Genomic DNA, 113,479 nt, shown 5'->3' on the forward strand with positions numbered 1-113,479 from the left:
GCGGTTCGCGCCGATCGCGTGCGCCAGCACCGTGGCCGGTCCGGCCGACGGCGCGCGGACGCCGGTGCCGTCGAGCAGCGGCCGGGCCCGGTCGTCGCCGCCGACGAACAGCCGCGCCGCGGTCGCGATGTAGGTCGCGCCGACCTGCTGCTCCTGCTGCGGGGTGAGCCGCTGCGGTGAGACTCCCGGCGTACACAAGGGGTCGGGGTTTTCCGGGTCGTCGAAGAAGTCGTCGGCGGCCGGTCCGGCCGACTGCCCGGGCGTCCACTCGGTGTTGAAGTAGTTGTGGTTGGCGCCGATCACGTACAGCGCGCTGTGCAGCGCGGTGCCGGCGCCGAGGCCGCGGGACTCGTCGACGTACATCTGGCCCTGCAGGTCGGAGACGTCACCGTCGCAGCCGGGCAGGATCGTCGCCGACGGCACGTTCGGCTGCGGGTTCTGCCCGAACGCGGTCGGCCCGATCAGCAGCAGCCCGCGGATCGTCCAGCGCACCTTGCCGTGGTAGTCGTCGGTGCCGGCCGGCGGCGGGTTCAGGCTGTCCAGCGCGGCCCGGCTGACGCCCTCGCCGCCGCGCGAGTGCCCCATCAAGAAAACTTTCGACAGGTCGGCCGGCGGTGCGGCCCGGACGATCGCCGGCGCGCTCTTGCGTTTGGCGCCGGCCCAGTCGGCCCAGTGCGCGAGATGCGTGCGGACCAGCGCGGACCGGGCCTGCCCGCCGAGGTCGGCGACGTCGTTGTCCTGCGCGCTGATGGCGTTCGCGGAGATCGACACGGTGACGTAGCCCTGCGAGGCGAGCAACTGCTGCGCCTGCAGGTAGCCGCGGTAGCTGGCGACCGGCTGGGCGCCGGGCGCGCACGGCCAGTCCAGGCTGATCGTGCTCAGCTCGGTGCCGCTGTAACAGGTCCAGTGCCGCCCGTGCAGGAACAGCGCGAGCGGCCGTTTGCCCGGGGCCTTGGTCGGGACGACCACGACGGCCCGCATCTCGATCGGGGTGGGATAGCCGGTCAGTTTCAGGCCGGGCAGCGTGTACTCGCCGGTCGTCGTCGCATACGGGCCGCTTACGCCGGGGTCGACCGGGTTCGCCGGCGCGGTGGCCGGTGGGCTCGTCACCCGGCGCTGCAGCGATGTCGGCGCGGTCGCGTCGACCCGCTTGCCGCCGATCCGGACCTGCAGATCGGTCAGTTTGCCGGTGGAAACTTCCGGCAGGACGAACGTCTGTAGGTCGGTGGTGCTTTTCGCCCTGCCCAGCAGGGTGTCGCCGGACCAGAACTCGACCGCCGCGTCGCCCGGCGGGATCACCCGGTCGCTGCGCCAGGTCAGCGACCGGTCGCCGACGGTCCAGCCGGGTTGCGGCGCGCCCGCCGCCGGGGCCGGTGGATCGGCCCAGGCCGGCACCGGTGCACCCAGCAGCAGTACGCTCGTCGCGATTGCGGAGACCATGATTCTTCGCATGCGCCCGTGTCTAGTCGACGCATGCAAATACACCGATGCTGCGGCCTGCTTCAGGCGCGCGCCGGCTCCGGGCCCGCTTCGGCAAGATCAATTGCTTGCGGTACGGCCGTAGCCGCGCGCCCGCCGTCGCTTGCCTCGTGCTTCTCGGGTGCCGCAACAGCCGCGCGGTTGCCGTCGATGAACAGCAGCACCAGGGCGCCGCCGACCGCGAACACGATCGCGCCCAGCGCGTAGCTGATCCGGTAGGCGTTCTCGGTCGGCAGCGCGACCTTGCCGACCAGGTGCGTCTGTCCGGCCAGGATCGTGATCACCAGCGCGCTGCCGATCGTCCCGCCGATGGTCCGCATGATCGAGTTCACCGAGTTGGCGATCCCGGTGTCGTGCGGGTCGACGTGCGCGACCAGCAGGGCCGGCATCGAGGCGTACGCCATCGCGATCGCGCAGCTGGCCACCACGAACCCGGCGATCACCGCGCCCTTGCTGTCGTGCAGGAACGCCAGCGACGCGGTGGACAGCGCGGCGATGCCGCAGGCCAGGGCGAGCACCAGGCGCGGGCCGATCCGCCCGACCAGGCGACCGGCGAGCGGGCCGACGACGATGCTGGCCGCGGCGCCCGGCAGCAGGAAGACCACGCTGGTCTGCAGCACCGTGGCGGTGAAGCCGAACCCGGTGTACGCCCGCGGGCTCTGCACGAAGTAGCTGGTCGCCAGCTGCAGCGCGAACATCGCGAAGCCGACCGACATGGCCGCCAGGTTGGTGATCAGAATCGGCCGGTGGCGCAGCAGCTGCACCGAGACCAGCGGCGCGGCCAGGCGCCGCTCCAGCAGCAGGAAGCCGGCCAGGATGACGATCGCCGCGGCGAACAGCACCAGCACCCGCGGCGAGCTCCAGCCCCAGGTGTGCCCCTGCGAGATCGGCAGCAGCAGACTGACCAGCCCGGCCGAGAGCACGACCGCGCCGAGCACGTCGACGCGCCCACCGCCGCCGGCCCGCTTCGGCAGGGTCAGCGACAGGGCCAGGGCCAGCGCGCTGACCAGCACACACAGCCAGAAGACCCGGCGGTAGTCGGCGCCGTTCTGGGTCAGCAGACCGGCCGCGACCAGGGCGACACCGCCGCCGACCCCGAGCGTGGAGGCGACCACCGCCATCGCGTTGGTGAGCTTGTGCGCGGGCAGCTCGTGGCGCAGCAGGCTGATGCCCAGCGGGAACAGGCCGAAGCTGGTGCCCTGCAGGATCCGGGCGGCGATCAGCCAGCCGATGTCGTGCACGGTCGCGGCCAGCACGCTGCCGATCAGGGTCAGGATCAGGGTGCCGACGAAGACCGGCTTGATGCCGAGCACGTGCCCGAGCCGGCCGAGCAGGGGCGTGCAGGCGGACGCGGCGAGCAGGGTCGCGGTGGTCACCCACCCGACGGTGGTGGCGTCGACGCCGAGCTGCGACGCGATCTGCGGCAGCACCGGAACCGGCACGGACTGAATCATGGAGAGCAGGAAACTGCCGGCCGCGGCCGCGATGAGCAGCAGCGCCGGGCGTACGGGGCGAGTCACGGCGCTATGCTAGATCCACAAGTTGACAGACTGTCGAATTTTTCCGTCAAGCGTCGAGTATCACACCGGTAGGGTTGCGGATCATGGGTCAGAACAGGCGCACCGGGCCGTCCAAGGGCGATCTGCGGGAGGCCGCGATCCTCGAGGCGGCGCGCGAGCTGTTCGCCGAGCAGCCGTACGACGCGGTCACCATCGACGACCTGGCCCGGGCGGCCGGCCTGTCGCGGACCGGCTTCTACTTCTACTTCCGTACCAAGGACGCGGTGCTGACCGCGCTGATGGCCCGCTTCTGGGACCAGCTGGGCGACTCGCACGTCTGGTTCGACAGCACCGGCCCGTCGCCGGCGCTGCTGCGCGAGCAGTTGCGCGCGTCGGCCCGGCTCTGGCGCGAGCACGCCGGCATCCTGTCCTGCGCGCCCACCTCGGGCGAGCTGCGCGAGTTCACCGCCAAGGTGAAGGCCCGCTACGACGAACGAGCCGCCGACAAGATCCGCCGAGACCAGGACTCGGGCACGGCGACCAAGGCCCTGACCGCCCCACGCCTGGCCGAAATGATCTCCGCGATCCGGGACGCCCGCTACGACCAGCTGGCCCGCGCGACCGACGACGAGCTGGAGCAGGCGGTCACCGACCTGGCCGAAGCCATCCAGCGCCTGGTCTACGCCTGACCGGCCTTCGCAGCGATCCAGCACTCGATGTCGCTCGCCCGCCAGAGGCGGCCCATCATCAGGACCTGGTAAGGCTCGGGAAAGTCGTCCCGCTCGGCCAGCTGCTGCACGCGCTGACGGGAGACCCCGAGGCGTTCCCGGATCTCACCCTGGCCGACCAATCGCGGTTCGCCATTGCTGCGTACGCCCATGACCGCCCGCTCAATCGCCGGCGGACGGAAGGATCGGCTCGTAGTGCCCGCGCGCGTTGCGCCGCACCGCGTAGCCCTGCTGATGCCCGGCCGCAATCAATCCCTCACTGGTGATCACGTTTTCCCCGTTCCGTCACAGGTCGAGCAATCGCGAGTGCGGCCGCATCCCGGGCACCAGCGGGCCGAGGCATTGGCGAGCTTCATGCCGGACACGTATCCGATGATCAATGCCACGACGACCGCCAGGATTCCGGCCGCGATCATGATTCGTCACCTCCGCCGTCGTTCATCCGTCGCGCCGGGCGGTGCCCTGATCCACACGAATTCAGGCTGACAAGGGCACCGCCGTCAATCCCAGCGGGCGACCCGCCGGGACGAATGTTGCCCGCGAGGACTGGTCGCCACAACGGTTTGGCGGCAGACTCTCGCAAGTAGAGACCTTCGGCCGACACCGGTTACACAACGGCGGAATACGGAGTTACGCGAAGGTCCTGGAGAGGGTTACGCCGTGACGACTTCGGAGATTGGATCGACGGTTCCGCGAAGGCAACTGGGCCGGAAATTGAAGAATCTTCGTGAAGACGCTGGGTTGACCATGGTGGAGGCGTTCACCGCGCTGGAGTGGTCGAAGCCCCGGCTCTGGCGCTACGAGACTGGTCAGGTGCCTATCCACCCGAACCTCGTCGAGATCATGTGCCGGCTGTACGGCGCCGACGACGAGACCATCGAAGGCTTGAAGGCGCTGGCCCGCGAGACCAAGACCAAGGGCTGGTGGCACGCCTACTCCGACATCCCCGAGTGGATCGGGTTGTTCCTGGGCATGGAAGCTGCCGCCTCTCGGGTGCGCAGCTATCAAGCGGAACTGATTCCCGGACTGCTTCAGTCTCCGCGCTACGCGGAGGCGATTGTCAGTCTTGGCCCGAAGGCTCTCTCGCCGGAGGCCGTGGGCCGAATTGTGGAATCGAGAATCCGGCGCCAGCGGATCCTGACCCGTCGTGCCCCGAAGGCGGCCGACCAGGAGTTCATCCTGAACGAGGCGGCCCTGGTTCGCGGGTTCAGTCCGGAGATAATTTCAGACCAGCTGCAGCGGCTGAACTCGTTGTCCGATCTGCCGAACGTTTCGGTCCGGGTGATTCCGTTCAAAGCTGGAATGCACCTGGCCAATCAAGGACCTTTCGTCATGATGGACTTTCCTCGGGAGTCGCGGATACGTGATCCGGAGCCGACGACGGTCTATGACGACAGGCCTACCGGCGCGCTGTACCTTGATCGCCCGAATGAGGTGAAGACCTATTCGGTCATCTGGGATTTTCTGGATAAAAAGGCGCTCGATCAGTCGGCTTCCAGGGCTCTGATCAGCCAAAAGGCGGAGGAGTGGGCAAGGTGATTCCTGAACTCGGCGGCGCGATCTTCCGAAAGTCGACTCGGAGCAATCAGGGCGAATGTGTCGAGGTGGCGACCAACTTGCCGGGCGTCGTGGTGGTTCGCGACTCTAAGGACCGTGACGGGGGAAGGCTGACCATTGACCCCGCGACCTGGGCCGCGTTCATCGAGGACATCAAGGGCGGCGGGTTTCTGGCCTGACCGGGTTGTCCTCAGGTCGCCGACCAGTTGATCATGGGATGATGGGGATCGATCTGGAGCTGGCTGACTCGGCGGCCGCGGTGTATCGGCTGCGGGCTTGCGCTGACGCGGGGCCGGCGTGCGTTCATGACCCGGACTGCGGGGAGAACGTGCAGCGGATCCGGGCCGCGGCCGCCGCGGATCGGCCGGACGAGGTGTATCCGTGGGAGTTCCGTTATCGCCGGTTCGCTGACATCAACGTGGCCATGCGGCTGGCCGGGATGGGCTACGCCGGTGAATCCGAGCCGGGACGGCCCGGCATCCCGGCCCGCAACCTGGAGTCCAACGATCGCACGCTGGTGACCGCGCGGGAGATCGACGAGGCACTGGCCGCCTACGCGGTCGCGCCGGTGGAGTTCCGCACGGCGCTGGAAGCCGACCGGAAATGGGTGGCCTGGCTGGCGTGGCTGGCCGTGGCCCGCAAGCACGGCGGCTTCGAGGCGGAGTAGCCGGTCAGGTCCACATCAGCGGATTGCCGGTCTCGATCGAGGCGGCGCACAGGCGGCGCAGGGCGCCGAGCAGGTGATCCCATTCGGACGCCGACTGCGGGCGGGTCTGGACCACCAGGTGCTCGGCGGGCGACCCGAGCGGCATGATCGGGAGCACCGTCGAGCGGCCGGCGCCGGTCAGCTCCACGCGCTTGTCGTCCAGGATGCGCTGAGTGAAGCGGGTCGCCCGGAACAGCGTCACCGGTGGATCGGACGGGGCATTGACGAAGAAGCCGCCCGGGTCGACACCGGCCCGGAAGTCCGGACCCAGCATCATCACGCCGTCGTAGGCGGCGATGTAGCGCATCAGGAGCTCGCCGGTCGCTTCGTCGAGCAGCACCACCTCGTCCGGCAGCCGGGCCTCGTGTTCGAAGTAGTCCAGCTCGGCAAGGATCAGCGCGGCCGCCGCCGGGCCGGTCGAGCCGCCGTTGGCGTTGGGCAGCTCGGCGCGCAGGGTGGGGAAATGCTCCCCGCCGGCCGCGGCCATCGTCTGCTGGAAGAGCCGCACCCCAGCCCAGTTGGCGACCCGCTCGGTGGCGACCTCCATCTGCGGGTGCGGGCAGGCCCGCGTCTGCCACGACCAGAATTCGTGGTGGGCGTCCTCGTTCCCTTCATACGGCAGCAGCAGGCCGAAGAAGCCGTCCTCGTCGAGACCAGCCGGCCCGGGCGGCGGCGCGGTGATCAGACCGTCCTGCCAGCAGCGGCAGTTCACATACGCGTCGAGTCCCACGCGGGCCAGGTTATCGGTCGCCCGGCGGCCCGGCGCGGCATTAAAGTGCGCGAATGTCTTCGCAACCGGTGCTGCTGCCGCGCTCGACTCCGGCGGCTGCGGGTGTCTCGTCCCTGGCGATCGGGGCTCTGCTGGATCGGCTGGAGGGGGTGGCTGTTGAGCTGCACTCGATCATGGTGGTTCGGCGGGGACATGTTGTCGCCGAGGGGTGGTGGGCGCCGTATTCGGCTGGGCGGCCGCATCTGCTCTACTCGCTGACCAAGTCGTTCACCTCGGTGGCCGTGGGGCTGGCGATCGGGGACGGGCTGCTCTCGCTGGACGACCGGGTCGTCGACGTGCTGCCGGATCGGGTGCCGGCGGGTGTGACGGAGCAAGCGCGCCGGCTGACCGTGCACCATCTGCTGTCGATGACGGCCGGGCATTCCACCGACAGCCTCGGCGAGGCCTGGGAGCTGGAGCCGGACGACCTGGTCAAGGGGTTCCTGCGGGTGCCGTTCGCCGAGGTCGAGGGGGTCTGGCACACCTATGACAACTCGACGACCTATGTGCTGGCTCGGATGGTGGAGCGGGTCACCGGGCGGGATCTGCCGGGGCTGCTCGACGACCGGCTGTTCAAGCCGATGGGTATTGACCACGCCGAGTGGGATCGGGTCGCGAGCGGGGCTGCCTTCGGGTTTCACGGGCTGCATCTGACGACCGAGGCCGTCGCCGCGTTCGGGGAGTTGCTGCGGTGCGGTGGGGCGTGGAGTGACCGGCAGCTCGTGCCGCGTGAGTGGGTGGAGCTCGCGACGCGCAAGCATGTGGCGACCAGTCAGGTCGAGGGCTGGACGGAGAATCCGGACGCGCTGGTCGGGTACGGCTACCAGTTCTGGATGTCGCGGCACGGCTACCGCGGCGACGGCGCTTTCGGTCAGCAGTGCATCGTCGTGCCGTCGCACGAGCTCGTGGTCGCGGTGACCGCGGCGATCTGTCCCGAGGAGGACATGCCCGGTGCGGTGTGGGATTGCCTGCTGCCCGGCATCGGGGCGCCGGCCGGCGAGCGGGACGACCAGCGGCTTGCCGAGCGGCTGCGCGGGCTGGCGCTGCCGGTCGTGACCGGGTCGGCGGATCCGGGGCGGTCCGCGGTGGCGCGGGTCGACGCCGGGGTCGAGGGGTCGGCGCTGCCCGGCGGCGGCGTGGTCGTCGTCGAGCCGTCCGACGGTGGGTGGAGCGCCCGGCTGGGGGAGTCGGTCACGATCGAGATCGGTCACGGGGACTGGCGGGAGAGTGCGCCGCTTGGGCGTCCGGTCGTCGCGGCCGGGGCGTGGCAGGGGGACACGTTCGTCGCCGAGCTCTACGTGATCACCACGCCGCACCGGGTCCGGCTGGTGGTCGACGCGGTCGCGGGGACCGCCGTGGCGACCTGGAACCTGGTGCCGCTGACCGGCCCGATCCTCGAGCGGCACCTGCGGTCGCCGTTGATGACCCGCCCGGACGTGGCCTGACGCGGCGGCCAGGCCGGGGGACGGTGCTCACGCCGTACCAAATAATTGTCTTGAATCTTTTCAAAATAGTGCGTGGGCAGTTGACCGTGTTGTTGACAACACGCGCGGCAATTCTGCTGCGGAAATCGGGTTTGTCATTTTCTGGGCTGTGCTGTCAAGTATCCGACCAGGTGGAGGGCGGTCCGGGCGGCCATTTCGGGGCTCAAGGGTGTCGATTTTCGAGAGACATTCGCATCACCTCACGTGAATTTCACTCTCTATTTGGGAGTGTCCGTCGCGCATCGACGAACGACGGAGGGGAATGCCGACAGTGGATCGATACCGAAAATGGGGCTGGGGCCTGGGCATCGCGACGGTGACCGCGGTGACCGCCTACAGCCTCGCGTCCTGGCAGGCGAACGCCGCGCCCAGCGCGCCGCCGGCCAGCCCGGCCGCCGCCGAGCAGGCGCGGGTCTCCGACCCCAGCCCGGTGCCGGAGGCCGCGACCGGCACCGGAAGTGACCCGCTGACCAGCACCGAGGTCGACAAGGCCCGGGCCATCGCGCTCACCCCGCAGCTCGCCGCGAACGCCCGGGACGTGACCGGCAAGGCCGGTCCGGAATACCTGGCCGCCGAGCTGGACGAGGAGACCGGCCGGCAGGCCGAGGTGTACTACTACGACTACCAGGCGGGCAAGCTGTACAAGCAGGTCGTCGACCTGAAGACCGGCAAGCTGGCCAAGTCCTACTCCGCGGCCGGCATGCAACCGCCGGCGTCCCCGCAGGAGGCGAAGACCGCCCTGGAGCTGTTCGTCGCGAACCCGCTCAGCGCGGACTTCAAGGCGGCGTTCCGCAAGGCGACGGGCAAAACCTTTGCGGGTACGGACGGCATCGAGCCGATCGCGCACATCTACACCTCCAAGCCCGCCGACCGGGGCGCGACCCAGTGCGGCAAGAGCCGGTGCGTGCAGCTGATCGTCAAGACCGCCGACGGTCACTTCATCAACGTCACCGAGATCGTCATCGACCTGTCCGGGCGCACGGTCGCCCGCCTCAAGTGAACGGGGTTCGCCGCAGCATGACGTACCGAACGCTCGCCGGAGCCGCCGCGCTCCTGACCGCGACCGTGCTGGCGGTGACCGCGCCCGTCGCCGCCCAGGCGGCCCCGGCGGCCGCGGCGACACCCTGCGGCGCCTCGGCGATGGTCAAGGAGACGCTGCCGAACGGGACGACCTGGCAGATGTGCTGGCGCATCAACGACAAGGCCGGGCTGGTCCTGGACCACGTCTTCGTCGCCACCAAGCGCTACCCGCAGCCGGTGCAGGTGCTCGACTCGATCCGGCTCGCGCAGCTCAACGTGCCCTACGACACCGGTGACACCGAGTACAACGACCTCACCGCGATCGGCATGGGCGGCTACGGCCTGGAGACGCTGACCGGCGACGACTGCAAGGGCGGCTCGATCCGGCTCGGCTCCGACGGCGGCGGCGACCCGACCCAGCGCAAGGTGCTGTGCGTCAGCGCCGAGCCGCGCGGGCTGGCGTACCGGCTGCACAGCTACGAGTGGGACGAGGGCACCGAGGAGTCGAAGGAGACCGTCTACTCCCAGCAGGGCCACGACCTGGTGCTGCGGACGATCAGCAAGCTCGGCTGGTACGAGTACGTCACCGAGTACCGCCTGCACGACGACGGCCAGATCACGGCCCGCCTCGGCGCGACCGGCGACCTGGCCCCGAGCGAGTACTCGACCAGCAGCAACGGCTGGCCGATCGGCAAGGCCGCCCGCGACTACGCGACCATGCACTACCACAACGCGTTCTGGCGGGTCGACTTCAACATCGCCGGCAAGGGCGGCGAGAAGGTCGAGCAGTACGACACCACGCTCAACGGCCGCGGCAGCATGACCGCCAAGCTGAACACCAAGAAGACCGCGATCGCCAAGGAGGGCACCTTCTCCAAGGTGAACCAGCGGTGGTGGCGGATGGTCAGCCCGACCAGCAAGAACGCCGACGGGCACAACCGCTCCTACGAGATCGTCACCACCGGCGGCGACAAGTACGAGGGGCACCCGGAGACCAAGCCGGACATCACGTTCTCGCAGAAGAACGGATGCGAGAAGTGGGCCAGCGACAACGCCTCCGACCCGGAGTGCCCGCTGAACATCCAGACGGTCGTCGACTTCGTCAAGAACAAGGAGACGCTGACCGATCCGGTGGCCTGGGTCCGGGTGGGCTTCCACCACGTGCCGCGGGACGAGGACCAGAGCCCGATGCCGATGCACTGGCAGGGCTTCGAGCTGGTGCCGCGCGACTTCACCGAGATGAACCCGCTGACCCCGGCCGCGCTGGCCGGCGCGAACGGCAACACCAGCGGTAACACGAGCGGCAACTGATCGATGGGGCCGGCCCGGTGCCTGTGGCGCTGGGCCGGCCTCGCGCCACCCAACGGAGGGACCTGTTTTGATCATCCGTCGTGTCGCTGCGGCGCTCGTTCTCGTGCTCGCCGGGGCCGCCGTGCTGCTGCTGCGCTTCTCCGCGGGCGCGGCCGACGAGAAGCAGCCGGTCGCCGCCGTGCAGGCCGGGCCGTCCGGCGTCGACGTGCACTTCGCGCAGATGATGGTGCTGCACCACGAGCAGGCCGTCGCGATGAGCCGCACCCTGCTCGCCAAGGGCGCGGTCCCCGAGCGGATCCGCCTGATCGCCGACTTCATCGTCCACGACCAGCAGCGTGAGATCGACGCGACGAACGAGTGGCTGACCGCGTGGGATCAGCCGACCGCGGATCCCGCCGACAGCGGCGCCGAGCACGGCATGCTGAGCGCGGCCCAGGTCGGCGAACTCGACCGGGCCGGCGCCAAGGCCGCGCCCAAGGTCTTCCTGCGGTTGATGATCGAGCACCACAACGGGGCGATCACCATGTCCCGGTCGCTGCTCGACGGGCCGGACGGCAATCCGTACCTTCGCAGCCTGGCCAAACACGTCATCAACGAACAGACCGCGGAGAACGACGCGATGACCGCGCTGCTCTGACCCCCGACTTCGCGAATCCGGCGTGCCTGCAACGGAGCGTCCGTAACGTCCCGGCCGAGCCATCGTCCGTCTCGACGCGAACCGGAGCCCCGCCATGACCCGCATCGGCATCATCCTCGGCAGCACCCGTCCCAACCGCAACGGCGAGGCGGTCGCCGGCTGGGTGCTCGACCACGCCAAGCAGCGCAGCGACGCCCAGTTCGAGCTCGTCGACCTGCGCGACTACCCGCTGCCGCACCTCGACGAGCCGGTCCCGCCGTCGATGGGCCAGTACCAGAACGACCACACCAAGCAGTGGGCCGCGAAGATCGGCTCGTTCGACGGGTTCGTCATCGTCACCCCGGAGTACAACCACAGCACCTCCGGCGTGCTCAAGAACGCCATCGACTACCTGTTCGCCGAATGGAACAACAAGGCGGTCGGCTTCGTCTCCTACGGCTCGGTGGGCGGGGCGCGGGCCGTCGAACACCTGCGGCTGGTCGCCGGGGAGCTCAAGATGGCTGACGTGCGGCAGCAGGTGACGCTGGCGCTCAGCACCGAGTTCGAGAACTACAGCGTGTTCAAGCCGGGCGACTACCAGATTCCGCAGCTGACGACGCTGCTCGACGAGGTGGTCGCCTGGAGCGTGGCCCTGTCCAGCCTGCGAAAGGGATAGCCCGCGAAACGGGTGGGGTGGCGTGACTGATTCCCTCGTCGCGCCTCGGGGCTCGGACTCGAGGCGCTTCACCCGCGCGTGGATCGCGGGCCTTGCGGCAGTTGCGCTTTCCGGGCTCGCATTTCTGGTGATCGGTGGGCGCATCCCGGGGATTCCCTGCCTGCCGGGGCCGCTCGAAGGGGCGAGCGGAGTTTCGGTCACGGTTCCGCTGAGGCCATCGGATACCGGTGCTCTGTGGGGTGCGCTGATACTCCACAACGCGGCGGTCGACGGACTCGTTCTGGAATCCGTCTCCCTCGCTGACAATCCCGATGGTCTGGCGCCGTCGCGTTCGCCCTACATCTGGGACGACAGCCGGGTGGCCATGTTGGGTTTTGCCTCGGTGGCCGCGTACAACCTTCCGCTCCCGGCTTCCTGGAGGATTCCCGTGGAGCAGAGCTTGGCGGGATACCGGATGCGTAAGAGCGAGGACGCGACGGTCGAGGTGTTGGTGGAGTTCGCGCCACCAGAAAAGGCGTCCACGGTGTCGGGGATTGCCGTGCGGTATCGCGTCGGATGGCGCACGTACCGCAAAGTATTCGACCTCGCGGTGACCCTGTGCCCGCCCGCAGACACCAAACCCTGCTCCTGACGGCCGCTCGGACATCGCTATTCCAGCTGCATGGCGACGGCGCGGACCGGGGCGCCGTCGGCGTTCTCCAGGGCGATCGGCAAGCACGAGATAAGCGGATCGGGAAAGTCGACCAGCTCCAGGTTGCGGAAGTTCTCCCCGATCACCCCGCCCGCCCCGGCGATCAGATGATGCACCGGATAGCCCACCCCGGGATGCGTTTCATCCGGCGTCTCGTCAATGTTGATCGCGTCGACGCAGAACGTCCGCACCCCGAGATCGAGCATCCGCCGGCACGCATCCGCGCCGAGATAGGGATGGTCGAAATAGGCCTCGGTGCCGTAATGCGCCGACCACCCGGTGCAGATCAAAACCACAATTCCAGGACCAAGACGATTTGCGTACGGCGCCACGCGCTCCCACCCGATCGGCTCCCGGGCGCCCGTGCCACGCACGTCGACCAGCACGCCCGGCCCGGTGAACAACCCCAGGTCCAGCTCGTGCAGCCGGGGCGCGTCATCCTGGAAATGGTAGGGCGCGTCGACATGCGTCCCGGTCTGCGAGCCCATGTCCAGCCGCAGCAGGTTGAAGCCGTCGCGCCGGACGGTCGCGTGCACGGATGCCCGGGGGACCGGATCACCCGGATAGACCTGCGTGCCCGGGCCGACGGGAACGGACAGGTCGACGATCCGGCGTACGCGCATGACTCTGAAATCTACGCGGGAGTACGGTCGTTTCGGAGATCATCCGAGCAGGGAGGCAACATGAGCGCAGGGACCGTACGACTTCTGCACGGCGCCGAGCTGCCGCGGATCGGCGCCGGCACCTGGCCGCTGAAGGACGCCGACGCCGAGCGGGTCGTCGCCGACGCGCTGCAGGCCGGCTACCGCCTGATCGACACCGCGCAGGCCTACGGCAATGAGCTCGGCGTCGGCCGCGGGCTGAAGGCCTCCGGCGTCGACCGCGCCGACGTCTTCGTCACCTCGAAGTTCAACAAGCAGTGGCACGGCCGGGACCTGGTCGCCCAGGCCGCGCAGCACAGCCTGGACACGCTCGGCCTGGACTACCTGGACCTGTTCCTGATCCACTGGCCGAACCCGGCGTACGACCGCTACGTCGAGGCCTGGGAGGGCCTGGCCCGGCTGCTGGAGTCCGGCCGGGTCCGGGCGATCGGCACCAGCAACTTCAAGCCGGCCCACCTGGAGCGGATCATCAAGGCGACCGGTGTGGTCCCGGACGTCAACCAGATCCAGCTCAGCCCCGCCTCGACCCGCAACGAGGCCCGCGCCTTCCACGCCGGGCACGGCATCGTCACCGAGAGCTGGTCACCGATCGGCGGCCAGGGCGTCGCGGTCCTGGACCTGCCGGCGGTCGGCCAGGTCGCCGAGGAGACCGGGCGGACTCCGGCGCAGGTGGTGTTGCGCTGGCACGTACAGCTGGGTCTGGTTCCGATTCCGAAATCGGCCGACCCGAAGCGCCTTCGCGAGAACCTGGACGTCTTCTCCTTCGACCTCACCGACGATCAGATGACCACGCTGTCGGCCCTCGACCGCGGCGAGTCCGCGGTCGAGGACTCGGACGTCTTCGGGCACTGAGTGAGCGACCAGGGCAACGATGAGCTCGATGGCGCGCGTGTGCTGGCGTCGCTCCTCGAGGCTCTCGCACGGTGGCCGGACATCGGGAGCCAGCCCCGCCTCAGCATCGAGCGATGGAACAGCCTCACCGCCGACGAAGTGAAGACCCATCAAGACAAAAGCATTTCCGCCGTACGGGTTGTCGCCGACTGCCAGTCGGTGGCCGAACAGATCCGGGTGCTCGGCCGGCTGCGGTATGAGCCGGCCGTTCCCACCCTGATCGGGCTGTGGGAGCAGTGCCCCGTCAAGCCGGTCGAGGTGGCCGCCGCCCACGCGCTCTTCGCGATCGGGACCGCCGAGGCCCGCGACGTACTGCGGCAGGCGATCCATGACCACGAGCACCTCGGTCGTTTCATGGCCGTGCGGGTCATGTTCACCGACGACGGCACGGCCTGGGACAACGCCGGCCACCTGTTCTCCGACGAAGGCCTGGCCACCCCGGCCGGGTTGACGGCCGCGGCGCAGGCTCTCGGCCTGCTGGGCCCGCGATCGTTCTCCCCGGAGGGCCCCGAGTGGTACCCGGCGGAACTGCGCGATCTGGTGTCGCGGGACCACCGCTGGCTGGACCTGTGCGTCGGCCTTCGCGACCACGAAGCCCTGGGCCGGGCGGCGCGCCACGTGCTCGCGTACGCCGATTCCGCCGTCACCGGCCCGGCACTGGACGCTGCCGCAGCCGTGCGGACGGGAACACCTGCCGGTCGGCACTTGCGACCGGGGGATCTCGTGGCCCGCTATCAGGACGGGGACCACCGCGGGGTGTGGCGCGATCTCGGGGCGGTCGCCCACCTCGACGCCCTGTGGCGGGCGGAGGCCGAGCAGGTGGCCGCACTGACCATGGATCGGGTCCGGCGAAACGCCGCCGGCCTGACCGCTGCTCTTGTCGCCCGCGGCTGGCCGGTCACCGCCGAGCAGGCGCTACCCGGCCCCGCCGCGGATGTCGAGGACCGGCTGCGAGAACTGGAGCAGCTCACCGGATCGGCGGTGCCGCCCGCGCTGGCCGCCTTCTGGCGCATCGTCGGAACGATCGACCTCGTTCCGCGTGGCACCTGGAACGGCGCGTTCCCGCCCGGCGTACCCGAGCAGCTGACCGTCGCCGACCCGCTGGAGATCATCGACCTCAGCACCGGATGGTTCTCGGTCGAGGAATGGCAGGAGGAATCGGAGGAACTGCATCCCGAGCTCGCCGGGCCGGTGGAGATCACCATCGCCGCCGACTACCTGCACAAGGCCAACATCAGCGGCGGCGCGCCGTACTCCGTGTGGCTGCCCCACGCCGGCGCGGATCCGCTGGTCCGCGACGAGGTGCACGGCCTGGCCTTCACCGACTATCTGCGGCGTGCCTTCGCGGGCAAGGGCTTCCTGCGGCTCGATCACCAGGACGAATGGGTCGCCCGCGGCCTCACCCGCGACCAACTCGCCGACCTGACCGCCTGGCTGGAAACCATCGAATACGACCACCTGGACTTCTGACTCGAACAGGCTCCAACGCCTGGTTCCCGAACCGGGGCTCGGGACGTACTCGATGAGCGGAGTGCCACTCAGCATGGAAGACCGGATGACGACCGTGTCACGACTTTGGGGGGAACACCTCAAGCAGCCTTTCCCGAGTCGGCTGAGGTCGGTCGAGGTAGCAGGCGTCGAGATGGTGATGCTTGATGCGAACGTCGCGGGGTGTGTCAGCACCTGGCTGAACAATGGCGGCGACCTTGATGGATGGCGGCGGGATGCGCTTGCGACCTGCGAGCGTCAGCTCGAGCGGGTGGTCCCAGAGCTCGCTGATCGTGAAGCCGCCTACTACCAGAGGTTGCTGGACATGACAGTGCTGGTTCTGGGCTAGTGCTCCGGCCGGGCGGGTTCACCAGGTCGTTGGCACGTTGAAAGGCCGGGCCTGGCGGTGGAAACTAGTTGCGGGGCCGGGGTGTGCCTGAGACCGTGCGGGTTCCCGTAGCACCCGTGAGGTTTCCGTGACGATTTTCTTCTATGGCGCCGACGAAGTTCCCTATGGATGCTTCTCGAACTTCTCCGAGCACGGCTTCGACCTCGACGGGGTCTGGTGGCCGACCTCGGAGCACTACTTCCAGGCGCAGAAATTCAAGGGCACTCGTCACGCGGATCTCGTCCGGCGTGCCCGCACCCCGCTGCGGGCCGCGGAGCTGGGCCGTGACTCGGCAAAGCCGCTGCGGAGGGACTGGGAACGGGTCAAGGACGACGTCATGCGCCGTGCGGTGGCGACCAAGTTCCGCGCGCATGCCGATATCCGCGACATTCTGTTGTCCACCGGCGATGAAGAGATCGTCGAGGACACCACCACCGATCACTACTGGGGTCGGGGCCGGACCGGGAACGGCAAGAACATGCTCGGGCGGATCCTGGTGCGCACCCGCAACCAGTTGCTCGCCGAAGCTCCCGACAGCGATGGCCGCCGCCCGGCGCGATGATCCCGACAGATAGGTCGAGTGGACGGGGAACCGCAGCCCGGGCTTCGTAGTCTCACCGGTATGCGGATCTGGTTGCTCGGCGCAGCAGTGCTCGTGACGTTCACGGCGGGCTGTGCCCGCGAGGCGCCGGCGGCGCCGGCGCCGTCCCCCAGCAGCGCCTCCACCGGCGCGGCCGCCACGGTGCGGACCGACCCGGTCGCGCTGATCGGGCTCTGGAAACTCTCCGGCGCCGAGGTGCCCAAGGACGCGGTGCTGCGGATCGGGACGGACGACGACATCACGCTGTTCCGGCCCTGCGCGGCGCTGATGGGCAACTGGCGGGCCGACACCGCAGGCCTGTTCCTGAGCAGCTTCGACAGCTACTCGCCGGGGCCCGGCAAGCCGAGCTGCGAGCCGTCCGGCCCGCGGGTCCAGCCGGCCTGGATGACCCGGATCGCCGGCTACCGGGTCGACGGCACCGCGCCGCTGCTGCTCGACGCGGCCGGCGCGACCGTCGTCCGGCTGCTGCCCGGCGCCGCCCCGGTGGTCCGCGACGACATGGTGCCCGAGTTGTCCGGCAAGCCGGTCGTCACCGACGAGACCCGGCAGCGGCTGGGCGCGGTCGCCGCCGCGCTGCCGGCCGGTCTGGTCCCGGCGACCCGGGCGCAGCTGCTCGGCCGGTGGCTGCCCGCGGACCGCACGGCCGGCGCCTTCGCCGAGCTGCGGGCCGACGGGCAGTGGCAGGGCAGCGACGGCTGCAACGGCCTGTCCGGCGGGTGGACCTCGGGTCCGGACGGATCCCTGCTGGCGGTCTCCGGCCCGACCACCCTGATCGGCTGCGCCAGCGCCCCGATCGGCTCCTGGCTGACCGCGGCCCGCCGCGCCGGCCTGGCCGGCGACGCCCTGGTCCTGCTGGACGCCACCGGCAAGGAACTCGGCCGCCTGATCCGCTGACCAGCGGACCAGGCGCCCGGCTTACAGGTTGTTGATCCGGGCCAGCAGCTCTGCCTCGGTCAGGTTCTCCAGGACCGCGTCCTGCTTGCGGCCCAGGACGGCGACCAGCTTCTCCTTCTCCAGCTTCTTGGCCGCCGCCGCCTTCGCCGCCTGGTCCTCCGCGATGCGGACGGCGATGACGTGCTTGACGACCTCCAGCTTGGTCTCCAGGGTCGCCTTGGCCGGATTGGTCTCGGTGGCCACGAACGACTCGGTGGTGACCGCCTTCAGTTCGGCGTTGACGGCCTTGGCCACGTCATCGAGGCTGAAGCCGGACTTGGCGGTGAGCGGAAGCTCCCACAGCTGTTCGGTGGTCAGCAGGCCCTTGGTCGACGGGTAGCGGAACTTCTCCCGCGTGGCCGTTTCGAAAATGGTCACGGTGGCCTCTCTCGGATGTCCGGGTAGGAAGTCAGAACTGGATGCTGATGAGGTGGCGCCGCCCGCCGGTCATGGTCACCTTGGCGACCACCGAGTTGCGGACCGTGGAGCTGAAGCCGAGGCCGGACAGCTGGTCCGGGGACGGCTCGCACTTGGTGCGGTCGCCGAGCACCTCGAACACCTTGCGGTGCGGCTGCAGGTCGCGGCGGAGGAACTCGTTGTAGATCCCCCGGGTCGGCTGGTCGTTCACGCACCCCTTCAGCATGAAGAAGTAGTGGCGGTTGCCGACCTCGCTGTCGTCGAAGTAGTTCGGCGAGTACATGACGGTGGACACCGGCACGAACTGTTCGGTGGTGATGCCCCACAGGTCCTTGCCGGCGCTGCCCGAGCGCATGTCCTTACCCGGCCGGAACGCGGTGATCACCTCGCCGGCGACCGTCATCCGGCCCACCTCGACGGTGTCCTTGTGGCCGACCGCCTGCTCGTGGCTGTAGTGCTCGATCTTCCCGTCGTTCTCGGTCTCGATCACGAAGCCGACCCCGGCGCTCTCCCGCTTGTTGAACTGGTTCACCTCGATCCGGTACTCCCCGTCGGGGACGTGGCCGGTCCAGGTGACGTTCTCCACCGGCTCGCGGGAGAACGACCCGCCCGCGTTCATGTCGACGTCCAGCTTGTTGCGCTTGTCCTTGTACCAGATGTGGTCGCCGTTGGGTTCGAACACGTGCAGGTCGAGGTCGTCGTGGTTGAACCAGGACAGGCTCACCCGCAGCTTGCCGGTGACGTTGCCGCCGGCCCGCTTGACCTTCTCCTTGATCGAGTCGGTGACGTTGCCGCCGTAGGACCAGGCGAAATCGTTGTCCCAGGTGAACAGCCGCGGGGCGTCCGGGTGCCGGCCGGTGGTGAGGCTGACGAAGTGCGGTTCGTGGCTGTTGGCGACCCACAGGTCGATGCTCGCGGCGCCGGGCAGGATGTCCTTCATGAAGGCGACCACCGGGATCTCCTCCGGCTTCGCCTCACGACGGCGCGCATCCGCCGACCCGGTGGTGGCCGCCCGCATGAGCAGCCCTTCGATGCCGTCCTTCATCCGCGACTGGGTGTCGTTGTCGACCCACAGCACGTTGGTGACCGACACGTCGGAGAGCCGGGCGAAGCGTCGCTGCAACGACTCCTCGATGCCCAGCTCGTCGATGGTCTTCATGGCGGCCTTGACCATGGCCGGGGTGATCAACGCGGTGGGGCGCTGGTAGTTCTGCGGCGCCACCTTCGTCTCGAACGACCGGACCGCCCGCTCCAGGTCGACGCCGTCGGAGAGATCCTGGACGAGGGTGCCGATCACCGTGTTGCGGAACCGGGCCGCCGGGTTCATCGCGTTGGCGAAGATGAAGGTCCGTCCGTCGGTCGCCTGCGTCCACTGGTTGCGCAGCGACCGGAACTCGGTCACCGCCTGACGATGCTCGGTGCCTCGGTAGAGGGCGTTGTCGTCGATCAGGTCGGCGACGGTGTCCAGCGCGTCCTGGGTCAGCTCGGCCAGGCCACGCTGGAACACCTGCACCGCGGCGTCGAAGGTGCCCCGTGCCGCGCCGACGTCCGTGAGCCGATGCCGCTTCTCCACCCGGCCGTGCAGGTGGTGCCACACCTCGACCTGGCCGTCGCGCAGCGTCCGGGTCGTCTTCGCCCCGTACTGCGCCTCGGTGGACCGGAAAATGGTGGACAGTGGCAGCGTGCCGACGAATTCGTCCATCGCGGCGGCGACGACCGAGAAGACCGGGTCGGATGCCGACACCCCGGACCAGAGGGTGCGGATCTGCCCGTTGTGGATCTCGACGACGTTGCCGAAGTTCTTGACGAACCCGCGGCAGGTCGAGCAGTCGAACTCGGTCCGCTCACGGAACCGGGGATTGGTGCCGGCGGGGAAGGAATCGAGAAAGGTGAGCCAGAGCGAATCCCGGTCGAGACCGTCGCCGACGACGAACAACTCGCCCTTGGACATCGCGGACAGCCGGGTGGTCACATCCGCCACGAACTGCTGGAAATCGCTCACTGTGTCATCCCCCTTGATCACCGAAGATCCTAGGGAGCGCACGCCATCGGTGAAACGTATTTCCGGCGACCAGGCGACCGGATCCGGGTACGGCGGCAGGTGCCGAGCCGGCGGACAGCAGGGGAGCCTGACGATGGTCAGGTGACCAGTTCGCAGGTGCCGAACGACAGGCAGCCGCAGCCTGCGCAGGCCGTGAACCGCTCACGGTCGCGTTCCAGGCGGGCGATGCGTTCATCGACGGCCTTGCCCCAGCACTGGGAAGCGCGTTGCCAGAACGCGCGGGTCGGGGCAATGCCCTCGGGCAGGAACGCCAGGACCTCTCTGATCTGAGCGAGGCTCATGCCGACGCGCTGCGAGGCCCGCACGAACGCCACCCGGCGCAGCGCGTTGTCGTCGTAGCGGCGCTGGTTGCCCGCAGTGCGATGGCTGCTGATCAGGCCCTGCCGCTCGTAGAAGCGCAGCGTCGAGGCGGCTACCACGCTTCGGCGCGACAATTCGCCGATCGTGAGCATCGGCATGGTGTCGGCCGTCACCGGGCCAGCGTAGACATTTTTCAGCGTCAGCGTCAGCGTCAGCGTCAGGGCCTGGGTCTGGCCGGTGTTGGTGGATATAGATTTGTTTCGATGAAGTAGCCGTGGATCAGGCCGCTGCGGTATTGCCTGCGTTTGGGGGCGGTTCTTCACCGCAGTGGTGAGCTCGCTGGCGGCCCGGACGGCGAGGTCGGCCAGGCGACGGGGATGTTCGGCCGTGACGCCGAGCTGCTGGCAGGTCGGTCAGGCTCAGGGGTTCCAGTAGACGAGGACCTGGGCGCGGTCGAACCGGAGCGCGATCAGGTCGTCGCGCTGGATCGTCCAGTAAATGGTCGCGCCGGCCCCGGGCCGGTCGACACTCGCCTCGGCCAGCAGCACCCAGTTGTCGGCGCGGGGTGCGGTCGGGCCAGCCTTCACCTGCTCGACCGCCAACTTCGCGGCGATGTCGAGTGGATCGGAGCCGTTGTAGTCGGTGCCGTAGCCGCCGAACAGCAGCAGGGCACCACCCCATTGGTCCTCCCACACCTCGGCCAGCGCTTCGGAGTGCGGGTGTCCCGGCAGCGATTCGGCCCACGGCGGCCCGGGCAGATCCACCGTGCCGACGAAGGGCAGCGAAATGTCGGCCGTGAGGTGCATCTCGCCGTCGGGCAGTTCCTTGTAGATCGCGGCGTTCTCCGGCTTGTCGGGCGGGAGCCACTGCGGGAACCGGCTTCGTTCGGTGACGGCCGCGCCCGCCGGGATGTACACCACGTTGCCCATGCCGTTCTCCTCGGGATATCCGAAGAACAGCAGCCGGCCGTCGGCCGGCAGCGGCAGGTCGGTCACGTCCGGGGGCAGGGCCGCACAGTCGATGGTCGCGATCAGTGGGTACGCCGGATCCTCGACGTCGGGCGGCAGCAGCACGGGACCGCCGAACCGGCCGACGACCGGCCCGTCACCGCCGTCATCCAACAGCGCGCACGGGCGGACAAGGCCCATCCACCGATCCACGTCGTCAGCCGGGATTCCCCGGTCGAGCGCCTCGGCGCGGATCTGATCCAGGATGGTCTGGTTCCGGGAAGTCACCGGCAAACCCTAGGACATGGGTGCTACCTCAGGAATAGCCGACCGACGCGGTGTGACACCGCCGAGTTCGTGATCGGCGGCGCCGGGAAACCGGATCAGTTCCGCTCCCGGAATCCTTTCGGCCCGCCATTACGCGCCTGGTCAACGCCGCCGCCGTCGCCGTATCGCCTACCGGTCAGCAGACCGGACGGCCAGCCACCCGGACCATCGCCCACAAGCATCACAGTGGATCGGACCGGACCTCCAACTCGAAAGGTATCCAGCGCTTGACTTGAACCTTGGTTCACCACGAAGCATGGCCGTCATGACAGACATCAAGCAGACCCTGGTGATCGGGGCGACCGGCAACATCGGCCGGCACGTGGTGCGGACGTTGCGCGACCGAGGTCTGGCGGTGCGCGGGCTGGCCCGGGACGTGAGCGAGCTGCCCGAGGGCGTCGACCGGGTGAGCGCGGACGTGCGGGACCTCGACGCGCTTCGCACGGCGGTCCGCGACATCGACGCCGTACTGCTGGTGTGGCCCTTCATGACGGCCGACGGCATCGACGAGGTCGCGGCCGTGCTCGGCGGGTCGGGCCGGCGGGTCGTCTACGTGTCGGCGATGAGCGTGCGCGACGACGCCGCGCCCGAGGCCAACGGCGTGTGGGGCCAGGTCGAGGACGCGATCCGGCGCAGCGGCGCCGACTGGACGTTCCTGCGGGCGAGCGGCTTCGCGACCAACACCCTGCAGTGGGCGCCGGCGATCCGGGCCGGGCGTCCGGTCCGGATCCCGTACCTGGGTGCGGCCCGCTCGCTCATCGACGAGCGGGACATCGCCGACGTCGCGGTCCTGGCGATGACATCGCCCGGCCACGCCGGGCGGGCCTACACCCTCACCGGGCCGGCCGCGGTCACGCAGGTCGAGCAGGTACGGCTGCTCGGGGCGGCGGCCGGTCTGCCGGTGTCGGCGGAAGAGGCTGGGCACGACGAGGCCAGGGCGCAGATGCTGAGCTGGGCGGAGCCCGGCTTCGCCGATGCTGCCCTGGCCTACTGGGCCTCGCTGGTCACCACGCCGGAGCCGGTGACCGACACGGTACGACAGTTGACCGGCTCGCCGGCCCGGCCGTTCGCGTCGTGGGCCCGCGACCACGCCGCCGACTTCCGTCCGCTGCCGGTCGAGGAGATCGCCCGGCGCTACGTCCAGGCGTACCGCGTCGGGCGGATGGACCGCGCGCTGACGCTGATCGACCCGGGCCTGGTCCGCGTCGCGCCCGCCGAGACCGGCGGCGAGCGCACGGAGGTGCGCGGCCTGCCCGACATCATGGCCAACGCCGAGCGGCTGACCGCTGACCTGGAGATCCACGCCGTGACCGCGGAGGGTCCGTTCGTCGGCGGCGATCGCTTCGCCGTCCGGTTCACCTTCGACCAGACCCACCGCCCGACCGGGCGGCGCACGGAGGCGACGAAGCTGTCGCTGTACACCGTTGCCGGCGGCGCGATCGTCCGCGAGGAGGTCAGCTACTTCGATCCGCCGGCCGAGCCGAGCTGACCGGCACGGCTCCGGCTTTGTGCGCTTCGCGATGACGGGGAAGCCGTCCACGGCCCGCACGATCCCACTGAGGTCGGGCCGCCTGACCCGGTGACCGGCGTGCGTCCCCGGGGGCCGGCGCGGCCCGACGACGGTGGCGTCCGGCGCGGACGCCGATCAGCCGAGCATGGCCGGGTCGATCACCTGGATGGGGTTGGTGCCGTCCCAGTGTCGCGCGGCCATTCGTACGTACTCGAAGAGTTTGGCCTTGCTGCCACCCAGGTCGGAGATCTCGACGACGGTGCCGGGGTGATGTTCGGTGCGAAGGTAGGCGAACCTGCCGGTGGGCCCGCCGAGCTGCCCCTGCTGCCCGACGGTGAAGCCGGCGGCCAGGGCCCGGTCGTAGAGGTCCTGGTAGTTCTCCGACCAGTAGGCGATGTGCTGCAGGCCTTCGTGCCCGGCGGCGAGGAAGTCGCGGTACATGGAGGGTTCGTCATCGGCCGGGGAGATGATCTCGATCTGCAGGTCGCCGCTGTTGGCCACGGCGACGTGCATGCGCATGCCGGACGGCTCGCCGTCGTAGGTGAAGTTCTCCGGGGCGACGTCGCGCAGGTAGAACCAGGGTCCGATGCCGCAGGCGAGGAAGCCGCGCATGGACGCCTCGACATCGTGGACGACGTAGCCGAGCTGCGCAATGCCGCCGAAGAAGTTCGCGACGGGCTCCCGGGCGGGTTCCGGGGCGGTGCCGGCGAAGGACAGCACGATCTTCCCGGCGGCCGTGTTGGCGCGCAGCCGCTCGGCGGCGGACGCGGCCTGTTCCGGGGAGAAGATCTGGTCGACGCGGGCGGTGATCTTCCCGGCGGCGACCGCCGGGATCACCTCGGCAAGCAGTGCGGCGCAGACGGCGCCGAGTTCCTCCGGCGTACGTACGCTGAAGGTGGTCCCGATCAACCGCTGCCTCCGGTAGGACACCTCGTCCAGGTTCAGTTCGGTGGCCGGTCCGGCCAGGCGGCCGATGTTGACGATGGTGCCGCCGACGCGGGTGGCGCCGGGCAGTGACGCGAACAGCGTGCCACCGACGTGGTCGAGGGTGATGTCGGCGCCCCGGCCGCCGGTCGCCTCCAGCACGGACTTGGTCAGATCCTCGGTGCGGGTGTCGACGATGTGGTCGGCGCCGGCTTCGGCGAGCAGGTGCCGCCGGTTCGCGCTGGTGGTCGTGGCGATCACGGTGGCGGCGCCGAGGGCCTTGGCGAGTTGGATGGCGAGCAGGCCGATGCCGGTGGTGCCGCCGATGACGAGCACGGTGTCACCGGGGGTGAATCCGGCCAGGGTGACCAGGGCGTCGTGCTCGGTGGCCAGGCCGACGGGCAGGGCTGCGGCGTCGGTCAGGGACAACCCTTCGGGTACGGGCAGCAGCGTCCGTGGATCGCAGAGGGCGTAGTCGGCGAAAGCCCCCATGGTCACGCCCATCACCCGGGTGCCGACGGGAAGATGCGGGGCGAGCGGGCTGGAGGTCTCGACGACGCCGGCGAACTCCATGCCGGCCGGATAGACGTCGCCGGTCTTCATGTTCGGGTGGTAGGTGCCCTCGAGCATGTACAGGTCGGCGCGGTTGAGGGCGGCAGCCACCACCCGGACCCGGACGGCGCCCAGGCGCATGGCCGGCAGATCGGCGTCGGCACGCAGGACCCAGTCGGGTCCGAGGCCGCCGATGAGCGTACGCATGGTCATTTGTTGTCCTTCGTGGCCGTGAGCAGCCGGGGGTCGGGTTCGGCGCCGGCCGCGGTGAGCAGGCCACGCACGGCCCGCAGCAGCGTGATCAGGTCGCGCGGGTTGCGCTTGTTCAAACCGGCGAGCAATTGCCGTACGACGGTGAGCTGGTCGAAGTAGATGCGTTCGGTGACCAGGTTCTCGTTCTCGTCGAAGATGAAGTACGCGGTCATCCGGGTGCGGTGCCGGCTGCCGGTGGCCGGGATCCCGCCGAGCCGGCCGAGGTGCGTGCCGAGCAGCCAGAACTCGACGATCACGGCGTCGTGGCTGTGCCGCAGCGCGATGATCTCGTGGTTCTGGTCGGGGAACGCGACGCGGGTGTCGTGGTAGTAGCCGCGCACCTCACCGTCGCCGTCGTGCACGGTCATCGAGGCGATCAGCTCGTAGTGCGGGTGCGGGAAGGTCGACAGCACGTCGTCCCACTCCTGGCTGACCTCGTCGTGGAAGTGGTCGAGGACGAGCTTTTCGCGCGCCTGCAGGACGTGCTCGGGTGGCATGGCGTACGGCATGGTGGGGGTCTCCTCAGATCCGGCCGTGCGTGAAGGTGGGGCGGGTGCCCGGATTCGTCCATTGCGCGGTGAGCTCGCTGGACGGCAGGAACTGCAGGAATCGCGGATCCCGCTGGGAGACGTCCACCAGCGACTTCTCGAGGATCAGCGAGTTGTACTGCTCGGCGGCGGTCTCCAGGGTGTTGGCGTTGAGGATCAATTCCTGTCCCCAGGTACGCGACCAGGCGGCGAGACCCGGCAGCCGGGAGTGCTCGGGGGTGAGGCATTCGGCGGCGATCACGTTCTCGCTGCTGGCCCAGATGCCGGTCGCGGTGTTGAGCAGCAGGCTCTGGTTGCCGAGCACGTGCCCGGGGGTCGACACGGCGGCCACGCCCGGGCCGAGCAGCACGGAGCCCTCGATCGGCAGCAACTTCTCCGGGTCGAGGTCGGTGAACGCCTCCGGTTGGTACCAGGGCCGCTGCAGCGGATGCAGGTCGGCCATGGCGGTCAGTTCGTCGCGCTGCACGATCACCCGGGCGTTGGGAAACAGCGCGGGTGGGTCGCCGGCGCGGGTGGTGCCGATCCAGCGGCGCAGGTCCTGGGTGTGCAGGTGGTCGAACATCAGGTAGTCGACCTGCTCCGGTGCGATCCCGAGCCGTCGCAGGTGACCGGGGACGTCGCCGTGCTCGCGAACGGCGATCGACCGCAGTGCGGCGGGAAACTTGGCGGCCAGGGCGGCGAAGTACGGGGTGTTGCGGCCCGATTCGACGTCGCTGGGCTCGAACAGCAGGATCTTTCCCGCCCAGCGGATCACCAGCATCCGGTTGGTGATGGCCAGGAACGGGGCGAGCGCGCGGCTGGCCCGGAACAGGCCCATCCGCGTCGGGTAGGGCAGCGTGACCAGGTCGCAGGTGGTGATGCTGTCCGGGACGCCGGTGGAGGCGAACTCGGGCCGGAAGGCCGCCGCGCGCTGCCGGGCCCAGGTGAGCTTGGGGCCGAAGCCGCCGGTGACGGCGGCGAGCCCGTCGAGGGTGTCGATGCGGGTGCCGATGGTCGGCATGTCGTGGACGGCCATGAGCGGACCTCCATAAACCTACTCCGTAGGAATCTGTTTCCGAACGGTAAAACTGCGGTGTAGGTTTTGTCCATGCCTTCACCATCGCCATCTCGCCGCGGCCGGCCGCCGGTCGGCACCGAGACCCTCAACCGGCCGCGCATCGTCGCCGAGGCGATGGCGATGGCCGAGGAGAGCGGGCTCGACGCGGTCACCTGGCGCGGCCTGGCCCGGCGGCTCGGCGCCGACCCGATGAGCCTCTACCGGCACGTCGACGGCCGTGAGGCGCTGCTCGACGCGATCACCGAGTTCGTCCTGGCCGAGATGGAGCTGCCGGCGGCCACCGGCCGTTTCCGGGCTGATGTCCATGCGCTGGCCGGGTCGTTCCGGGCCGCGGCCATCCGTTATCCGCGCTGCGCTCCGCTCGTGCTGACCCGGCAGCTCGGCTCGTTCGCCGCGCTTGCCCCGGTCGAGCGGGTGCTCGCCGTCCTGCACGCCGCCGGGCTGCCGCCGGAGCGGGCGGTGCCCACGCTGCGGGCGGTGCTGGCCTACCTGATCGGCACCCTGCTGCGCGAACTCGACGCCGCGCCCACCGCCGGCGGCACGGCGGAACGCCTCGGCGAGCTGACCGCCGCGGGGCTGCCCCACGTGGCCGAGGCCGCGCCGTACCTGTCGGTCATCGACCACCGGGCCGAGTTCGACTACGGCCTCGACCTGCTCATCGACGCCATCATGGCGCGGCACGACCTGGCGGCGCGGGCATGAAGGTCCATCACCTCAACTGCGGCAGCATGCGTCCGCCGGCCACCCCGGAGGGGCTGGTCTGCCACGTCCTGCTGATCGAGACCGGCGGTGGTCTCACCCTGGTCGACTCCGGGTTCGGCCTGCACGACGTGGCCCGGCCCGGTCGCCGGATCGGCCCAGCCCGCTTCTTCATCCGGCCCGCCCTCGACCCCGGGCAGACGGCGATCCGTCAGGTGCAGCGGCTCGGGTATGCCGCGACCGACGTCCGCGACATCGTGCTGACCCACTTCGACGCCGACCACACCGGCGGGCTCGCCGACTTTCCCGGGGCTCGGGTACACCTGACCGCGGCGGAGTCCTCCGCGGCCCGGCACCCCGGCACGTTCAACGAGCGCAGCCGATATCTGCCGGCGCAGCGCGAGCACGGCCCGAACCTGGTCGAGCACCGCCCTTCGGCGGGTGAGCGCTGGCGTGGCTTCCCGGCCGCCGTCGAGGTGCTGCCCGGTGTGGTGCTGGTCGCTCTACCCGGTCACACCAGGGGACACGCCGCCGTCGCGGTCGACGCCGGTGACCGCTGGATCCTGCACGCCGGTGACGCGTTCTACCACCGCGGCCAGGTCGACGGCAGCGGCCGGGCGCCACGCACGATGACCACGATGGAGCGGCTGCTGGCCCATGACCGGCCGATGGTTCGCGCCAACCACGAACGCCTGGCCGAGCTGTGGTCCGCGGCCGATCCGGCCCTGGCCCTGGTCAACGCCCACGACCCGGAACTGCTGCGCCGGGCGCAGGCAAGCTGCTGGTGACCGCCGCGCGGCGCGGCTGGCCGCAACCGGCCGGCCGCTCGCCGTGTCGAGCCCGGCCCCGCCAATTCACGCCGGTCGCGCGACCTGGGCACGGTGCTCCGGACGCCGACCCACATGGCCGGCGCTCGCCGGCGAAATGGGCCCCCGATGATTCGGCTCCGTGCGCGTGGCAGGTCATGCCTCCGGCGTGACATTCGCTCGCGTGTGTCCATCGTGGCCGATGCCGTCATCGTTTTGTCCTCGGTGCTCCTCGTAGACTGGCCGGGAGGTTGATCCGGGTGGGGGAGCGGCATGGAGTTCGGGATCCTCGGGCCGCTCGAAGTCCGCGACCACGACAGCCGGACAGCGCTCGGCGGGACGAAGCAGCGGCGTATCGTCGCCACTCTGGTGCTCAACGCCGGCCGGGTGGTCTCGCTGAATGAGCTGGTCGATGCGGTGTGGGACGGCGAGCCACCGGCCACGGCCCGCAAGCAGATCCAGAACGCGGTCTCCGCGCTGCGGCGTACGCCGGTGGGTCAAGCGCTGTCGGCGGCCGGCCCCGGGTACGTGTTGCGAGTCCCGGCCGAGCAGGTGGACGCCGGGCGATTCGAGCACTGCCTGACTCAGGCGCATGCGGCCCGGACCCGCCACGATCTGATGCACGCCGCCGAGACGTTGCGGGCCGGGCTGGCGATCTGGCGCGGGCCCGCTCTTGCCGGCGTCGGGGGTCGAACCGTCTCGGCAGCCGCGGGCAAGCTCGAGGCCAGACGGCTGTCGGCAGTGATCGCGTGGGCCGAGATCTCTCTCGAGCTGGGTTCGCACGCCGCCGTCGCCGAACAGCTGAGCGCCGAACCCGATCGGTATCCGCTGTGCGAGCCACTGGCCGGCCTGCTGATGCTGGCGCTGTACCGCACCGGCCGGGTGGCCGAGTCGCTGGTGTGCTACCAGCGGATTCGCCACACGATAGCCGAGGACCTGGGGGTGGATCCCGGCCCCGAGCTGCAGGACCGGTACCGGCGGATCCTGGCCGCCGACCCGGCGCTGAACTACCAGGCCGTGCCGCCGCGCAACTATCTGCCCCGGGACGTCGGGCACTTCACCGGCCGCCGGGCCGAACTGGACCGGCTGATGTCCCTCGCGGACGGTGGCGGCGTGACCGTGATCCAGGCCATCGACGGCATGTCCGGGGTCGGCAAGACCGCCATGGCGGTGCATGCGGCACACCGGCTCGCCGGGCGCTTCGGTGACGGCCGGCTGTTCGTGGACCTGCACGGGCACACCGCCGGCCGCGATCCGTTGACCGCCGGCGAGGCCCTCGACGTACTGTTGCGCGCCGTCGGGGTTTCCGACGCCCGCATCCCGCAGAGCCTGGACGAGAAGGCCGCGATGTGGCGGGCCGAGCTCGCCGACCGGCGGGTCCTGGTGGTCCTCGACAACGCGCTGAATTCCGCCCAGGTCATGCCGCTGCTGCCGGGTTCGGCCAGCTGCGCCGTCATGATCACCAGCCGGCGCCGGTTGGCCGGACTGACCAGCGCGGAGGTGCTGTCGGTGGACACGCTGCCTCCGGACGACGCCGTCGCCCTGTTCCGTGCGGTCGCCGGGCCGGACCGGTGCGCGGCCGAACCACTGGCGGTCGTCAAGGCGGTCCAGCTCTGCGGCCATTTGCCACTCGCGATCAGCATCGCTGCCGCCCGGCTACGCGTACGTCCGCAATGGAAGGTTTTTGATCTGGTCGAGCGGCTGACCGATGACCGTGGCCGGGCGAAGCTGCTGCAGGCGGAGGACTGGGGCGTCACCGCCGCCTTCGCGCTGTCATATCAGCATCTTGTCGAGGCTGAGCAGCGCATGTTCCGTCTGCTCGGCCTGCATCCGGGCGCCGACATCGACGTCTTCGCCGCGGCGGCGCTGGCCGGCCTGCCCGCGGACGAGGCCGAGCACCTGCTCGACGCCCTGTGCGACATACACCTGCTGATTGCGCATCTGCCCGGCCGGTACCGGCTGCACGACCTGGTGCGCGACTTCGCCCGGGCCAGTGTCGAAGCCGATGAGCCGGTTTCGCGTCGGTCGGCCGCATACGACCGCCTGCTGGACTACTACCTGCACGTCACCTACCTGGCCATCGAGCTGGACAACCCCAGCCGGCCGCGCCTCGGCGCGAGCCCGCGGTACCTGCCCGGCGCCGTCCCGCGGTTGTCCAGGACGTCCGAGGTCCGGTCGTGGGTCGACGCCGAACACGCCAACCTCCCGGCGCTCGCCCGGCTCGCCGCGCAGCACCGGGCCGGCGGCGAGGGCTGGCAGCTCGCCCGCAACGTGGGCTCGCTGCTGTACGAGAACGGTCAGCTCGCGGCGAGCCTGGAGGTCTTCACGATCGCGCTGGCCGCGTGCGGGCCCGGCACCCCGTCCGCGGTGCGGTCCGCCTGCCTGCTGGACGTCGGCCTGATGCACAAGGTGCTGGGCCGGTACCGGATCGCACTCGACTTCCTCGATCAGGGCACCGCCCAGGCCGCGCTCTCCGGCGATCACGACAGCGTCAACCGCTCGCTGATCCACAAGGCCGATCTGAGCAACCACATCGGGCCGTTCACCGATGCCGTCACGTACGCCACCCGCAGCATGGAGCTCAACCGTGAGCGGGGCGAGGTGTGGCGGGAAGCGGTGGCCCTGACCGTGCTCATGGACGCGCTGAGCCGGCTCGGCCGCGACCGGGAGGCGATCGAGGCCGCGGATCGGGCCGCGCTGCCTCTCGACGGGTTCGCGAACCTGCGACAGGCGAGCGCGGTGCTCAGCCGCCGCGGCACCGCCCACAGCCAGCTGGGCGACCACGACAGCGCGATCGGGCTGCTTCGCCAGAGCCTGGAGCTGGCCCGCCAGGGTGAGGACCGGCGCTTCGAGGCCGACTATCTGCACCGGCTCGCCGAGGCGGTCCGGCGGTCCGGCGATCCGCGCGCGGCACTGAAACCCGCGCACGCGGCGCTGGCCATTCTCGACGACATTCCCGACCCGGTGGATCTGGCCGAGACCCACAATGTGCTGGGCGCGATCCACAGCGATCTGCATGAATTCGAGGTCGCGCGCACGCATTTCCGGCAGACCTTGGAACTCACGACGAATGTCGACTACCGGGTGGCCCGGGCGCACGCTCACCACGGGATCAGCCGGTGCCTGAGCGCGCTCGGTCACCCCGGCGAGGCGGAAATTCAACGGCAACAAGCGATTGCGACGTACGTCGAACTGGGCGTCCCGGACGCCGAATCCGCACTCTCCCGCGCCATGCCGACGGTTGCGCTCGACGATCAGCCGGCATCCTCGGGGTACCAGCGCAGCTCGACGGTGTTGCCGTCGGGATCCTGAACGTAGATCGAGATGGCGTCGCCGCGGGCGCCGTACCGCCCGACCGGCCCCTCCAGCACGGTGAACACCCCGGAGGCGATCACCTGCGCCCAGTCCAGCGGCGCGACGACCAGGCAGATGTGGTCGACGTTGGAGCCGGCCCGCTCGCGCCGGACCAGGTCGATGACGGTGTCCGGGGTGACCCGCACGGACGGGAAGCCGGCCTTGCCGTCCCGCCACTGCTCGACCCGGACCGGGGCCAGGCCCAGCACCCCGCAGTAGAACGACAGGGAACGCTCGATGTCCTCGACGTTGAGGACGAGATGGTCGAACTCGGTGATCCGCACGATGCTCATGCCGTTGACGATTCCCGGATCGGCCGCGCCGACCAAGACACCATCGGCATACGATCGTTGACCGTGAGTCAACGAAGGGGGGCGGCGTGCTGGAGCGGCACGAGGTCGAGACGTTCCTGACGCTCGCCACCGAGCTGCACTTCGGGCGTACCGCCGAGCGGCTGCGGGTGACCACCGGCCGGATCAGCCACGTCATCAAGAAGCTGGAGCGGCGCATCGGCGCCCCGCTGTTCGAGCGCACCAGCCGGCAGGTCCGGATCACCGCGATCGGCCGGCAGCTGGCCGACGAGTTGGCGCCGCTGGTCGAGCAGATGGACGCGGCCGTGCTGCGCGCGGTCAGCGCCGGGCGCGGGGTGACCGGCCGGCTGCGGGTGGCGTTCCTCGGCGAGTACGTCGCGCCGGTGCTGTCGAAAGCGGTCGCCCTGTTCACCACGCGCTACCCGGACTGCGACGTCGAGGTGCACGAGGTGCAGCTCTACAACTCGCGGGCCAGCCTGCTCGACGGCTCGATCGACGTGCTGATCGCCGCGTACCCGTTCGACGGCATGTCCTGCGGCCCGGCGCTGATGGTGGAGCGGCGCATGCTGGCGGTGGCCGCCACCGACGCCCTGGCGGGCCGCGAGTCGGTGTCGCTGGAGGTGCTCGCCGAGCGGCCGGTGATCCAATACCCGGAGATGACCTCGGCCGAGTTCAAGCGCGACCGCACGCCCGACCGCACCCCGTCCGGGCGGCCCGTGCCGCGCGGGCCGGCCGGGCGCACGTTCACCGAGATGCTGTCGCTGGTCGCGCTGGGCCGGGGCGTGCTGCCGGTCGGCGAGCTGACCCGGGCCTACCATCCGCGGCCGGACATCGCCTACCTGCCGATCCGCGACGCGCCGCCGATCGAGCGCGGCCCGGTGTGGCTGCCGGCCAACACGACCGCGCGGGTGCTGGAATTCGTCCGGGCCGCGGCGGACGCCAACAGTATTTCCGCAGGCGGGTCCGGGGCGGCTTCGGCGTAGGTCAGCTGCTCACAGACAGTGGATGGCGACCACGACGCGGTAGGTGGCTCCGGACAACTCGGCGGAGATCACGTCGATCTCGGCGGGGCGCCGATCGGTGCGGACCAGCGAACCCTTCTTCGGCGCCAGACAGCTCGGCCAGTGACCGACCGTACGGACCTGCTTCGCGTCCACCCATTCGGTGATCGCCGTCTGATACTCCCCGCTGTCCGCGCTCTTGCCGGCCTCGAAGACGAGCCGCTGAGCGTCCTCGTTCGACCAGGTCACCGTGCCCTTGATCCGCCGAGGCGCGGCCGTGTGATCCCGCCAGGCCCACGCCGCCCCGAACCCCACACCGACCGCCACGACCAGCCCGGCCACGATCGGCGCTCGCAGTCCCGTCACAAGATCACGCTACTGCCGCCACCCGGGCCTCGGAGGGCGATCATCCGAGCGCGGAAGAACTCATCGGCCACGCCGGCCCCGGCGGTCCTTAGTGCTTGAGTTCGTAAGTCCTTCGGGGGTTATGCGGCCAGGGCCAGTGCGGCAGGCTGGTGATCGCAGCCGGCGGGTTGCTGGAGGTTCTGCTCTTTCTGTTTGTGTCGCTCGATCCGGGCCATCAGGCTCTCGAGGTCGACCGGGGTGAACTTCCATCTGAAGGGCCGGGCAGTCGCGTTGTAGCGCTGCTCGAAGGCGGTGAGCCGGTTTTCGACCTGTTCAAGGCTGGTGAAGTCGTTGGGGGTCAGGACTTTGCGCTGGATGATCGAGAAGTAGATCTCGACCTGATTCAGCCATGACGCGTGGATCGGGGTATGAATCATGACCGCGTTCGGGAACCGTTTCGTGAGGCGGTCGGACGCGGCCTGACCACGATGCGATGAGCCGTTGTCGACGACCCAGAACACCCGTTTCGCCGAGGCGTAAGGCTCGCGGGTCATGACCTGCTCGGCCAAGGTCATGAACGGCAGGATGCCGGTTTTCGCGTTGCGGTGGGAGAACACCTGGGCCTGGTGGACGTCGTAGGCGGCCAGGTAAGCCAGCGCGCCTTTGCGCTGGTACTCGTGGTTGACCCGCATGATGCGGGCGACGCCGGGTGCCAGGGTGGGGTGGCAACGGCAGCGGGCTTGGATGCTGGTCTTCTCGTCGCTGGAGATCACGTACTCGTCGGAACCGAGCGCGACGCCGTCGTATTCGCGGGCGTAGAGGCCGAGCACCCGGTTCGCTTTGACGGCGAACTGCGGGTCGCGGATGAAAATCCAGGACTGATGCTGCCAGGGTTTGATCGTGTCCCGGGCGAGGATCCGCCGGATGGTCGACGCGGAGATCGCTGTGACGATGTTGCGGTCGACGGCTTCGCCGGCCAGTTCCGGGCAGCTCCATTTTGACAGGGGTATGCCGGTTTCGGCCGGAAGCTGGCAGGCCAGGGCCGTGACCTCGGCGACCTGGACCGGAGTGAGCCGCGGCGGCCGTCCCGGGCGGGACCGGTCCGCGAGGCCGGCGAAGCCTTCGTCGGCGAACCGGCCGCGCCAGCGCCGTACCGTGTCGACCGAGAGATCGTGCCGGCGAGCGATCGCGTCATTGGAGTGTCCGCGGGCCGCATCGCGAACGATCCGGGCTCGGATGACCTGCTGATATGCGGCGGTGTGCGAGTAGGCCAGAGCGGTGAGCGTGCGTCGTTCCGCGGCAGTCAGGGTGATCGGGCGTGCGTGAGGGACGGGCACCGGCCAGCTTCCATCGAAGATGATCTCGCTTGAGGGCCGGTCGAGAATGCCGGACGGGCGTGCCGCGGCCCGGCAGGACACGCCGCAGAGGCAGGATGTGACCCTATGCCGGTCATTCCTGCCTCCACCAAGACGTCCCTGCCCCAGCGGCTGCGGGCACAGGCCAAGCAGAGATGGCCACAGCTGGCCGCAGTGCACGTGCGCTACCACGGCCATTTCGCCTACGTCAGCGTCGAGTTGACCGGCGGGCAGCAGCTACCGGTGATGAGACTGCGTTACAGCGGCTCCGCCCACCGCTGGAGCCTGGCCACCTACCGGGCCAGCAACAACACCTACGAAGCCCAGTACTGGTTCAGCGGCACCACCGAAGACGCCCTCGACTTCGTCTGCGAGGTCCTCATCAATCCGATCACCGACTGGCCGCATCCCAGCACCGAACCGTCAACCCCCGAAGGACTTACGAACTGAAGCACTTAGCTTCGCTGGGCGAGTGCTCGCTCCGCCGCGCTACTCGGCCGTAGATCCGGATAACAGCTGGCGGTCCGGTGGCCTGGCGCGTCAGGGTGAACCGTGATCAGTATTCAACGGGTGCGCGTGCGCTGGAGTGCGGCAGCACGCGGAGCGCCGGCGGCGAACGCCCGGCGGGGTCTGTGCCGCGCCGCGGTGCTTCCGCCGTCGATGCCGGCCGGTGATGTGGTCATTCACGACGTGCTCGCGGATGAGGCGACCCGGTACGCACGTCGTGACGGCGTGGTCGGTGGTGGCCTGGATCGAGCCAAGGACCTCGACCTGTGGTTGTCGGTGGAGAGCGGGAGGTTGGTCGTCGACCGGTTGCCGGGCTGGGCCGCCTATCCGCGGCAGAGTGGCCCGGCCCGTCTCTTCGCGCTCGAGCCCGGGGAACTCGGCCGGTATCGGGCGAACTTTCGTTTCACCGCCACCACCTGCGCCTGCGATCCCAGCTGGTACTACGAGGACTGGCTGATACTGATCGCGAACGGCGAGATGAAGACCGACGGGTTCGTCGCACGTCGGCCGGACCACGATGTCGACCGCCGAGTCCACCTCTACGGCGGATCGAGACGGCCACGCCGGTGACAAGGCAAGTGCTTGCGGAGGCGGCCGACGCGCACGATCGGTCTGGCGCTTCGCAGGTGCACTGTGATCTCTTTGTGCTGCGTCCCCGATCGGGGGCCGGATCGGGGGAGAACATGACGGCAATTCCGGCGAAGGTGCAGACCGGCGCGGAGGGCGCGGAACTCGGCGTGCTGATCGTCCGGATGCGTCACCCCAACGCCAAGGGCTACGCGTTCGCCTACGGACTATGGCTGGCGCTGCTGGGCAGCTACTTGATCGGCCTGACCGTGATACTCGTCGCCGGCAACTCGAAGCCGGTGTGGGCGGTCACCGTACCGCTGTTCGCGGCGCTGATCGCGCTGCTCGTCTGGCTCGCGGCGGGCATGATCGGCAGCCTGACCCGGCGCGCCTTCTATCTCTACGAGAAGGGTTACGTCGTCACGACGTCGCTGGGCCGTGCGGCCCGCGTGGCACGCTGGACGGACGTGACCGAGATCCAGGGAGCCACCGGACCATACGTCACCGCCGGTTTCGGGCGGCGGCGCGTGCTGTGCCGGATCGTCAACCGTTACGGCCGAGCCGTAAGGTTCGCCGAACCACTCGGCCACCAGGAACTGGCGCCGCTGGCCGAGCGGCTGCGCAGGCATGCCACCGGCGCGGCGGTCTGAGCGAGCCTTCGACCTGGCCAGGAGCGGGCGCGCGGCGACCCCTGGGCTGAGCGCGAGCCAACACCTTCACCAGCTGATCCCGGTAGCACCCGCGCCCAGTAGCCAACCGCCACCGTCGGGCACCACCCGGACTACGACTTGTGCGCTGGAGGATCATGGCTAGGTGAACGCCTTCGCTGCCTCGTCCTTCAGCCCGTCGGGCGGAACGACTTCGAGTCCCCTGGACGTACCGCCGCTGTTCGCCGCTCTAGAGGGAACTCGCAGCGTGCTCTTAGCCGGCGCCGGCGGAGGATTCGACGTATACGGCGCCTTACCGTTGGCCATCACGCTGTGGAACCGCGGCATTGCGGTACACCTGGCGAATCTGTCGTTCACCCCGCTGGAGATGTTGGACCTGGACGCATGGCTGGCACCCGATGTGGCCGTCGTCGCGCCGGACACCAACGGACCAGATGACTATTTCCCGGAAAGGACCCTTGCCCGCTGGCTGGCCGCCCACGATCTCCCGTCGACGGTGTATGCCTTCGCCAAGACCGGCGTACAACCGTTGCGGGCCGCCTATCGGCACTTGGCCGCCGAACTCGGCATCGACGCGATCGTGCTGATCGACGGCGGCCCGGACATTTTGTTGCGTGGCGACGAGACCGGCCTGGGTACGCCCGTGGAGGACATCACCAGCCTGGCCGCGGTCGCCGGCGTGGACGTACCGATAAAGCTGGTGAGCTGCCTCGGCTTCGGCATCGACGCCTACCACGGGGTCGTCCACAGCCAGGTCCTGGAGAACCTCGCCGCTCTTGACCGTGACGGCGGCTATCTGGGCGCACTATCCATCCCCGGCGCCAGCCGGGAGGCGGTGCTGTACCGCGACGCCGTCGCTGACGCTCAGCGGGCGACTCCGATACGGCCCAGTATCGTGCAGGGCCAGATCGCCGCGGCAACCCAAGGAGCTTTCGGCGACGTGCAGTTCACCCGCCGGACCGCCGGCAGCACGCTGTTCGTCAACGCATTGATGGCCGCTTACTTCACGGTCGATCTGGGCAAGCTGGCCGACCGATGCCTCTACCTCGATCGCATCGAACAAACCGTCGACATGTGTCAAGTGGCGACACGGATCGAGACGTTCCGCGATGCGATCACCGTTCGCACGCCTCAGATCTTTCCGCACTGACAGCAGCCCATCAGGAAGCCGTCAACGCACGGAGCCGGCGCCCGGTCGGCGGCAGTTGAGGGCACCGCGCTGACCGGGTCGGCTCGCACGACGAGCTGGGCCCGGACCTGCCGCCGCGAGCTCCTCGACCAAACCTTGATCTCAACCAGCGGCATCTGCTGCGCGTGCTACGCAACACCGCCCACATCAGGGCCTCGGCAACGCCCGGCCACTGGTCCCGCTACCCGAGCCGATCACCGAAGCCTCCGAGATTCGGATCGACTCCTGTCATCGGCGGCATCTATAGTCCCCGACATCGATCTTGGGGGGCCGAACGATGAAGAATCGGCCATGGGGTTTGTGCACGGCCGCGCTGACGGCCGGCCTGCTGTTGGCCGCCTGCCAGGCGCCGGATCCCGCCGAGCCCTCGTCCCCGCCGGCGTCCGTGGCGCCGGTGTCGGTGGCGCCGTCCAGCAACGGCGTCGACATCGCCGCTCCTGACCAGACGCTGAAGCGGGCCCAAACCCTGCTGCGAGAAGCGACCTCGTTCCGTTTCGACGGCTGCCGCGGCCATCGCATCGACGGACCGTGGGACTGCGCCGAATACCGCACCGCCGGTGCCGACTTCGTCGGCACACTGAAACCGCACAAAGGCAGCCCGGCGAAGGGCCGGGCCGAGATCCTGTCGGTCGGCGGCCGGTACTACATCCGACCGGACGCGGCCTGGTGGGACGAGGCCTTCGGCAAGACCGTGGACAAGGCCGGGGCCGCCGCGATCGTCGAGCACGTGGGCGACCGATGGGTCGACACGGCCAAGGTTCCCTCCTACGGTGCCGTGTTCCGCCCGGCAGCGGTCATCGCTGACCTGGACGGCATCGACACGGTCGTCAAGGGCGGACCGACAGAGTTCGCCGGCCAGCCCGCCTTCACCTTCGGCATCAGAGGGAGTTTCGACTCCATCATCGTCGCCGCGACCGGCGAGCCCTACCCGGTCCGGCTCAACATGGTCACCACCGAGGCCGATCTCAGCGACTTCGGCGCCGCACCTCCGAGGATCGAAGCACCCCGCGCCGACTCGGTCGTGGACCTGATGAACGTCCTGCTCTGGGCCACCCGCCCCCGGAGGATCCCGGCCTGACGCTGAGCGGACCGCGGTCGCCGCCATCGGCGCACGTCACCGGACCGCGGGTGAACAGACCTGACGCTGCCAGGGTCGGGTATTTGCCGTCCCTGTCGCGGATCAGGTACTTCACCGGGGTCACCTCATGTCTGGGTCTGGGCGCAACCGTTCGGCCGTTCGGTAGGTGCATCGCCTGGTCCCCTGATCGAGGTTGGCTCGATCCTCGGAGGCATTGGGCCACTATGGCGCTGGCCGACCCGATTCACGACTGCTACGTCGACGGGAGCCGGACAGGCATCGGTGGTGAGGTCTCCTACAGCGCAGATGCCCGGCGTGACATCTCGTCGGCAGTGGTGGCGCTGGTGACCGCGGCAGCCATCGCCGAGCTCACCGACGCCGATCTGCTCGACTCAGGCAGGATCACCGGGCGGGACAGCTGGAGACCGGCCGAGCTGCTGGCCCCGATCGAGACGTTGCCGCCGGTGGCGGGCGAAGCGCTGCCGGACACGGCACGGCACGTCGCATTGCCGCAGCCGTGGGCGCCGGGCTCGGGGAACTGTAGGGCAACGTCGCCCCGACACGATGAGCATGAGAACACGCAACCCTGCGCACACCTGGGTCGGCTGGCTGACTCGTTCAGCTCGGCTGTGGCCGCGATGGGGCAGGCTGTGGGCATGACCGACTACGCGTACTCGACGGCGGCGGACCTGGCCGCGGCGATGGAGAAGGGTGAGGTTTCGGCGGTCGAGCTCACCACCGCCGTGATCGCCCGGATCGAACGGCTCGACGGCGACATCAACGCGATCTGCGTGCCCGACTTCGACCGGGCACTAGCGGCCGCGGGCGAGGCCGACGCGACGCGCGCCCGGGGCGAGGCCGGGCCGGTGCTCGGCGTCCCGATCACCATCAAGGACTCGATCGACATCGCCGGGCTGCCCACGACCTGGGGTTTCCCGCCGTTCAAGGACAATGTGGCGGCCGCCGACGCGGTCGTGGTCGCCCGGCTCAGAGCGGCCGGTGCCGTCGTCCTCGGCAAGACGAACGTGCCGCTCGCGCTCGGCGACTACCAGTCCTACAACGCGATCTACGGCACCACGAACAACCCGTGGGACCTCGGACGCACGCCGGGTGGCTCGTCCGGCGGTTCGTCCGCCGCCCTCGCCGCCGGTTTCGGCGCCCTGTCGATGGGTTCGGACATCGGCGGCTCGCTGCGGGTGCCGGCGCACTTCTGCGGGGTGTACGCGCACAAACCCTCGATCGGCCTGCTCCCGTTGCGCGGGCACACGTTCCCGGGCACCCCGCCGCTGCCCGAGCTCGGCGGCGACCTGGGCGTGGTCGGGCCGATGGCGCGCAGCGCGGCCGACCTCGCGATGATGGTTCGCTTGCTCGCCGATGCGGACGAGGCCGGCCTCGGTCTGGCCTACCGGACCGCGCTGCGTCCGGCCCGGCACGACGACCTGGGCGCGTTCCGGGTCCTGGTTCTGGACGCGCATCCGCTGGTCCCGGTCTCGTCCGAGGTGAGCGCCGCGATCGACGAGCTGGCCACGCGGCTGGCGGCGGCCGGGGTGACGGTGCGGCGGCAGAGCCGGCACCTGCCCGATCTGGCCGAGGGCGCCCGCTCCTACATGCGCCTGCTCCAGGCGAGCCTCGCGGCCGGCTTCCCGCCCGAGGTCTACGCGGCGGCCGTGACGGCGGCGGCCGGCCTCGACCCGTCGGACACGTCGCTGTCCGCCGAGCGGGCCCGGGGTGTGGTCCTGAGCCATCGTGACTGGGTCGCGGCCGACACCGTCCGCGCGGTGCAGCGGGCCCAGTGGGCCGGGCTGTTCACCGACGTCGACGTCGTGATCGCGCCGGTGTCCTCGACCCCGGCCTTCCCGCACGACCACAGAGAGCCGATGCGGATGCGCACGCTCCCGATCGACGGCGCGCAACACGACTACCTCGACCAGTTGGCGTGGGGCGGCATCGCGACGGCGCCCGGCCTGCCGTCGACTGCCGTGCCGGTCGCCCGTTCGGCGCGGGGGCTGCCCATCGGCGTCCAGCTGATCGGCCCGCTGTTCGAGGACCACACCCCGATCCGCTTCGCCGAGCTGCTCGAACGCGAGTTCGGCGGCTTCACCGCACCGCCGCTCGGGGCGCCCGCGTAGCGCCGCCGCAGCCGGCGGGCGCTCCGATGGCGGGCCCGAACTACGCTGTCGATCATGGAACCGGTCCGGACCAGGCGTGCCTTCACGGCGCTTGCCGTCTGGTACGCGGTGGTCTGGTGCCTGCCGGGCGCCCTTGCCGCGGTGGTCAACGCGTCGACGGCCGGCAGCATGCCGGGTTACACCGAGGTCAACGGCCGCCTGGAGAAGTGCGGCGGCATGTTCTGCCCGACGGCGCCGGCCGACGTGCCGTCGGTGCTCGTGACCACGGCTCTGGTGCTGGCGCCGAGCCTGCTGGTGGCGGTGCCGCTCTGCGCGTACCTGACCCGCCGGTGGGAGATGCCGCGCCTGGCCGGATTCGTCTCCGCCCTGCTCGGCTGGGTCGCCCTCTGCGCCGGCTACGGGATCTGGTTGAGCCTCCGGACGTCCTGACGCCGTGGGACGCCGCACCGGCCGCTCGCCTCGGCGGCAGGGCCGGGGTCAGCGGTTGCCGCCCCGGAAGATCCGGAGGAAGAACAGGAAGACGTTGAGGATGTCGAGGAAGATGGAGGCCGCCAGCAGCGGTGCCGATGCGACGTCGGACGAGCGCCGCAGCCGCTGGAAGTCGAACATGATGAAACCCGCGAAGATCACCAGCCCGAGTACGGAGTAGATCAGCGCACCGTTCGGGATGTTCACGAAGATCAGCAGGATGCCGAAGCCGATCAGGGCCACCAGCGCCCAGAAGCAGATCCGGGCGAGCGCGGTGAGGTCACGGCGGGTGGCGAATCCGGCCGCGCCGAACCCGGCGACGAACAGTGCGGTGGCGGCGCCGGCCTGCCAGAGTGCCTGCGGGTCGGCGCTGGCGTAGTAGACCAGCGTCGGCGCGACCGCGACGCCCATCAGCAGCCCGAACGCGCCGAGCAGGGCGACCGTTGCCGGCTGGGACCGGCGGACGGTGAACTGCATGGCGATCAGGACGGCGAACGACGCGAGGTAGGCGAGGAAGGCCGCGCCGCCGGGCAGGTCGCGGCCGAGGTAGGCACCGAGGGCGAACAGGCCGGTGGTGGCCGAGACGTAGCCCATCGTGCGGGCGAACAGGGTGTGGCCCTGGGCGGCGAGGCGTGCCGCCTGGTACGGGTAGGTGTCGTCCATCGATAGTCCCTGCGATCGAGGTGTATTCGCTGCCACTCTGGACCCGTACGGCGATCGGGGCACCGCCCGCCAGGGGTGAGATACGCGCCCCGCGAGCCGGGTCAGTCGCCGACGTCGAGGCGCAGGATCTGGGCGATGCCGGGCTGATCAGGGTCGTCGGTGATGTCGCGGCCGTCGAGCCAGCAGCCGATGATGTGGGCGAGCTCGCCGGGATGGCTGAAATTCATCGCGTGGGCCGCGCCCTCGATGACCGCGATCGTGACCCGTGGCGGCGCGAGCCGGCCCACCTCCCGCACCCGCCACAGCGGCGGCATCAGCGGATCGCGGGAGCCGAGCACGGCCAGGGTGGGCACCGGGGTGCGCAGAATGCGTTCCAGCGACGGGAACCGCATCAGCTCGCTGAACAGTTGCAGCGCGTTGAGCGGCCCGAAGCGCAGATAGTCCGGCAGCACGACGCGGACCATCCGGGGGCTCTCGCGCCAGGCGTCGCGCACCAACTGGCCGAGGGCCCGGGCCAGCGGCTGGTTGTGCACGCCGCCGGCCGGCGAGGCCAGCACGATGCCGGCCACCCGCTCGGGGGCGCTGTGCGCGACTTCCAGGCAGACCGGCGCGCCCATCGAGTTGCCGACCAGGGTCGCCCGGGCGAGGCCGAGCGCGTCGAGCGTCTCGAGCAGCGCCCAGGCCAGCGACGAGATGCCCAGCACGTGTCCCCAGCCTCGGCTGCGGCCGTAGCCGGGCAGGTCCGGGACCAGACTGGTGGCCCGGTGCGCGAGCGCTTCGGCGGTCGGCATCAGATAGGTCCCGGAAACCGCGAAGCCATGCACGTGTACGAGGGGGATCGTGCCCGGCACCTCGGGCCCGAGGCGCACGAAGACGCGACGTCCCTGCACCGTGACGTACCGCTCCCGCCAGCCCGGCGCCGTCGTCACGGCCGTGGCGGGGTGATCGTGGCCGGGCGCGGGTCAGCCCAGCTCATCGGCGGCGGGTGAGCGGTCGAGGAGGCGGTCGAGGGTGATCGCGGCGTCGATCAGGGACAGGTGGGTGAAGGCTTGCGGGAAGTTGCCGATCTGCTCGCCGGTCAGCGCGATCTCCTCCGAGTAGAGACCGACGTGATTGGCGTACGTCAGCATCTTCTCGAATGTCACCCGGGCCTTGTCGAGCTGGCCGGCCCGGGCCAGCGAGGTGACGTAGGCGAACGTGCACAGCGAGAAGGTGCCCTCGCTGCCGCGCAGACCGTCCGGTGACGCCGACGGGTCGTAGCGGTACATCAGGCTGTCGGTGACCAGTTCGGCGTCCATCGCCTGCAGCGTGGACAGCCACATCGGATCGGTCGGGGCGATGAACCCGGTCGTGGACATCCGCAGCAGCGACGAGTCGAGCACGTCGGTGTCGTAGTGCTGCCGGAACGCCCGCCGGGTCGGACTCCAGCCGCGGTCCATGATCTGGTGGTAGATCGCGTCGCGGGCCTGCTGCCAGCGCTCCAGCGCGGCCGGGCGCCCGTGCCTGGTCGCCAGGCGGATGCCGCGGTCCAGGGCGACCCAGCACATCAGCCGGCCGTAGGTGAAGTTCTGCCGCCCGCCGCGGGTCTCCCAGATGCCCTCCTCGGGCTGGTCCCAGTTCTCGGTCACCCAGTCGAGCAGTTCACCAACGCGCATCCAGCCGTGGTGGCCGACCGCGACCCCGTTCCGGTCGGCGGCGTAGACGCTGTCCAGCGCCTCGCCGTAGATGTCGAGTTGCAGCTGGTCGGAGGCGGCGTTGCCGATGCGGACCGGGGAGGATCCGCGGTAGCCCTCCCAATGGTCGAGCACCTCCTCGGTCAGATCGCTGGAGCCGTCGACGCGGTACATGATCTGGAGTGGACCGCTGCCGTTCTTGGCATCGCGGTCCTCGTCGACCCGGTCGCGCAGCCAGCCGCCCAGAGCCGCCGCCTCCTCGGTGAAACCCAGGCCGAGCAGCGAATACACCGAGAAGGACGCGTCCCGGACCCAGGTGTAGCGGTAGTCCCAGTTGCGTTCGCCGCCGATCTGTTCGGGCAGCCCGGCGGTCGGTGCCGCGATCAGGGCGCCGCTGGGTGCGTACGTCATGAGTTTGAGGGTGATCGCCGAGCGGTTGACCATCTCGCGCCAGCGGCCGGAGTAGGTGGACTTGCCCAGCCAGGCCCGCCAGAAGGCGACCGTGTCGTCGAACAGCCGCTGGGCCTCGGCCACCCGGACCGGGCGCAGCGGCCCGGCGACGCCGGTCTGCAGCACCATGCCGCGCATCTGCCCGGACTCCAGGGACAGCTCGGCGTGCAGGTCGCCGTCGGTGTCCAGCAGCGTGCGGGCCCGGCGGTCGTCCTCGGGTTCGCGGACCAGGTTGACCGTCATCGAGGTGCGGCTGCCCTGGAAGACGACGCCGTCCTCGGCCACGTGGGTCTCGTGTGGTTCCCGTCCGTAGTCGAACCGGGGAGCGATCTCGATCGCGAACGTCATCCGGCCCCGGACGCACCGCATGATGCGGACCAGCCGGTGGGTGCCCGAGGCGACCTCGCCGCCGGCGCCCGGCATGAAGTCGATGACCTCGCCGACGCCGTCCTCGGTCATGAAGCGGGTGACCAGGATCGCGGTGTCCGGGAAGTAGAGCTGCTTGGTGTTGAACACGTTCACGGTGGGGCGCACCCGGCAGTGCCCGCCCCGCTCGTGATCGAGCAGGGCGCCGAAGACGCTCGGTGAGTCGAACCGGGGAGCGCAGAACCAGTCGATCGTCCCGTCCGTGGCGACCAGCGCCGCGGTCTGGAGATCTCCGATGAGGCCGTGGTCGGCGATGAGCGGGTAGCCGGGCATGCGGCCAAGCGTCGGCCTCCGTCGATCGGCGCGCATCATGCCCGGCGGATGAGATCGGCCCTTCTGCCGAGCCGACCTCACCCGGGTCACCTGTCAGTGCGGGAGCTGCCGCAGGTCGTAGGACCAGATGCCGCGCCCGTGGGTGGCCGCGTACAGGCGCCGCCCGTCCGGATCGGTGCGGATCTGCAGGGTGGTCGTGGTGGGCAGGTTGCGGCCGAGCACGGACCAGCCGCGCGCGTGCGGGGGCCGGTAGAAGACCGCGTTGTCGGTGGCCGCCACCAGGCCGCCGCCGCGCACCAGCTTGAGCGAGTCGGCCGGGATGTCGGGCAGGTTCGCGGAGATGTCGCTCCAGTGCTCGCCGGCGTCGGTGGACTCGAAGACGTGGCCGATCCCGGCGCCGGGCCCCTCGGTCCAGCGGCGCGAGAAGCCGTTGATGGCGACGACCACGTGCCGCGGGTTCGCCGGGTCGACGTCGAAGCCGGAGATGAAGCGGTTCGGGATGGTGCCGTCGACCGGCAGGGTGAGCTGGTGCCATCCGGTGCCGTCGGTGCGCCCGACCGCGATGCCGCGGGTGAAGCCCTGGTTGTTGCAGGGCCCGCACCAGCCGGCGTAGACCAGGCCGCCGGTGGTGACCACGGCGGTGGCGGTGTGCCCCGCGCCCAGGTCGAACAGGTTGATCCAGTCCCCGGAGGAGCGGATCGCGTACCCCTTGGTGTTGAGCCAGACGTGCCGGCCGCCGGCGACCCAGGTCGCCGCGGTGCGCGGGTCGGCGTTGAGCGGGGCGATGAACCGGGCCTCGCCGGTCTCGTTGTCCGGCGGCGGGACGTGGTAGCTGGTCGCCAGGGCCGGGTCGGTGGTCCACCGGCCGTCGTTGACCGCGCAGTTGTTGGTCACCCAGACGTCGAGGTAGACGTACTCCTCGGCGATGTTGCAGCCGTTGCCCGGGTCGACGATGGTGTCGCCGCCGTCCCCGCCGAAGTTGGAGCCCATCACCCGGTCGCCGGGGCGCAGGATGGACTGGCCGTTGTCCTGCAGGCCGCCGGAGACCGCGACGCCGCCGCGATCCCGGCCGACGCCGACCGAGTAGTACTGCAACACGTCGATGGTGCCGTCGTTGAGCGGCGTCCAGTCGGTGGCGTGCCCGGCGGCGTCCGCGGACCCGCGCAGCGGCCGGCGGTAGGCGCCGCCGTCGTCGCCGATCACCACGTACGGCTTGCCGTGCCGCGAGCCGATCGCCACCGAGTGCTGATCCGGGTGGGTGGTCTGGTGGCAGTCGCCGGTCTGCTTGCCGGGGTCGATGCTCCAGCAGTCGAACCCGAAGTTCCAGTACGGACCCGGCGTCGTCCAGGTCGTCCCGGCGTCGGTGGTCTCGAAGACCTCCTCGAGCCCCAGGTACACGTGATCCGGATCGGTCGGGTCGACCTGCAGGAACTGGTTGTACCAGGCCTGCACGCCGGGCATGTATCCCGGATCGGTCAGCGCCGAGCCGGACGCGGCCAGCTTGTGATAGTCGGCCGCCAGCGTCCACGGGCCGAACGGCGAGCCGGAGCGCGAAACGTAGACGCCCTGCAGGTTGCTGTCCGGGTTGGTGGCGAGCTGGGTCGGCGACTGCTCGATGGCGTAGTAGCGCGAGCCGTCCGCCGCGGCGGCGAAGGTCACGGTGCCGACGTCGGCGGCGTCCGAGGCGATGTCACCGGCCAGCGTGACGCGCTGCCAGGTGCCACCGACGCGGCTGTAGAAGCCGTTGTACGTGTCGCCGCTGCGCCACCCGGCCGCGATGATCACCCGGGCCGGGTCCGCCGGATCGGCCGCGACGTCGTTGATGATGTTCTTGTACGGCGCATTCGGGTCGCTCGCCTGCGCGCCGCCGGGCAGGAAGTCCGGGTTCGGGACGAACTCGCGCGTCCACGGCCCGGACAGGTCGGTGATCGAGTGGCGGTACGCGCCCCGGTTGGTCGCCACCCACGCGGTGGTGCCGAGGATCCGCAGCTTGCGGATGATCGTGCTCTCCAACTCGGTGCCACCCACCCGGTCGCGGACCGAGAAGGCGCCGTCGCGGGGGTTGCGCAGCACGTAGACGCCGCTGCCGACGAACGAGCTGGCGCTGGTGTTGCCCTCGCCGGTCGCGTACCAGAGCCGCCCGGACCGGTCCAGGCGCAGGTCGCCGGTCGACGGCGACGGCAGGTTCGCCGCGATCGGCTGCCAGTGGCCGCCGCCGGTGCGCGAGCGCCAGACCCCGCCGTTGGCGGCGCCGGCCCAGACGTATCCGGCGTCGTCGGCGGCCAGCCCGGTGATGCGCCCGGTGACCAGGCCGGCGCCGCCGGAGGAGTTGCTGTTGACGTCGCGGTAGCGCGGGTCGTCGGAGTTGTACCGAAGGTCGGTGACCGGCTGCCAGCGTCCCGGGGTGTGGGGCATCGCCTGCAGTTCGCGCCACGCGGCGGTGTAGGCGCCCGGGGCGACGATGCCCGGGGCGGAACGGGCTTCGGCGTACTGCTCGGCCTGCTCGGCGATCTCCTCGGGATCCTCGCCCTCGTCCTGGTCGGCCGCGGATGGGGCGGCCTTGGCCCGGCCCGCTTGCGCTACGCGATCCTGGGCGACCTGCAGGTGGCGCCGGTATGGTGCGGGACGGGAGTCGTCGCCGGGCGCGGCCGCGGCGCCGGCCGGGACGAGCCCGATCACGGTGATCACGGCGGCTCCGGCGGCCAGGAACCTCCGGTGCATGCTGAGTCTGTGTTGAGGCAACACTGCCTGAACCTCCCCAAAGGACGTCCCGCGGTCCCGCGGGAACCCTCCGGTGAAATCTTCAGGACCGGATCACCCGGCGCAATCATCAGGATTCGTCTATGTGTGAATTGAGGAAACCGGCACAGCGGCCCATGCGTCGCATCTGTATGCGTAAGTGTCGTCCTGCTCTCGGCCTGCTGCTGGCCCTGTCCCTGGCCGCCTGCGGCGGCACCTCAACTCCCGCGCCCGCCACCACCGCACCGTCGGCCGGCCGCCGGATCGAGCCGTCGCCGGGCGGGTCCCGCGGCGATCCGGACAATCCCGTGGACCGCGTCGGCGCGCCGATCGTGCTGACCGGCACGGTCGGCACCGCCGGCGGCTGTGTCGTGCTCACCGAGAACGGCCGCCGGTGGGCGCTGGTCGGCGCCGCGGCCGCCCGGCTCGCCGACGGGCAGAGCGTCACGGTACGGGGGCGGCCCGTCCCGGTGCCGGCCGGCTGCGACGCCGCGGCGGCCCTGGCCGTGCGCACGGTCGGCTGAGGCGGGGCCGACAATATTTTCGCGGACGATGTCGGATCGCGGAGGCGGCGTTCGTTGAGGATGAAACGAGCCTGAAGGAGCTGACATGCAATATCTGTTCTCGGTGGTCCACGACTCGGACAGCCTGGCCACCGACGAAGAGATGGCCGACATCGACGTGTTCAACGAGCGCCTGCAGGCCGACGGCAACTGGGTCTTCGCCGGCGGCCTCGGCATGCCGGCCACGGCGACCGTGATCGACAACCGGGGTGCCGAGACGCTGTTCACCGACGGGCCGTTCGTCGAGTCGAAGGAGTACCTGGCCGGCTTCTGGATCATCGAGGCCGCCGACCTCGACGTGGCCCTCAAGCTGGCCGCCGCGGGCTCGCGGGCCTGCAACCGCAAGGTGGAGGTCCGGCCGTTTCTGTGACCGTCGCCGAGGCGATCACCCGGGCGCACCACGGCGAGTGGGCGCGCATCGTCGCCGCCCTGACCCGGCGATTCGGTGACCTCGACATCGCCGAGGAGGCGGCGGCCGAGGCGTTCGCGACGGCCGTGGAGCGGTGGCCGGCCGACGGCGTACCCCCGAATCCCGGCGCCTGGCTGACCACGACCGCCAATCGCAAGGCCATCGATCGGCTCCGGCGCGAGAGCAAGCGGGATGACAAACAGAGAGAGGCCCAGGTGCTTCGGTACGACGATGAGCCGCCCGGCCCGGTCGACGACGAGCGCCTGCGGCTGATCTTCACGTGCTGTCACCCGGCGCTGGCGTTGCAGACCCGGGTCGCGCTGACACTGCGGATGGTCGGCGGGCTGACCGCGGCCGAGATCGCCCGCGCGTTCCTGGTCCGGGAGACCGCGATGGAGCAGCGGATCACCCGCGCCAAAGCCAAGATCAAGCAGGCCGGGATCCCGTACCGGGTGCCGTCGGCGGAGGATCTGCCGGTGCGCGTCGCCGGGGTGCTCACCGTGCTGTTCCTGGTCTTCAACGAGGGCTACCTGGCCACCGGGCCGGACACCGACCCGGTCCGGCACGAGCTGACCGCCGAGGCGATCCGGCTGACCCGGCTGATCCACGCGCTGCTGCCCGGCGACGGCGAGACCGCCGGGCTGCTGGCGCTGATGCTGCTCACCGAGGCCCGCCGCGGCGCCCGGGTGTCGGCGACCGGCGAGCTGGTCACGCTGGCCGAGCAGGATCGCGGGGCGTGGGACGCGGCGCTGATCGCCGAGGGACATCAGCTGGTCCTGGAGCGGCTGGCCACCGGGGTGGCGCCGGGCCGCTACCAGATCCTGGCCGCGGTCAACGCCGTGCACACCTCGGCCCGCGACGTGCGCGACACCGGCTGGTCGCAGATCGTCGCCCTCTACGACCAGCTGGTCCGCCTGGACCCGTCACCGATCGTCGCGCTGAACCGGGCGATCGCGGTCGCCGAGCTGGACGGCCCGGACGTCGCCCTGGCCATCGTCGACCGGCTCGGCGACCGGCTGGCCGGCTACCACGCCTACTTCGCGACCCGGGCCGACCTGCTGCGCCGGCTGGGCCGCGGCGCGGAGGCGCGGGCGGCCTACGACACGGCGATCGAGCTGGCCGGCAACACCGCCGAGATCGCCTACCTCACGCGCCGCCGTGATCAGCTGGGCTGACGCCGTACCCGTCAGGAGATCGTCAGGTTTTTCGTCGAGTCGCCGAAAGGCGCGTCCGCTCTGATGGGTGGGGTGAGACGACGGCGACGATCGGAGACGTGGTGGTGATGGGCGAGCGTTCCCTGCGCCGGCGGGTGCTGCTGGGTGCCGGGGTGGCGGCGGCGGTGGCCGCGGTCGCCGGCGGGACCGGGCTGGCGGTGCTCAAATACCAGATCGACCACTACCGGGATCCGGGCCGGCAGCGGATCGCGGCGGCCGGCTACCGGCAGCGGGTCGCGCGGGTCGGCGAGGTGGCGTTCAGCTACGCCGAGGGTCCGGACAACGGGCCGCCGCTGGTGCTGCTGCACGCCCAGCACATGGACTGGTACAGCTACCACCTGGTGCTGCCGGCGCTGGCCGAGTCGTTCCACGTCTTCGACGTCGACTATCCGGGTCACGGCGGTACCGTCTGCCCGGCCGGATATCCGATGACCGCCGAGCGGATCGGCGCGGACCTGGCCGGCTTCCTCGAGTCCGTGGTGGGGCAGCCGGCGCACGTCAGCGGCAACTCCTCCGGCGGGTTGCTGGCGATCTGGCTGGCGGCGAACCGGCCGCGGCTGGTGCGCAGCGTGGTCCTGGAGGATCCGCCGCTGTTCTCCGCCGAGTACCCGCGCATCGCCCGGACGATCGCCGACCGCTCGTTCCGGACCTGCGCCAACGCGGTGCGTGAGGGGACCGGCGACTTCCTGCTCTACTGGATCCGGGCCAGCAAGCCGTTCTTCGACAAGAACGTCGGCCCGGGCGCGGCCCGGCTGCTGATCGAGGCGATCAAGGAGTTCCGCCGGGCGCGCCCGGGGGAGCCGGTCGAGATCGGGCTGCTGCCCAACGACACGGTCCGGCAGTTCCTGCGGGGGCTTGATCAGTTCGATCCGCGTTTCGGCGCGGCGTTTCACGACGGCAGCTGGCACGCCGGCTTCGACCACGCGTCGGCGCTGGGCCGGGTCGGCTGCCCGGCGCTGCTGATCCAGGCGAACTTCAGCGTGCTCGCCGACGGCACCCTCGACGGCGCGATGACCGGCGACGACGCGGCCCGGGCGCTGGCGTTGCTGCGCCGGGGCACCTACCGCCGCATCGACGCGACTCATGTGGTCCACTTGGACAAACCCCAGGATTTCGTACGGATGGTCACAGGTTTTGTCGTGACCGGAAACCAGTAGGTGTCGATGACGGTGCAGGTCCTGGTCGTGGACGACGACGAGGAGATCCGCGAGGTGCTCGCCGCCGGCCTGACCTTCGCCGGGTTCGCGGTGACCCTGGCGGCGAACGCCACCGAGGCCTACGCCGCGCTGCGCGAGCACCCGGCCGACGTGGTCGTGCTCGACGTGATGATGCCCGGCCAGGACGGCTTCGACGTGGTGCAGCTGATCCGCCGGCAGCATCCGGACCTGCCGGTGCTGTTCCTGTCGGCCCGTGACGCGGTCGAGGACAAGGTGCGTGGCCTGCGGCTGGGCGGCGACGACTACATGGCCAAGCCGTTCAGCGCGGTCGAGCTGGTGACCCGGATCGAGGTGCTGGTGCGCCGGTCGGCCCGTGGTGAGCGGACCGCGCCGGGCGGGGTGCTGCGCTGCGCCGACCTGGAGCTCGATCCGGGCCGGCACGTGGTGCGCCGCGGCGGCGCCGGGGTCGAGCTGTCGCCGACCGAGTTCCGGCTGCTGCACCTGCTGCTGATCAATGCCGGTCAGGTGCTGTCGAAGGGGCAGATCCTGGACGCGCTCTGGCAGTACGACTTCGGCGGCAGCGCCAACCTGGTCGAGCGGTTCGTCTCCAGTCTGCGGCGCAAGGTCGACGACGGGCGCCCGGCGCTGATCCGCACGGTTCGCGGCTTCGGCTACAGCATTCGCGAGCCGCAGTGAGGCCGCGGTCGATCCGGGCCCGGCTGACCGTGACGCTGTCGGTCGTGACGGTGCTGGTGATCGGGCTGTCCGCGCTGGCCGGCATCACCGTGGTGTCGCGGTGGCTGAGCGCTCGCGACGCCGGGCAGCTGGCGAATCTGTCGGCGCGGGTGGCCGCGAGTCTGCGGGCCGCCGGCGGGGTGCGGCTGGATCGGGCGACGCTGCGCGAGACCGTCGGGCCGGCCTATCAGGTGGTGCTGGTGACCGGCGACGGCCGTACCGTCAATGAGGGTTTGTCCGCGCAGGATGCCGCCGGCCTGGCCGCGGTGGTCTCCCCGGACCCGGTCGAGGCCGGCGGGGACCGGCTGGCCGTCGCCATCGACACCAGCGGCCTGGCCGTGACCTACCGGCCCGACGAGGGCGGCACGCTGACCGTGGCGCGGATCGTGTTCGTCGCCGGCTACCGGGACCGGGCCACGACCGTGGCCACCGTCGCCGCGACCGTGGTCTCGGTCGCGACGGTGAGCATCGCGCTGCTGATCGGCACCGCGGTGCTGGTGGTCGGCCGGGGCCTGCGCCCGCTGCGGGTGATGGCGGATCGGGCCGGGCAGGTGGCCGACGGCGACCGCACCCGCCGGCTGCCGCGCGACGACCGTGGTGATCCGGCGATCAGCCGGCTGGCCCGCACGGTCAACGCGGCCTTCGACGCCCAGCAGGACGCGGAGAACCGGATGCGGGCGTTCATCGCCGATGCCTCGCACGAGCTGCGCTCGCCGCTGACCGCCGCGCACGGCTGGGTGGAGCTGTATCTGCGCGGTGGCCTCGACGACCCGGGCCGGCTGGACGCGGCCCTGGCCCGGGTGGACACCCAGCTGGTGCGGATGCGCTCACTGGTCGACGACCTCGCGCTGCTGGCCCGCGGCGACGCCGGGCTGCCGGTCGAGCAGGAGCCGGTCGATCTGGACGTGCTCGCCGGCGAGACGGTCGCCGACGCGCGGATCCTGGCGCCCGAGCGCGAGCTGCGCTATCGCGGTGCGCCGGCGGTGGTGCTCGGGGACGCCGGCCGGCTCGCGCAGGTGCTGCGCAACCTGGTCGGCAACGCCCTGCAGCACACGCCGGCCGGCGGGGCGGTCTCGGTGACGGTGCTCGCCGGGGCGGGCGCGCACACCGTGCTGGTCACCGACAGCGGCCCGGGCATCCCGGTGCAGGACCTGCCGCACCTGTTCGAACGGTTCTGGCGGGCCGACCCGGCGCGGTCCGCGCCGGGTGGCTCCGGGCTGGGGCTGGCGATCGCGCAGTCGCTGGTGGCGATGCACCACGGCACGATCGCGGTCCGCAGCGCGGCGGGCTCGGGCACCACGTTCACGGTGACCCTGCCCGCGTTGCGCGAGGGTCAGGCGCCGTACTTGTCGAACGAGACGGTCCAGTCGCCGAGGCCGTTGTAGATCGGCAGCTTGCGGGGGCTGTTGGTGACGTCGACGACATCGCCGAGGATGAAGTTCTCATACACCCACTTGGCGTCGCTCATGCTCAGGTTGACGCAGCCGTGCGACAGGTTGGCCCGGCCGAGCGAACCGTTCCACGGGGCGGCGTGCAGGAACTCGCCGGAGTAGGTGATGCGGGTGCAGTACTCCACGTTGTCGGAGACGTAGTAGTTCGGGTTGCTCGGGTCGGCGACACCGTAGCTGGCCGAGCTCATCGTGTGGAAACGCTCCTTGGAGAGCACCACGTGCGGGCCGCCGGCGGTCCAGAAGCTGATCTTCTCGCCGTTGGCGCCGGTGGTGCCGCCGCCGCGGCCGAAGCTGCTCTTCATGGTGCGCACGAGCTTGCCGTTGACGTACACCTTCGTCACGTGCTTCTTGTTGTCGGCGATCGCGATGAGCTGGCGGCCGACCTTGAAGTTGGTGGAGGCGTTCTTCTCGCCGTACATCCCCTTGCCCAGGTTGAGGCCGAAGATGTTGACGTTGACCTTGATCGTGGAGTTGGCGGCCCAGTACTTCGCCGGGCGCCAGTGCACGGTCATGTTGTTGGCCCAGTAGAACTTGCCCTCGACCGACGGCGACGTGGTGATCTCGATCGCCTTCTCCGCCTTCTCCTTGTCGACGGCGCGGCTGAACGAGATGATCACCGGCTGCCCGGCGCCATAGGTCTTGCCGGTCTTCAGCGAGGTCATCGAGTTGGCCTGGAAGTTCACCTTGACCACGTGCTTGGGGTCGATGGTGGCGAACGTGGTGGTCTGCGAGGAGGCGGTGCCCACCTTGTCGGCGGCGGTGACGACCACCTTGTACGTCTTGTCGTAGGCCAGGTCGTCGGTCGACTGCCACGAGCCGTCGGCCTGCACGGTGCCGTCGACCTTCGTCTTGCCGGCGGTGACGGTGACCGTCTGGATCGTGCCGTCCTGCACCGTGACGGTGATCGGCTTGGTCAGCGACACCCCGGTGGCCTTGTCGGCCGGGCTCACGGTCACCTGGACCGGCGCCGGCGCCTCGTTGTTCGCCACCGACTCGGTCAGCACGGTCGAGCCGGTGCCGGTCGAGTCGCTCTTGGGCGAAGAGGAGGAGGAACAGCCGGCCGCCCCGGCAGCCGTGGCAGCGGCGGCCACGCCGAGGGTCCCGATGATGACCTTACGTCGCTGAATCATGGCTCTCACAATCGAGGGGGGTCACGGCCGGCACCATTGTGGCCGCACTAGACAAGACGCCGCCGCGGCCCGAAAAGTTGCCTGCCAAGTCGATCAATTTAATTGAGGCGGAGAGCCTTGACAATCCGGTTGTTGGTCACTTTCGGTCAGTGTCTCGCCGCACCGAAACGGGCCGAGTGCATTGATTCCGGACATAAGTCCACTGCCGGTAATTATCGCAATACTCTCGGTTATCGCAACGGCGCATGGCGAAACTGAAAAGCGGACTATCCGACAGCTCCGGGAAAGATATTGCCATTCATGCCGAAAGGTCCAGCTCGGTGCCGATGCCCCGCGCCCGGGCCCGGGTGATCAGCAGGTCGGCGGTGACCAGGTCCTGCAGGCCGAGCCCGACCGAGTTGAACAGCGTGATGCCGGCCGGCGAGGTGCGCCCCGGCGCGCGGCCGGCGATCACCGCGCCCAGCTCGGTGCCCACGTCGTCGAGGCGCACCGCCCCCTCGGCCAGCGCGAGCAGCACCTCGCCGGACTTGGCCAGCGCGGTCGGCAGCGAGTCGACGACCACCCGGGCCCGGCGCAGCCCCTCGCCGTCGATCTCCCGGTGATCCGGGCGCGGCGGGGCGCCGACCGCGTTGACGTGCAGGCCGGGGTGGAACCAGGCGCCGCGCACGATCGGCTCCCGCGACGGGGTCAGCGTGCACAGCACGTCGGCGGCGCGGACCACGTCCTCGACGCCCGCGCCCGCCTCGACGCGCACCCCGAGCCCGGCGACGGCGGCCCGGAACCGGTCCAGCGTCGCCGCCGAGCGCGACCACACCACGACCGTGCGCAGGTCCAGCACCTCGGCGATCGCGCGGGTGTGCTCGACGGCCAGCGCGCCGGCGCCGACCAGGCCCAGCACCGTGCTGCCGGGCGCGGCCAGGTGGGCGGTGGCCACCGCGCTGGCCGCGGCGGTCCGGACCGCGGTGATCAGCCGGCCGTCGATGATCGCCTGGCACTCGCCGGTACGGGCCGAGCTGACCAGGATCGTCGAGCGCTGCACCGGCAGGCCGCGCTCGGCGTTGCCGGGGATGTCGGCGAGCAGCTTGACCGCGGCTCGCCCGGTGGCCCGGTCGGCGGCGACCATCGGGATGATCGACGCGTCGTCCAGGGTCATCGCCGGGGGCGCGGGCACGACGGCGCGGCCCAGGGCCAGGTCGGTGTGGGCGCGCTCGACCGCGGTGCGTACCTCGCGCAGGGTTTTCTCGTCGTGCAGCAGGCGACTGACGTCGGAGTGGGTCAGGACCAGGGTCATGGAGTTTCCTTCAGGCGCGGGCGAACGGGACGGTCAGGCCGGAGGGTGAGCGGCTGGCGCCGGCCAGGCCACTGACCGCGACGACGGCGGCCAGGTACGGGATCATCGTCAGCACCGCCGGTGGAATGGCGGCGCCGAGCGCGGGCAGGGCGTACTGCAGCGCCTGGGCCAGGCCGAACAGCACCGCCGCGAGCACGGTCGCGCCCGGGCGCCAGCGCCCGGCGATCACCGCGACCACGGCGAGGTAGCCGATCCCGGCGGTCATGTTGTCGCTGAACGCCCGGACCTCGGAGAGCGCCAGCTGCGCCCCGGCCAGGCCGGACAGCGCCGCGGTGAGCAGCACGCAGGCGGCCCGCAGCCGGGCCACCGGCAGTCCGGTGCGGTCGGCGGCCACCGCGTCCTCGCCGACGGCGTCGATGCGCAGCCCGGCGGCGGTGCGCCGGGACAGCAGCAGCGCGGTGCCGGCCGCGGCCAGCACGCACAGGTAGCCGAGCGCGGTCTGCCCGAACAGCGCCGGCCCGAGCGCCGGGATCCGGTGCAGCAGCGGCACCTCGATCCGGTCGAACGCCGGGATGCCCTGGTTGCGGCCGTGGTTGAGCCAGAGCCGCGCGCCGAACGTGGTCACCGCCAGGGCCAGGGCGTTGAGCGCGATGCCGGTGACGATCTGGTCGGCCAGCGCGCGCACGCTCAGCAGCGCCTGGCAGCCGCCGACGAGCAGGCCACCGGCGACGCCGGCGAGCGCGCCGAGCCAGGGCGAGCCGGTCAGCACCGCGCCGAGCGCGGCGGTGAACGCGCCGGTGAGCATCATCGCCTCGACGCTGAGGTTGAGCACGCCGGCGCGTTCGCTGATCAGCTCGCCGACGGCGGCCAGCAGCAGCGGCAGGGCGAAGGCGAATCCGCTGACCAGGATCGGGGTGAGCGCGCTCATCGGGCTGCCCCGATCGGGGCAGCCAGGGCACCGCGGCGGCGGGCCGCCCACCCGGCGGTGCCGGCGATGAACAGGATGATCAGGCTCTCCACCACCGACACCGTGGTGGCCGGGACCGCCGCGACCAGTTGCAGGTTGATCCCGCCGGAGGTGAGCAACGCCAGCAGCAGCGCGGTGGCGGCCAGAGCGAGCATCGAGCCGCGGGCGAGCAGCCCGACGACCAGCCCGGCGAAGCCGTACCCGGAGGTGAGGCCCTCGGCCAGCACGAACGGGGCGGTCGCGGTGAGCACCCCGCCGGCCAGTCCGGCGAAGCCGCCGGCCGAGGCCAGCGCCAGGAACCGGGTCCGGGCGACCGGCACGCCGAGCCGGGCGGCGGCCTGCGGGGCGAAGCCGAGCGCGCTCAGGCGCACTCCGGCGCCGGTGTGCCGCAGCAGCACCCCGACCAGCAGCACGGCGATCCCGGCGAGCACGACGGCCACGGTCGCGGGGGAGCGCGACAGTCCCAGCGAGGGCAGGTGCGCGCCCTCGATCAGCGGTGCGGACTGCGGCAGCGTCTCCGAGGAGGTGACCGGCTGGCGCAGCAGGCCCGGCTCGTGCACGCTCAGCGACAGCAGGGCCAGGCCGACGAAGTTGAGCAGCAGCGTGGTGATGATCTCGCTGGTGCCGGCCCAGGCCCGGAGCGCCGCGGCGATGCCGGCCCAGCCGAACCCGGCGATCGCGGCGGCGGCCAGCACCAGCGGCAGCGCCAGCGCGGGCGGTGTGGAGGCCGGCAGGGTGGTGCCGACCGCGGTCGCGGCGATCGCCCCCAGGCACAGTTGCCCCTCGCCGCCGACGTTGACCAGCCCGGCCTTGTAGGCGACGACGAATCCGGCGGCGACCAGCATCAGCACGGCGCTCGCGTTGATCGACTTGCCGATCGCGTACGGCGTACCGACCATCCCCTCGACCAGCGCGGTGATCGTGGTGCCCGGTGCCGCGCCGGCCACCGCGGCGAGCGCCAGTCCGGCCAGCGCCGCCGCGACGACCGCGAGGCCGGCCACGGTGACCGGGTGCAGTCCGGCCCGGCGCAGCCGGTCGAGGCCGTTCACGCCGCGGTTCCGGTCATCAGGGCGCCGATCTCGGCGGGCGCGGCGGACGAGCCGGCCGGGATCGGCCCGAGCAGCCGGCCCCGGTAGCTGACCAGGATCCGGTCGCAGAGCGCGAGCAGCTGTTCGACCTCGCTGGAGACGACCAGGATCGCCACGCCCCGGTCGGCGGCCTCGCGCAGCCGGGTCAGCACCTGCCCGACCGCGCCGACGTCGAGCCCGCGGGTCGGCTGGGCGGCGATCAGCACGCGCAGCCCGTCGATCGACAGCTCCCGGGCCAGCACCACCTTCTGCTGGTTGCCGCCCGACAGCGAGCCGAGTCCGGCCCGGGGCCCCGGCGTGCGTACCGCGTAGGCCGCGATGACCTCGGCCGCGGCGGCGTCCATCGCCTTGCGATCGAGCAGGCCGCGGCGGCGGAACCCGCCGAGCCGGCCCAGGAACAGGTTCTCGGCCACCGACATCGCGCCGACCATCCCCTCCTGGTGCCGGTCTTCAGGAACAACCCCCAAACCCGCTGACGTACGGGCCGCCGGCGTGGCCGTGGTCAGCTCGTCCGCGCCCACATGGACCGTTCCGCTGTCGGCGCGCAGCGCCCCGGACAGCACCCGGACCAGTTCGCTCTGCCCGTTGCCCTCGACCCCGGCGATCCCGACGATCTCCCCGGCCCGCACCTGCAGATCCACGCCGTCGAGCGCCCGGGTCCCGTCGCGCCGGGTGAGCCTCAGCCGCTCGGCGCGCAGCACCGCCGGCCCGGGCGCGGCGGTGCCGGTGGCCCGCCGGACCCGGCCGGTGTCGGCGCCGGCCACGGTCGCCTCCAGCTCGCCGGCGTCGTGCCCGAGCATCAGCGCCAGCAGCCGGGGCACCGGCACGTCGGCGAGCCGGCCGCCGCCGGCGACCGTGCCGGCGCGCAGCACGGTGGCCACGTCGGCGGCCCGCGACACCTCGCCCAGCTTGTGCGTGACCAGCACCACCGACCGGCCGGAGGCGGCCATCGCCCGGCACACCCCGATCAGCGCGTCGATCCCGGCGCCGTCGAGCACCCCGGTCGGCTCGTCGAGCAGCACCAGGTCCGGATCCGGCAGCAGCGCCTTGACGATCTCCACCCGCTGCCGGTCGCCGACCGGCAGCTCGGCGACCCGCTGGTCGAGCCGGACCCGCAGGCCGTACTCGTCGGCGATGCGCGCCAGCCGCCCGGTCAGCGTGGCGGTGCGCCCGCGCAGGCCGGTGCCGCCGGTGGTGGCCAGCAGCAGGTTCTCCCGCACGGTCAGCGTCGGGACCAGCGAGAAGTGCTGGTGCACCATCGCCACCCCGCGGCCCAGCGCGGCGGCCGGCGAGCCCGGCGCGTACGCGCGCCCGTGCAGGCGCATCGTGCCGCCGCTGGGCCGGACACTGCCGTTGATCAGGTTGCACAGCGTCGACTTGCCGGCGCCGTTCTCGCCGAGCACACAGTGCACGGTGCCGGGCGCGATCGACAGCGACACGTCGTGCAGCGCGCTCACCGCGCCGTAGCGTTTGCCGAGGCCGTCCAGGTGCAGCAGGCTGGTCATCGCGGCCTCCGTCAGTAGGGCTTGATCGCGCCGGACGCCAGCTGCGCCGTGGCCCGGTCGAGGACCGACGTCACCGCGGCGTCGGTGCCGCAGGGCACGAAGGCGGTGCCGCCGTTGCCGGAGGACAGCCCGAACCGCACCTGCTCGGCCTTGAACGTGCCGGCCTGCACCGCGGCCACCGCGTACTCGATCTCCTTGCCGAGGTCGGTGTGCACGTAACCGACGTACGGGCCCTGGCAGTCGCCGGGGATCGGCCCGCCGACCATCCGGGCGCCGGCGTCCTGGGCGGCCTGCTGGATGCCCTGTTTGCCGAGGTTGACGATCTGGCCGAGCACGTCCGCGCCGGCGCCGAAGTCGGCCGCGGCCGCCTGCTTGGCCTTGGCCGGGTCGTTGAAGTCGCCGACGTACTGCGGGGTGAGCACCTTGATGCCGGGCTTGGCGAACGCGGCGCCGTTGCCGTACGCCTTGGCCGCGTTCACGATCGCCGGCAGCTCGACCCCGCCGACGAACCCGACGGTGTTCTTCTTCGAGGTGACCGCGGAGACCGCGCCGGACAGGAACTCCGCCTCGGCCTGCTGCGGGTCGTAGTAGGCCAGGTTGGCCAGCGGCACGGCGTCGGCCGGCCCGCCGATCTCGACGAACGTCACGTCCGGGAACTGCGGGGCGACCTTGCGGACGTCGGCGTCGGTCTGCCCGCCCAGCGACACGACCAGCTTGTTGGCCGAGGCGAAGCGCACCAGCGCCTGCTCGTAGTCGGCGGCCTGGACCTGCTCGACGTAGCTGAGCTCGACCTTGCCGGCCTGCGCCGCCTTGATCCGCTCGTAGCCCAGGTAGCCCGACTGCATGAAGCCGGTGTCGGAGATCGAGCCGGGGAAGAACACCCCGACCTTCAGGACGTCGCCCGAGCCGGCCGACGCGCTGTCGGCGCCGCAGCCGGACAGCAGCAGCGCGGCGGTCGCCCCGAGTGCGCTGATGCAGAGACGTGTACGAGACATATGAGTGCCAGCCCTTCGCTGTTAGCGGTATACCACTAACGGAAGGCTGGCGGCGAACCATGTCCCCGCGATTACGCCGCCGTTACAGCCGTCGAAGAGACTCCTCACCACGCACGGCCCGCCCGTCCCGGCGGCCCCGGCGCCGCCTACGGTGTGAGCCATGACAGCGACCAGCACCGGCGCGGCGCCCTCGCTGCGAGACAGCGCCTACGCCGAACTGCGCCGCCGGATCATCGACGTGGTCTACCGCCCCGGCGAGCGGCTCTTCGAGCGCGACCTCGCCGACGAGCTGCAGGTCTCGCGCATTCCGCTGCGCGAGGCGCTGCAACTGCTGCAGAACGACGGCCTGGTCGTGCTGGTGCCCCGCCAGGGCGCGCTGGTCGCCCCGTTCACCGCCGCCGACGTGCGGGATCTGTTCGACGTGCGCGAGTCGCTGGAGGTGCTGGCCGCCCGGCTGGCCGCCGAACGCATCGACGACGCCGGCCTGACCCGGCTGCGCGAGCGGATGACCGCCGCCCGCGACGCGCTGGCCCGCGCGGACGACCCGGCGACCGCCGCCGCCAACTCCGAGTTCCACCGGCTGATCGTCACGGTCGCGGCGAACCCGCTGCTGTCGGCGATGATGCGCCCGCTGGAAGCCAAGACCCAGTGGCTGTTCAACCTCACCCGCCGGCGCGACCTGATCCAGCAGTGCGACGAGCACGAGGAGATGTACGAGGCGATCGCCGCCCACGACGCGGTCCGGGCGGCGGAGACGGCCTACGAGCACATCGCCTCGGGCCGCGCCGAGAGCATCACCCTGGCCCGCGAGTGGTCGGCCGCCACCATCGACCCGGTCGAGGCCACCCGCACCCGCCGCCGCTGACCGGCCCCGCTCAGCCCAGCGAGCGAACCGGCAGCGTCGTGATCCCGGAGGGCACGAATCCCGCCCAGGCCGCCGCGCCGCCGGTGTGCAGGATCTGCACCCGGGGGGATCCGGTGAACACCCGGGCGCCCTGCACCGGCGGCCGCGCGCCGAACACCACCCGGGTCAGCGCCGGGTCGCCCGAGATCGAGTCGTCGCGGGCCGCCCGCAACAGCGGCAGGTACAGGGTGCGCAGCCGGGCGAAACCCACGATCGCGTTCTTGTCGATCTCGGTCACCGCAGGCAGCCGCAGCACGGTCATCGCCCCGTTGAGATCGAAGCAGTTGATCCCCAGGTATCGCAGCCGCGGCAGGTTCACCGCGACCAGGGCGTGACTGTCGTTGAGCGCGTTGCGCCCCAGCCGGGTCAGCCGCGGCGCGGTGAAGTACCGCAACCGTGACGCGTCGTCGAAGGCGTAGTCGTCCACCCGCGTGGCCCGCGGCAGGTTGACCTTCGTCAGGTACTGATTGCGCCGGAACGCGTCCCGCCCGACCGTCGTCACGCTGGGCAGATACAAGACCGAGAGCTTTGCGTACGGCCCGTGGCCGAACCCCATCACCCCGATCGTGCGCGCCGCCCGCAGGCTCACGTCGGCGAACCCGTGGTTGCTGAACGCCCCGTCCGGCACCGCGGTCAGGTCGTCCAGGACCAGATGCCGGACCCAGCTGTCCCACCAGCCGTTGAACCACAGGTAGGGAAAGGTCCCGCCGCGCGCGGTCCGCCCGGCGCAGGCCAGCCCGGAGTCCGGCGTGCAGGCCACGCCGCCCTGGATGGTGCGCAGGTTGTAGACGTAGAGCCGGGACAGGTTCGTCAGCCCGAGATCGCGGTGCACCTGCTGCAGGGCGGCCAGATCGGAATCGGTCAGCGCGGTCCCGCCGCTGAGATACAGCGCGATCCCGGTCGCCCCGGCCAGCGCGGCCTTGCGGGCGGCCAGTTCGGCCTTGAGCCGGTGCGTGGTCACGTCGTACCGCAGGGCCAGGGTGCCGGCCGCCAGCCGATGATCGCCGGGCTCGCTGTGCCGGTACACGTACGTCTCGGTGCGCCGCAGATCGGCGTCGCGGGCGAAGACCGGGTCGGCGCCCGGATCACCCGGCGCGCTCGCGGTCGTCGCGACCCCGGCGGCCGGGCTCGTCGCCGCGACACCGGCCGGCGCGCTCGCCGAGACCGAGACCGCGGCCGACGACGGGGCCGTGGGCGACACCGCGGGCGACACCGGGACGCCGCGGGCCACCGGGGCGCCGCCGCACCCGGCCAGGGCGAGCGTGAGAACGGCCGGAATGATCCGGATCGAGATGGCAGACATGCCCCGGTGACCCGGCCGCCCGCTCACGGATAACAAAAACGGTCAGACCCGCGACTGCCGGCGCGCGAGCGCCGGGTCCGCGCCGCGGGTCACGAACTGCGGGACCGGGGCGGCATCGGTGCCGGTGTCGCGAGTCAGGCCGTAGCGCACCGCGCCACCGGCGGCCGGCGCGGTGGTGATGTCATCGACGATCGTCTGCCGGTCGACCAGGTGCACGTACAGGTTGTAGTCCCCGCCGGACTCGCGCTGGGTGAGCGTCACCGTCCCGTCGAGGTAGTAGTACTCGCTCGCCCAGAACTGCTGCACCCCCGTGACCAGCGTCGATGTGCCCTGTTGCGGGTTGCCGAGAAAGGTGTGCCCGGGCGCCTCACCCGGGATCGGGTCGTCCATCCGGTGCCCGCCGCCGGACGCGACGTGGAACAGCTTGCCGCGCAGCCCGCTCCAGGCCGGCGTCACGATCGCGCCGGCGCGCACCTGGAACGGCACCTGCCATTCGGCGCGCAGATAGCCGCGACCGCTGAGCGTGACCCGTTCCCCGCGATGCACCAGGCTGATCACTTCCGGCCGTGGATCGTTGTCGGCGCTGTCGGCGATCCGCAGCGTCCCGGCCGGCCGCCGGGGCAGCGTCGCGGGCCGCCGGTCCTTCGGCGGTGCCGCGTCCACGACGTCCACGACCTGCCCGTAGCGCGGCCCGGCAACGGCGGAGGGCGATGCGGTGGCCGAGGCGGTCGCGACGGCTGCGGGTTCGCTGCTGACCACGACCGGCGCCTGCGGCGCTTTTTGGGCCTCCGGCCGATTTTCGCGTACGACCACGAGCCCGCCCGCCGCGACCACCCCGGCCGCCGCGACCCCCAGGATCAGCTTGACCACCACGGACGTGCCACCGGCGGCCGCGCCCGCGACGGCCCCGCCGGCCGGGGCGAGCAGCTGCCCGGACAGTGCGGCCACCAGCAGTTTCGGCGCCGGGACCAGGCCCAGCCCGGCGAGCAGCCGTTCGGCCGGGATCTGTCCGGTCCACGCCCCGTGGCAGCGCACGCAGTCACGGGTGTGCCGGGCGATCCGCTTGCGCCAGCGTCCGCCGGGCACCCCGTCCCAGCCGCTGACCTCCTCGGCCAGCTGCGGGCAGCGGGGCCGCTCGTCCAGCGCGCCGGTCACCGCGCGGGCGGCGTCGAGCTGGGCGCGCATCCGCTGCACGCGGACCGCGGTGTGCGCGAGCGACAGGCCGATCGCGACGGCCAGCTCGGCCCGGTCGATCTCGCCGGCCGCCTCCAGCCACCACAGCGCGAGCAGTTCCCGGTCGGCCTGGTCCAGCCAGCGGGTCGCCTCGGCCACCCGCCGGCGTTCCCCGGACAGCCCGAGCCGCAGGATGGTCAGGTCGGCGAAGTCGGCGCCGGGATCGGCCGCCTCGGCCGCGTCCTCGATCGGCCCCGCGCGCCCGGCCGACGCCTGCCGGGCGGCGACGCTGTCGCGGATCTCGCGCACCGCGATGGCGATCAGCCAGGACCGGAACCGCTGCGGCTCGCGCAGCCCGGGCAGGCCCCGGACCATCCGGATCATGGTTTCCTGCACCACGTCGTCGACGTCGGCGTGCCCGGACAGCGCCCGCCCGGCCACGTTGTAGAGCAGCGGCAGGTACGCCGCGATCAGCTCGTCGAGCGCCCGCTGATCCCCGGCGCGGGCGGCCACGACCAGCGCCGTGTCGGTCTGCTCGCGCCGCATGCCCCGCTCCCCGTCGTCCCCGGTCATGATTCTGGCCGCCGGACGGATCATCCCTGGTCGCCGTCGCGGCGCCGGGCCCGGCGCACGATCAGCCCACCGGCGAGCGCGGTCGCCAGCGCGCCCGCGCCGATCAGCCCGGGCAGGCCGGCGCCGGTGCTCGCGGCGGCCGGGACCGCGGGCTCGGCGGCCGCGCTGGTCACGACCGGTTCGGCCGGTGCGACAGCCGACGTGGTGGCGGCCCGGCTCGACGGTTTGACGGTGCCGGTGGCCGAGGCCGACGGGGTCGCGCTGGTGCGGGCCGGCGACGCGAGCGAGGTCGCGGCGACCGGCTCCCGGGTGTAGAGCAGCGTGCCGAACCCGAGCGCGTCGAAACCGCCGCTGGCCAGCCCGTAGTCGCCGCCACCGCCCTCGGCCCGGTCGCGCGCCGCGATCGCCGCGACGTTCGGCGCGGCCAGGCCCCGCCGCGACACGTAGTGGTGCAGGATCATCTCCCAGATCGGCCGCACCGAGCCGCGGCCGGCCGCGGCGATCACGGTCTGCTCGCGCGGCGCGCAGTTCTGCCCGTTGCCCCATCGGTAGGTGGTGAACGGCACGTCGCGGCCCAGGTTGTAGCGGGCCACGTACTCGGCGCCCTTGAGGAACCGGTCGTCGTCGTGACCGTACAGGTCGATGCCCTGGTTGAAGGCCATCTCGCAGATGCTGGCCAGCAGCCCCACGCCCATCAGCGAGTGCCCCTGGTCGCGGCCGCTCTCCTGCCACTGCCCGAGCGCGCCGTGCAGGATCGGCACCGCGTTGCCGATCGCCCCGTTGCCGGCACCGCCGCGGGCGTAGGCGACCGCCCGGTCCACCAGCGCCCGGTCGTCGCAGAGGATGCCGATCGCCAGCACCGACGCGATCGTGCACAGATCCCAGTTCGCCCAGTAGTTGGTGATGCACGCCCCGTTGTGATGGGCCAGGAAGTCCTCGTTGAGCGGCAGGAACACGGTGCGCAGCAGCCGCTGCGCGCGGGCCAGGTCGAACCCGTCGTAGCCGCGCATCAGCTCGGCCGCGTTGGCGAACTGGTAGCCGTAGATGCCGGCGGCCAGGAACCGGTCGGCGTTGCCGGTGACCGTGGTCAGCGTCCGCGACCAGGCGTTGAGGATGTCGCGGGCGGCGTCACCGTGCGCGCGCTCGCCGCTGATTCGCCAGCGCAGCGCGTTCTGATACGCGGCGTGCACGTCGCGGTAGAAGTGCACGTAGTCCTGCCCGGTCCCGCCCCGGACCACGGTCGCGGTGGCCAGCGGCGGCCAGGTGCTGCGCGCGTGCGGGTTGGCGGTCAGCCGCTGCCAGCCCGCGGTCACGACGGCGTCCCCGGCGGCCAGCCGGGCCTGGATCCGTACAAAATCCGCCTGGGTGTGCAACATCCCCGGGTGCCGCATCGCCGCGGCGGCGCTCGCTCCCGCCGCGGGACCGGCCGCCGCGCCCGCCGCCGCCAGCCCGATCGTGGAGAGAAATGCCCGCCGGCTCACCATCGCCATGTCGCTGCCCACCTTCGCCGAAGATCCGATTCGAGCGGAGACCCCGGCCACGACGCCGGGATAACAGAAACGCCGCCGGTAGGCTGAGATCGGTGCGCCGGGAAGTCTGGTCGGCAACGGAACCTGATCCGACGGTAGAAACGGGAGCCGCTCGTGCCGGACACACCCCGCTCGGTCCCGAGGCTGTTCGGCCGGGGCACCTGGGCCGAGGCCCGCCGCGTCGCCGACGTGCTGCGCAAGGAGACCGTCGGCGGCATGCTGCTGCTGGCCGGCACCCTGATCGCGCTGACCTGGGCGAACTCACGCTGGTCGAGCGGGTACGCGACGATGACCGGCTTGCGGATCGGGCCGGCCGCGCTGCACCTGGACCTGACGCTGGCCACCTGGGCGGCCGACGGCCTGCTGGCGATCTTCTTCTTCGTCGCCGGGCTCGAGCTCAAACGCGAGTTCGTCGCCGGCGACCTGCGCGACCCGCGGCGCGCGGCGGTGCCGGTGGCCGCCGCGGCCGGCGGGGTGATCGTGCCGGCGCTGGTCTACACGCTGGTCAATCTGGGCGGCGAGGTCCGCGGCTGGGCGATCCCGACCGCCACCGACATCGCGTTCGCGCTGGCCGTGCTCGCCGTGATCGGCCGCTGGCTGCCGTCCGGGCTGCGCACGTTCCTGCTCACCCTGGCCGTGGTCGACGACCTGCTGGCCATCGTGATCATCGCGGTGTTCTACACCGCGCACCTGTCGGTGCTGCCGCTGCTGGCCGCGCTGGTGCCGCTCGGGCTGTTCACCGTGCTGGTGCAGCGGCGGGTGCGGTCCTGGTGGCTGCTGCTGCCGCTGGCGTTCGCGGCGTGGGCGCTGGTGCACGCGTCCGGGGTGCACGCGACGGTGGCCGGGGTGCTGCTCGGGTTCGCGGTGCCGGTACTGCGCTCGCACCGCGCGCCCGGTCCCGGCCCGGGCCTGGCCGAGCACTTCGAGCACCGGTTCCGGCCGATCTCGGCCGGGTTCGCGGTGCCGGTGTTCGCGCTGATGTCGGCCGGCGTGACGATCGGCGGCTTGCACGGGCTGGCCGCCGCGCTCAGCGACCCGATCGCGGTCGGCGTGATGGCCGGGCTGGTGGCCGGCAAGCCGATCGGCATCCTGCTCGCCACCTGGCTGACCGCCCGGTTCACCCGGGCCGAGATCGACGACGGGCTGGCCTGGATCGACGTGGCCGGGCTGGCGGTGCTCGGCGGGATCGGGTTCACCGTGTCGCTGCTGATCGGCGAGCTGGCCTTCGGTGCCGGTGACGCCCGTGACGATCACGCGAAGGTGGCGGTGCTGATCGGGTCGCTGACCGCGGCGCTGCTGGCCACGGTGGTGTTGCGGATGCGCAACCGGACCTATCGCCGGTTGTACGAGGCCGAGCGGGTGGACCGCGACGGCGACGACATCCCGGACGTCTACCAGAGTTAGAGGATCGACATCGGGTCGGGCGGGAACAGGTCGTGACCGGCCCAGGGATCGACCGCCTCCGGGTATTCGGACTTGGCCGCCGGCTCGACCCGCTGGGTCGCCGCCGCGGCCGGCTCGATCCGGGTGGGCGGCATCTCGGCCCGGGTGGGTGGCGTCTCGACCCTGGTGGGCGGCATCTCGACTCGGGTGGGCGCGGGCTCGACCCGGGTGGGAGCCGGCGCGGGTGCCTCGATGCGGGTCGGCGCCGGCTCGATGCGGGTGGGTGCCGGCTCGGCCGCGACCGGCGGTGGGGGAGTGGGGGTGGCCAGCAGTTGCGAGGCGGTGGCGTGCTCCTGTTTCAACCGGGCCCGGGTCGACTCGAAGACCGCTCCCGTCAGGCCGGCGAGGGGCTCGTCCTGCCAGAGCCCGAGCACCTGGTGCACGGCCACGACCGCGGTGTCGAGGTTGCCGGTCTGGTGCTCGGCCCGCGCCTGCGCGAGGGCCATCCGGAACTGGGCCGCGTCGATCGACCGCTCGTCGACCCGCAGCAGGTAGCCACCGTCGGTCAGGGTCAGCAGCGAGGTGCGTTCCGGGTCGAGGGCCTTGCGCAGCCCGCCGATGCACCGCTGCACCACGTCGACGCCGTTGGGTGGCGGGTCGCCGTCCCACAGCGCTGACACGAGGCGCTCGATCGGTACGGGCTTGCCGGTGCGCAGCAGCAGGATGGCGAGCACCGCCTGCTGCAGCCGGGAGCCGAGGTCGACCGGCTGCCCGTCGCGGTAGGCGCGGACGGGACCCAGGATCTCGAACCGCAGGGCGACCGATGGCGGGCCGTCGGTCATCGTGAGTGTCCCCATCATGCGGTTCGGGTGGTCACGGGCAGCTTAGCGATGGGCTCCGCCGTACACCCCAGGGGTTTGGCCCTTGAAGTTGAGCCAATCACCTGAGCGCATGACATCTGTCATGGGTTCGACACGGTCGTGTCAATTAGGAAACTTTATTAAAGATGCGCATGCGTCGATCCCCCTTGGAGATCCCCATGAAAAGACTGCTCGTCGCCGCGGCCGGTGCCGTGGCCCTGGTCGCCGGCGGGATCGCGGTGGCCGGCCAGGCCGACGCCGCGACGCTGGCCAGCAACTGGTACGCCTCCGCCCCCTACCTGATGCCGTTCGACAACAGCCCGCCCGACCCGGTCGAGGTCATGAACGCCACCGGGCAGAAGGCGTTCCAGCTCGCCTTCATCCTGGCGCCCAACGGCGGCGGCTGCACGCCCACCTGGGACGGCACCCGGTCGGTGGCCGACGACAGCACCGCGACCGCGCTGATCGCCAAGATCCGCGCCAACGGCGGCGACGTCAGTGTCTCGATCGGCGGCTACGGCGGCACCAAGCTCGGCCAGACCTGCGGCACCCCGGAGGCGACCGCGGCCGCCTACCAGCAGGTGGTCACCAAGTACGGCCTCAAGGCGATGGACTTCGACCTGGAGGAGCCGGAGTACGAGAACACCGCGGCCGTGCACAACGAGGTCGGCGCCGCGCGCATCCTGCAGAACAACAACCCCGGCCTGTACGTGTCGATCACGACGGCCGGGACCGCGGCCGGCACCGGCTGGTTCGGCACGCAGATGCTGCTGGAGGCCAAGTCGCAGGGCTTCACCCCGGCCAACTACTCGATCATGCCGTTCGACGGCGGGTTCAACGGCGGCAGCTCGCAGACCGCGGCGCTGGAGGCGTTCCACACGCTGCTGATGAACACGTTCGGGTGGGACAGCGCGACCGCGTACGCCCATGAAGGTATTTCCCAGATGAACGGGCGCAGCGACGCCGGCGAGTACTTCCGGCAGGCCGACTTCCAGACCACCCTGGACTACGCGCTCAACCACAAGCTGGCCCGCTACACCAACTGGTCGGTCAACCGGGACCGCCAGTGCGCCGACCCGAACCAGAGCACCACCTCCGGCACCTGCAGCAGCGTGCCGCAGACCGCGTGGGAGTTCACCAAGTACTCGGCCCGCTTCGCCGGCGCCACCCCGCCCACCTCGACGCCGTCGGCGACCGCGACCACCAGCGCCCCGCCGACCGGCACCTGCACGATCGCGGCGTGGAGCGCGACGGCGGTCTACACCCAGGGCAACCAGGCCAGCCAGAACGGCCACAAGTACACCGCGAAGTGGTGGACCCAGGGCGAGTCGCCGGCCACGCACAGCGGCCAGTGGGACGTCTGGGCAGACAACGGCACCTGCTGATTTTTTTTAGGCCGCTCGCCCACGCCCCTCCCGGCGTGGGCGAGCGGCGTCTCATCGACCGGGACGGATGTCGCCCGCCGTTCCGCGAGCGTTCAACCAGTGGTTCACGACTGTGACATGCATCTATACCTACGGTTTGTGGGAGCCGATTTAGGGAGACGCATGGGCACACTGCTCGCGGTCCGGGCGCGCGGGATCATGAAGTGCTTCCGCGAGGTCGTCGCACTCGACGGTGTCGATCTCGATGTCGGGTACGGGCAGATCCACGGCCTGGTCGGGCCGAACGGCGCCGGCAAGACCACCCTGCTCGGGCTGCTGCTGGGCCTGTCGGTCGCCGACCGCGGCAGCATCGAGATGCTGGGTGCGCCGGTCCGGCGGGTGCTCGACGCGCCCGACGGGGTCGCCGGCTTCGTCGACGGTCCCGGCCTGTACCCGACGTTGACCGCCCGCCAGAACCTCGCCGCCCTGGCTCGGCTGCGCGGTCTCGGCCCCGATACGGCCGGGATCGACGACGTGCTCGGCGAGGTCGGGCTCACCGACGTCGCCGACGACCGGACCCAGGGCTTCTCCCTGGGCATGCGTCAGCGGCTCGGGCTCGCCGCGGCCCTGCTGACCCGGCCCCGGCTGCTGGTGCTCGACGAGCCGTCCAACGGCCTGGACCCGACCGGCAAACGCGACGTCCACCGGGTCCTCACCCGGCTCGCCGCGGACGGGGTGAGCGTCGTGCTCTCCAGCCACCGGATGGACGACGTCGAGGCACTGTGCTCCGAGGTCACCATCCTGGCCGCCGGCCGCGTCGTGTTCTCCGGGCCCCTGGGCAAGCTGGCCGCGGAGAACAGCGTGCTCGACTACCGGGTGGTCACCGCCGACCCGCCGGCCGCCCGCCGGGCGGCAGCGGAGACGGCCGGGATCGCCGTGCTGAACGACGGCGACGTGCTGATCGTGCGCACCCGGGTGTCCGCGCTCGACGACCTGGTCGTCCGGCTGGTCCGGGACAGCATCGCGATCCGCGAGCTCGCCCCGGTCGTCTCGCCGCTGGAGGCGGCGTTCCTCGCCCTGACCGGCAGCGAAGCCGACGCCCTGACCGACCGCGAGGCCGCCCGATGACCGCGACCGTGGCGGCCGGAGTGACCCGGCGCGTCCCGATCGCCCGTGCCTACCGCTTCGAACTGGTCAAACTGATCTCCCAATGGCGGATCCGGATCCTGCTCGGCGCCTGCTGGATCGCGCCGGCGCTGTTCGTGGCCGCCGTGAGCCGGCAGAGCACCCTGCCGGTCGACACCCTGTTCGGCCGGTCGATGCTCGCCACCGGATGGGCCGGGTCGCTGGTGACGCTCGGCTTCGCCGGCACCTGGGCGCTGCCGCTGCTGACCTCGGTCGTGGCCGGCGACGTGTTCGCCGCCGAGGACCGCCTCGGCACCTGGCGCCACCTGCTGATCGCGGTGCGCTCGCCGCGGCGGATCTTCGTGGCCAAGACCCTGGCCAGCCTGACCGTCATCCTGTCGCTGGTGGCCGGGCTCGCGGTGTCCAGCACGGCCGGCGGCCTGCTCGCGGTCGGCGACCAGCCACTGATCGGCCTCGACGGTCACCTGCTCGGGCCGGCCGACGCCGCCGGGACGGTGCTGCTGGCCTGGCTCTGCGTGCTCGCGCCGACGCTCGCGCTGGCCGGGATCGGCCTGCTCGGCTCGGTCACGCTGGGCCGCTCCCCGATGGGGCTGCTGCTGCCCGCGCTGGTCGCGCTCGCGTTCCAGCTGGCCCAGATGCTGCCGCTGCCGGTCACGGTGCGGATGGCCCTGCCGGGCTACGCCTTCATCTCCTGGTACGGGCTGTTCACCCGCCCGTACCAACTGGCCCCGCTGCTGATCGGCGTGGCCGTCAGCCTGCTGTGGTCGGCGCTCGCGACCCTGCTGGCCTACCTGATCTTCGTGCGCCGCGACTTCACCGGCCTCGGGTACGAGGGCGGGGCCCGCCGGGCGGTCACCGCCGGGCTGCTGCCGATCGCCGGCCTGCTGGCGGTGACCGTCGCGGTGCTGGCCACGACGACCGGAGCGACCACCTCCGGGATCGACCAGGACAAGGTGCAGCGCTCGATCGCCACCGCGTTCGCCCACCTCTACCGCCTGCAGACCGACCAGCTCAACCGGCCACCGGTGACCGAAGAACAGCTGCGGACCACGGCGGCGTGCACCAGGGGCGGCGGCCGGCTCGACCCGATCGGAGCGGGCAACGACTGGCGGTGCGTCGTCGCCTGGCATCTGCCCGGCACCGAGGCCGCCGGGCAGGCCATCTACCAGCTCGACCTCACCCCCGACGGGCGCTACATGGCCGATGGTGACGGGCCCAAGGAAGTCAACGGCTACTTCCTGGTCCGCACCCCGGCCGGGGACGCCCCCAACCCGCTCTGGCAGTTCGACGGCAACGTCGACCTGCTTCCCGCGAAGGGATAGACAATGCAGGTAAAACGCGTACGACGCCCGGTCGCCCACCGGAGCCGGCTGGTCGCCGTCACCGCGGGCGTCACCGCCCTGGTCCTCACCGGCGGGGGAGCCGCCTTCGCCGCGACCTACCAGTTCGGCACCGACCAGGTCGGCCAGCTCACCCGGCGCGGTCAGGTGGTCTCCGCCGACCAGTACCTCGATCCGATCGGCACCCGCCTCGTCATCAACAACGGCAAGATCATGTCGTCGGTGGTGAGCCCGGACGGCACCCACCTCGCCGCCGCGGTCGCCGACGGCGGGATGGCCCTGGCCATCGTGGACCTGAAGAGCTGGAAGGTGCAGCAGCTGATCGGCAACAACGCCGCGGCGGACCTGCGGATCAGCGGTAACGACGTGGGCCAGGAAGGCCCGGTGTACTCGCCGGACGGCACGCAGCTGTGGCTGGGCCAGGCCGACGGCTACCGCCGATTCACCGTCAATCCGGACGGCACCCTCGCCGCCCCGGTGTTCGTCGCGATCCCGGCCGACAGCGGCAAGCGGGCGCTCGCCGCCCAGGCGGTGTTCTCGCCCGACGGCGCCACCGTCTACGGCGCGGTCAACGGCCAGAACCGGGTCGTGGCCATCGACGCGGCGACCGGGACCGTGCGGCAGAGCTGGCCGGTGGGCATCGCCCCGCGCGACCTGGCCCTGGCCGGCGACCGGCTCTACGTCAGCAACGAGGGCGGCCGTACCGCCCGGGCCGGTGACACCACGATCAACTCGTACCAGACCCCGGTGCCGGCCGACCCGGTGACCGCCGCCACCACGACCGGCACCGTCAGCGTCATCGACCTGGCGAACCCGGCCGCCGCGGTCGCCAGCATCGGCGTCGGACTGCACCCGACCGCGCTGTACGCCAACGGCCGGGCGCTGTTCGTCACCAACACGGCCAGCAACGACGTGTCGGTCATCGACACCGCGCGCGACACCGTCGTGCAGACCATCGCCACCCAGCCGTGGCCGGAGGCGTCGGTCGGCTACGAGCCCGACGCGGTGACCCTCACCGGCGACGGGCACCTGCTGGTGACGCTCGGCCGGGCCAACGCGATCGCGGTCTACCGCTACGTCAGCCCGCTCGAGCCGGTCAGCTACGTGGGCCTGCTCCCGGCCGACTACTTCCCCGCCGAGATCGCCACCGTCGGCAACGAGGTGCTGGTCTCGAACACCCGGGGCATCGACGCGCGCCGGCCCACCACCAAGGCCGGGCACGGCACCCACGACACCACGTCGAGCCTGGTGCGCTTCACGCTGCCGAGCGATCGGGTGATCCGGGCGTCGACCGCGAAGGTGTTCGCCCAGAACGGCTGGACTCCCGGATCGGTCGCCGTGGTCCGCGGGCATGCCACCGCGAAACCGGTGCCCGTGCCGGTCCGGCTCGGTGACCCGTCGACCATCAAGCACGTCTTCCTGGTGGTCAAGGAGAACCGCACGTACGACCAGGTGCTCGGCGACGACGCCCGCGGCCTGGGTGATCCGGCCCTCGCCGAGTTCGGTGCGAACGTGACACCCAACCAGCACGCCCTGGCGCAGCAGTTCGGGCTCTTCGACAACACCTACGACATCGGCACCAACTCGGCCGAGGGACACAACTGGCTGATGCAGGCCGACGACCCCGAGTACACCGAGTCCTCGGCCGGCGAGTACATCCGCAGCTACGACACCGAGGACGACGCGCTCGGCCACCAGCGCACCGGGTTCATCTGGACCGGCGCGCAGGCCGCCGGCCGGACCGTGCGCGACTTCGGTGAGTTCCACCAGTTCCTGACCAAACCGGCCGGGGCGACCTGGCAGAACCTGTACTGCGACACCAGGAACATGACCGCGACCGGGGCGGACACGGCGTACCCGATGGTCTCGTCCTCGCCGATCCCGTCGTTGAACAGTGTCTCGGTCGCCGGGTTCCCGAAGTTCGACACCGACGTGCCGGACATCTACCGCTACGAGATCTGGAAGAAGGACTTCGCCAAGAACGGGCCGGCCGACCTGAACATGTTCTGGTTCTCCAGCGACCACACCGGCGGCCCGCCCAACGCGGCCGCCCAGGTCGCCGACAACGACCTGGCGGTCGGCAAGCTGGTCGACACGATCTCGCACAGCAAATACTGGAAGGACTCGGCCATCTTCGTGGTCGAGGACGACTCGCAGGCCGGCCTCGACCACATCGACGGCCACCGGGCGCCGATCCAGATCATCAGCCCGTACGCCCGGCGCGGTCTGGTCGACAACCACTACTACTCGCAGATCACGATGATCCGGACCATCGAGCAGATCCTCGGGATCCACCCGATGAACCAGAAGGACAGCGCGGCCACCCCGATGCGCGCGGCCTTCACCACCAAACCCAAATTCACGCCGTACGTCGTACTGCCCAACCGCACGTCGCTGACGCTCGGGCTGTCCACCCTGCCGCCCTGCGGCGCGGACGTCCCGGCGCCGGCCGACGTGAATGCCGCGCCGGTCCCGACCGGAACGGTCCCGGCCGCCCAGCAGGCGGTCGCGGCCCAGTGGGAGGCGTGGAAGTCGCGGCAGCGGCTGACCGGCCCCGGCGCCCGCGCCGACTTCGCGAACCCGGCCCAGATGAACCACTTCACCTGGTACCAGTCGCATGACTGGCGAACGCCGTACCCCGGGGAGAAGGCCATCGTCGCCCCGGCGAGCGTGCCGGGCGCCAACCTCCCACCGGCCGAGACCGACTGACGCCGGGCGCGGGCGGCACCGGATCGTTTGCCGCGTTGACAGACCCTCCGAGATCTAGCATTTGTGCAGGTCACAACGATTTTCGGGGGTAGTCATGGGCAGGTTGGACAACACTGTCGCGGTGGTGGCCGCGTTCACCGCCGTGGCCGTCGGGGCCACGGCGCTACCGGCGGCGGCATTCGTCACTCCGGTCCTGGGAATGGACTGCGACACCTCGGTCTCCACGAACGAGGCGGGCAACTATCAGGGGGTGGCGCGCTGCACCGCGCACTCCGAGGGCTTCTTCCTGATCGAGGTGAGCTGCAAGTACGGGCTCACCTCGAGATCGAAGCCGGTCGGCGTCAGTGACGGCGACACGAAGACCGTCTCGGCGGGCGACTGCTGGTTCGGGGTGGCGGAGGCCCGGATCCTGGAGAGCGACACGTGGGCGAGCGGCCCGTACCACAGCCTCAGCTGAGGATGTCGGTGTAGACCACCCGGCGCAGCTCGGTGTCGCCGGTGGTGTGCGGCTCGTACTCCTGGACGACGATCCGGTGTTCGTCGTCCAGGCAGGGCAGCCGGCCGGTCCAGGTGACGTGGTCGGCCTCCGCGACTACCGCGGTGAGCTCCACCACCGGCTCGACCTGCGCCCAGCCCAGCTCCGGGTCGGCCACCCGGGTGCGCCGCTCCAGGAACGCGCAGACGCGCGAGGCCCGCTCGGTGCCGATCAGCGCGGCGTAGCCGGAGACCGTGATCAGATAGTCGTCGCCGTGCACCGCGACCGAGGCGGTCCGGCCGCTGACCAGCTGGATGAAGTCGGCGGTGACAATGCTGGACAGGTGGCAGCCGGGCACCGAGTTCGGCTGGTACCGCGCCAGCGCCAGCCGCACGAACGGCAGGTAGGCGGCCAGTTCCACGTCGTCGTGGTCGGTGATCCGGATGTCGGCGTACCAGAGGTCCCGGGTCTTGTCGAAGGTGACCTGGTGCCCGGCCACGTCCACCGGCACGGCCACGCCCGGGTCCGGGACCCCGGCTGCCTTCGCGGCCGCCAGCGGGAACGAGGCCAGGATCGGCCCGTCCGTGATCAGCCCCGAGGTGTTGGCCGGGTCGGCACCCCAGTTCGTGACGTACGGCGACAGCGCCGCGGCCGGGGAGGCCCCGGAGTCGCTCATGATCACCACGCCGAGCAGCTCACCGTCACCGGAGGACCACCACGGCCGCTCCAGGTAGACGCGCAGGCCGCCGCCCAGCCGCCGGCTCGTGCCGGCCACCGGGTCGTCCCAGGCGAAGGCCGGCACCACGTACCGGATCCGGGGCGGGGCCGGCACGGCCGAGTTGAGCACGTCGACCTGGGTGGCCGGGCCCTCCGCGGTCAGCGGCCCGCGGACCAGGCTGACCACCACGCGGGCCCCCTCGGCGATCCGGCCGCCGGCCGTGCGGTGCAGCGTCCGGCCGTCCGGGTCGACCAGGAAGTCGCCGTCGGCGGTGGCCGCGGTGGTGGCGCCGCTGCCGGCCGGCGCGAAGACCGCCCCGGTCACCGCGTCGCGCACCCGGAGGGTAGCCGGATCGGTGTCGGCGGGCAGCCGGGCCGGGGCGGTCGCGGACAGCCGTACGATCGCCTCTTCCCGGAAATGCTCGACGAACGGTGACGTCGCGACGGCGGTGTAGGCGACGCGCCGGTAGCGATGGTCGGGCAACTGGTGCGCGCCGTTGACCGGGATCCGGGCCAGGTCCGGCGCCGGTCCCTCCGGATGGGTCACCTTGACCGAGAACGCGGTGTTGCGGAAGTGCTGCACCGCCGTGGGATCGCCCGGCGTGCCCGGTCCGGCGTCCACCGGCATCTGCCACGCGGCGCGTACGTCGAGGGTCGCGGTGCTCTTCTGGCTGATCTGCATGGCCGAGGTGACCGCGACCGGGGTGGCCCCCGGCTCGCGATGGACCCGCAGCTCGGCCCAGGCCGGGGCGCGCAACGGGGTGCGGACCGCGTGGACCAGCATCAGGTCGCGGGCCGGGGTGAGCGTCCACAGCCGGCCCTCGCACGCGTCGCGGCGCAGCGCGTCCAGATCGATCTTGTTATTTTTCGCCCAGTCCGCCATCCAGCTCCAGACGCCCATCAGTTCCAGGTCGTCGGGGTCGAACCGGGACGAGATCCGCAGCCGGTAGACGTCTCCCGGCTCCAGGCCCACCTCGAGGACCCGGCCGCGGGCCCGCCAGCCGGATCCGCCGGGCGGCACCCGGCGCAGGTCGATCCGGAACGGGCCGTCGAGGTCGACGACCGTCTCCCGGGTCCGTCCCGGCAGGCCGCGCACCAGCGCGGCGCGGGCCAGGACATCGACCAGGTACGGCGGGTCCAGCAGCTCCTGCGGGTACCAGTCCGCGCCCCGGGGCCGCAGGTCGGCGAGGTCGGCCGCGTCGCGCGCATTCAGCATCTGCCAGGCCCGCGGGTCCGGGGCCTGGCCGCGAGCGCGGTCCAGTTCGCCGTGCCACTCGAGCATGGACTGCGCGGTCCGCGGCGGCACCACGTGCCGGGAGGCGAGCGAACGGTCCTCGTGTACGACGGCGTACAGCGGCCCCTCGGCCGGACCGGCCGGCTGGCGCGGCAGCACCGCGGGCGCCTCGACCGGGTCGTAGCGCAGGTAGGCGGCCGCCGGGGTCACCGTGTCCGGCTCGCCGAGGTCGTCCTCGGTGGCCGCCAGCCCGGAGTTGCCCAGGTCGACGGTGCGGGCCCGGAACTGGTACTCGTGCCCGAACCGCAGCCGCGGCAGGCACCCGGGCGGCACCGCGAAACTCGTGCCGAACCGGCACAACGGGTCGATGTCGTCGGCGGGATCCTGGACCGTGTTGTTCGCGCCCACCGGCCGGGTGAGCGGCTCGACGGCCAGACTCCAGCCGCTCCACGAGAGCATCGACTCGGTGATCAGGTGATCGCCGGGCACGTCGTGCGGCACCTGCTGCTCGTCCAGCCGCCGGCCCTGGGTGGTGGCGGTGACCACCGCGGCCTCGTCGGTCACCGGGATGTCGTGCCTGCCGGGTAGCCGGTGCAGTTCGTAGCGGCCCTGCCGCCACATCAGGCTGCGCCAGGGCCCGTCGGCGCCGTCCCGGACGTCCCAGCGCAGGCCGCGCATCAGGTCCTCGGCGTACAGCTCCTGGTCCACCGCGGCCCGGCCGCTCGCCTGAGCGTGCCAGGCCGCATGCAGCTCCAGGGCGGTCTTGAGCCGGCCCGCGAGGTCGGCGGCGCGGTTGTCCTTGGCCACCGTCATCGGGCCGGTACGCAGCGCCGGCAGGGCGAACCCCGCCGGGGTGGCGGGATCTTCGGACTCGCGCCGCGCGTTGCCGCCGCTGACCCGTCGCACCGGTGCGTTGGCCAGCGTGGTGGCGAACTGCACCGCCGCCTTCGCCCCGGCGTCCGGGTCGAGGCACGTCACGCTGTAGCTGTCGGCGCCGAACCGGAGCAGCCCGGCCCCGATCCCGTCACCCTTGCCGGCGGCCTCGAACCGGCCCCCGCCGAGCAGGCAGACCACCGTGGGCAGGTTCAGCGTGATCGCCGGCAGCGCATCCGCCGCGATCGTCAGGGTGACCCGGTAGTCGTTGTGCGGCGGACCGGTCAGGGCCGCGGTCAGGCCAGCGGCCGGCTCGGTCTCGAACTCCAGCACCAGGCCGAGCAACCGCTGCAGCGGGCCGTGGCTCGCGGTCAGCGCCACCGCGTCGTGGAAGTCCCGGTCCTGCTGTGCCGGGGCGCCGCTACGGCGCCGGGGTGACCGGGCGATGTGCGGCGGGCGTTCCTCGCCGAGCGGGGTCAGCACGCCGCTGTGGAAGTCGTCGACCTGCACGAAGGCGCGCCCGATGGCGTCCTCGTCGCCCAGCTGCTCCAGGTTGGTGGTGATCACGCCACCGTTGGTCAGGTACCGCTCCCGCAGCGAACGGCGGTGTCCGTCACGCACCCGCGAACCGCGCCTGGGTGACCCGTCGGTCAGGGCCAGCTGCCGGAACGGCGTGTCGATCAGCGTCTCGTAGCGGGGCAGTTCCTGGGCGCACGTGGCGCCGTGCTGACCCCACTGCTGGGTCAGGAAGTGCACCACGTGCCGGATCGGATACGACCCGACGCGCAGCCGGCTCGACGCCTCCGGCCTCATCGGCGTACGCACCGGGGTCTGCGGGGTGAACATGGCCGTCCACACCCGGCTGTCCGGCGTGGAGAGCCGCCGGCCCGGCGCGGCCAGCAGGTCGACCTCGCCCGGAGCCGTACGGGACACGGTGAGCGACACGCTGAGCCGGGCGGCCACGGCCGGCCAGTCGACGAAACCGGGGAACTGCCCGCCCAGCGTCGCATCCGCGCCGTCGGGGATCAACCGCGGTGCGACATGCACGTCGAAGCGCAGTCCGCCGTGCCGGCCGGCGCCCCGGGGCAGCACGGTGCAGGTCAGAGTCTGGGTTGCCATACGAATCCTCGAATGGGTGCGAGCGCTCAGGCCGGCGCGAAGGCGGCGCAGTGCTGCGCCCACAGGTCGGGGGTGAAGACGTCGCCGAACCGCACCGGCTCGGCGGTCAGCGCGGGCGCCTGCCGGCCGAACGGCAGGCTGTCGCGGTTCAGCTCCCGCCGGCAGGTGATCGACACGGACGTGCTGAACAGGAACAGGTCGATGGAGACGGTCATGGTGGCCTCCCCGATCAGACTGTTCCGGTCGAAGTTGTAGGTGAGCCCGAGGTAGAACTCGACGGTCACGGTGATCAGCCCGAGCACCGACACCGACCCGCGCAGCCGCATGTAGGCGGTCAGCGCGATGGTGGTGCCCCGGTCCCCGTTGTCGATGTTGAAGTGGATGCCCGCCATCATCTCGACGCAGCCGCTGGCCACGCCGAGGTCGATGCTCACCCCCGCGCCGAACTCCAGGGCGAACTCGAAGGACAGCAGCTTCTGCGAGCTCATCGACAGCGCGGCGAACCCGCCGCCGCGCAGGATCCCGACGCCGATGACGAACTTGTTCTCCCTGGTCGCGAAGCTCGCCTCGAACACCACCGGGGTGCCGTCGAAGGGCAGCACCAGGCCGACGTGCACGGTGATGTTCGACAGCGCGAGCACGCCCACCGCCAGGCTCGGCACGGCGACGTTCAGCGCCACGGTCACCCGGTCGCCGGCCGGCACGATCGAGACGCCGTTGCCCTTGCCGAAGCCGATCAGGCTGGACAACTCCTTGACGAACGCCAGCGCACCCAGGAATTCCACGTCGCCGATGTCGCAGTGCAGGTCGGGCTTGGCCCCGCTGCTGTCGGTGAACCGGAGCGTCTTGACCTGCACCCGCAGCAGCAGGTCGGGCCCCTTTTCAGCGAAGAATGCCAGATGTACGCCGCTGAGCGTGCCGCGCGTGTCATGGGTGGGCGGCTTGCCGATCCGGGCCGTCATCCGGATGTCGAGCTCCAGCGTGCTGCCGTCGTCGACCTGCAGGATGGACACCGACTTCAGCTTCGGCTTCCACACCATCGTCGTCTCGACGCCGTCCGGCAGGTCCCGGGTGGTGATCTTCAGGGCCTGCTCGGGATTGGGCGTCTCCTGCTTCGGGAGCAGGCCGGCCAGCACCTCGTGCAGCGTCAGGTCGCCCAGCAGTTTGGCGTCCGGCGTGAAGACCGCCGACGGGTCGAAGAGCCCCTTCGCCGCACTCTCCACATCGCCGGCCACCGGTCCCAGGGAGCGCGACAGCCCCACGATGGCCATCTGCGGGGTGGCCACCCCGGTCGCCTCGGCCGGCACCGCCAACGTCGGGCCGGTACCCACGGCCGCCAGAAAGACTTCGCCGGGTGCCTTGAAGCCGTCGTTCACGTAGCCGGAGAAGTACCGGTAATCGCTGGTGATCGCCTCGGAGGCGCCGCTGAGCGCCGCGACGTGCGGCAACTCCACCTGAAAGCTCTGCACCGAGGGGAACGGCAGGTCACCGGAGGCCGGGCCGCCCAGCAGCATCTCGTGGACCACCACCCGGGTGGCCGCCGGGTCGTCCGACAACGGTGCCACCGAGATCGGTACCCCGCCCACAGCCGCCGTCCGAAACTTCTTGTCAGCCTTGTCGTACCACTCGGACAGGGCGCTGAGCGCGGCCCCGGCCGCTGCCGGCCGCCGGCCCATCCCGGTGGGCCGGGCGCCCGCCACAAAGAACGCGGGTGCCTGGAAGTCGGCCTGCCCCTTGCCGTGGTCGGTTCCCCGCCAGGGGAACTGGACCGGCGTTCCGTCCACCGCGACCACGAGTCGCCCGCCCGCGAAGACTTTCGGGTCCGGGCCCAGGTCCGGGGTGGTCTCCAGCATCGCGCGCAGCCGGGTGAACGGCATCGCGCGTCCCCCGGCGGGCGTTTCCGGGTCCGCGCCGTAGTCGCGCTCCCGCTCCAGGATCATGATGAATTCGCGCTTGCGCAGATAGCCGCGCCGGCCGTGCCCACCCTGAAGGATCTTGCGTTCGCTCACCGTGACCAGAGCCGCCCGGTGCCCGAACGGGAACAGGTAGCCCTCATCGACCACCCGCACGTAGTGGTCGCGGCCGAGCGTCGCCCGGTGCTGCCAGCCGACCACGGACGGGTCGTCCGTGGCCGGCGGCGGCCAGCTCGCATCGCTGATCAGCCAGCCGCCGAGGCTGGTCAGCATCAGCGTGTTCACGTCGATCGGCGCACGATCCAGCGTCCAGGTCGGCCGCGGGTCACAGGTCCGGCGCACGATGCCCAGCCGATCGGCGGCCGACATGGCCGGGCTCGGCAATTCGTCCGGTGGGTCCGGCGGCAACGTGGGCGGTGCCTGGATCCACGCCGGCATCTGCTCGTACCGGGCCCAGACAGCGCGGACGGTCCGGCCCGCGGGATCGCTCTCGTCGACGCCGCCCGGCGCTGTCGCCTCCCGTACGCCCAGCCGGGTGTGCCACAACTCGGTCCAGCCGTCGCGGGCGGTGCCCGGGCGGACCCGGTGCGCCCAGCCGGCGTTGTGGTGCGGCGACAGCTGCAGTCGGTACGGGATCTCCAGGCAGGTCTCGGTGTCACCGGGAGCACGCGGGAGCGTCCCCGCCGGGAACACCAGCGGCCCACGCGGCGTGGCCAGCGGCACCACCCGCGGTATCCACCGATTCCAGTCCAGCAGCCAGTCGAGCGTCGCGGGGCACGGCAGCGCGCCGGTCACCTCGAACGCGAGCCGGCTCGGCTCGGCGGCCCTGGTCCGCATCGGCTCATCCGGCACCGCCGGGTTGTCCGGCGAGGTCTGCTCGGCGATCGACTGGGTCGGGAACCGGACCACCACGTAGGACGGCTCGTCCCCGTCCACCGCGACCAGCCGGGCGCTCGACCTGTCGAGCCGGATGTTGTGCAGGTCGAAGGCCAGCTCGGCGAAGTCGAGCCGGCGCCGCCAGGTCAGCGTCAGGATCCCCGGGCCGGCCGGCGGCTGCGCCGGCCTTTCCCCGCCCGGCAGCGGCAGGCCCGGAAGAGCCGGCACCGCCGATTCTGGATTCGGCACCGTACCGGCGAGCAATCCGCCCGCCATCCCGAGTAAACCTCGCCGACTGAGACTCACCGATCGCCACCGTTCACCGACGCCCATGACCGATCCTCAGAATGATCAACGGCCCGCGCCCGCCATGGCGGATTTCCCCGAACCTCGCCCGATCGAGCGGAGTCACCGCTGTCAGGGACAGCCGGGTGCTCAGTCCTCGAGCAGCTCTCGCAACGCCGCCTCGGCCAGCGTGTCCCCGCCCGCCGCGGCCTGCCGGAAGTGTCGCTCGGCACCGGCGAGGTCACCGTGGCGTTCGAGCAGAACCGCGAGGTTGTGATGTGCGTGCCGATCGCCGAGCTCCGCGCCGGCGCGGTAGGCGGCTTCCGCGGCGGCGTCGTCGCCGAGCACATCGGCGTAGAGGTTGCCCAGCGGCACCATGCTCTCGGTCTCGCCCAGCTCCATGCCACGCAGGAACACCAGGCGCCCCTCCTCGACCCGCCCCGTGGTCACCAGCAGGGCGCCGAGGTCCGCGCGGGCCGACGGGTACAGCTCCGCTCCGGCCCGCAGGTCAGGCTCGAGGGCCGGGTCGAGGCTCTCGTCCCACCGCCAGCAGGCCAGCACCGCCGCGGCCCGCTCGTGGCCCGCGGCACTGGCGCGTTCGACCGCCGCCAGGGCCGCGCCATGCTCGCCCAGTTCCCGCAGGCAGAAGGCGAGCATCAGCGGGCCGCCGCTGTCGCCGGCCCGCTCGGCCTGCTGGTAGGCGCGCATCTCGCCGGCCAGGTCGCCGAGTTCGTGCAACACCATGCCCAGGTTCAGCCACGCATCGGTTACGCCGCGATCGAGGGCAAGCTGGTAGGCGGCCACCGCCTCGGGAAAGCGTCCCAGCCCGAACAGGGTGTTGCCGAGGTTGAAGGCGCCGTCGCCGTCGCCGAGCTCCGAGGCCCGCCGGAAGCAGTACTCCGCGCCCTCGGCCTGGCCGCTGTCCGCGAGGTCGCACCCGATGTCGACCAGCTCGTCGACGTCGGCGGTCGCGTGCGCCCTGCGCAGCAACCGAGCTGATGCCGTCTCCACGATCTTGATCGTCCTCAGTTGCGTTGACCGGTACCGCGGAGAGGGGCGCTCTGCGATAGCGTCCACGGCTCGTGGATCAAGTAGAGCATGCGGCGCCGGCCCGGCGCGGACTGTGGCAGTCCAAAACCTTCCTGGCCGGTGCCGTCATCGCCGGGTTCCTGGTGCTGGTCGCCGGCCTGGGGCCGCTGCTCACCGCGATGACCGGGCAGGACTACCTCAGCTTTCACCTCGACAGCATCGATACCGACGGGATGCCGCGGGGTGACTTCGGCGGGATCAGCGGCGAGCACTGGCTCGGCGTCGAGCCGGCGACCGGCCGCGACCTGTTCGCCCAGGTCGTGGACAGCCTGCGGTTCTCGCTCGCCGTGGCGCTGGGCGCGGCTGCCGTCGAGGTGCTGATCGGCGTGCTGGTAGTCGCCGCGGTGACCCGCCGCAACGTTCGCCGCCTGCTGGGGCCGGCCCTGGTGTACGGGGCACTGCTCGTGCCCGTCGACCTGATCATCGAGGTCAGGACCGCGTTCCTGGGATTCGGTCTTCGCCGGCCGCCGGCCCCGTCGTGGGGCGGGATGCTGTTCAGCGCAACGTCCTGGTACGGCACCGACCCCGCTTTCCTGCTCGTGCCCGGCCTGTTGCTGGTCGTGACCGTGCTGGCGTTCCTGCTGCTCGGCGCCGGGCTGTACCGCCGGTTCGTCGCCTGATCAGGCTTCGTGCAGCTGTTGGTGCGCCACCCGGGCAGGTGCCGCGTAGCCGGCCGAGATGAAGGTCGTATCCGCGCCGCTGTAGATGTGCAGATCGGTGCCGGCGAACCGCATCAACAGGCCTTGGGTGATCCAGCCCTGCACCTCGTCCATCGGCAGTTCCCCGGTGAGGTCGGCCTCGCCGGGGAAGTACGGATCTTCGGTCGCCGCCCACCCGGTCAGGACACGGCCCGCGACGGCGGCGAGCGCGGGCGGCTGCGACGGACGCCACTCGTGCGGTCGGTCGACAAGCGTGGCTGGCGTCAGCAGATCAATGGTGTTCCAGGTGACCGACAATTCGTCCCAGCCCTGCCAGGCGAGCTCCAGCTGAACACCGTTGTCGAACACCAGCACCACCGGAAGAACCGGTTGCCATCGATCCCGCACCGGATCCCAGCCGACCCAGCCCTCCCGCAGCCTGCGGCCGACAAGCCCGAGCAGCCCGGACCGCTGGCGGTGCAACTGCTCCGGCGCGGCCACGAAGTCCGACCGCCATCCGGAGATCGCCTCGTCCCAGCGCGCCTTTCCGCCGCCGTGTTCCACAACGCGATCATACGAATCTCATAGCTGTCGCACCCGCCCGCGTCACCCGGCGTTGGCGAGCGGCGTCTCGTCGAGCGAATCGAAAACGCGTACCGCTCCGGCATTTTCTAATTCCTCAACCACAAAACCCCCTGTGCGTACGGCGTTGGAGTCCCAGGTGGAGTCGCCGACCGTCACCCCGGCGGCCGATGTGAGATCGATCATTGTCGTGGTGAGGCACCAAACGGCGCCGGTGAACGTCTATCTCAATGGACGACAGCGCACCTCGGTGGCTGATCGGCCAGGCTGCCCGGTGCGGGCGGCGCGGACCTGGCGGCAGCCGCCCAGATGCCCCCCATGCGGGCGGCTGCCGCCGGCTCTGCCCGCCGGTATCCCGGTGGCCCAGCGCGGATGCTCCGGGCATGATCGTCGAGGTGACGAATCGGGGTGCCGCGGAGTCGGCGATGCGGGGTCTGGCGCTGGGTGACGCGTTCGGCGAGACGTGGCTGCTGCGGCCGGCCGCGACGGTGCAAACCGATCTGGATCAGCGTGTGCTCGCCGACGGGCCGTGGTCGTGGACCGACGACACCGCGATGGCGCTGTCGCTGCTGCGGATCCTGGACCGGCACGGGCACGTCGAGCAGGACGCGCTGGCGGAGGCGTTCGCCGAGTCGTACGCCGCTGATCCCTATCGGTCCTACGGCGGTTCCATGCACGAGGTGCTGCGCTCGATCGGCGCGGGCCAGGCCTGGCCGCAGGTGACCCGGCGCAAGTTCGACGGGATGGGCTCGTGGGGCAACGGTGCGGCGATGCGGGTGGCCCCGCTGGGCGCGTGGTTCGCCGGCGACCTGGACACGGTGGTGGCCGAGGCGGCCCGCTCGGCGGAGGTGACCCACGCGCACCCGGAGGCGATCGCCGGCGCGGTGGCGGTCGCGGTCGCGGCGGCGCTGGCCGTCACCGGGATCGCCGGCGGCGAGCTGGTCGCCGCGGTCGCCGCCCGCACGCCGGACGGTGAGGTCGCCTCGCGCCTGCGCCGGGTGGCCCGGGTGGCGCCCTCCGCCGACCCGCGGCACGTGGCCGGGATGGTCGGCTGCGGCGAGCTGATCTCGGCCGCCGACACCGTCCCGTTCGCGCTCTGGTGCGCCGCCGCCCACCTCGACGAGCTGACCGAGGCACTGTGGGCGACCGCACTGCCCGGCGGCGACACCGACACCACGTGCGCGATCGTCGGCGGCATCGTCGCCGCCCGCACCGGCGTGACCGGCGTGGCCGCCGAGTGGGCTGCCCTCTGCGAGCCGCTGCCGGACTGGGTGATCGGGGCAGGCCGGTCGCGGTCTCGGTGACACCCGGGGACAGGCACCGGGTGAACGTTTTAACGGCCGGGCATTCACGGGGGAGAATGCCCGGCCTGGGTAGATCAAAGCACACGACCACAGCTCCCCGCCATCCGGTCCCTCCTGGTGTGTGGCAAAAGTCCGCTCGCTTTACCTGTGGACCGCCGCCATGGAGAATCAGCCCCCGCTGATCACGTCAACCGCAGGAACAGTCATGCCATTCGATGGGTTCATCTCCTACAGTCACGCCGCCGACGGGCGGCTGGCACCGGCTGTTCAGCGCGGTCTGCACCGCTTGGCCAAGCCGTGGCACCAGCGGCGCGCACTGTGGATCTTTCGGGATCAGACCGGCCTGGCGGTGACCCCCAAGCTGTGGACCTCCATTCAGGAGGCGCTGGACGGCTCGAACCACTTCGTGCTGCTGGCCTCGCCGGAGGCGGCCGCCTCCCCGTGGGTGAACCGGGAGATCGAGCACTGGCTGGCGACCAAGTCGGCCGATCACATCCTGCCGGTGGTGACCGACGGCGAGTGGCGCTGGGATGCGGCGGCGCGCGACTTCACCGAGGGCTCCACCGCGGTGCCGGCCGCGCTGCGGGGCGTGTTCGCCGAGGAGCCGCTGTTCCTGGACCTGCGCTGGGCCCGCGACGACCTGCATCTGAGCCTGCAGCACGTCCGCTTCCGCGACGCCATCGCGCAGCTGGCCGCGCCGATGCACGGGGTGAGCAAGGACGAGCTGGAGGGCGAGGACGTCCGCCAGCACCAGCGGGCCCGCCGGTTGTGGACGGTGGCCACGGCGATGCTGGTGCTGCTGACCGTGGTCGCGTCGCTGACCGGGGTGGTCGCGGTCCACAACGCCGAGCGGGCCACCGCCGCGGCGGCCGATGCCCGTCAGCAGCAGCAGGTCGCCTCGCAGCAGCGCGGCAACGCCGAGCGGGCCACCCAGGAGTCGCAGCGCCAGCAGGAGAACGCCCAGGTCCAGGAGGACCGGGCGCGGGTGGCGAAGGCCGAGACGCAGCGCCAGACCCAGCTCGCCCACGATCAGCGGGCGCTGGCCGAGGACGCGTCCGCCGAGGCCAAGCGCGAGCAGGCCGAAGCCGGCGTGTACCGGGCCGCCGCGCTGCGTGAGAAGGCCAACGCCGAGCAGCAGCAGGCACTGGCCAAGAGCGCCGGCGCGGAGGCCGAGCGGCAGAAGGCCAACGCGGCGCGGCAGATGGCCAACGCCCGCCGGCAGCAGGCGCTGGCGGATCAGGCGAGCGCGCGGGCGGCCGAGCAGAAGAAGCTCGCCGAGGCGTACCTGGTGCTGGCCGATCAGGCCGAGGCCGAGCGCAAGCGGCAGGAGAAGCTGGCCCAGGAGGCGGCCGAGGAGGCCCGCCGCCAGCGGGAGGCGGCGGCCCTGCAGCAGCGTGTCGAGATCAGCGGCCGGCTGCTGCGCCGGGCCCGCGCGATGATCACCGACGATCCGAAGAAGGCGCTGATGCTGGGGGTGGCCGCGCAGCGGCTGAACCCGGACGCGCGCACCGGCGAGCAGCTCAGTCACCTGATCATGGCGACGCACTATGCCGGGGTGCTCGGCGACGTGAGCCAGGTCGAGGGCATCGCCGGGCAGGCGGTCGCGGCCGTCGGCACGGCCGGGGCGGTGTCGTTGTGGAGCACGGCCGACCCGGCGAAACCGGTCCGGCTGGCCACCCTGCCCGGTGCCACGAGCGGCGCCACCACGCTGGCGGCCGGCCCCAACGGACGTACGCTCGCGGTTTTGGATCGTGGTCCGGAGGCGACGCTGTGGGACGTGAGCGATCCGGCGCACCCCACGTTGAAGGCGACGCTGAGTGACGCGGCGGGGATCACGGCGGTGAACCTGAGCCCGGACGGGCACACCGTCGCGGTCAGCGACCAGGATCAGCAGACCGTGCTGTGGGATCTGGCCGGGGCCGAGCCGGTCATGCTCGCGACGCTGCCCGCGGCGTACCCGCTGATGTTCAGTCCGGACGGGCGGACCGGGGTGAGCAGCGGCGCCGCGGTGACCGTCTGGGACCTGAGCGATCCGGCGCACCCGGTGGCGGGCGCCAAGCTCGCGCTGACCTGGGGCGATCAGATCACCGACGCGATCATCGCGGTCAACCCGGCGCTGCCGATGGTGGCGGTCGAGGGGGCCAACGACTACGTGTGGATGTGGAACCTGCAGGATCCGGCCTCGCCGCAGCTGGGTGGCTCGCAGCTGGCCGCGCCCGGCGACGCCCGGCTGAGCGCGATGTCGTTCAGCCCGGACGGGAGCACGCTGGCGATGGCCGACACCGACGGCAGCGTCACCTGGTGGGCCGTCGAGGACGACGCGTGGCCGTGGCTGTCGACCGTGCTGGCCAGCGTGACCACCCGCGACGGCCCGATCAAGTCGATGAGCTTCGGCACCGACGGGCGCACCCTGGCCACCGTCGGCAGCCGTCGCTCGGCGATGACGCTGTGGAGCACCCAGGGCCGCTACCCCCGCAAGGCGACCGCGACGCTGCCCGGGCCGTTCCCCGGGCCGATCGTGGGCCTGGCGTTCGGGGCCGGCGATCGTTCGCTGATCACCGCGGGCTATCAGGGCAGCGAGGTGCCGTGGGACCTGAGCGATCCGGCCGCCCCGGTCCGCGGTGCCACCGTGCCGCTGACCGACGGCACGGCCGAGGGGATCACGCTCAGCCCGGACGGCCGGATCCTGGCCGTCACCGGCACCGACAAGAAGGTCACGCTGCTCGATATGAGCAACCCCGCCGAGCCGGTACAACTGGCCACCGTCGACGACGGCGGGGACATCGTGCGCTCGGTGCGCTTCAGCCCGGACAGCCGGACCCTGATCGTCGGGCGCCGCGACGGCAAGACCACCTGGTGGGACCTGACCGATCCGCGCAATCCCGACAAGCTGACCGATCTGACGCTGCACAACCCGGTGCCGGCCATCGCGTTCAGCCCGGACGGGCACACGGTGGCCTTCTCCGAGGGCTACGCGGTGTCGCTGTGGGACATCACCGACCGGACCGCCCCGGCCGAGATCACCTCGATCGCGCTCAACGACTTCATCAGCTACAGCGCGACCTCGCTGGCGTTCAGCCCGGACGGGCGCACCCTGGCCGCCGGCACCGACAACTCGACCATCCTGCTGTGGGACGTCGCCGACCCGGCGCAGCCCAGCCAGGTCGCCGTACTGACCGGGCACAGCAACACGGTGCGCTGGGTGGCCTTCGGCGCGGACGGGACCACGCTGGCCAGCGTGAGCTTCGAGAACGCGATGATGCTCTGGGACATCGCCGACCCGGCCAGCCCGGTCCGGTTCGCCACCATGAAGACCCCGGATCTGCAGAGCTACAACGTGGCGATCAGCGCGGACGGGCGGACCCTGGCGGCCGGCGGCACCTACGGCGCGGCGAGCAAGAGCGTCACGCTCTGGGACACCACCGTGCCCGCCGAGCTGGCCGCCGATCCGGGTGGGCAGGCCTGCGCGATCAGCGGCCGGGGGCTGACCGCGACCGAGTGGAGCCAGTACATTCCGGAACTGCCCCACCAGTCCACCTGCTGAAGGGAATCGATGTGCGGTTCGGTATCACGGGTCACCGGACGCTGCCGCCGCGCATCGCCGACCGCGCGCGCGAGCACTGGCGCCGGGTGCTGCCCGAGGGCGCCGGCCTGCTCGGGGTCTCCTGCCTGGCCGACGGCGCCGACCAGCTGTTCGCCGCGCACGTGCTGGCCACCGGCGGCACCCTCGAGGCGGTGCTGCCCGCGCCGTGCGGGCCGTATGCCGGCACGCTGAGCGCCGACGGCGGCCAGGCCCGGTTCGAGACGTACGTGCGGGCCGCGGCGACGGTGCTCACCATGCCGTTCCCGCAGCCGTGCGACCAGGGCTATCTGGCCGCCGGGCAGGCCGTGGTGGACCGCTGCGACCACCTGTTCGCGCTCTGGGACGGGCTGCCCGCCCGCGGGCTGGGCGGCACCGCCGACATCGTCGCCTACGCCCGCTCCCGGGACCGCCCGGTCACCGTGCTGTGGATCGACGGGGTGCGCCGGGCCTGATCACCGCGCGGCCGGCACCGGGACCCGCAGCTCGGCGAAGAGCTGACCGGCCCGCTGCTGGTGCGACCGCGCCCGGTCGAGGTCGCCGGCCTCGCGCAGCGCCGCGGCGATGCCGTCGTGCGCGCGGGCCGTCTCGTACCGGTCGCCGATCTCCTCGGACAGCTCCAGGGCCTGGCCGTGCTGCACCCGGGCCTCGCCGATGTCGCCGCCGGCGCGCAGCACCCGGCCCAGGTCGTTGAGCGCCTCGGCCTCGCTGGCCCGGTCGCCGATGCGCCGGTGCAGCACCAGGGCCGCGCGCAGGTGCCCGGCCGCCTCGGCCAGCCGGTCCTGACCGGCGAGCACCGCGGCCAGGTCGCTCAGCACGTACGCCTCGGCGGTCCGGTCGCCGGATCGCCGCACCGTGCCCAGGCTCTGCTCCAGCGCGGCGGCGGCCTGCTCGAGCGGCGCCGGGCGGTGCGGCAGCCGGGCCAGCAGCGAGAGCACGTACGCCTCGCTGAACGGGTCCCCGAGCGCCGTGTACAGCTCCAGCGCCGAGGTGAACCGCTGCTCCGCCTGCTTCTCGTCGCCCAGGCGCGCGTCGATGAGCCCGAGCCGCACCAGCGCGTCGGCCTGCCCGGCGTCGTCGGCCAGCTGCTCGTACCGCGTCCAGGCCCGCTGATAGTGCTCGGCGGCCTGCCGGTAGTCGCCCAGCAACCAGTCCACACTGCCCAGGTTGCGCAGCACCATCGCCTCGGCCGCCGGCTCACCCAGCTGCGCATAAAGATCCAAGGCTTGCCGGTACGTCTCGGCGGCCTTGTGTGGCCGGCCCTGTCGCCGGTGCAGCCGCCCCAGGTGCGACAGCGCCCGGGCCTGCGCCGCCCGGTCGCCGCCGGCCTGCGCCGCGGCCACCGCGGAGGCCGTGACGGTGACCGCCTCGACGGCCGGCCCGCCCGCGTCCAGATACCGGAACAGCGTCTCGGCCAGCTCGACGGTGTGCCGGTACCAGCCGTGCGCGGTCGCATACGTGCAGACCACCGCCAGGTTGGGCCGTTCCGCCTCGATCCAGGCCCGGGCCGCGTCCGGATCGCCGTCCACGGCGGCGCCGTCCTGCGGATACAGCGTGGCCGTCGCCGCCACCGACCCGGCCAGATAGTGGTCGAACAGCCGGGTCAGCGCGGCCCGCCGCTCCGGCTCCGGGTCGTGACCGGCGGCCAGCTCACCGGCGTAGGCGCGCAGCAGGTCGTGCATGCTGTAGCGGCCACCGCGGCCGGCCTGCACCAGGCTGGCACGCACCAGCACACCGAGCAGCCGGCGCGCCTCACCGGGATCGGTATCGGTCAGCGCGGCCACCGCGTCGACGTGCGCGGTCTCGCCCGGGTGCAGCCCGAGCAGCCGGAACACCCGGGCCGCGGCGGCCGGCAGGTTCCGGTACGACCAGGAGAACACCGCCCGTACCTCGGCCCTGGGGTCGCCGCCGGCATCCAGCAGATCCAGGCGCACCCGGTGATCGCCCAGCTCGGCGACCAGCTCGGTCAGCGGCACGTCACCGCGGTCGGCGGCCAGCTCGGCGGCGATCCGCAGGGCCAGCGGCAGCCGCGCGCACGAGCGGGCCAGCACCTCGGCGGCGGCCGGCTCCTCGTCCACCCGTACCCCGATGAGCCTGCGCAGCAGCCCCAGCGCGTCGCCCAGCGGAAGCAGATCGAGGTTGACCCGTTCGGCGCCGTGCACGGCCACCATGCCGGGCAGCGAGTCGCGGCTGGTGATCAGTACCAGACAGGAGCCGGTGCCCGGCAGCAGCGGCCGGACCTGCTCCACCGAGGACGCGTTGTCCAGCAGCACCAGCATCCGCCGCCCGGTGACCTCGGAGCGGTACCGTCCGGCGCGCTCGTCGGTGCCCGCCGGGATCTCCGGCCCGCGTATCCCGAGCGCGCTGAGGAACCCGGCCAGCGCGTCCCCGACGGCGACCGGCTGCTCGGCGTCGTAACCGCGCAGATTCACATACAGCTGCCCGTCGGGAAACGCGTCGCGGACCCGGTGCGCCCACCGCACGGCCAGCGCCGACTTGCCCACCCCGGCGGTGCCCGAGAGCAGGGCGACGGTCAGCGGCGGCTCGTCCCCACCGGGCGAAACCAAAAGACGATCAAGAGCGGCGAGCTCTTCGGTACGGCCGGTGAACGCGCGCACGTCGGCCGGCAGTTGGGCGGGCACCTGCACCGGTGCGGCGACCGGCGCCCCGGGTCCACCGGCGGGCACCTCCAGCGCGGGCTCGGCCGCCAGGATCTGCTCGTGCAGCCGGCGCAGCGCCGCCCCCGGATCACTGCCGAGCTCGTCGGCCAGGCCGCGGCGGATCCGCCGGTACTGCTCGTCGGCGTCGGCCTGGCGCCCGCACCGGTACAGCGCCAGCATCGCCTGCCCGGCCAGCCGCTCGTCGAGGGGATGCTCGGCGACCGCGGCCAGCAGGCCCGCCAGCAGCTCCCCGTGCCGGCCCAGCCGCAGCAGCACGTCGTTGCGGTCCAGCTCGGCGGCGAACCGCTCGCCGAGCAGCGTGCGCCGCATCCCGTCCAGCCAGGGCGTGTCCAGCCCGGCGAACGGGTCGGCGCGCCACAGCCCCAGCGCCTGGGTGATCAGGTCGGCGGCGGCCCGGTCCGGCTCGGCGGCCCGGGCCTGGGTCATCAGCCGGCGGAACCGGTGCAGGTCGACCGTCTGCGGATCCACGGTGAGCAGGTAGCCGCCCGGCTCGCGCCGGATCTCCACCCGGTCGGCGCCGGCGATCGCACCCCGCAGCCGCGACAGGTAGCTGTAGAGCGCGCCGGCCGCCCGCTGCGGCGCGTGCCCGCCCCACACCCGGTCGATCAACTGGTCCACAGTGACCGGCCGGCCCGCCTCCACCAGCAGGATGCCCAGCACGGAGCGCTGCCGCGCGTGCCCCAGCTCGGCGAGCCGCCCGTCGATCCGGGCCTGCACCACACCGAGCACACCGAACTCCGCCGCCAACTGACCTCCGCACGCCCGTCGCCCACCAGGCGATTCAAGAAATCCACAAGGAAAGTACGAGTCTCCCACGCTTCGTACAAGGTCCACCGGCGAGCATGGACATCGTTGCAGGGAGGCAGGTCGCTCTCGCCCGGTTACGCATGCGTACGGGGGAATCGGGAACGCCACCCGAAGGCGATGGGTGACCTGCCCTGCAACGGCCCTACTGCGGATGGAAGCCGCGGCGGTAGGCGACGAGCTTGGCGGTGGAGCCGAGCACCGCCGAGAGCACGAACGCCAGGTAGATGACGTTGGCGATCCAGAAGTAGCCGACCTCGGCCAGCGCCAGCAGCATCGCGGCCAGCGCTCCGGCCACGACCAGCGACTGCCCGATGTGCTCGCCGAACCGGCCGATCTCACGGTCGCGCTGGTCGCGCCGGCCGTCCCCGCTGAAGAACGTGGCGACGGCGATGTTGACGACGATCGCGCCGCCGACCGTCCAGAGCAGCGCCGGCGCGTAGTCCAGCCCGGCCGCGAGCAGCACCAGATAGCTCACGTACGCCACCACGCTGGTCACTGCCAGGGACCAGGCCCGCCGTTCCTCAGTGGTCATGCCGTACAAGGTAAAACATCTTTTACATCGAGTCAAAGATTCTTGACATGATCCCGTGCGACAGAATGGGTGATCACGGGGGAGAGGTGGACCGATGCGGGAACCAGCGGTGTTCACGGCGGCGCGCGCCGGTGACCTGCCGGCGCTGCGGTGGGTGCTGGACGAGGATCCGGCGGCAGCGACCGCGCGTGGCTGGATGGGCGAGACGCCGCTGCACTGCGCGGTCCGGTCCGGCGACGTCGAGATGGTCGCGCTGCTGCTGGCGGCGGGCGCCGATGCGTCCGTATGCGACAATGGCGGCAGTAGCCCGGCGCACCTCGCGCGTGCCCGCGGCCTGGCCCTGGATGCTCCGCTCACCGAGCCCATGGATCCGGGCACCGTGGTCGCGAGCGCGCAGTCCGCGTTGCGTGTCAGCGGCGCCGGGCGCACCGCCTTCGACGTCGCCGGGCACGCGACCCTGGTCCGCTGGGGCCTCGACAAGATGTGGCCGGAAGTGATCGTCGCGACCGAGCACGCCGCGATCGGCGACCTCGCGGTTCATCCGAGCCGCCCACTGGTCGCGGTCGCGCCGACCGAGGGCCCGGTCGAGCTGCGCGGCGACGACTTCGCGAACCCGCAGCTGATCCACGAGCTGTGCGACATCACCGCCCTGGCGTTCTCGCCCGACGGCCGGCTGCTGGCCGCGGCCGGGGGCCTCGAACGGATCATGCTGTTCGACCTGCAGACGCGGAGGATCACCGCCGACGCGGAGGCCGGCGAGCGCAACGGCTCGGTGGCGTTCTCGCCCGACGGGACGCTGCTCGCGACGACCTGCTCATTTCAAACCGGGGCGCACGTACGCGTCGACCGGGTCACCGACGACGGCGCCCTGGAGCCCCTCGCGCGGATCGAGCGGGCGGCCCGCGACACGATCCCGGCCGCCGTCTTCGCGCCGGACGGCCGCTACCTGGTGATCTGGGAGACCTCCGGAATCATCGACAAGCGGGACACCTCCGGCTACCGCGGCGACCTGCTGCTGACCGACACCGACGGGTTCGTCGTCTGGCAGCGCCGGGTCGAGGTCGACGGCGGGCCGCAGTACTGGATCACCACACCGTGCCTGAGTCGCGACGGCGCGAGCATCGCACTCGGGCTCGACGGCGTGCTCCTGCGGTTCCGGACCAACGACGGCACGCCGTTGCCGTCCCGGCGCATCGACGGCAACGCCATCGCGGTGGCTACCGCCGGTCGGCGCCTGATCGTCGCCACCGACCGGTCCCTGCTGTCGATCAAGGCGAGCTAGGGGTCACCTGGCCGATCAGCATGGTGAGCAGTTCGTCGCCGGTGACCTGCCACTTCTCGGCGGTCAGGTGGCCGTTGTTCTCCATCGCGACCACGCCCTGCACGCCGGCCATCAGCAGCGCGCCGATCGGGCGGGCCCGCTGCGGATCGCCGACCACGTCCGCGACCAGCGACAGGAACAGGTCGTGGGTGCGCGAGACCGCGGCCATCGCGTCGGGGGTCTCCGCGGTCGGCGCGGTGAACATCAGCGCGTAGGCGTGCGGGCGGGCCCGGCCGACCTGCATCAGCCCGGCCAGCGCCCGGTGCAGCCGCTCGGCCGGCGATCCGCCCTGCTCGGCGAGCAGGGCGTCGAGCTGCGCGCCGATCGCCTCCCAGCTCTCGGTCGCCACCGCGGCGAGCAGGTGGTCCTTGTCCGGGAAGTGCCCGTAGGGCGCGCTGCGCGACACCCCGGCGCGGGCGCCCACCGCCCGCAGGGTCACCGCGTCGGGTCCGCCCTCGTCGAGCAGGTCGGCCGCCGCGTCGATCAACGTGCGCCGCGTGGCCGCCGCGCTCTCCACCCTGGTCACCACGCCGGCAAATCTACCTGACGTTGTCAGACGTCTCACTTGACATTGTCAGCTGAAAAGCTAGTCTCGTTCATATGACAACGTCAGATGAACAGCTGATCCTGATCACCGGCGCCTCCACCGGCATGGGCGCCGCCACCGCCCGCGAGCTGGCCCGGCGCGGCTACCACGTGCTGGCCGGCGTCCGCCGCCAGGCCGACGCCGACGCGCTGCGCACCACCGGCGTGGAGCCGGTACTGCTCGACATCACCGAGCCGGAGCAGATCGAGGCGATCACCCGCCGCATCGCCGACGACCCGGCGGGCCGCCCGCTGCGCGCCGTGATCAACAACGCCGGGATCGCGGTCAACGCACCCGTCGAGCTGCTGTCCATGCCCGAGTGGCGGCACCAGTTCGAGGTGAACCTCTTCGGGCACATCGCGGTCACCAAGGCCGTGCTGCCCGCCCTGCACGCCAGCTCCGGGCGGGTGGTGAACATCAGCTCGATCGGCGGCAAGGTGGCGATGCCGACCTACGGGGCCTATGCCGGGGCCAAGTTCGCGATGGAGGCGATGAGTGATGCGCTGCGCCGCGAACTCGCCCCGCATGGGGTGCAGGTCGTGGTCGTGGAACCCGGCGGGGTGCGCACCGAGATGACCGGGCGTGGCATCGAGCGGATGAACGAGACCGTCGCCGCGATGACCGCCGTCGAGCGCGGGCGCTACGGCGGGCTGCTGCAGGCGGTCATCAGCCACGCTACGGCGTTCACCAAGTCGGGGCTGTCCGCCGAGGCCGCCGGCCGGATCATCGCCGAGGCCGCGACGGCTCGCCGCCCGCGCACCCGCTACACGATCGGCCGCGACGCCGCCATGCTCACCCGCCTGTCCCGGATCCTCTCCGACCGACTGCTCGACCGGCTGCTGGCCGCCGACCTGCGCCCACACTTCCCGAAGGGACAGCAGGCCACCGCGGTCGCCCACTGAACCACCGATGCCGGCCGCGATGGATGCTCACGTTGCCGAGCAGCGCCTGGCATTCTCGTCACCGGAGGAAGGTGAACCAGTGGCGGCCGGGTTCGAACGGGCGCGGTGCGGTGGCGAGTCGATGGACGCCGACCGACCAGGTCTCGTTCTCCGGGGCGACGAAGGCGACCTCGTCGAAGCCCGCACCCGCGAACCAATCCCGGATGGCGGGCGTGAGGTCGGGTTCGCGGCGGTGGCGGGTCCACACCACTTCGGCTCCGGGGGCGCACAGCTCGGGCGCTGCCTCGATGGTTGCCCGCACGTCGGCGTCGCTGATGTTGCCGAAGATGCCGCAGAGCAGCACCAGGTCGGCGGGGACGGCGTGCGCGTAGACGTCGCTGCGGGCCGCGTCGGCCCGCACGACCTCGATCGCTGACGGCAGGGGCTCGGCGGCTTCCCGGGCTCGGGCTGCCAGGGTGGCGTCGTATTCGACCAGCAGGGCGCTGACCCGAGCGGCGTCCTTGCGCCCGGCCAGAACGCCGAGCAGATCGCGGCCGTCGCCGGCACAGGCGCTGATTACTCGTACCGAATCGGGGTTGGTGTTGGTTAAATGCCTTTCGATCTGGTTTTGGACGGCGGTGAGTCGGCCGGCCAGGCCGGCGTAGGCGTCGTGCCACTGCAACCAGTCGGTGCTCATGAGGAGCTGCTCACCAGCCTTCATCGTCGATCAATAGGACGCCGCTTCACGCATGATGACAGGTCACGAGTCGTGCGAGCATGGGCCGGTGAGCGAGTTGGCGCGGCAGGTTGCGGCGGCCGTCGGCCGGTTGTCGTCCGGCCATGGAGTCGTTCCGTTTGCACAGTTCCGAACGGCTCTCGCTCGGCGTACGTGCCGGCCGGCACCGGGGTAGCGCTTTCCGCTGGTGGGGATGTGACGGTGTAGTGCGCCGGTGGCTCGTGGCGGTCCTGCGTCGGGCTCGGAACGCCGCAGGTCAGTGGAAGGTCCTGACGTGCGCGCCGACTGCCTCCGAGTCGGTGGGGCTGTTGTTCTTTCTCGCCTTTAGCATCCATGCGTGGTCAACAGCCCTGACAGACCCGGCCCAACTGACGGCCAGGTTGAGGTGCCCGATCCGGTGGCGGTACTCCGGAGCACCCAGTGGGCCGCTCTGGAGCATGCTCGGGGCCGTGCCGATGGCGTTGTCACCCTGTTGAGGCAGCTGATCGACGAGGACCCTGACATCCGAACGGCCGCTTTGGAGGTGCTTGAGCTGGTCACCCATCAGAACAGCATCTACTCGGCGACCGCGCCCGTGGCCCTCTATGTCGCCGGGATCCTGGGTGACGCACGGACCGTGCCTGTCATTAAGACCTATCCCGCCTGGCGCGACGAGTCCGGCTGCCTTCGTGTCGTTCTGTTGGACTTTCTCGGCGGCGTGGCGGAGGACGTCGGCGACGAGACAGTAGGAGCTGCAGCCGGAGCCGGCTATCGGATGGAGGACGATCCGGCAGTCACCGCCGGTTTGCTCGTTGTCGGCGTAGGACGGCGTGCACCGTGGAGGCGGCCATGCCGACCTGGTCGGCGATCGGGACTGGGCCCAGGCGGCGTTTGCGGCGCAGGTGCATGATCTTGCGGACCATCGGCGCGGGCATGAGGTTCGGTTGCCGGTGCGGCCGCGACGACCGGTCGGCCATGCCGGCAGCGCCTTCGGCACGGTAACGGGCGGCCCATTTCGCGGCGGTACGCCAGGACACGAAGGCCTCCGGTGCTGATCAGTGGTTTCTCGACAACTCCACTGCAGCGCGGGAGGCCTTCATCGTTCATAAAACCAGGCCATGATCGTCAGATCGAGTGGTCACACTTCCTCGACCAACGTCCCCGGACATCACACCTAGAAGCACGCGCTACTGCCGTTTGCGCGACGGCGGCACGAAGATCAGATGGCGTCTCGTCGCTTCCAATTACGACCGTGACGCCTGCCAGAATGCCCTAATCCCTATCCTCGTCGGCACCACCTGGCGAAAGATCAAATAAGACTTGAATCGAGTTCCACCTGAGGCCAGGAATTCACCCTGGAGCTACTGCTGTTGTTCAACAGTGCCACAATGGAGGTGAGCCTACTGAGGGGTTTTACCGCATGCGGTCGAATATCATCAAACTGGCAATCTATCTTGCCGCCGTAATGGCAATCCTCGTTTTCCTATTTCCGGTTTACGGCGAGTTCGTTAGGATTGACGAGCCGCGACGCTGGGAGGCCGGGGACGGAGTCTACTTGATCGTGCCTGATCCACTCTTGTACTCGCACGTTGAAATGACGTTTGACTATGTTCCTTCCAGCAATAGTGACGCCGATCGAGACCTCTCGGGCGTCGACAATTTGACCATCTCGGTCGGTGGCCTATGGAATAAAGGCGTAACACTTCCGGACCTGCCCCTAGCTTTTTCCGGGCAGGCGGCAAACCTGGTTGACGAGTGTCATGCATCGCTGGGACTTGGGGCGAAGATCGGGCAGCGAGGGAGCCGGACCAACGAAGCTTCGATCGTTGCTGCAGCCTCGGAGGATCCTACTGGCCAAAAGCCGGTTCGCTGGCTCTCCATCAGAGTCGATGATCCGAACTCTGACCCTCTCGTTGCCGGTGCCACTTCGGCAACCTTCGATGCGGTTGTCGAGTGTCCGATCAGAACACATGAAGTATGGCGACAGAGTAGCGGCAAGCTAAATCTCTACGCTCCGCCAGCGCAAGTACTGACCCTCGAGCCAATCGGAATCGGCGAGAGCCGGGCGGTCAAACGCAAGGTGGGCGTTCGCCACTGCGTGAGCGTTAACTACGTCGAGCGCCCGGGCGTCGTTCCGGTTTACCTCTTCCCGCAACGCTTGCAGAAGGAGGAGCGAGACCGGGTATCGTGGCGAAACTGCAAGACGAATAAATTCGCGGAGCGTGAAGATGGCGACTTTGTAGATACGCTCGAGACCGTCCATTCGGTCGGTAGCAACCCCAACGTCAATGTGTATGGGACACAGGCGGTCGCTGTTCGCGTCTCGATAGAGGAGACCGCTCGGCAGGATTGGCTCAATCGGAATCTATTTCTGGCCGGCATCGGTTTGGGCATCGCAGGCAACTTCCTCGCGGAGGCCTTCGGCCTCCTAATCGCGATTGTCGAAGAGATTGCGCCCCCGACATGGAGAAAGCTCCGCGTCCAGGCTTTTGCACTGCGTTCCCGGCTCCACCAGAGCCTTAGCCAAGCGGCCAGGGCATTTCCGCATCGGCTTGGCTCGTTTTGGCGCAGGATTACTAGTCGCAAGAAAGACAAATGACTCTTCCGTCAAACCTTGCTGGATTTAGTCGCGTGCACTCTCGTAGCCGCAGAGCGGGCGCGCCGGTCTACCGGACTCGAACCGGCTCATGCCTCCGCGGGCGAACCCGCCTCTTGGGCAACATGATTGAACATGACGCACCCTTCCCATGTGCCTTTGCCCGGCGCGCGGAAGGACGGTACCGCATGGTGCGACGGGGAGCGCCAGCCCATCTGAGCGGCGTCCTCTTCTGCCGCGATCCGCGCGCAAGAAACTTCTCCAATCCGTAGCTCAGCATAGTCATCGCAGACTTATTGCCTGGCGTTGATCCACCAGGTCACAACGTCGCTTCCTGCCGGGTGCGGCCCCGTTTGCCGGCAGCAGGTGAAGTCATCACTTCTTCGGCGCACTGGGAGAAGGGGTTCCGTGGCAAACGGACAGACCTCATTGGCAACGGACAAGTCGGCTCTGGGACGAATACAGTGATTGAGGTCCTGCGGTGGGTGCCGCTACCGTGGCGTGATGATCGACCTGCAGGTGCGCAGCGAATCTGACCAGATCTTGGCCAGTTCACCAGGATTCGAATGGACCCAAGAGCTCATCGATCTGGATCCTGCGGCGTTTCCGATGCTCGCTGGGCTCTGCGCTTACCTCGATACTGTCTTCAACCAGCGCCAGATCCCCCTCCTGCTGGCAGAGTTGGAGCAGCTCCCGAACGGCCTGATTCCTGAACCCGCTCGTGCCGTGGTCCGCCGGTTCTCGACCGTGGTCATGGAAGGCCAACATCTGTACCTGTGGTTCTGCGGCGACTGATCGGACGCTTCGCTCCGAAGTGCGTCAATCCTGCACGAGCGCGAACCACTGCCCGGAGACCACTTCCCGAAGCGCCCCGGCTTCGGCCAGATAGCGGCACGCCGCAATCACGTCCGTATTCTGCAGCCCGCCATCGTCGGCTTCGCCAAGGAACCATCTAACGCGCCAAGCGTCGAACGCCTCCACCTGGTCGCCCGTCGCCGGATCGACAACCAGATCGACATCGACTTCGCGCCCGTCATCAGCAATCATCCGGCAACCTACACCGTGAACGGCATACTGGATGCCGCCACGGGTCACCCCTTCGCGGGGCAATTCCCGAGCCGACCGAACCGCAGAGAGCAGGGTCGCCACGTCCGCGATCGGCGCTAAATCTTGGAACAGACGTCCTCGAATCTCACGCAGGGCGTCAGCGAATCGCCGAACCTCCCGGATGGCAGCAACATCGTCGATCACATACCTGAGTATGCGAGGTCAACGGATCAGCGCCGGACGCCGCCCAAGAACCCAGCGCTCCTTGACGAAGACCGCGCAGCTATTGATCTGGCTGGCGCTGCTCGGGGATCGAGCTGCGGGCATGATGTTGCGATGCAACCTGTAGTGCTTGACGGATTTTTCCAACTTTGGACGTACGGCGTGGGGCACTCTCAGCTCGTACTTCGCGCGCAGGTGCCCGGGCGCGACGAGGACGAGATCGACGTGCTGTTCGAAGGGGTGCGAGCCATCAAGCTGCGCATGTCGTACAAGGGGCTGGTGATCCGGACGGCCGATGCGTCCACCCGTGCTCGGATGCTGGACTACGCCGGCGTGCCGGAGTTTCTGCGGCAGAGGGAGCTCTGCCTGACCCTGCCGGCGGAGGACGATGGATTCGTTGTCTGCGCCAAGGCCACGGTTCTTACGGGCAAGCGGTCAGGTGATCAGTCCGGTTGGCGCTTGCCGGAGCCGGCCACGGTTCTGCACACATTGACCAGCCCGGATCAGGTACCGACCGAATAGCAGGCGAGCAGTACACATTTCGCATCCGGGTGGCCAGGCTTGACGCCACAGAACGAGCGTAAGGCCGGGTATCCGCGCCGCTTACTGCGGCGGGTTCTGGCCGATGTGTTGTGTAGTGGCCGGTGATCCGGAGGTGGCAGGGGGCGGCGGCGCGGTTGTCTCGACTCGGCAGTCACGGGTGTCCGAGCCGATCACGACGATGTTCTCGCTCGCGGCGAGTGTGGTGCCCGGTTCCGGTGCCCCAAGGGGCGTGCCGGTCAGCGCGTCCCAGCGGTACACCAGGTCAGCCTGGCACGACAGGAGGATCACCGGTCGTCCGCCGGGCAGGTAGGCCGCCACGTCGACCATGTCGGACGGACCGGGGAGCGGCTGTCCGATCGGCTCGCCCGACCACAGGTCCCATCGCGTGACTCCGCTGGTGTGGCTGGCGGCGATGAGGAGGTGGCCGTTTCGATACGGCACGGTGGCCAGCGGAATTCGGCCGCCGTCGGACTCGACGAACAAGGACTCGCCGATCGGCACTCCGGTGACCGCGTCGCTGCGGACGATCCGGCCGCTCTCGTCCGAGGAAATCAATATCGGGCTTCCGGCGCGGGACGTTGCCATGACCAGGTTGTGGACGATGCCGTCATGTCCGGCGCCCGGCCCCAACTGGGCGGAGGGCTCGCCGGTCAGGATGTCCCACCGGCTTATCGCACCACGGCCGCACTGGCCGGCGGCGGCGAGCAGCCGGCCGTGCATGGCCAGCGACCAGTATTGATCGGATCCGAAGTCGTCCGCGTGGGCGAGCGGCTGCCCGGTGGCGATATCCCAGCGCTCGATCCAGCCGTCACCGCATGCGGCCGCCACCAGCCGGCCGTCGGAAAGCCGGCCCGCGGTGAGGCCGTTCAGGCCGGCTGTCGTCAACTCGGGGTGCTGGCTGAGCAGCTTGCCGGTGCTGACATCCCAGGCGGCGATCGGACCATTGTCGGTGGTGCCGGCCACCAGCACGGGAGGTCCGCAGGCATCGGTCACGAGGGCCATCGGCCACCAGGGCCGCAACGCCTCACCGCCGATGATCATGGGCGCATCGTACGGCTTCAACCGCGTGTCGCCCGGACGGTTGGCCTCGCGCGCGAGTGCTGGCCCAGCTCACCGTAGGATCGGGTCCCACCTCTCGAACGCCTACCCACGTTCCCGTGGATAGCCGATCTCGGCCAGGTCTTCGGCCAGATCGGCGAGCCTGGCGTCGGGGTTCAGGCGTTGCACCAGCTCGTCGGTGAGCGGGCTCAGTGCGAAGATCTCAGCGATGGCGTCGCCGTGGACCGCGGTCTCGTAGTAGTCCTCCGCGAAGCTCTGGTAGGCCAGGCCGGTTCCGTCGAGCAGGGTCTCGAACAGCCAGTTGGCTCCGTCGGGATCATCGCCGTCGGGCAGCACGACATCGCCGGCGTGCCAGTGGTCGTCACCGTGCTGGCGCCACAGGCAAACCGTGGCCTCCAAGACGCCGCCTTTGTGGCTGAAGGCGGGTTCGTTGAGGCTGCCGGCGAACACGTCCGGGACGGTCGCGACCAGTCCGGGCCACACCTGCCCGCTGCGGTAGGGGGTCATCACCGATTCGTGGTCGAAGCCCCGGATGAACGCTCCGGCCGGCGAGAACACGATCGAGTAGGCGTCACCGGAACCGTTCCTCATCGAGGCCATCTCCTCCTCCGGCCCCCATCGGGAGTCGAAGGAGAAGTACCGCGGTTCCCAGTCCGGGCTCATGATCGCGTCGAGTGTTGCCAGCGCTTGAGATCGCCGTCGCAGCGTCGCGATGTCCGGCAGGGCAAGCACTACCTGGTGAACTGACACCTGAACATCTAACCCCTTTGCTCAGACTCGCCATGATCCGGTTAAGCCGATCTTGCGCGCGGATCTGGAAGCGCCCCCGTAACCAGTGATCGCAGGACAGGTCACGGCCATTAGTTGGCAGAGGTGGTCCGTCTGCGACTGCTCTACGATGCCGTGGTGAACGGGCACGACGCGGAGCGGTACTGGGATCCGATGCCGCACCTCGACGCGCGGCTTGACCTGGCGGCCACGTTCCGGGGCAGGTGGCACGAGCGCAACTGGCGCAACGTTCCGGGACCGGTGTACGGCGCCGAGACCGACAACTGCTGGGTCGGCCGGCTGCATGCGCCGCGGCACGTGCTCTACGGCGACGACAATGACTACGGGCAAGAGTTTCTCTATCGCCAGCCAAACAGCATCGACGAACTGCGCGCGGTGGTCGACGCGGTGCAGGCGGATCCCGTTGCCGGCTGGGCCTGCGACGGTGACGATCATTGGACACCGGCCCTGGTGCGTCAGTGGTGGCGCGACCGCAGCCGGCTGCGGGATTGGATCACGGCAGAACTCGGCCGATGCTCTGTCTCGGACCGCGCCGATGAACGCGAAGTCGCGACCGGTCTCGCCGACTACCTCGCCTACCTGGACGGTGACCTGGAAGGTCATCTGTGGGCGTACTGCGAATTCCTCGACCACCGAGCCGGCCGGTGACCTACGGCGATTCGGATGCGGGCGCGACACCGTGACGTGCGGTTTGCTGTGGGAGGCCGTGGCGAGGTCAGAACTCGCGCCATTGGTCGAACAACTCGTCGGCGTGGTTGGTGGAGAGCTCGGCGCGGATGGCGAGGCCGGCAAAGGCGTCGCCGGCCTCTTCGCGACGCAAGGTGTCGATCAGTTCGTACCGCTGATCGATGCGGTTGAGCTGCGAGACGAAGTTGCGCAGGATCAACTCGGCGGCAGCGGTGCGATCCGGCGCGTCATTGGGCAGGGCGTCGATTGAGCGTACGGCCGCCGCGTACGCCTTGCAGGCGGCTGCGCCGGCGCGCGGATCGTCGTCGGCCCAGTCACGAAACGGGTTGGTGAGGTTGGCGGCCAGCCAGGTGTCGTTCTTGGCTCCCGTGATGCTCACGTGGACGGCGACGCGCCGGTAGCGGGCCTTGACGGCGGTCGCCGCCGTGCGGCGCAGGCCGTCGATGGTCAACGCGGTCAGCGCGGGCAAGTCCGGCAGCGTGCCGGCGTCGAGACCGTACGCGTCGGTCAGAGTGAGGTGGGCCAGGTGGGGCAACCCGCTCAGTGCCGCGGCGTCACGGAGGTCGCCGGGTGCGTCGCGCCAGGCCAACCACAGCGACTCCAGCTGCCGCAGACCGGACAGCGGTGCGGCGCTGATCGTTCCCTTGCCGACATAGCGCAGGTCGCGCAGCCGGTCGAGCCCGGACGGCAGGCTGCCGCCGGGTTCGTCACTGGTGACCGTCAGTCTCAGCCGCGCGCCCTGGCCGGTGACGGAGACCGTTTCGACTCTAGCGCCGGCCATCAGGTGCAGGGAGGCCAGGCCGGCGGGCAGGTGCAGCACACCGACGGGCCCGTCGACGGCCAAGCTGGTCAGGCCGGTACCACGCAGGTCCAGGCCGGAGGTGGCGTCGGTCCATGTCAGGTCCTGCACGATCGGGTGATCGCGAGTGCGGCGACCAGCCCGCGGTCGGGGCCTGACCAGGTGAGCGAGGTGCAGCACGCCAGCTGGTCCAGCGCCGACCAGCGCACGGGTCCGACCGGTGGTGGACTGACACGGCCCGTGCCGGTCAGATCCAGTCGCCCGATCGCCGCTCCGAGGGTCACCGGGCCGGCGCCGAAGTCGACGTCGATCTGGCCGCGGGTCGCTGCCGCCCGGTACGCCTGTTTCGCCGCAGCGGGTAGATCGCGATCCCAGCGCCGCTGCGCGGCGATCTGGACTGGCAACCACTCCCACCCCGAGTAGCTGTTGCTTGTGCCCGACATCGCCGTGGGGACCGGCAGCCGGCCGAGCCAGGTCCAGCCAGGCGGAGGCGGCTGCTCGCTGCCGATGCTGATTCGCGCCAGCCCGTTCTGGTGGCCGTGATGATCCAGAATCAGCGGCGGCGTATCGGCAAGCTGCCCCAGCCCGGGCAGGTCGTCCGACTCCCACGCCAACGCGTGAACCGTGATCGCGTCCTTGTCGATCCCGGAGACTTGGCAAGCGCCGTATCCGCCTACCGGCACCGGTATCACCGCGACATCTCCGACCGCAGGCGCTGCCCTCATCACCTGGGGAGGTTAGCCCGCAACTATGCAGCCTGGGGGGCCGGCAACCCAGCGGCCGACTCACGACGCTGGGCCTGCCGACATCGTCAGGGGTAGCCTGACAAATGTCAGGTGCGGCCTGACAGTTCGCTGCCGTTGGGAGACGACATGTCGAGCGAAACCAGTGGCGCCGCGACGGCCGTCCAGTTGTGCTGCTCCTTCTGTGCCAAGCCGAGCTCGGAAGTGGAGAAGATGATTGCCGGGCCGGGCGTGTACATCTGCAACGAGTGCGTCGATCTGTGCAATGACGTCCTCCGATCGGATGGGGACGACCCGCTCGAATCGGGCGAGCGTATGTCAGCCCGGGAGAACGGGATGTCCGATGAGCAGATCCTCGAACAGCTTCCGCGCCTCTTGACGGTCGGAGTTCAGACCGAGGCGAGCCTCCAAAGGCTGGTCAACATCTTGCGTGAGCGAAGGGTGACCTGGGCGCGCATCGGCACCGCCCTGGGGATCACCAGGCAATCGGCGTGGGAGCGATTCTCAGGTGATGAGTGACTGCCCGGTTCCGCTGTGCGCGGCTGTGTGATCGTTATTGGCGGGTTTGTTTGATGAGTAGGGCTACGAATCGGGCCAGGGCTTCGGCGGCGCGGGGGTCGGCGGCCGGCCAGCGGGTCATCAGCAGGGGTGCGGCTCGGGACAGGATTATGTCCTCGCGGGCCAGGACGAAGTAGAGCGCGAGCGCTGCTGATCGTGCGTTGCCGTCGGCGAACGGGTGGAAGTGCAGCACGTCGAGGTAGACCCGGGCGGCTCGTGACGGCAGTGGTACGGCCGGGTCGGTGGCCTCGGTGAGGCATGCGTCGAACACCTCCGGCAGGTAGGCGCTGTAGGCGTACCGTTCCTGGCCGGCCCTCGACCAGGCGGACGTGGTGCGGAACCAGGCGTTGGCCACGTCGAGCACCTCGCGTTGCCACGCCTCGAGGCGCTCGAACGTGAGGGGGCCGCCCTCGGCCGCGTCCGCGCGCACCAGATCGAGCGCGGCGAGAATGCGGGCGGCGGGGTACTTCTGTCGGGACAGGTGCTCGGCGATGCCGTCGCGTGCGGTGCGTGCCGGGCCGGTGACGTGTTCGGTGGCGTGCTCCCAGCGGGCGGCCTGCCGGATCCGCCGCCAGGACGCGAGAGTGTCGGGGATCGCTGGTGAATAGACCCGGGGCACCCGCGTGGCGGTGGGCAGTTCGGTGCTGCGCCAGCTCGGCCAGTCCTGGGGCCAGGTGTCGGGCCACACGTCGTCGGGTTGCGGCGTGATGCCGGTCAACGTCGCCGCCAGGGATTCCGCGGCGTCGGCGACCTCGGCGCCCAGCGGGGAGACCGAGCTCGAGAACCGTCCGCCGATCGCGGTGTCGATGAGCGCCTCGTGGTTCTCGCCCGGTACCTCGGCGACGGTGAGGAACCAGGTGAGGGCCAGGGCGCAGATGGAATACCAGTCCTCGTCGTCACCGGAGCGCGCGGCCACGGTCGCGACCAGGGAAGCTGTCGTGGCTTCCCAGGCGGCCGCCGCCGCGCGGGGCTCGGCCGGCAGCGGCAGGTGCACGGTGAAGAGTTCGGCCAGGTCGTCGAGGAAGGTCCGCCAGTCCAGCAGCGCCCCGGCGACGGCGTCGAGCGTCTCCTCCGGCGTGGCGATCGAATCACGAGCGCCGTGCCAGCGCAGCACCAGCACACCGTCCGTTGTGCGGCCGGGCATCTGGGCGCTCCAGCCGCAGGCCCAGGCGCCGTAGTGCTCGACGAGGGCGACGGTCATCGCCTGCTGCCAGTTCCAGCGCGCGGTCTCCGCCGCGTGGTCGAAGACCTGGTCGCGGACGTACCGGTAAGGCGCCGGCACGCCGCCGGCCGGGGCCACCGCTCGCACCACGTCGAGCACCGTGCCCGGATCGAACGGGTGCCGGTCCGGGTCGACGTCCGACCAGGTGAGTGCCTTCAATCGCAGCTGTGGATCGTCGTAGTCGATCGTCATCGGCGGCCATCGTGCCACGATGGCCGCCGGCCGGGCGACCCTGTTATCGCGCGGCTGGACCGTTCAGGGTTGCGCGTATCCCACGCGGGTGTCGCCGGAGCGGGCGTCCGCGGTGATGCTTCTCGGGGCGGCCGCGTCCTGGGTCACGTCGATCGACCTGCTTCCCGAGAGGGTGCTGCCCTGCACGCGGTAGGCGTCGGCGGGCGGCACCGAGATGCTCAGATCACCCGAGGTCGTGCTTGCCCGTACCGAGTCGGGAGCTGTGGAGAACGACAGCCGCACGTTTCCCGACTTCGCTGTGACGGTCGCGTTGGGCGCGTCCAGGCGCAGCGCCACGACGGCTCCGGACGTGGCCTGCGCGCTGAGGTCGCCCTGACCATCTCGTACGTCGATGTCTCCGGAAGTTGTTTGAAAGGTCTTGGTGCCGTTGTTGCCGCGGGACGCGATCGCACCGGATCGGACGGTCGCGTTGATCGTGACGCCGGCCGGCACCGTGACCTCGTAGTGGATCCGGCAGCCGGGCAGCCGCAGGTGGTCGCCGCATGATGCGCTCAGTGTCACCGCGTCGGCTGATCCGCGGTCGTTCGTGACGGGCTTGTCGTAGGCCCAGGTCAGGGTCCGCTTCACGAGGATCCGGTGGTCCGTGGCGGCCAGAAACGTCACGTCGCCGTTGCTGAGGTCCAGGTCGACATGTCGCACCGGTTGGTCGAAGCTCTGTTGCTCGACCAGCGTCCGTTCTCCGAACCAGCCCCAGAGGTAGACGCTGGCCAGGATCACCATCACCACGGTCAGAGCGCTTCCGGCGCCGACCCACAGGTTGCGCCTTTGCCGGCCGTTCACCGTGGCTACCTCATCCCTGCGCGAAGGTACTTGAGCACGGCCAGCACCCGTCGGTGGCCGCTTTCCGCAGCCGACAGGCCCAGCTTGGTGAAGATGCTGCTCACGTGCTTGGCCACGGCGCTCTCGCTGACCACCAGGCGCTGCGCCACGCCGGCGTTCGACTTGCCCTCGGCCATCAGGCTCAGCACGGCCGCCTCCCGGGCGGTGAGCAGAGCCAGCGGGTCGCCGCGGTGGCGCACCAGCAGCTGCGAGACGACCTCGGGGTCGAACGCGGTGCCGCCGTCGGCGACCCGCCGGGCGGTCAGCAGAAAGTCGTCGACGTCGGCGACCCGGTCCTTGAGCAGGTAGCCGACGCCGGTGGTGTCGCCGGAGAGCAGCTCGGTGGCGTAGCGCTCCTCGACGTACTGCGACAGCACGAGGACCGCGATTCCCGGCTTGCGCTCGCGCAACGTCAAGGCGGCCCGCAAACCCTCATCAGAAAAACCAGGCGGCATCCGTACGTCGGTGATCACCAGGTCGAGTTGGTGATCGTCGGCCACCCGGTGCAGTTGTTCGGCGTCGCCCACCGCGGCCACCACGTCGAATCCGGCCCCGCGCAACAGCCGGACCAGGCCCTCGCGGAGCAGGACCGAGTCCTCGGCGATCACGATCCGCACGGCAGCTCCACCTCGACGGTCGTGCCACGGCCTGAAGCGCTGTCGATGCGCAGGGTCCCGTCGACGGCCTGCACGCGGGCGCCGAGTCCGCGCAGGCCGGTGCCGTTCGCGCTGTCGGCCCCGCCCCGGCCGTCATCCGAGACGGTGATCAACAGCTGGCCGGCCACCAGCCGGACCCGCAGCGCGATGCGGCTGGCCTCGGCGTGCTTGGCGGCATTCGCCAGCAGCTCGCAGATCACGAAGTACGCGACGGTTTCGATGCTCGGGTCGATGCGGGTGGGCAGCTCGGCCGTGACCCGCACCGGCACCGGTGATCTGGCCGCGAGGCCCGACAGCGCGGCGTCGAGGCCGCGGTCGTCGAGCACCGCCGGATGCAGTCCACGCACGAGCGCCCGGATCTCGGCCGACGCGCTCTTGGCCAGTTCGTGGGCGTCGACGACCAGGTCACGAATCTCCGCCGGCCCGTCGCGCAGGGCGCTGCGGGCCATGCCCAGGTTCAGGGCGAGCGCGGTCAGCTGCAGTTGGGCGCCGTCGTGCAGGTCGCGTTCGATGCGCCGCCGTTCCGCTTCGGCTGCCGCCACCGCCGCGGCCCGGCTCTGCGACAGGGCGACGACCTGCCGCTTGAGCTGCTCGGCGGGGGAGCGGCCCAGCAGCCGGCGGGCCAGCCGGACGTCGACCGCCGCGCAGGCCGCCGCGACCAGCGGGGCGGCGAGCAGCGCGGCGACCCCACCGAGGACGGCGAGCAGCCGGATCCGGCCGTCCACGGCGAGGCCGAAGAAGGTGAATCCGGCCGGCCCGGTGACGCCGACCAGCAAAGATGTCAAGCCCACCGCGGCGGGCACGAGCACCGGGATCAGCAGCAGCGGGCCGAGTAAACCCTCGACCAGGTGGTAGCCGAGGTGCCGCCAGGTGGTGCCACTGCGCAGCCGCGGCTTCTCCGGTGGGCCGGGGTCGGGGATGTCGACGCCGAGCAGCACGTGCAGCCGGGTGCGGTGCAGACGGGCCATTGTGGTGGAGAGATCCGACGTCCATCGCAGCAGCGCCAGGCTGGGCCAGACCGTGGGCGCGAGGACGATGCCGAGCGTGGCGAGGGCGACGACCAGCACGCAACCGACGGCGCCGGTCACCGCGCCGATCGCCACGGCGGCCATGGCGCTCAGCCCCGTGCGCCAGGTGGTCGACACCCGCTGCAAGCTCACTCGATCGACGCTAGTGAGGATGGCGGTGCCGGCACCATGAAGCCTGCACCACCATCGAGCTGTACCCAGCACTACCCCAAGTCGGGTCTGTACGTGACTGACTCACCGGCCGGCCGCGCCGAGGATTTGCCGCATGCTTTCTCGAGTCGGACACTTCTGCTTCCGCCGCCGCTGGATCGTGCTGATCGGCTGGCTCATCGTCATCATCTCGGGCGGCCTGGCCATCGGGCCGGTGCTGTCGTCGCTGGCGGCCAACCGGCCGTCGCAGGGCATGGAATCGAACAACGGCCGGCAGGTGCTGGCCGCCGAGGGGGACTCCTACAACCGGCTCTACGTTGTGGTGGACGGCATTCGGGGTGATGAGAGCCGGGCCCGGCAGGCGGTCTCGTCAGCGGCGGCCGACCTGCACGACATTCCGGGAATCGTCCGCGTCGATGCGCCGGTGTCGTCGAAGGACGGCGACGGGCTCGAAGTCACCGTCACCATGGCGAAACTCGACCGGGGCGCGAAGAAGGCGACGCTGACGGCGGCTTCCGAACGGGTCAACCGTATTGCTGACGACGTACCCGGAAGCAAGGTTTTGATCGGGGGTGATGAGCCTCAGGCGAAGGAGACGAATTCTCGGTCGCAGGGTGATCTGCTGCGCGCCGAGGTTCTTGCTCTGCCGGTCACGCTGATTCTGCTGGTCGTGGTCTTCGGGGGTCTCGTCGCGGCGTTGCTGCCGCTCACCGCGGCGATCGGGGCGATCACCGGGTCGTTTCTCGGGGTCATGGTTTTTCTGCGGTTCGTTCCGATGGACAGCACCGTGATGAATGTCGTGATGGTCATCGGTCTGGGGCTGTCGATCGACTACGGGCTGCTGCTGATCGCCCGGTTCCGTGACGAATTGGCCGGCGGGCATCCTGCGGACCTGGCGATTCGGCGCACCTGGGCGTCGGCCGGGCGGACCATTGTGTTCTCCGGGCTGACGGTCATGGCGGCGCTGGCCGGGATGCTCGCGTTCGACATTCCGCGGCTGCAGACGATGGGGGCCGCGGGGATTTCCGCGACGTTGATCGCGATGCTTGCGGCGCTTTCGCTGCCGGCGGCGCTGATCGGGGTGTTCGGGCGGTTCGTCAGGCCGTCGCCGCGGGCCGTCGCCAGGCTGCGGCGGCGGGAGAACAATCTGCACAACGGCTTTTTCTACGGGCTGGCTCGGTTTGTTCAGAAGTGGGCTCGCCTGGTGGCGCTTGTTGCGATTCTCGTTCTTGTCGTGGCCTGTCTTCCGCTGTTGGGGGCGCGGTCGAGGCTGCCGCAGCTCGACGGACTTCCGCAGGACATGCGGAGTGTGCAGGCGGCTCGGGTGCTTTCCGCTGAGTATCAGATCGAGGTGCAACCCGCGGTTTTTGTCCTGGCTCGCAGTGCGCCCGGCGACTTGGACGCCTGGGCTGCTCGGCTGGCGACCGTGTCGGGAGTGACTGCGATCGGCGTGGCCCGGCAGGTGGGGCCTGGGCTGTCCACGATCTCGTTCCGGGTCGCGGGGGAGGCCCAGGGGGCGAACGCGCAGTCCTTGGTGCACGAGATCAAGGCCGAGCGGCCGCCGGGTGGGCAGTCCTGGGTGATGGGTGATGCTGCTGTGCTGCTCGATCTCAACGAGAAGGTGCGGCAGGGGCTGCCCTGGATGATCCTGGTGATGCTTGTGTCGATGGTTGTGCTGCTGTTCCTCATGACCGGGTCGGTGGTTGCGCCGGTCAAGGCGATTCTGGCGAATCTGCTTTCGATCGGGGCGACGTTCGGTGTCCTGGTGGCGGTCGTTCAGTTCGGTTGGTTGGCGGGGCCGTTGGGGACACTCACGCTTGGCGGGATTTCGCCGTACACCATTGTGGTGGTTTTTGCCTTTGCCTTTGGGTTTTCGATGGATTACGAGATCTTTTTGCTCTCGCGGATCAAGGAATTCGTGGACGACGGGCATGACACCGAGTCGGCGGTGCGGCTCGGGCTGCAGCGGTCCGGGTCGATCATTACCTCGGCTGCGTTGCTTATGCTTGTGGTTTTCGCTGGGTTTGCCAGTGCTCAGCTTGCTGATATCGAGGAGTTGGGGATTGGTTTGTTCGTGGCGGTTGCCGTGGACAGCACCCTTATTCGGTGTGTGCTCGTGCCGGCGGTGATGACGCTGCTCGGCCGGTGGAACTGGTGGGCGCCGCGGCCGCTGCGGCGGCTGCACGACCGGTATGGAGTGACTGAGCAGGTCGGGAGTCCCCGGGATCTGGCAGCCGCGAGGTGAGCCGGCCAGCCATCGCCGCAGGGTTGAAAGCACTGATCGTTACAGGGCCGGCCAAACCACCTGCTGAGCGATGAACGTCGTTGGACGGCGTACCGTCGATTGCCGGCGGCCGGATACCAGCCGGACCGGCCGCCCCCTGACCGGCTACCAGGGGGTAGGACATGAACGCGGCATTCGCCGGCGAACTCCGTCGGCTCCGTGAACTCAGCGGGCTGTCCTATCGACAGCTCGCCAGCCTCTCCACCGTCAGCCACACGCAGATCAGCGACCTGGAGCACGCCCGGCGCCGCCCCACACCCGACATCGCCCGGGCGCTGGACGAGGCGCTGCACGCCTGCGGCCGGCTCACCGCGATGCTGCGTACCCCTGCCCCGCAGGACGTCGAGGGTGAGCTGGAGGCGATCGAGCTGGCGCAACGTTCGGCCGCCTCGGACGTCAGTGATGGCACCCTGACCCGGCTGGAACGAGCCTTCGACGAGACGGCGCGGGGGTACGCCACCGTTCCGCCCGCTGACCTGTTGCCCCGGGTGCGGCGCCACCTGCGCTACGTCGAGCAGCTCCTGGCCGGGCGTGCCACGCTCGGCCGGCACCGGCGGCTGCTGGTGGTCGGCGGCTGGCTGTCGCTGCTGCGCGCCACGCTGCACATCGACCTGCAGCAGCGAACGGCTGCCGGGGCGCACCTGAGCACGGCGGCCGAATTGTCCGGGCAGTCCGGGCACGCGGAGATCGCCGCGTGGTGCCTGGAGACGCGGGCGTGGGACCGGCTGACGCGCGGTGACTTCCGCCGGGCCGTCGAGCTGTCCCAGCACGCGCAGGCCATCGCTCCGGCGGACGGGTCGGCGATCGTGCAGGCGACCGCGCAGGAGGGGCGGGCGTGGGCGCGGCTCGGCGATGCGCAGGCGACCCGGGATGCGCTGGGCCGGGTGGGGCGCATGGCGGAGCATCGGGAGATGCCGGAGCATCCGGAGCACCACTACCGGTACGACCCGGCCAAGGCGCACAGCTACGCGGCGACGACGCTGGCGTGGGCGGGGGATCCGGCGGCCGAACAGGTCGCGCGGGACGTGATCACCGAGCTGGAGGCGGAGGGCGCCCGGCCGCGTCGGATCGCGTCGGCCCGGCTCGACCTCGGCCTGGCGCTGCTGGCCGGGAAGCCGCGGCCGGAGGAGGCGGCGCAGCAGGCCCGGGTGGCGATGCGGTCGGGCCGGATCGTGCCGTCGAACTGGTGGCGGGTGGTCGAGGTGGTCGACGGCGTGACGGCGAGCGGCGTGCCGGAGGCCGGTGACCTGCGGGAGGAGTGCGAGGCGCTTCGGCCGGCCGACGAGGGCTGACCTTGCTGTACGCAGGTCTGCGTACGCCCCGCTGGCTGCTGCGTACATCCGCCTTCTACACCACGCGTGATCGTTCCGTAACGATCGGAGCAGCGGCGGCGGTAGGTAGAGATTTTGCTGGCCTGTCTGGCCTCCTTCGTTCACCGGCCTGCCCCGCCGTGCCAACCGCTCGGAGCGGCTCAGATGTGGAGGCGATGACGATGCATGGGCGACGGCGATTCCTCGGGCTGATCCCGCTGCCACAAGTGGACGGCTGGGCGATCCCCAACAGCGGCAGCATGCAGTTCGCGCCATGCGCGGGCCGGTCGCTGTTGTGCTAGTGCCGCGCACGGATCATCAGGGCGAACGCCCCGGCTGGAGTTGCCGGGTGTGCGGCCAGGTGTGGCCGTGCGCGGTCGCCAAGGTCGAGCTTGCCGAGCAGTACCAGCGGTTCCCGCATGGACTCGTCGTCTATCTCAGCTCGTGCCTGATCGATGCGATCGACGACTGGGCGGCCGGCTCGGGCGGGCTGCCGCCGGACCTGTACGAGCGGTTCCTCGGCTGGTCGGACAAGCCAGGGCTTGCCGCATGACAGCGGAAAGGCATCACGCAGGTAACGGGGCCGACAGCGAGGGGCCGATATGCGATACGACCGGAGGCA

103 protein-coding genes and 2 pseudogenes (1 of these 105 running past the window's edge) are annotated in these 113,479 nt (G+C 70.8%); 54 read left to right on the top strand and 51 right to left on the bottom strand.

The window, feature by feature from the left end; translation table 11 throughout:
* Positions 1–1,452, bottom strand: partial view of a S9 family peptidase gene (locus L3i22_RS18355; RefSeq protein ID WP_221328179.1) — the 5' portion only. It extends 1,224 nt beyond the left edge of the window; the window shows 1,452 of its 2,676 coding nt (coding positions 1–1,452); its start codon is at positions 1,450–1,452; the stop codon falls past the left edge of the window.
* 50 nt (positions 1,453–1,502) lie between these two features.
* Positions 1,503–2,999 (bottom strand): MFS transporter, encoded by a 1,497-nt coding sequence (locus tag L3i22_RS18360; protein ID WP_221328180.1) that lies wholly within the window; start codon positions 2,997–2,999, stop codon positions 1,503–1,505.
* Between the two features lie 83 nt (positions 3,000–3,082).
* Between L3i22_RS18360 and L3i22_RS18365 the strand changes: the two genes are divergently transcribed.
* The gene (locus tag L3i22_RS18365) at positions 3,083–3,667 is read left to right on the top strand and encodes a TetR/AcrR family transcriptional regulator (protein ID WP_221328181.1); all 585 of its coding nucleotides are present in this window, start codon (positions 3,083–3,085) and stop codon (positions 3,665–3,667) included.
* Here L3i22_RS18365 and L3i22_RS18370 read toward each other — a convergent pair.
* A complete protein-coding gene (locus L3i22_RS18370; protein WP_221328182.1) occupies positions 3,658–3,858 on the bottom strand; it encodes an AlpA family transcriptional regulator in 201 nt (66 codons plus the stop codon). The two genes, L3i22_RS18365 and L3i22_RS18370, sit on opposite strands and share 10 nt — an antisense overlap.
* A 114-nt stretch (positions 3,859–3,972) precedes the next feature.
* Positions 3,973–4,122 carry a hypothetical protein gene (locus tag L3i22_RS18375; protein ID WP_221328183.1) on the bottom strand — a complete coding sequence of 50 codons (150 nt, stop codon included), beginning with the start codon at positions 4,120–4,122 and terminating at the stop codon, positions 3,973–3,975.
* Positions 4,123–4,366: 244 nt separating this feature from the next.
* On the opposite strand from L3i22_RS18375, the gene L3i22_RS18380 reads away from it, so the two are divergent.
* The 3 genes from L3i22_RS18380 to L3i22_RS18390 are packed head-to-tail and all read left to right on the top strand — an operon-like array spanning position 4,367 to position 5,930.
* Positions 4,367–5,245 carry a helix-turn-helix transcriptional regulator gene (locus L3i22_RS18380; protein ID WP_221328184.1) on the top strand — a complete coding sequence of 293 codons (879 nt, stop codon included), beginning with the start codon at positions 4,367–4,369 and terminating at the stop codon, positions 5,243–5,245.
* A complete protein-coding gene (locus tag L3i22_RS18385; protein ID WP_221330031.1) occupies positions 5,245–5,442 on the top strand; it encodes a DUF397 domain-containing protein in 198 nt (65 codons plus the stop codon). Before L3i22_RS18380 ends, L3i22_RS18385 begins: the two co-directional genes overlap by 1 nt.
* Positions 5,443–5,483: 41 nt before the next feature.
* Complete coding sequence (locus L3i22_RS18390) at positions 5,484–5,930, top strand: hypothetical protein (RefSeq protein ID WP_221328185.1); 447 nt, start codon at positions 5,484–5,486, stop codon at positions 5,928–5,930.
* Between the two features lie 4 nt (positions 5,931–5,934).
* On the opposite strand, the gene L3i22_RS18395 is transcribed toward L3i22_RS18390, so the two are convergent.
* Positions 5,935–6,699 (bottom strand): hypothetical protein, encoded by a 765-nt coding sequence (locus tag L3i22_RS18395; protein ID WP_221328186.1) that lies wholly within the window; start codon positions 6,697–6,699, stop codon positions 5,935–5,937.
* A gap of 53 nt (positions 6,700–6,752) precedes the next feature.
* Here L3i22_RS18395 and L3i22_RS18400 point away from each other — a divergent pair, with 53 nt between their 5' ends.
* The 6 genes from L3i22_RS18400 to L3i22_RS18425 all read left to right on the top strand — a co-directional run bounded on the left by L3i22_RS18400 (position 6,753) and on the right by L3i22_RS18425 (position 12,476).
* Positions 6,753–8,183, top strand: coding sequence for a serine hydrolase (locus tag L3i22_RS18400; RefSeq protein ID WP_255658370.1), 1,431 nt, complete (start codon positions 6,753–6,755; stop codon positions 8,181–8,183).
* A 301-nt stretch (positions 8,184–8,484) separates the two neighbouring features.
* On the top strand, positions 8,485–9,222 hold the full coding sequence (locus L3i22_RS18405; protein WP_255658371.1) for a hypothetical protein: 738 nt from the start codon (positions 8,485–8,487) through the stop codon (positions 9,220–9,222).
* Positions 9,223–9,239: 17 nt separating this feature from the next.
* On the top strand, positions 9,240–10,553 hold the full coding sequence (locus tag L3i22_RS18410; RefSeq protein ID WP_255658372.1) for a primary-amine oxidase: 1,314 nt from the start codon (positions 9,240–9,242) through the stop codon (positions 10,551–10,553).
* A 67-nt stretch (positions 10,554–10,620) separates the two neighbouring features.
* Positions 10,621–11,190: a DUF305 domain-containing protein gene (locus L3i22_RS18415; protein WP_221328188.1), complete on the top strand. Its 570-nt coding sequence runs from the start codon at positions 10,621–10,623 to the stop codon at positions 11,188–11,190.
* A gap of 94 nt (positions 11,191–11,284) precedes the next feature.
* Complete coding sequence (locus tag L3i22_RS18420) at positions 11,285–11,845, top strand: NADPH-dependent FMN reductase (RefSeq protein ID WP_221328189.1); 561 nt, start codon at positions 11,285–11,287, stop codon at positions 11,843–11,845.
* Positions 11,846–11,867: 22 nt separating this feature from the next.
* The gene (locus tag L3i22_RS18425; RefSeq protein ID WP_221328190.1) at positions 11,868–12,476 is read left to right on the top strand and encodes a hypothetical protein; all 609 of its coding nucleotides are present in this window, start codon (positions 11,868–11,870) and stop codon (positions 12,474–12,476) included.
* A 17-nt stretch (positions 12,477–12,493) separates the two neighbouring features.
* On the opposite strand, the gene L3i22_RS18430 is transcribed toward L3i22_RS18425, so the two are convergent.
* The gene (locus tag L3i22_RS18430; protein ID WP_221328191.1) at positions 12,494–13,159 is read right to left on the bottom strand and encodes a cyclase family protein; all 666 of its coding nucleotides are present in this window, start codon (positions 13,157–13,159) and stop codon (positions 12,494–12,496) included.
* 60 nt (positions 13,160–13,219) lie between these two features.
* Here L3i22_RS18430 and L3i22_RS18435 point away from each other — a divergent pair, with 60 nt between their 5' ends.
* From L3i22_RS18435 to L3i22_RS18455, 5 genes are all read left to right on the top strand, one after another.
* The gene (locus L3i22_RS18435; protein WP_221328192.1) at positions 13,220–14,050 is read left to right on the top strand and encodes an aldo/keto reductase; all 831 of its coding nucleotides are present in this window, start codon (positions 13,220–13,222) and stop codon (positions 14,048–14,050) included.
* 138 nt (positions 14,051–14,188) lie between these two features.
* Positions 14,189–15,559: a hypothetical protein gene (locus tag L3i22_RS18440; RefSeq protein ID WP_221328193.1), complete on the top strand. Its 1,371-nt coding sequence runs from the start codon at positions 14,189–14,191 to the stop codon at positions 15,557–15,559.
* 85 nt (positions 15,560–15,644) lie between these two features.
* Positions 15,645–15,926, top strand: a complete 282-nt coding sequence (locus tag L3i22_RS18445) for a hypothetical protein (RefSeq protein WP_221328194.1) — start codon at positions 15,645–15,647, stop codon at positions 15,924–15,926.
* 127 nt (positions 15,927–16,053) lie between these two features.
* A complete protein-coding gene (locus L3i22_RS18450; RefSeq protein WP_221328195.1) occupies positions 16,054–16,527 on the top strand; it encodes an NADAR family protein in 474 nt (157 codons plus the stop codon).
* Between the two features lie 60 nt (positions 16,528–16,587).
* Positions 16,588–17,460: an META domain-containing protein gene (locus L3i22_RS18455; RefSeq protein ID WP_221328196.1), complete on the top strand. Its 873-nt coding sequence runs from the start codon at positions 16,588–16,590 to the stop codon at positions 17,458–17,460.
* 21 nt (positions 17,461–17,481) lie between these two features.
* On the opposite strand, the gene L3i22_RS18460 is transcribed toward L3i22_RS18455, so the two are convergent.
* The 4 genes from L3i22_RS18460 to L3i22_RS18475 all read right to left on the bottom strand — a co-directional run bounded on the left by L3i22_RS18460 (position 17,482) and on the right by L3i22_RS18475 (position 21,513).
* Complete coding sequence (locus L3i22_RS18460; protein ID WP_221328197.1) at positions 17,482–17,877, bottom strand: hypothetical protein; 396 nt, start codon at positions 17,875–17,877, stop codon at positions 17,482–17,484.
* 31 nt (positions 17,878–17,908) lie between these two features.
* Positions 17,909–19,918: a hypothetical protein gene (locus tag L3i22_RS18465; RefSeq protein WP_221328198.1), complete on the bottom strand. Its 2,010-nt coding sequence runs from the start codon at positions 19,916–19,918 to the stop codon at positions 17,909–17,911.
* A gap of 137 nt (positions 19,919–20,055) precedes the next feature.
* Positions 20,056–20,601: a redox-sensitive transcriptional activator SoxR gene (gene soxR / locus L3i22_RS18470; protein WP_255658374.1), complete on the bottom strand. Its 546-nt coding sequence runs from the start codon at positions 20,599–20,601 to the stop codon at positions 20,056–20,058.
* A 96-nt stretch (positions 20,602–20,697) separates the two neighbouring features.
* The gene (locus tag L3i22_RS18475) at positions 20,698–21,513 is read right to left on the bottom strand and encodes a DUF1963 domain-containing protein (protein WP_221328199.1); all 816 of its coding nucleotides are present in this window, start codon (positions 21,511–21,513) and stop codon (positions 20,698–20,700) included.
* Between the two features lie 304 nt (positions 21,514–21,817).
* On the opposite strand from L3i22_RS18475, the gene L3i22_RS18480 reads away from it, so the two are divergent.
* Complete coding sequence (locus L3i22_RS18480; protein WP_221328200.1) at positions 21,818–23,041, top strand: NAD(P)H-binding protein; 1,224 nt, start codon at positions 21,818–21,820, stop codon at positions 23,039–23,041.
* A gap of 156 nt (positions 23,042–23,197) precedes the next feature.
* Here the strand turns inward: L3i22_RS18480 and L3i22_RS18485 are convergent, their stop codons facing one another.
* From L3i22_RS18485 to L3i22_RS18495, 3 genes are read right to left on the bottom strand one after another with little or no spacing between them, the layout of a single operon-like run.
* Entirely contained in the window at positions 23,198–24,751 is a 1,554-nt protein-coding gene (locus L3i22_RS18485; RefSeq protein WP_221328201.1) for a zinc-binding dehydrogenase, read from the bottom strand.
* Entirely contained in the window at positions 24,748–25,299 is a 552-nt protein-coding gene (locus L3i22_RS18490; protein ID WP_221328202.1) for an ester cyclase, read from the bottom strand. The genes L3i22_RS18485 and L3i22_RS18490 overlap by 4 nt, the downstream gene beginning before the upstream one ends.
* A gap of 13 nt (positions 25,300–25,312) precedes the next feature.
* Positions 25,313–26,353, bottom strand: coding sequence for a hypothetical protein (locus L3i22_RS18495; protein ID WP_221328203.1), 1,041 nt, complete (start codon positions 26,351–26,353; stop codon positions 25,313–25,315).
* 72 nt (positions 26,354–26,425) lie between these two features.
* Between L3i22_RS18495 and L3i22_RS18500 the strand changes: the two genes are divergently transcribed.
* From L3i22_RS18500 to L3i22_RS18510, 3 genes are all read left to right on the top strand, one after another.
* The gene (locus L3i22_RS18500) at positions 26,426–27,097 is read left to right on the top strand and encodes a TetR/AcrR family transcriptional regulator C-terminal domain-containing protein (RefSeq protein WP_221328204.1); all 672 of its coding nucleotides are present in this window, start codon (positions 26,426–26,428) and stop codon (positions 27,095–27,097) included.
* The gene (locus L3i22_RS18505; protein WP_221328205.1) at positions 27,094–27,882 is read left to right on the top strand and encodes an MBL fold metallo-hydrolase; all 789 of its coding nucleotides are present in this window, start codon (positions 27,094–27,096) and stop codon (positions 27,880–27,882) included. Before L3i22_RS18500 ends, L3i22_RS18505 begins: the two co-directional genes overlap by 4 nt.
* Before the next feature lie 291 nt (positions 27,883–28,173).
* Entirely contained in the window at positions 28,174–31,212 is a 3,039-nt protein-coding gene (locus L3i22_RS18510; RefSeq protein ID WP_221328206.1) for an AfsR/SARP family transcriptional regulator, read from the top strand.
* On the opposite strand, the gene L3i22_RS18515 is transcribed toward L3i22_RS18510, so the two are convergent.
* Positions 31,155–31,547, bottom strand: coding sequence for a VOC family protein (locus L3i22_RS18515; RefSeq protein ID WP_221328207.1), 393 nt, complete (start codon positions 31,545–31,547; stop codon positions 31,155–31,157). The two genes, L3i22_RS18510 and L3i22_RS18515, sit on opposite strands and share 58 nt — an antisense overlap.
* An 86-nt stretch (positions 31,548–31,633) precedes the next feature.
* Between L3i22_RS18515 and L3i22_RS18520 the strand changes: the two genes are divergently transcribed.
* Positions 31,634–32,548 (top strand): LysR family transcriptional regulator, encoded by a 915-nt coding sequence (locus L3i22_RS18520; RefSeq protein ID WP_221328208.1) that lies wholly within the window; start codon positions 31,634–31,636, stop codon positions 32,546–32,548.
* Positions 32,549–32,557: 9 nt separating this feature from the next.
* Here L3i22_RS18520 and L3i22_RS18525 read toward each other — a convergent pair whose 3' ends face one another.
* Positions 32,558–32,932, bottom strand: coding sequence for a hypothetical protein (locus L3i22_RS18525; RefSeq protein ID WP_221328209.1), 375 nt, complete (start codon positions 32,930–32,932; stop codon positions 32,558–32,560).
* A gap of 119 nt (positions 32,933–33,051) precedes the next feature.
* Positions 33,052–34,329: an IS630 family transposase gene (locus L3i22_RS18530; protein ID WP_221328143.1), complete on the bottom strand. Its 1,278-nt coding sequence runs from the start codon at positions 34,327–34,329 to the stop codon at positions 33,052–33,054.
* A gap of 24 nt (positions 34,330–34,353) precedes the next feature.
* On the opposite strand from L3i22_RS18530, the gene L3i22_RS18535 reads away from it, so the two are divergent.
* From L3i22_RS18535 to L3i22_RS18555, 5 genes are all read left to right on the top strand, one after another.
* Entirely contained in the window at positions 34,354–34,716 is a 363-nt protein-coding gene (locus L3i22_RS18535; RefSeq protein ID WP_221328142.1) for a hypothetical protein, read from the top strand.
* A gap of 102 nt (positions 34,717–34,818) precedes the next feature.
* Complete coding sequence (locus L3i22_RS18540) at positions 34,819–35,343, top strand: hypothetical protein (RefSeq protein ID WP_255658375.1); 525 nt, start codon at positions 34,819–34,821, stop codon at positions 35,341–35,343.
* 113 nt (positions 35,344–35,456) lie between these two features.
* Complete coding sequence (locus tag L3i22_RS18545; protein ID WP_221328210.1) at positions 35,457–35,990, top strand: hypothetical protein; 534 nt, start codon at positions 35,457–35,459, stop codon at positions 35,988–35,990.
* A gap of 163 nt (positions 35,991–36,153) precedes the next feature.
* Positions 36,154–37,158 carry a DUF1152 domain-containing protein gene (locus tag L3i22_RS18550; RefSeq protein ID WP_255658376.1) on the top strand — a complete coding sequence of 335 codons (1,005 nt, stop codon included), beginning with the start codon at positions 36,154–36,156 and terminating at the stop codon, positions 37,156–37,158.
* A gap of 316 nt (positions 37,159–37,474) precedes the next feature.
* Positions 37,475–38,275 (top strand): hypothetical protein, encoded by an 801-nt coding sequence (locus L3i22_RS18555; RefSeq protein ID WP_221328211.1) that lies wholly within the window; start codon positions 37,475–37,477, stop codon positions 38,273–38,275.
* Between the two features lie 295 nt (positions 38,276–38,570).
* Here L3i22_RS18555 and L3i22_RS18560 read toward each other — a convergent pair whose 3' ends face one another.
* A complete protein-coding gene (locus L3i22_RS18560; RefSeq protein WP_221328212.1) occupies positions 38,571–38,765 on the bottom strand; it encodes a hypothetical protein in 195 nt (64 codons plus the stop codon).
* A 166-nt stretch (positions 38,766–38,931) separates the two neighbouring features.
* On the opposite strand from L3i22_RS18560, the gene L3i22_RS18565 reads away from it, so the two are divergent.
* Entirely contained in the window at positions 38,932–40,404 is a 1,473-nt protein-coding gene (locus tag L3i22_RS18565) for an amidase (protein WP_221328213.1), read from the top strand.
* A gap of 54 nt (positions 40,405–40,458) precedes the next feature.
* Positions 40,459–40,833, top strand: coding sequence for a hypothetical protein (locus L3i22_RS18570; RefSeq protein ID WP_221328214.1), 375 nt, complete (start codon positions 40,459–40,461; stop codon positions 40,831–40,833).
* Positions 40,834–40,881: 48 nt separating this feature from the next.
* Here the strand turns inward: L3i22_RS18570 and L3i22_RS18575 are convergent, their stop codons facing one another.
* The 4 genes from L3i22_RS18575 to L3i22_RS18590 form a co-directional block, all read right to left on the bottom strand.
* A complete protein-coding gene (locus L3i22_RS18575; RefSeq protein WP_221328215.1) occupies positions 40,882–41,535 on the bottom strand; it encodes a Bax inhibitor-1 family protein in 654 nt (217 codons plus the stop codon).
* A gap of 101 nt (positions 41,536–41,636) precedes the next feature.
* The gene (locus L3i22_RS18580; protein WP_221328216.1) at positions 41,637–42,464 is read right to left on the bottom strand and encodes an alpha/beta fold hydrolase; all 828 of its coding nucleotides are present in this window, start codon (positions 42,462–42,464) and stop codon (positions 41,637–41,639) included.
* A gap of 33 nt (positions 42,465–42,497) precedes the next feature.
* On the bottom strand, positions 42,498–44,357 hold the full coding sequence (locus tag L3i22_RS18585; protein ID WP_221328217.1) for a glycoside hydrolase family 15 protein: 1,860 nt from the start codon (positions 44,355–44,357) through the stop codon (positions 42,498–42,500).
* Between the two features lie 93 nt (positions 44,358–44,450).
* Positions 44,451–47,078, bottom strand: a complete 2,628-nt coding sequence (locus tag L3i22_RS18590) for a glycosyl hydrolase (RefSeq protein ID WP_221328218.1) — start codon at positions 47,076–47,078, stop codon at positions 44,451–44,453.
* A 155-nt stretch (positions 47,079–47,233) separates the two neighbouring features.
* Between L3i22_RS18590 and L3i22_RS18595 the strand changes: the two genes are divergently transcribed.
* From L3i22_RS18595 to L3i22_RS18620, 6 genes are all read left to right on the top strand, one after another.
* On the top strand, positions 47,234–47,620 hold the full coding sequence (locus L3i22_RS18595) for a hypothetical protein (protein ID WP_221328219.1): 387 nt from the start codon (positions 47,234–47,236) through the stop codon (positions 47,618–47,620).
* An 85-nt stretch (positions 47,621–47,705) separates the two neighbouring features.
* Positions 47,706–48,029: a YciI family protein gene (locus L3i22_RS18600; RefSeq protein ID WP_221328220.1), complete on the top strand. Its 324-nt coding sequence runs from the start codon at positions 47,706–47,708 to the stop codon at positions 48,027–48,029.
* Entirely contained in the window at positions 48,026–49,243 is a 1,218-nt protein-coding gene (locus L3i22_RS18605; protein ID WP_221328221.1) for an RNA polymerase sigma factor, read from the top strand. The genes L3i22_RS18600 and L3i22_RS18605 overlap by 4 nt, the downstream gene beginning before the upstream one ends.
* A 107-nt stretch (positions 49,244–49,350) precedes the next feature.
* Complete coding sequence (locus L3i22_RS18610; protein WP_221328222.1) at positions 49,351–50,439, top strand: alpha/beta fold hydrolase; 1,089 nt, start codon at positions 49,351–49,353, stop codon at positions 50,437–50,439.
* A gap of 6 nt (positions 50,440–50,445) precedes the next feature.
* Positions 50,446–51,135, top strand: a complete 690-nt coding sequence (locus L3i22_RS18615; RefSeq protein ID WP_221328223.1) for a response regulator transcription factor — start codon at positions 50,446–50,448, stop codon at positions 51,133–51,135.
* On the top strand, positions 51,132–52,559 hold the full coding sequence (locus L3i22_RS18620) for a HAMP domain-containing sensor histidine kinase (RefSeq protein ID WP_221328224.1): 1,428 nt from the start codon (positions 51,132–51,134) through the stop codon (positions 52,557–52,559). Before L3i22_RS18615 ends, L3i22_RS18620 begins: the two co-directional genes overlap by 4 nt.
* On the opposite strand, the gene L3i22_RS18625 is transcribed toward L3i22_RS18620, so the two are convergent.
* From L3i22_RS18625 to L3i22_RS18650, 6 genes are all read right to left on the bottom strand, one after another.
* A complete protein-coding gene (locus L3i22_RS18625) occupies positions 52,508–53,755 on the bottom strand; it encodes an Ig-like domain-containing protein (RefSeq protein ID WP_221328225.1) in 1,248 nt (415 codons plus the stop codon). The two genes, L3i22_RS18620 and L3i22_RS18625, sit on opposite strands and share 52 nt — an antisense overlap.
* 298 nt (positions 53,756–54,053) lie before the next feature.
* Positions 54,054–55,046: an ornithine cyclodeaminase family protein gene (locus L3i22_RS18630; protein ID WP_221328226.1), complete on the bottom strand. Its 993-nt coding sequence runs from the start codon at positions 55,044–55,046 to the stop codon at positions 54,054–54,056.
* Between the two features lie 10 nt (positions 55,047–55,056).
* Positions 55,057–55,974 carry an ABC transporter permease gene (locus L3i22_RS18635; RefSeq protein ID WP_221328227.1) on the bottom strand — a complete coding sequence of 306 codons (918 nt, stop codon included), beginning with the start codon at positions 55,972–55,974 and terminating at the stop codon, positions 55,057–55,059.
* Positions 55,971–57,062, bottom strand: a complete 1,092-nt coding sequence (locus L3i22_RS18640) for an ABC transporter permease (protein WP_255658377.1) — start codon at positions 57,060–57,062, stop codon at positions 55,971–55,973. Before L3i22_RS18640 ends, L3i22_RS18635 begins: the two co-directional genes overlap by 4 nt.
* On the bottom strand, positions 57,059–58,606 hold the full coding sequence (locus L3i22_RS18645) for an ABC transporter ATP-binding protein (protein ID WP_221328228.1): 1,548 nt from the start codon (positions 58,604–58,606) through the stop codon (positions 57,059–57,061). The genes L3i22_RS18640 and L3i22_RS18645 overlap by 4 nt, the downstream gene beginning before the upstream one ends.
* Positions 58,607–58,617: 11 nt before the next feature.
* Positions 58,618–59,601 carry a BMP family ABC transporter substrate-binding protein gene (locus tag L3i22_RS18650; protein WP_221328229.1) on the bottom strand — a complete coding sequence of 328 codons (984 nt, stop codon included), beginning with the start codon at positions 59,599–59,601 and terminating at the stop codon, positions 58,618–58,620.
* Positions 59,602–59,761: 160 nt separating this feature from the next.
* Between L3i22_RS18650 and L3i22_RS18655 the strand changes: the two genes are divergently transcribed.
* A complete protein-coding gene (locus tag L3i22_RS18655) occupies positions 59,762–60,466 on the top strand; it encodes a GntR family transcriptional regulator (RefSeq protein ID WP_221328230.1) in 705 nt (234 codons plus the stop codon).
* 10 nt (positions 60,467–60,476) lie between these two features.
* Here L3i22_RS18655 and L3i22_RS18660 read toward each other — a convergent pair whose 3' ends face one another.
* From L3i22_RS18660 to L3i22_RS18670, 3 genes are read right to left on the bottom strand one after another with little or no spacing between them, the layout of a single operon-like run.
* Positions 60,477–61,808 carry a leucine-rich repeat protein gene (locus tag L3i22_RS18660; RefSeq protein WP_221328231.1) on the bottom strand — a complete coding sequence of 444 codons (1,332 nt, stop codon included), beginning with the start codon at positions 61,806–61,808 and terminating at the stop codon, positions 60,477–60,479.
* Positions 61,809–61,850: 42 nt separating this feature from the next.
* Entirely contained in the window at positions 61,851–63,527 is a 1,677-nt protein-coding gene (locus L3i22_RS18665) for an RNA polymerase sigma factor (protein WP_221328232.1), read from the bottom strand.
* A 47-nt stretch (positions 63,528–63,574) separates the two neighbouring features.
* Positions 63,575–65,044, bottom strand: a complete 1,470-nt coding sequence (locus tag L3i22_RS18670) for an alginate lyase family protein (protein ID WP_221328233.1) — start codon at positions 65,042–65,044, stop codon at positions 63,575–63,577.
* 153 nt (positions 65,045–65,197) lie between these two features.
* Between L3i22_RS18670 and nhaA the strand changes: the two genes are divergently transcribed.
* Entirely contained in the window at positions 65,198–66,487 is a 1,290-nt protein-coding gene (nhaA, locus tag L3i22_RS18675; RefSeq protein ID WP_221328234.1) for a Na+/H+ antiporter NhaA, read from the top strand.
* On the opposite strand, the gene L3i22_RS18680 is transcribed toward nhaA, so the two are convergent.
* Positions 66,484–67,308, bottom strand: a complete 825-nt coding sequence (locus tag L3i22_RS18680) for a winged helix-turn-helix domain-containing protein (RefSeq protein ID WP_221328235.1) — start codon at positions 67,306–67,308, stop codon at positions 66,484–66,486. The two genes, nhaA and L3i22_RS18680, sit on opposite strands and share 4 nt — an antisense overlap.
* 1,130 nt (positions 67,309–68,438) lie before the next feature.
* Between L3i22_RS18680 and L3i22_RS54620 the strand changes: the two are divergent.
* The 5 genes and pseudogenes from L3i22_RS54620 to L3i22_RS18705 all read left to right on the top strand — a co-directional run.
* A pseudogene (locus tag L3i22_RS54620) lies at positions 68,439–68,708 on the top strand (carbohydrate-binding protein); the annotation flags it as partial.
* A gap of 165 nt (positions 68,709–68,873) precedes the next feature.
* On the top strand, positions 68,874–69,818 hold the full coding sequence (locus L3i22_RS18690) for an ABC transporter ATP-binding protein (RefSeq protein WP_221328237.1): 945 nt from the start codon (positions 68,874–68,876) through the stop codon (positions 69,816–69,818).
* Positions 69,815–71,158, top strand: a complete 1,344-nt coding sequence (locus L3i22_RS18695) for an ABC transporter permease (RefSeq protein ID WP_221328238.1) — start codon at positions 69,815–69,817, stop codon at positions 71,156–71,158. Before L3i22_RS18690 ends, L3i22_RS18695 begins: the two co-directional genes overlap by 4 nt.
* 3 nt (positions 71,159–71,161) lie before the next feature.
* Positions 71,162–73,885, top strand: a complete 2,724-nt coding sequence (locus L3i22_RS18700) for a bifunctional YncE family protein/alkaline phosphatase family protein (protein ID WP_221328239.1) — start codon at positions 71,162–71,164, stop codon at positions 73,883–73,885.
* Between the two features lie 94 nt (positions 73,886–73,979).
* Positions 73,980–74,342, top strand: coding sequence for a hypothetical protein (locus L3i22_RS18705; RefSeq protein ID WP_221328240.1), 363 nt, complete (start codon positions 73,980–73,982; stop codon positions 74,340–74,342).
* Here L3i22_RS18705 and L3i22_RS18710 read toward each other — a convergent pair.
* The 3 genes from L3i22_RS18710 to L3i22_RS18720 all read right to left on the bottom strand — a co-directional run bounded on the left by L3i22_RS18710 (position 74,335) and on the right by L3i22_RS18720 (position 82,388).
* Complete coding sequence (locus L3i22_RS18710) at positions 74,335–78,303, bottom strand: hypothetical protein (RefSeq protein WP_221328241.1); 3,969 nt, start codon at positions 78,301–78,303, stop codon at positions 74,335–74,337. The two genes, L3i22_RS18705 and L3i22_RS18710, sit on opposite strands and share 8 nt — an antisense overlap.
* Before the next feature lie 26 nt (positions 78,304–78,329).
* Positions 78,330–81,320: a hypothetical protein gene (locus L3i22_RS18715; protein ID WP_221328242.1), complete on the bottom strand. Its 2,991-nt coding sequence runs from the start codon at positions 81,318–81,320 to the stop codon at positions 78,330–78,332.
* Positions 81,321–81,527: 207 nt separating this feature from the next.
* The gene (locus tag L3i22_RS18720) at positions 81,528–82,388 is read right to left on the bottom strand and encodes a tetratricopeptide repeat protein (protein WP_221328243.1); all 861 of its coding nucleotides are present in this window, start codon (positions 82,386–82,388) and stop codon (positions 81,528–81,530) included.
* Positions 82,389–82,459: 71 nt separating this feature from the next.
* On the opposite strand from L3i22_RS18720, the gene L3i22_RS18725 reads away from it, so the two are divergent.
* On the top strand, positions 82,460–83,086 hold the full coding sequence (locus L3i22_RS18725; protein ID WP_255658378.1) for a hypothetical protein: 627 nt from the start codon (positions 82,460–82,462) through the stop codon (positions 83,084–83,086).
* On the opposite strand, the gene L3i22_RS18730 is transcribed toward L3i22_RS18725, so the two are convergent.
* Positions 83,087–83,668, bottom strand: a complete 582-nt coding sequence (locus tag L3i22_RS18730; RefSeq protein WP_221328244.1) for a hypothetical protein — start codon at positions 83,666–83,668, stop codon at positions 83,087–83,089. It abuts the gene before it with no gap.
* 42 nt (positions 83,669–83,710) lie between these two features.
* Complete coding sequence (locus L3i22_RS18735; protein ID WP_221328245.1) at positions 83,711–83,872, bottom strand: hypothetical protein; 162 nt, start codon at positions 83,870–83,872, stop codon at positions 83,711–83,713.
* A gap of 197 nt (positions 83,873–84,069) precedes the next feature.
* Between L3i22_RS18735 and L3i22_RS18740 the strand changes: the two genes are divergently transcribed.
* The 3 genes from L3i22_RS18740 to L3i22_RS18750 all read left to right on the top strand — a co-directional run bounded on the left by L3i22_RS18740 (position 84,070) and on the right by L3i22_RS18750 (position 89,025).
* Positions 84,070–84,990 (top strand): ADP-ribosylglycohydrolase family protein, encoded by a 921-nt coding sequence (locus tag L3i22_RS18740; RefSeq protein ID WP_221328246.1) that lies wholly within the window; start codon positions 84,070–84,072, stop codon positions 84,988–84,990.
* Between the two features lie 205 nt (positions 84,991–85,195).
* A complete protein-coding gene (locus tag L3i22_RS18745; RefSeq protein WP_221328247.1) occupies positions 85,196–88,534 on the top strand; it encodes a TIR domain-containing protein in 3,339 nt (1,112 codons plus the stop codon).
* Between the two features lie 11 nt (positions 88,535–88,545).
* Positions 88,546–89,025 carry a hypothetical protein gene (locus tag L3i22_RS18750; RefSeq protein ID WP_221328248.1) on the top strand — a complete coding sequence of 160 codons (480 nt, stop codon included), beginning with the start codon at positions 88,546–88,548 and terminating at the stop codon, positions 89,023–89,025.
* Here the strand turns inward: L3i22_RS18750 and L3i22_RS18755 are convergent, their stop codons facing one another.
* Both L3i22_RS18755 and L3i22_RS18760 read right to left on the bottom strand, forming a co-directional pair.
* The gene (locus L3i22_RS18755; RefSeq protein WP_255658381.1) at positions 89,026–91,998 is read right to left on the bottom strand and encodes a tetratricopeptide repeat protein; all 2,973 of its coding nucleotides are present in this window, start codon (positions 91,996–91,998) and stop codon (positions 89,026–89,028) included. It lies immediately after the preceding gene.
* Positions 91,999–92,200: 202 nt separating this feature from the next.
* Entirely contained in the window at positions 92,201–92,590 is a 390-nt protein-coding gene (locus L3i22_RS18760) for a hypothetical protein (protein WP_221328249.1), read from the bottom strand.
* A gap of 94 nt (positions 92,591–92,684) precedes the next feature.
* Here L3i22_RS18760 and L3i22_RS18765 point away from each other — a divergent pair, with 94 nt between their 5' ends.
* Positions 92,685–93,872 carry a WD40 repeat domain-containing protein gene (locus tag L3i22_RS18765; RefSeq protein WP_221328250.1) on the top strand — a complete coding sequence of 396 codons (1,188 nt, stop codon included), beginning with the start codon at positions 92,685–92,687 and terminating at the stop codon, positions 93,870–93,872.
* Here the strand turns inward: L3i22_RS18765 and L3i22_RS18770 are convergent.
* A complete protein-coding gene (locus L3i22_RS18770; RefSeq protein WP_255658382.1) occupies positions 93,859–94,440 on the bottom strand; it encodes a TetR/AcrR family transcriptional regulator in 582 nt (193 codons plus the stop codon). The two genes, L3i22_RS18765 and L3i22_RS18770, sit on opposite strands and share 14 nt — an antisense overlap.
* A 71-nt stretch (positions 94,441–94,511) precedes the next feature.
* Here L3i22_RS18770 and L3i22_RS18775 point away from each other — a divergent pair, with 71 nt between their 5' ends.
* Positions 94,512–95,399, top strand: a complete 888-nt coding sequence (locus L3i22_RS18775; RefSeq protein ID WP_221328251.1) for an SDR family oxidoreductase — start codon at positions 94,512–94,514, stop codon at positions 95,397–95,399.
* A 58-nt stretch (positions 95,400–95,457) separates the two neighbouring features.
* On the opposite strand, the gene L3i22_RS18780 is transcribed toward L3i22_RS18775, so the two are convergent.
* From L3i22_RS18780 to L3i22_RS18790, 3 genes are all read right to left on the bottom strand, one after another.
* Positions 95,458–96,075, bottom strand: a complete 618-nt coding sequence (locus L3i22_RS18780; protein ID WP_221328252.1) for an SAM-dependent methyltransferase — start codon at positions 96,073–96,075, stop codon at positions 95,458–95,460.
* Positions 96,076–96,370: 295 nt separating this feature from the next.
* Entirely contained in the window at positions 96,371–96,658 is a 288-nt protein-coding gene (locus L3i22_RS18785) for a hypothetical protein (RefSeq protein ID WP_221328253.1), read from the bottom strand.
* 229 nt (positions 96,659–96,887) lie between these two features.
* The gene (locus L3i22_RS18790; protein WP_221328254.1) at positions 96,888–97,130 is read right to left on the bottom strand and encodes a leucine zipper domain-containing protein; all 243 of its coding nucleotides are present in this window, start codon (positions 97,128–97,130) and stop codon (positions 96,888–96,890) included.
* 383 nt (positions 97,131–97,513) lie between these two features.
* On the opposite strand from L3i22_RS18790, the gene L3i22_RS18795 reads away from it, so the two are divergent.
* Both L3i22_RS18795 and L3i22_RS53540 read left to right on the top strand, forming a co-directional pair.
* Positions 97,514–98,692, top strand: coding sequence for a hypothetical protein (locus L3i22_RS18795; protein ID WP_221328255.1), 1,179 nt, complete (start codon positions 97,514–97,516; stop codon positions 98,690–98,692).
* Positions 98,693–99,193: 501 nt separating this feature from the next.
* Positions 99,194–99,484, top strand: a complete 291-nt coding sequence (locus L3i22_RS53540) for a hypothetical protein (protein WP_255658383.1) — start codon at positions 99,194–99,196, stop codon at positions 99,482–99,484.
* A gap of 24 nt (positions 99,485–99,508) precedes the next feature.
* On the opposite strand, the gene L3i22_RS18805 is transcribed toward L3i22_RS53540, so the two are convergent.
* A complete protein-coding gene (locus tag L3i22_RS18805) occupies positions 99,509–99,940 on the bottom strand; it encodes a hypothetical protein (protein WP_221328256.1) in 432 nt (143 codons plus the stop codon).
* 132 nt (positions 99,941–100,072) lie between these two features.
* Between L3i22_RS18805 and L3i22_RS18810 the strand changes: the two genes are divergently transcribed.
* Positions 100,073–100,480, top strand: a complete 408-nt coding sequence (locus L3i22_RS18810) for a hypothetical protein (protein WP_221328257.1) — start codon at positions 100,073–100,075, stop codon at positions 100,478–100,480.
* 81 nt (positions 100,481–100,561) lie between these two features.
* Here L3i22_RS18810 and L3i22_RS18815 read toward each other — a convergent pair whose 3' ends face one another.
* Both L3i22_RS18815 and L3i22_RS18820 read right to left on the bottom strand, forming a co-directional pair.
* Positions 100,562–101,542 (bottom strand): WD40 repeat domain-containing protein, encoded by a 981-nt coding sequence (locus tag L3i22_RS18815; protein WP_221328258.1) that lies wholly within the window; start codon positions 101,540–101,542, stop codon positions 100,562–100,564.
* Between the two features lie 102 nt (positions 101,543–101,644).
* Positions 101,645–102,310, bottom strand: a complete 666-nt coding sequence (locus tag L3i22_RS18820; protein WP_221328259.1) for a hypothetical protein — start codon at positions 102,308–102,310, stop codon at positions 101,645–101,647.
* Positions 102,311–102,466: 156 nt separating this feature from the next.
* On the opposite strand from L3i22_RS18820, the gene L3i22_RS18825 reads away from it, so the two are divergent.
* Positions 102,467–102,997, top strand: coding sequence for a hypothetical protein (locus L3i22_RS18825; RefSeq protein ID WP_221328260.1), 531 nt, complete (start codon positions 102,467–102,469; stop codon positions 102,995–102,997).
* 67 nt (positions 102,998–103,064) lie between these two features.
* Here L3i22_RS18825 and L3i22_RS18830 read toward each other — a convergent pair whose 3' ends face one another.
* Entirely contained in the window at positions 103,065–103,946 is an 882-nt protein-coding gene (locus L3i22_RS18830) for a hypothetical protein (protein ID WP_221328261.1), read from the bottom strand.
* The gene (locus L3i22_RS18835; RefSeq protein WP_221328262.1) at positions 103,934–104,527 is read right to left on the bottom strand and encodes a hypothetical protein; all 594 of its coding nucleotides are present in this window, start codon (positions 104,525–104,527) and stop codon (positions 103,934–103,936) included. The genes L3i22_RS18830 and L3i22_RS18835 overlap by 13 nt, the downstream gene beginning before the upstream one ends.
* Positions 104,528–104,707: 180 nt before the next feature.
* Here L3i22_RS18835 and L3i22_RS54365 point away from each other — a divergent pair.
* Positions 104,708–104,852: pseudogene (locus tag L3i22_RS54365) on the top strand (ClpX C4-type zinc finger protein); the annotation flags it as partial.
* 279 nt (positions 104,853–105,131) lie between these two features.
* Here L3i22_RS54365 and L3i22_RS18845 read toward each other — a convergent pair.
* The 4 genes from L3i22_RS18845 to L3i22_RS18860 all read right to left on the bottom strand — a co-directional run bounded on the left by L3i22_RS18845 (position 105,132) and on the right by L3i22_RS18860 (position 109,245).
* Positions 105,132–106,550, bottom strand: coding sequence for a Fic family protein (locus L3i22_RS18845; protein ID WP_221328264.1), 1,419 nt, complete (start codon positions 106,548–106,550; stop codon positions 105,132–105,134).
* Positions 106,551–106,613: 63 nt separating this feature from the next.
* Positions 106,614–107,390, bottom strand: a complete 777-nt coding sequence (locus L3i22_RS18850) for a DUF4097 family beta strand repeat-containing protein (protein ID WP_221328265.1) — start codon at positions 107,388–107,390, stop codon at positions 106,614–106,616.
* Positions 107,391–107,395: 5 nt separating this feature from the next.
* Positions 107,396–108,046: a response regulator transcription factor gene (locus L3i22_RS18855; RefSeq protein ID WP_221328266.1), complete on the bottom strand. Its 651-nt coding sequence runs from the start codon at positions 108,044–108,046 to the stop codon at positions 107,396–107,398.
* Positions 108,034–109,245: a histidine kinase gene (locus tag L3i22_RS18860; protein WP_221328267.1), complete on the bottom strand. Its 1,212-nt coding sequence runs from the start codon at positions 109,243–109,245 to the stop codon at positions 108,034–108,036. Before L3i22_RS18860 ends, L3i22_RS18855 begins: the two co-directional genes overlap by 13 nt.
* Positions 109,246–109,378: 133 nt before the next feature.
* Here L3i22_RS18860 and L3i22_RS18865 point away from each other — a divergent pair, with 133 nt between their 5' ends.
* The 3 genes from L3i22_RS18865 (at position 109,379) to L3i22_RS18875 (ending at position 113,410) form a co-directional block, all read left to right on the top strand.
* On the top strand, positions 109,379–111,508 hold the full coding sequence (locus L3i22_RS18865) for an MMPL family transporter (RefSeq protein WP_221328268.1): 2,130 nt from the start codon (positions 109,379–109,381) through the stop codon (positions 111,506–111,508).
* Between the two features lie 161 nt (positions 111,509–111,669).
* Positions 111,670–112,839 (top strand): helix-turn-helix transcriptional regulator, encoded by a 1,170-nt coding sequence (locus tag L3i22_RS18870; protein ID WP_221328269.1) that lies wholly within the window; start codon positions 111,670–111,672, stop codon positions 112,837–112,839.
* A 292-nt stretch (positions 112,840–113,131) separates the two neighbouring features.
* Complete coding sequence (locus L3i22_RS18875) at positions 113,132–113,410, top strand: hypothetical protein (protein WP_255658385.1); 279 nt, start codon at positions 113,132–113,134, stop codon at positions 113,408–113,410.
* Positions 113,411–113,479 lie beyond the last annotated feature (69 nt).

The sequence above is a fragment of the Actinoplanes sp. L3-i22 genome, assembly GCF_019704555.1.
Lineage (GTDB): Bacteria > Actinomycetota > Actinomycetes > Mycobacteriales > Micromonosporaceae > Actinoplanes.

What these genes read in the sequence shown, in the direction of transcription:
- L3i22_RS18365 (WP_221328181.1), top strand. Translation starts at nt 3,083, where the DNA reads ATGGGTCAGAACAGGCGCACCGGGCCGTCCAAGGGCGATCTGCGGGAG.
- L3i22_RS18370 (WP_221328182.1), bottom strand. Translation starts at nt 3,858, where the DNA reads ATGGGCGTACGCAGCAATGGCGAACCGCGATTGGTCGGCCAGGGTGAG.
- L3i22_RS18375 (WP_221328183.1), bottom strand. Translation starts at nt 4,122, where the DNA reads ATGATCGCGGCCGGAATCCTGGCGGTCGTCGTGGCATTGATCATCGGA.
- L3i22_RS18390 (WP_221328185.1), top strand. Translation starts at nt 5,484, where the DNA reads ATGGGGATCGATCTGGAGCTGGCTGACTCGGCGGCCGCGGTGTATCGG.
- L3i22_RS18400 (WP_255658370.1), top strand. Translation starts at nt 6,753, where the DNA reads ATGTCTTCGCAACCGGTGCTGCTGCCGCGCTCGACTCCGGCGGCTGCG.
- L3i22_RS18405 (WP_255658371.1), top strand. Translation starts at nt 8,485, where the DNA reads ATGCCGACAGTGGATCGATACCGAAAATGGGGCTGGGGCCTGGGCATC.
- L3i22_RS18410 (WP_255658372.1), top strand. Translation starts at nt 9,240, where the DNA reads ATGACGTACCGAACGCTCGCCGGAGCCGCCGCGCTCCTGACCGCGACC.
- L3i22_RS18420 (WP_221328189.1), top strand. Translation starts at nt 11,285, where the DNA reads ATGACCCGCATCGGCATCATCCTCGGCAGCACCCGTCCCAACCGCAAC.
- L3i22_RS18430 (WP_221328191.1), bottom strand. Translation starts at nt 13,159, where the DNA reads ATGCGCGTACGCCGGATCGTCGACCTGTCCGTTCCCGTCGGCCCGGGC.
- L3i22_RS18435 (WP_221328192.1), top strand. Translation starts at nt 13,220, where the DNA reads ATGAGCGCAGGGACCGTACGACTTCTGCACGGCGCCGAGCTGCCGCGG.
- L3i22_RS18445 (WP_221328194.1), top strand. Translation starts at nt 15,645, where the DNA reads ATGACGACCGTGTCACGACTTTGGGGGGAACACCTCAAGCAGCCTTTC.
- L3i22_RS18455 (WP_221328196.1), top strand. Translation starts at nt 16,588, where the DNA reads ATGCGGATCTGGTTGCTCGGCGCAGCAGTGCTCGTGACGTTCACGGCG.
- L3i22_RS18480 (WP_221328200.1), top strand. Translation starts at nt 21,818, where the DNA reads ATGACAGACATCAAGCAGACCCTGGTGATCGGGGCGACCGGCAACATC.
- L3i22_RS18485 (WP_221328201.1), bottom strand. Translation starts at nt 24,751, where the DNA reads ATGACCATGCGTACGCTCATCGGCGGCCTCGGACCCGACTGGGTCCTG.
- L3i22_RS18490 (WP_221328202.1), bottom strand. Translation starts at nt 25,299, where the DNA reads ATGCCGTACGCCATGCCACCCGAGCACGTCCTGCAGGCGCGCGAAAAG.
- L3i22_RS18495 (WP_221328203.1), bottom strand. Translation starts at nt 26,353, where the DNA reads ATGGCCGTCCACGACATGCCGACCATCGGCACCCGCATCGACACCCTC.
- L3i22_RS18500 (WP_221328204.1), top strand. Translation starts at nt 26,426, where the DNA reads ATGCCTTCACCATCGCCATCTCGCCGCGGCCGGCCGCCGGTCGGCACC.
- L3i22_RS18505 (WP_221328205.1), top strand. Translation starts at nt 27,094, where the DNA reads ATGAAGGTCCATCACCTCAACTGCGGCAGCATGCGTCCGCCGGCCACC.
- L3i22_RS18510 (WP_221328206.1), top strand. Translation starts at nt 28,174, where the DNA reads ATGGAGTTCGGGATCCTCGGGCCGCTCGAAGTCCGCGACCACGACAGC.
- L3i22_RS18515 (WP_221328207.1), bottom strand. Translation starts at nt 31,547, where the DNA reads ATGAGCATCGTGCGGATCACCGAGTTCGACCATCTCGTCCTCAACGTC.
- L3i22_RS18535 (WP_221328142.1), top strand. Translation starts at nt 34,354, where the DNA reads ATGCCGGTCATTCCTGCCTCCACCAAGACGTCCCTGCCCCAGCGGCTG.
- L3i22_RS18545 (WP_221328210.1), top strand. Translation starts at nt 35,457, where the DNA reads ATGACGGCAATTCCGGCGAAGGTGCAGACCGGCGCGGAGGGCGCGGAA.
- L3i22_RS18555 (WP_221328211.1), top strand. Translation starts at nt 37,475, where the DNA reads ATGAAGAATCGGCCATGGGGTTTGTGCACGGCCGCGCTGACGGCCGGC.
- L3i22_RS18565 (WP_221328213.1), top strand. Translation starts at nt 38,932, where the DNA reads ATGACCGACTACGCGTACTCGACGGCGGCGGACCTGGCCGCGGCGATG.
- L3i22_RS18570 (WP_221328214.1), top strand. Translation starts at nt 40,459, where the DNA reads ATGGAACCGGTCCGGACCAGGCGTGCCTTCACGGCGCTTGCCGTCTGG.
- L3i22_RS18575 (WP_221328215.1), bottom strand. Translation starts at nt 41,535, where the DNA reads ATGGACGACACCTACCCGTACCAGGCGGCACGCCTCGCCGCCCAGGGC.
- L3i22_RS18585 (WP_221328217.1), bottom strand. Translation starts at nt 44,357, where the DNA reads ATGCCCGGCTACCCGCTCATCGCCGACCACGGCCTCATCGGAGATCTC.
- L3i22_RS18590 (WP_221328218.1), bottom strand. Translation starts at nt 47,078, where the DNA reads ATGCACCGGAGGTTCCTGGCCGCCGGAGCCGCCGTGATCACCGTGATC.
- L3i22_RS18595 (WP_221328219.1), top strand. Translation starts at nt 47,234, where the DNA reads ATGCGTCGCATCTGTATGCGTAAGTGTCGTCCTGCTCTCGGCCTGCTG.
- L3i22_RS18600 (WP_221328220.1), top strand. Translation starts at nt 47,706, where the DNA reads ATGCAATATCTGTTCTCGGTGGTCCACGACTCGGACAGCCTGGCCACC.
- L3i22_RS18610 (WP_221328222.1), top strand. Translation starts at nt 49,351, where the DNA reads ATGGGCGAGCGTTCCCTGCGCCGGCGGGTGCTGCTGGGTGCCGGGGTG.
- L3i22_RS18615 (WP_221328223.1), top strand. Translation starts at nt 50,446, where the DNA reads ATGACGGTGCAGGTCCTGGTCGTGGACGACGACGAGGAGATCCGCGAG.
- L3i22_RS18625 (WP_221328225.1), bottom strand. Translation starts at nt 53,755, where the DNA reads ATGATTCAGCGACGTAAGGTCATCATCGGGACCCTCGGCGTGGCCGCC.
- L3i22_RS18630 (WP_221328226.1), bottom strand. Translation starts at nt 55,046, where the DNA reads ATGACCCTGGTCCTGACCCACTCCGACGTCAGTCGCCTGCTGCACGAC.
- L3i22_RS18635 (WP_221328227.1), bottom strand. Translation starts at nt 55,974, where the DNA reads ATGAGCGCGCTCACCCCGATCCTGGTCAGCGGATTCGCCTTCGCCCTG.
- L3i22_RS18645 (WP_221328228.1), bottom strand. Translation starts at nt 58,606, where the DNA reads ATGACCAGCCTGCTGCACCTGGACGGCCTCGGCAAACGCTACGGCGCG.
- L3i22_RS18650 (WP_221328229.1), bottom strand. Translation starts at nt 59,601, where the DNA reads ATGTCTCGTACACGTCTCTGCATCAGCGCACTCGGGGCGACCGCCGCG.
- L3i22_RS18655 (WP_221328230.1), top strand. Translation starts at nt 59,762, where the DNA reads ATGACAGCGACCAGCACCGGCGCGGCGCCCTCGCTGCGAGACAGCGCC.
- L3i22_RS18660 (WP_221328231.1), bottom strand. Translation starts at nt 61,808, where the DNA reads ATGTCTGCCATCTCGATCCGGATCATTCCGGCCGTTCTCACGCTCGCC.
- L3i22_RS18665 (WP_221328232.1), bottom strand. Translation starts at nt 63,527, where the DNA reads ATGCGGCGCGAGCAGACCGACACGGCGCTGGTCGTGGCCGCCCGCGCC.
- L3i22_RS18670 (WP_221328233.1), bottom strand. Translation starts at nt 65,044, where the DNA reads ATGGCGATGGTGAGCCGGCGGGCATTTCTCTCCACGATCGGGCTGGCG.
- L3i22_RS18680 (WP_221328235.1), bottom strand. Translation starts at nt 67,308, where the DNA reads ATGACCGACGGCCCGCCATCGGTCGCCCTGCGGTTCGAGATCCTGGGT.
- L3i22_RS18690 (WP_221328237.1), top strand. Translation starts at nt 68,874, where the DNA reads ATGGGCACACTGCTCGCGGTCCGGGCGCGCGGGATCATGAAGTGCTTC.
- L3i22_RS18695 (WP_221328238.1), top strand. Translation starts at nt 69,815, where the DNA reads ATGACCGCGACCGTGGCGGCCGGAGTGACCCGGCGCGTCCCGATCGCC.
- L3i22_RS18700 (WP_221328239.1), top strand. Translation starts at nt 71,162, where the DNA reads ATGCAGGTAAAACGCGTACGACGCCCGGTCGCCCACCGGAGCCGGCTG.
- L3i22_RS18705 (WP_221328240.1), top strand. Translation starts at nt 73,980, where the DNA reads ATGGGCAGGTTGGACAACACTGTCGCGGTGGTGGCCGCGTTCACCGCC.
- L3i22_RS18710 (WP_221328241.1), bottom strand. Translation starts at nt 78,303, where the DNA reads ATGGCAACCCAGACTCTGACCTGCACCGTGCTGCCCCGGGGCGCCGGC.
- L3i22_RS18735 (WP_221328245.1), bottom strand. Translation starts at nt 83,872, where the DNA reads ATGATCGATCTCACATCGGCCGCCGGGGTGACGGTCGGCGACTCCACC.
- L3i22_RS18740 (WP_221328246.1), top strand. Translation starts at nt 84,070, where the DNA reads ATGATCGTCGAGGTGACGAATCGGGGTGCCGCGGAGTCGGCGATGCGG.
- L3i22_RS18745 (WP_221328247.1), top strand. Translation starts at nt 85,196, where the DNA reads ATGCCATTCGATGGGTTCATCTCCTACAGTCACGCCGCCGACGGGCGG.
- L3i22_RS18760 (WP_221328249.1), bottom strand. Translation starts at nt 92,590, where the DNA reads ATGACCACTGAGGAACGGCGGGCCTGGTCCCTGGCAGTGACCAGCGTG.
- L3i22_RS18765 (WP_221328250.1), top strand. Translation starts at nt 92,685, where the DNA reads ATGCGGGAACCAGCGGTGTTCACGGCGGCGCGCGCCGGTGACCTGCCG.
- L3i22_RS18775 (WP_221328251.1), top strand. Translation starts at nt 94,512, where the DNA reads ATGACAACGTCAGATGAACAGCTGATCCTGATCACCGGCGCCTCCACC.
- L3i22_RS18780 (WP_221328252.1), bottom strand. Translation starts at nt 96,075, where the DNA reads ATGAGCACCGACTGGTTGCAGTGGCACGACGCCTACGCCGGCCTGGCC.
- L3i22_RS18785 (WP_221328253.1), bottom strand. Translation starts at nt 96,658, where the DNA reads ATGGGTGACCAGCTCAAGCACCTCCAAAGCGGCCGTTCGGATGTCAGG.
- L3i22_RS18795 (WP_221328255.1), top strand. Translation starts at nt 97,514, where the DNA reads ATGCGGTCGAATATCATCAAACTGGCAATCTATCTTGCCGCCGTAATG.
- L3i22_RS53540 (WP_255658383.1), top strand. Translation starts at nt 99,194, where the DNA reads ATGATCGACCTGCAGGTGCGCAGCGAATCTGACCAGATCTTGGCCAGT.
- L3i22_RS18810 (WP_221328257.1), top strand. Translation starts at nt 100,073, where the DNA reads ATGCAACCTGTAGTGCTTGACGGATTTTTCCAACTTTGGACGTACGGC.
- L3i22_RS18815 (WP_221328258.1), bottom strand. Translation starts at nt 101,542, where the DNA reads ATGATCATCGGCGGTGAGGCGTTGCGGCCCTGGTGGCCGATGGCCCTC.
- L3i22_RS18845 (WP_221328264.1), bottom strand. Translation starts at nt 106,550, where the DNA reads ATGACGATCGACTACGACGATCCACAGCTGCGATTGAAGGCACTCACC.
- L3i22_RS18865 (WP_221328268.1), top strand. Translation starts at nt 109,379, where the DNA reads ATGCTTTCTCGAGTCGGACACTTCTGCTTCCGCCGCCGCTGGATCGTG.
- L3i22_RS18870 (WP_221328269.1), top strand. Translation starts at nt 111,670, where the DNA reads ATGAACGCGGCATTCGCCGGCGAACTCCGTCGGCTCCGTGAACTCAGC.
- L3i22_RS18875 (WP_255658385.1), top strand. Translation starts at nt 113,132, where the DNA reads ATGCGCGGGCCGGTCGCTGTTGTGCTAGTGCCGCGCACGGATCATCAG.